At 71.3% G+C, this 115,343-nt stretch carries 94 protein-coding genes, 1 tRNA gene and 1 pseudogene (2 of these 96 cut by a window edge); 42 read left to right on the forward strand and 54 right to left on the reverse strand.

Translation table 11 applies throughout. From position 1 onward, the window contains the following. Both WME83_RS30340 and WME83_RS30345 read left to right on the forward strand, forming a co-directional pair. Positions 1-1,490, forward strand: the 3' portion of a protein-coding gene (locus WME83_RS30340) for a DUF4215 domain-containing protein (RefSeq protein WP_437313194.1). 4,021 nt of this gene lie to the left of the window's left edge; 1,490 of the gene's 5,511 nt are visible here — the last part of the coding sequence; its start codon lies off the left edge, out of view; the stop codon is at positions 1,488-1,490. 260 nt (positions 1,491-1,750) lie between these two features. After that, complete coding sequence (locus WME83_RS30345) at positions 1,751-2,551, forward strand: hypothetical protein (protein WP_437313195.1); 801 nt, start codon at positions 1,751-1,753, stop codon at positions 2,549-2,551. Between the two features lie 66 nt (positions 2,552-2,617). On the opposite strand, the gene WME83_RS30350 is transcribed toward WME83_RS30345, so the two are convergent. Further along, complete coding sequence (locus WME83_RS30350; RefSeq protein WP_437313196.1) at positions 2,618-3,826, reverse strand: ABC transporter substrate-binding protein; 1,209 nt, start codon at positions 3,824-3,826, stop codon at positions 2,618-2,620. Positions 3,827-4,208: 382 nt separating this feature from the next. Next, on the reverse strand, positions 4,209-4,451 hold the full coding sequence (locus tag WME83_RS30355; RefSeq protein WP_437313197.1) for a hypothetical protein: 243 nt from the start codon (positions 4,449-4,451) through the stop codon (positions 4,209-4,211). Between the two features lie 149 nt (positions 4,452-4,600). Between WME83_RS30355 and WME83_RS30360 the strand changes: the two genes are divergently transcribed. Continuing rightward, positions 4,601-5,284, forward strand: a complete 684-nt coding sequence (locus WME83_RS30360) for a protein kinase domain-containing protein (protein WP_437322064.1) — start codon at positions 4,601-4,603, stop codon at positions 5,282-5,284. Positions 5,285-5,404: 120 nt separating this feature from the next. Next, the gene (locus tag WME83_RS30365) at positions 5,405-5,812 is read left to right on the forward strand and encodes a transposase (protein ID WP_437322065.1); all 408 of its coding nucleotides are present in this window, start codon (positions 5,405-5,407) and stop codon (positions 5,810-5,812) included. Between the two features lie 4 nt (positions 5,813-5,816). Here the strand turns inward: WME83_RS30365 and WME83_RS30370 are convergent, their stop codons facing one another. Next, a complete protein-coding gene (locus WME83_RS30370; RefSeq protein ID WP_437313198.1) occupies positions 5,817-6,179 on the reverse strand; it encodes a hypothetical protein in 363 nt (120 codons plus the stop codon). A gap of 37 nt (positions 6,180-6,216) precedes the next feature. Between WME83_RS30370 and WME83_RS30375 the strand changes: the two genes are divergently transcribed. From WME83_RS30375 to WME83_RS30390, 4 genes are all read left to right on the forward strand, one after another. Then, the gene (locus WME83_RS30375) at positions 6,217-6,867 is read left to right on the forward strand and encodes a glycoside hydrolase family 11 protein (protein ID WP_437313199.1); all 651 of its coding nucleotides are present in this window, start codon (positions 6,217-6,219) and stop codon (positions 6,865-6,867) included. Between the two features lie 228 nt (positions 6,868-7,095). Beyond that, complete coding sequence (locus WME83_RS30380) at positions 7,096-7,260, forward strand: hypothetical protein (protein WP_437313200.1); 165 nt, start codon at positions 7,096-7,098, stop codon at positions 7,258-7,260. Between the two features lie 11 nt (positions 7,261-7,271). Continuing rightward, positions 7,272-8,057, forward strand: a complete 786-nt coding sequence (locus WME83_RS30385) for a phosphotransferase (protein ID WP_437313201.1) — start codon at positions 7,272-7,274, stop codon at positions 8,055-8,057. Positions 8,058-8,236: 179 nt separating this feature from the next. Beyond that, positions 8,237-8,629 (forward strand): hypothetical protein, encoded by a 393-nt coding sequence (locus WME83_RS30390; RefSeq protein WP_437313202.1) that lies wholly within the window; start codon positions 8,237-8,239, stop codon positions 8,627-8,629. Positions 8,630-8,650: 21 nt separating this feature from the next. On the opposite strand, the gene WME83_RS30395 is transcribed toward WME83_RS30390, so the two are convergent. Further along, the gene (locus WME83_RS30395) at positions 8,651-9,364 is read right to left on the reverse strand and encodes a hypothetical protein (RefSeq protein ID WP_437313203.1); all 714 of its coding nucleotides are present in this window, start codon (positions 9,362-9,364) and stop codon (positions 8,651-8,653) included. Positions 9,365-9,532: 168 nt separating this feature from the next. Here WME83_RS30395 and WME83_RS30400 point away from each other — a divergent pair, with 168 nt between their 5' ends. The 4 genes from WME83_RS30400 (at position 9,533) to WME83_RS30415 (ending at position 14,239) form a co-directional block, all read left to right on the forward strand. Further along, entirely contained in the window at positions 9,533-10,048 is a 516-nt protein-coding gene (locus WME83_RS30400) for a MarR family winged helix-turn-helix transcriptional regulator (RefSeq protein ID WP_437313204.1), read from the forward strand. Positions 10,049-10,201: 153 nt separating this feature from the next. Continuing rightward, entirely contained in the window at positions 10,202-11,332 is a 1,131-nt protein-coding gene (locus tag WME83_RS30405) for a hybrid sensor histidine kinase/response regulator (RefSeq protein WP_437313205.1), read from the forward strand. After that, positions 11,322-13,703 carry a PAS domain S-box protein gene (locus WME83_RS30410; RefSeq protein WP_437313206.1) on the forward strand — a complete coding sequence of 794 codons (2,382 nt, stop codon included), beginning with the start codon at positions 11,322-11,324 and terminating at the stop codon, positions 13,701-13,703. The genes WME83_RS30405 and WME83_RS30410 overlap by 11 nt, the downstream gene beginning before the upstream one ends. A 74-nt stretch (positions 13,704-13,777) precedes the next feature. After that, positions 13,778-14,239 (forward strand): hypothetical protein, encoded by a 462-nt coding sequence (locus WME83_RS30415; RefSeq protein ID WP_437313207.1) that lies wholly within the window; start codon positions 13,778-13,780, stop codon positions 14,237-14,239. Between the two features lie 97 nt (positions 14,240-14,336). Here the strand turns inward: WME83_RS30415 and WME83_RS30420 are convergent, their stop codons facing one another. The 4 genes from WME83_RS30420 to WME83_RS30435 all read right to left on the reverse strand — a co-directional run bounded on the left by WME83_RS30420 (position 14,337) and on the right by WME83_RS30435 (position 17,857). After that, a complete protein-coding gene (locus WME83_RS30420; RefSeq protein ID WP_437313208.1) occupies positions 14,337-15,221 on the reverse strand; it encodes an alpha/beta fold hydrolase in 885 nt (294 codons plus the stop codon). Between the two features lie 124 nt (positions 15,222-15,345). After that, the gene (locus WME83_RS30425; RefSeq protein ID WP_437313209.1) at positions 15,346-16,683 is read right to left on the reverse strand and encodes an SLC13 family permease; all 1,338 of its coding nucleotides are present in this window, start codon (positions 16,681-16,683) and stop codon (positions 15,346-15,348) included. Then, on the reverse strand, positions 16,680-17,399 hold the full coding sequence (locus WME83_RS30430; RefSeq protein WP_437313210.1) for a hypothetical protein: 720 nt from the start codon (positions 17,397-17,399) through the stop codon (positions 16,680-16,682). Before WME83_RS30430 ends, WME83_RS30425 begins: the two co-directional genes overlap by 4 nt. Then, complete coding sequence (locus WME83_RS30435; protein WP_061627361.1) at positions 17,399-17,857, reverse strand: hypothetical protein; 459 nt, start codon at positions 17,855-17,857, stop codon at positions 17,399-17,401. Before WME83_RS30435 ends, WME83_RS30430 begins: the two co-directional genes overlap by 1 nt. Positions 17,858-18,462: 605 nt before the next feature. On the opposite strand from WME83_RS30435, the gene WME83_RS30440 reads away from it, so the two are divergent. Next, positions 18,463-19,197, forward strand: a complete 735-nt coding sequence (locus WME83_RS30440) for a transcriptional regulator (RefSeq protein WP_437313211.1) — start codon at positions 18,463-18,465, stop codon at positions 19,195-19,197. Positions 19,198-19,218: 21 nt separating this feature from the next. Here WME83_RS30440 and WME83_RS30445 read toward each other — a convergent pair whose 3' ends face one another. Further along, complete coding sequence (locus tag WME83_RS30445) at positions 19,219-19,923, reverse strand: TetR/AcrR family transcriptional regulator C-terminal domain-containing protein (protein ID WP_437313212.1); 705 nt, start codon at positions 19,921-19,923, stop codon at positions 19,219-19,221. A gap of 138 nt (positions 19,924-20,061) precedes the next feature. Between WME83_RS30445 and WME83_RS30450 the strand changes: the two genes are divergently transcribed. Then, positions 20,062-21,561 carry a monooxygenase gene (locus WME83_RS30450; protein WP_437322066.1) on the forward strand — a complete coding sequence of 500 codons (1,500 nt, stop codon included), beginning with the start codon at positions 20,062-20,064 and terminating at the stop codon, positions 21,559-21,561. Positions 21,562-21,623: 62 nt separating this feature from the next. Here the strand turns inward: WME83_RS30450 and WME83_RS30455 are convergent, their stop codons facing one another. After that, positions 21,624-22,844 carry an acyl-CoA dehydrogenase family protein gene (locus tag WME83_RS30455; RefSeq protein WP_437313213.1) on the reverse strand — a complete coding sequence of 407 codons (1,221 nt, stop codon included), beginning with the start codon at positions 22,842-22,844 and terminating at the stop codon, positions 21,624-21,626. Positions 22,845-23,061: 217 nt separating this feature from the next. Here WME83_RS30455 and WME83_RS30460 point away from each other — a divergent pair, with 217 nt between their 5' ends. Together WME83_RS30460 and WME83_RS30465 are read left to right on the forward strand one after the other, a co-directional pair. After that, complete coding sequence (locus WME83_RS30460; RefSeq protein WP_437313214.1) at positions 23,062-23,859, forward strand: hypothetical protein; 798 nt, start codon at positions 23,062-23,064, stop codon at positions 23,857-23,859. A 221-nt stretch (positions 23,860-24,080) separates the two neighbouring features. Continuing rightward, positions 24,081-25,241, forward strand: a complete 1,161-nt coding sequence (locus WME83_RS30465; RefSeq protein ID WP_437313215.1) for an STAS domain-containing protein — start codon at positions 24,081-24,083, stop codon at positions 25,239-25,241. Positions 25,242-25,333: 92 nt separating this feature from the next. Here WME83_RS30465 and WME83_RS30470 read toward each other — a convergent pair whose 3' ends face one another. The 3 genes from WME83_RS30470 to WME83_RS30480 all read right to left on the reverse strand — a co-directional run bounded on the left by WME83_RS30470 (position 25,334) and on the right by WME83_RS30480 (position 28,944). Next, positions 25,334-27,004, reverse strand: a complete 1,671-nt coding sequence (locus tag WME83_RS30470) for a hypothetical protein (RefSeq protein WP_437313216.1) — start codon at positions 27,002-27,004, stop codon at positions 25,334-25,336. A 350-nt stretch (positions 27,005-27,354) separates the two neighbouring features. Continuing rightward, entirely contained in the window at positions 27,355-27,954 is a 600-nt protein-coding gene (locus WME83_RS30475) for a hypothetical protein (RefSeq protein ID WP_437313217.1), read from the reverse strand. A 324-nt stretch (positions 27,955-28,278) separates the two neighbouring features. Beyond that, positions 28,279-28,944, reverse strand: coding sequence for a glutathione binding-like protein (locus WME83_RS30480; RefSeq protein WP_437313218.1), 666 nt, complete (start codon positions 28,942-28,944; stop codon positions 28,279-28,281). 76 nt (positions 28,945-29,020) lie between these two features. On the opposite strand from WME83_RS30480, the gene WME83_RS30485 reads away from it, so the two are divergent. After that, the gene (locus WME83_RS30485; protein WP_437313219.1) at positions 29,021-29,989 is read left to right on the forward strand and encodes a LysR family transcriptional regulator; all 969 of its coding nucleotides are present in this window, start codon (positions 29,021-29,023) and stop codon (positions 29,987-29,989) included. Here WME83_RS30485 and WME83_RS30490 read toward each other — a convergent pair. Continuing rightward, positions 29,971-30,966 (reverse strand): DUF5050 domain-containing protein, encoded by a 996-nt coding sequence (locus WME83_RS30490; RefSeq protein WP_437313220.1) that lies wholly within the window; start codon positions 30,964-30,966, stop codon positions 29,971-29,973. The two genes, WME83_RS30485 and WME83_RS30490, sit on opposite strands and share 19 nt — an antisense overlap. Positions 30,967-31,130: 164 nt before the next feature. On the opposite strand from WME83_RS30490, the gene WME83_RS30495 reads away from it, so the two are divergent. Next, positions 31,131-33,338: a TOMM precursor leader peptide-binding protein gene (locus tag WME83_RS30495; RefSeq protein WP_437313221.1), complete on the forward strand. Its 2,208-nt coding sequence runs from the start codon at positions 31,131-31,133 to the stop codon at positions 33,336-33,338. A 15-nt stretch (positions 33,339-33,353) separates the two neighbouring features. On the opposite strand, the gene WME83_RS30500 is transcribed toward WME83_RS30495, so the two are convergent. After that, on the reverse strand, positions 33,354-33,761 hold the full coding sequence (locus WME83_RS30500) for a hypothetical protein (protein ID WP_437313222.1): 408 nt from the start codon (positions 33,759-33,761) through the stop codon (positions 33,354-33,356). 140 nt (positions 33,762-33,901) lie between these two features. On the opposite strand from WME83_RS30500, the gene WME83_RS30505 reads away from it, so the two are divergent. Then, positions 33,902-35,380 carry a SagB family peptide dehydrogenase gene (locus WME83_RS30505; RefSeq protein ID WP_437313223.1) on the forward strand — a complete coding sequence of 493 codons (1,479 nt, stop codon included), beginning with the start codon at positions 33,902-33,904 and terminating at the stop codon, positions 35,378-35,380. A gap of 170 nt (positions 35,381-35,550) precedes the next feature. Next, the gene (locus WME83_RS30510; RefSeq protein ID WP_437313224.1) at positions 35,551-35,979 is read left to right on the forward strand and encodes a YciI family protein; all 429 of its coding nucleotides are present in this window, start codon (positions 35,551-35,553) and stop codon (positions 35,977-35,979) included. A gap of 76 nt (positions 35,980-36,055) precedes the next feature. Here WME83_RS30510 and argC read toward each other — a convergent pair whose 3' ends face one another. The 4 genes from argC to WME83_RS30530 form a co-directional block, all read right to left on the reverse strand. Beyond that, positions 36,056-37,006, reverse strand: coding sequence for an N-acetyl-gamma-glutamyl-phosphate reductase (argC, locus tag WME83_RS30515; protein WP_437313225.1), 951 nt, complete (start codon positions 37,004-37,006; stop codon positions 36,056-36,058). Between the two features lie 117 nt (positions 37,007-37,123). After that, a complete protein-coding gene (locus tag WME83_RS30520) occupies positions 37,124-37,387 on the reverse strand; it encodes a hypothetical protein (protein ID WP_437313226.1) in 264 nt (87 codons plus the stop codon). A 4-nt stretch (positions 37,388-37,391) separates the two neighbouring features. Next, the gene (locus WME83_RS30525; RefSeq protein ID WP_437313227.1) at positions 37,392-37,985 is read right to left on the reverse strand and encodes an RNA polymerase sigma factor; all 594 of its coding nucleotides are present in this window, start codon (positions 37,983-37,985) and stop codon (positions 37,392-37,394) included. 8 nt (positions 37,986-37,993) lie between these two features. Then, entirely contained in the window at positions 37,994-38,206 is a 213-nt protein-coding gene (locus WME83_RS30530; protein WP_437313228.1) for a YgaP family membrane protein, read from the reverse strand. A gap of 143 nt (positions 38,207-38,349) precedes the next feature. Between WME83_RS30530 and WME83_RS30535 the strand changes: the two genes are divergently transcribed. Further along, entirely contained in the window at positions 38,350-39,513 is a 1,164-nt protein-coding gene (locus tag WME83_RS30535; protein ID WP_437313229.1) for a M20 metallopeptidase family protein, read from the forward strand. A 328-nt stretch (positions 39,514-39,841) separates the two neighbouring features. Beyond that, positions 39,842-41,110, forward strand: a complete 1,269-nt coding sequence (locus tag WME83_RS30540) for a dicarboxylate/amino acid:cation symporter (protein WP_437313230.1) — start codon at positions 39,842-39,844, stop codon at positions 41,108-41,110. Positions 41,111-41,191: 81 nt separating this feature from the next. Here the strand turns inward: WME83_RS30540 and WME83_RS30545 are convergent, their stop codons facing one another. Together WME83_RS30545 and WME83_RS30550 are read right to left on the reverse strand one after the other, a co-directional pair. Continuing rightward, positions 41,192-41,431: a hypothetical protein gene (locus tag WME83_RS30545; protein ID WP_437313231.1), complete on the reverse strand. Its 240-nt coding sequence runs from the start codon at positions 41,429-41,431 to the stop codon at positions 41,192-41,194. A gap of 65 nt (positions 41,432-41,496) precedes the next feature. Next, on the reverse strand, positions 41,497-41,898 hold the full coding sequence (locus tag WME83_RS30550; RefSeq protein ID WP_437313232.1) for a group II truncated hemoglobin: 402 nt from the start codon (positions 41,896-41,898) through the stop codon (positions 41,497-41,499). A gap of 318 nt (positions 41,899-42,216) precedes the next feature. Here WME83_RS30550 and WME83_RS30555 point away from each other — a divergent pair, with 318 nt between their 5' ends. Continuing rightward, a complete protein-coding gene (locus WME83_RS30555) occupies positions 42,217-47,853 on the forward strand; it encodes an nSTAND1 domain-containing NTPase (RefSeq protein WP_437313233.1) in 5,637 nt (1,878 codons plus the stop codon). A gap of 21 nt (positions 47,854-47,874) precedes the next feature. Here the strand turns inward: WME83_RS30555 and WME83_RS30560 are convergent, their stop codons facing one another. From WME83_RS30560 to WME83_RS30580, 5 genes are all read right to left on the reverse strand, one after another. Beyond that, complete coding sequence (locus tag WME83_RS30560) at positions 47,875-48,576, reverse strand: hypothetical protein (protein ID WP_437313234.1); 702 nt, start codon at positions 48,574-48,576, stop codon at positions 47,875-47,877. Positions 48,577-48,587: 11 nt separating this feature from the next. Further along, on the reverse strand, positions 48,588-49,343 hold the full coding sequence (locus tag WME83_RS30565) for a hypothetical protein (protein ID WP_437313235.1): 756 nt from the start codon (positions 49,341-49,343) through the stop codon (positions 48,588-48,590). A 207-nt stretch (positions 49,344-49,550) separates the two neighbouring features. Beyond that, positions 49,551-50,492: a hypothetical protein gene (locus WME83_RS30570; protein WP_437313236.1), complete on the reverse strand. Its 942-nt coding sequence runs from the start codon at positions 50,490-50,492 to the stop codon at positions 49,551-49,553. Between the two features lie 147 nt (positions 50,493-50,639). After that, positions 50,640-51,665: an S-adenosylmethionine:tRNA ribosyltransferase-isomerase gene (locus WME83_RS30575; protein ID WP_437313237.1), complete on the reverse strand. Its 1,026-nt coding sequence runs from the start codon at positions 51,663-51,665 to the stop codon at positions 50,640-50,642. After that, complete coding sequence (locus WME83_RS30580) at positions 51,662-52,474, reverse strand: SDR family NAD(P)-dependent oxidoreductase (protein WP_437313238.1); 813 nt, start codon at positions 52,472-52,474, stop codon at positions 51,662-51,664. The genes WME83_RS30575 and WME83_RS30580 overlap by 4 nt, the downstream gene beginning before the upstream one ends. Positions 52,475-52,563: 89 nt before the next feature. Between WME83_RS30580 and WME83_RS30585 the strand changes: the two genes are divergently transcribed. Next, complete coding sequence (locus WME83_RS30585) at positions 52,564-53,124, forward strand: helix-turn-helix domain-containing protein (RefSeq protein WP_437313239.1); 561 nt, start codon at positions 52,564-52,566, stop codon at positions 53,122-53,124. Positions 53,125-53,164: 40 nt separating this feature from the next. Here WME83_RS30585 and WME83_RS30590 read toward each other — a convergent pair whose 3' ends face one another. The 3 genes and pseudogenes from WME83_RS30590 to WME83_RS30600 form a co-directional block, all read right to left on the reverse strand. Continuing rightward, positions 53,165-54,181: a hypothetical protein gene (locus WME83_RS30590; protein ID WP_437313240.1), complete on the reverse strand. Its 1,017-nt coding sequence runs from the start codon at positions 54,179-54,181 to the stop codon at positions 53,165-53,167. A gap of 60 nt (positions 54,182-54,241) precedes the next feature. Next, positions 54,242-55,328, reverse strand: a pseudogene (locus tag WME83_RS30595) (SDR family oxidoreductase). 585 nt (positions 55,329-55,913) lie between these two features. Further along, positions 55,914-56,324 carry a hypothetical protein gene (locus tag WME83_RS30600; RefSeq protein ID WP_437313241.1) on the reverse strand — a complete coding sequence of 137 codons (411 nt, stop codon included), beginning with the start codon at positions 56,322-56,324 and terminating at the stop codon, positions 55,914-55,916. 1,053 nt (positions 56,325-57,377) lie between these two features. Between WME83_RS30600 and WME83_RS30605 the strand changes: the two genes are divergently transcribed. Further along, entirely contained in the window at positions 57,378-58,064 is a 687-nt protein-coding gene (locus tag WME83_RS30605; RefSeq protein ID WP_437313242.1) for an RNA polymerase sigma factor, read from the forward strand. 46 nt (positions 58,065-58,110) lie between these two features. After that, positions 58,111-60,030 (forward strand): serine/threonine protein kinase, encoded by a 1,920-nt coding sequence (locus tag WME83_RS30610; RefSeq protein WP_437313243.1) that lies wholly within the window; start codon positions 58,111-58,113, stop codon positions 60,028-60,030. Between the two features lie 209 nt (positions 60,031-60,239). Here the strand turns inward: WME83_RS30610 and WME83_RS30615 are convergent, their stop codons facing one another. The 5 genes from WME83_RS30615 to WME83_RS30635 are packed head-to-tail and all read right to left on the reverse strand — an operon-like array spanning position 60,240 to position 67,732. Next, positions 60,240-62,423, reverse strand: coding sequence for a family 1 glycosylhydrolase (locus WME83_RS30615; RefSeq protein WP_437313244.1), 2,184 nt, complete (start codon positions 62,421-62,423; stop codon positions 60,240-60,242). Next, entirely contained in the window at positions 62,420-63,532 is a 1,113-nt protein-coding gene (gene galK, locus WME83_RS30620; protein ID WP_437313245.1) for a galactokinase, read from the reverse strand. The genes WME83_RS30615 and galK overlap by 4 nt, the downstream gene beginning before the upstream one ends. Then, complete coding sequence (locus WME83_RS30625) at positions 63,529-65,460, reverse strand: glycoside hydrolase family 2 protein (RefSeq protein ID WP_437313246.1); 1,932 nt, start codon at positions 65,458-65,460, stop codon at positions 63,529-63,531. The genes galK and WME83_RS30625 overlap by 4 nt, the downstream gene beginning before the upstream one ends. Positions 65,461-65,468: 8 nt before the next feature. Next, entirely contained in the window at positions 65,469-66,593 is a 1,125-nt protein-coding gene (gene glf / locus WME83_RS30630) for a UDP-galactopyranose mutase (protein WP_437313247.1), read from the reverse strand. Further along, a complete protein-coding gene (locus WME83_RS30635) occupies positions 66,578-67,732 on the reverse strand; it encodes a glycosyltransferase family 1 protein (protein WP_437313248.1) in 1,155 nt (384 codons plus the stop codon). The genes glf and WME83_RS30635 overlap by 16 nt, the downstream gene beginning before the upstream one ends. Before the next feature lie 1,226 nt (positions 67,733-68,958). Here WME83_RS30635 and WME83_RS30640 point away from each other — a divergent pair. Continuing rightward, complete coding sequence (locus WME83_RS30640; RefSeq protein WP_437313249.1) at positions 68,959-69,186, forward strand: DUF2795 domain-containing protein; 228 nt, start codon at positions 68,959-68,961, stop codon at positions 69,184-69,186. 69 nt (positions 69,187-69,255) lie between these two features. Here WME83_RS30640 and WME83_RS30645 read toward each other — a convergent pair whose 3' ends face one another. The 11 genes from WME83_RS30645 to WME83_RS30695 all read right to left on the reverse strand — a co-directional run bounded on the left by WME83_RS30645 (position 69,256) and on the right by WME83_RS30695 (position 87,003). Next, entirely contained in the window at positions 69,256-69,846 is a 591-nt protein-coding gene (locus WME83_RS30645; protein ID WP_437313250.1) for a TIGR00730 family Rossman fold protein, read from the reverse strand. A gap of 108 nt (positions 69,847-69,954) precedes the next feature. Continuing rightward, on the reverse strand, positions 69,955-71,439 hold the full coding sequence (tssC, locus tag WME83_RS30650) for a type VI secretion system contractile sheath large subunit (protein WP_020737969.1): 1,485 nt from the start codon (positions 71,437-71,439) through the stop codon (positions 69,955-69,957). Positions 71,440-71,442: 3 nt separating this feature from the next. Then, on the reverse strand, positions 71,443-71,934 hold the full coding sequence (gene tssB / locus WME83_RS30655; RefSeq protein ID WP_437313251.1) for a type VI secretion system contractile sheath small subunit: 492 nt from the start codon (positions 71,932-71,934) through the stop codon (positions 71,443-71,445). 164 nt (positions 71,935-72,098) lie between these two features. Beyond that, positions 72,099-73,778 (reverse strand): type VI secretion system protein TssA, encoded by a 1,680-nt coding sequence (gene tssA / locus WME83_RS30660; RefSeq protein ID WP_437313252.1) that lies wholly within the window; start codon positions 73,776-73,778, stop codon positions 72,099-72,101. A 119-nt stretch (positions 73,779-73,897) separates the two neighbouring features. Further along, positions 73,898-74,917, reverse strand: coding sequence for a type VI secretion system-associated protein TagF (gene tagF, locus WME83_RS30665; protein ID WP_437313253.1), 1,020 nt, complete (start codon positions 74,915-74,917; stop codon positions 73,898-73,900). 674 nt (positions 74,918-75,591) lie between these two features. Then, positions 75,592-79,308 carry a type VI secretion system membrane subunit TssM gene (gene tssM, locus WME83_RS30670; RefSeq protein ID WP_437313254.1) on the reverse strand — a complete coding sequence of 1,239 codons (3,717 nt, stop codon included), beginning with the start codon at positions 79,306-79,308 and terminating at the stop codon, positions 75,592-75,594. Between the two features lie 42 nt (positions 79,309-79,350). Further along, positions 79,351-80,028, reverse strand: coding sequence for a DotU family type IV/VI secretion system protein (locus tag WME83_RS30675; RefSeq protein ID WP_437313255.1), 678 nt, complete (start codon positions 80,026-80,028; stop codon positions 79,351-79,353). 34 nt (positions 80,029-80,062) lie between these two features. Beyond that, entirely contained in the window at positions 80,063-81,424 is a 1,362-nt protein-coding gene (gene tssK, locus WME83_RS30680) for a type VI secretion system baseplate subunit TssK (protein ID WP_437313256.1), read from the reverse strand. Positions 81,425-81,581: 157 nt separating this feature from the next. Then, positions 81,582-82,343: a type VI secretion system lipoprotein TssJ gene (gene tssJ, locus WME83_RS30685; RefSeq protein ID WP_437313257.1), complete on the reverse strand. Its 762-nt coding sequence runs from the start codon at positions 82,341-82,343 to the stop codon at positions 81,582-81,584. A 63-nt stretch (positions 82,344-82,406) separates the two neighbouring features. After that, positions 82,407-85,106 carry a type VI secretion system ATPase TssH gene (gene tssH, locus WME83_RS30690; RefSeq protein WP_437313258.1) on the reverse strand — a complete coding sequence of 900 codons (2,700 nt, stop codon included), beginning with the start codon at positions 85,104-85,106 and terminating at the stop codon, positions 82,407-82,409. 37 nt (positions 85,107-85,143) lie between these two features. After that, positions 85,144-87,003: a transglycosylase SLT domain-containing protein gene (locus WME83_RS30695; RefSeq protein WP_437313259.1), complete on the reverse strand. Its 1,860-nt coding sequence runs from the start codon at positions 87,001-87,003 to the stop codon at positions 85,144-85,146. Between the two features lie 192 nt (positions 87,004-87,195). Here WME83_RS30695 and WME83_RS30700 point away from each other — a divergent pair, with 192 nt between their 5' ends. Continuing rightward, the gene (locus tag WME83_RS30700) at positions 87,196-88,488 is read left to right on the forward strand and encodes a type VI secretion system-associated FHA domain protein (RefSeq protein WP_437313260.1); all 1,293 of its coding nucleotides are present in this window, start codon (positions 87,196-87,198) and stop codon (positions 88,486-88,488) included. 132 nt (positions 88,489-88,620) lie between these two features. Next, the gene (locus WME83_RS30705; protein ID WP_437313261.1) at positions 88,621-89,265 is read left to right on the forward strand and encodes a hypothetical protein; all 645 of its coding nucleotides are present in this window, start codon (positions 88,621-88,623) and stop codon (positions 89,263-89,265) included. Between the two features lie 215 nt (positions 89,266-89,480). Here the strand turns inward: WME83_RS30705 and WME83_RS30710 are convergent, their stop codons facing one another. Next, entirely contained in the window at positions 89,481-90,398 is a 918-nt protein-coding gene (locus tag WME83_RS30710; protein ID WP_437313262.1) for a hypothetical protein, read from the reverse strand. Between the two features lie 510 nt (positions 90,399-90,908). On the opposite strand from WME83_RS30710, the gene WME83_RS30715 reads away from it, so the two are divergent. The 5 genes from WME83_RS30715 (at position 90,909) to tssG (ending at position 95,454) form a co-directional block, all read left to right on the forward strand. Continuing rightward, positions 90,909-91,412, forward strand: a complete 504-nt coding sequence (locus WME83_RS30715) for an Hcp family type VI secretion system effector (RefSeq protein WP_437313263.1) — start codon at positions 90,909-90,911, stop codon at positions 91,410-91,412. 145 nt (positions 91,413-91,557) lie between these two features. After that, positions 91,558-92,043 (forward strand): type VI secretion system tube protein TssD, encoded by a 486-nt coding sequence (tssD, locus tag WME83_RS30720; RefSeq protein WP_437313264.1) that lies wholly within the window; start codon positions 91,558-91,560, stop codon positions 92,041-92,043. Between the two features lie 48 nt (positions 92,044-92,091). After that, entirely contained in the window at positions 92,092-92,514 is a 423-nt protein-coding gene (tssE, locus tag WME83_RS30725) for a type VI secretion system baseplate subunit TssE (protein WP_437313265.1), read from the forward strand. A 73-nt stretch (positions 92,515-92,587) separates the two neighbouring features. Beyond that, on the forward strand, positions 92,588-94,357 hold the full coding sequence (tssF, locus tag WME83_RS30730; protein ID WP_437313266.1) for a type VI secretion system baseplate subunit TssF: 1,770 nt from the start codon (positions 92,588-92,590) through the stop codon (positions 94,355-94,357). Beyond that, positions 94,321-95,454: a type VI secretion system baseplate subunit TssG gene (tssG, locus tag WME83_RS30735; RefSeq protein ID WP_437313267.1), complete on the forward strand. Its 1,134-nt coding sequence runs from the start codon at positions 94,321-94,323 to the stop codon at positions 95,452-95,454. The genes tssF and tssG overlap by 37 nt, the downstream gene beginning before the upstream one ends. Before the next feature lie 21 nt (positions 95,455-95,475). Here the strand turns inward: tssG and WME83_RS30740 are convergent, their stop codons facing one another. Then, positions 95,476-96,177: a hypothetical protein gene (locus tag WME83_RS30740; RefSeq protein WP_437313268.1), complete on the reverse strand. Its 702-nt coding sequence runs from the start codon at positions 96,175-96,177 to the stop codon at positions 95,476-95,478. 228 nt (positions 96,178-96,405) lie between these two features. Between WME83_RS30740 and WME83_RS30745 the strand changes: the two genes are divergently transcribed. Together WME83_RS30745 and WME83_RS30750 are read left to right on the forward strand one after the other, a co-directional pair. Next, positions 96,406-97,029, forward strand: a complete 624-nt coding sequence (locus WME83_RS30745; protein ID WP_437313269.1) for a hypothetical protein — start codon at positions 96,406-96,408, stop codon at positions 97,027-97,029. A 106-nt stretch (positions 97,030-97,135) separates the two neighbouring features. Beyond that, positions 97,136-98,314 (forward strand): hypothetical protein, encoded by a 1,179-nt coding sequence (locus WME83_RS30750; RefSeq protein WP_437313270.1) that lies wholly within the window; start codon positions 97,136-97,138, stop codon positions 98,312-98,314. A 46-nt stretch (positions 98,315-98,360) separates the two neighbouring features. Here the strand turns inward: WME83_RS30750 and WME83_RS30755 are convergent, their stop codons facing one another. Then, on the reverse strand, positions 98,361-99,551 hold the full coding sequence (locus WME83_RS30755; protein WP_437313271.1) for an FHA domain-containing protein: 1,191 nt from the start codon (positions 99,549-99,551) through the stop codon (positions 98,361-98,363). 223 nt (positions 99,552-99,774) lie between these two features. Then, positions 99,775-102,228, reverse strand: a complete 2,454-nt coding sequence (lon, locus tag WME83_RS30760) for an endopeptidase La (protein ID WP_437313272.1) — start codon at positions 102,226-102,228, stop codon at positions 99,775-99,777. A gap of 444 nt (positions 102,229-102,672) precedes the next feature. Here lon and WME83_RS30765 point away from each other — a divergent pair, with 444 nt between their 5' ends. Together WME83_RS30765 and fmt are read left to right on the forward strand one after the other, a co-directional pair. Further along, on the forward strand, positions 102,673-103,491 hold the full coding sequence (locus WME83_RS30765; RefSeq protein WP_437313273.1) for a formylglycine-generating enzyme family protein: 819 nt from the start codon (positions 102,673-102,675) through the stop codon (positions 103,489-103,491). A gap of 81 nt (positions 103,492-103,572) precedes the next feature. Beyond that, positions 103,573-104,508 (forward strand): methionyl-tRNA formyltransferase, encoded by a 936-nt coding sequence (gene fmt / locus WME83_RS30770; RefSeq protein ID WP_437313274.1) that lies wholly within the window; start codon positions 103,573-103,575, stop codon positions 104,506-104,508. 34 nt (positions 104,509-104,542) lie between these two features. Here the strand turns inward: fmt and WME83_RS30775 are convergent, their stop codons facing one another. The 3 genes from WME83_RS30775 to deoC all read right to left on the reverse strand — a co-directional run bounded on the left by WME83_RS30775 (position 104,543) and on the right by deoC (position 108,042). Next, on the reverse strand, positions 104,543-105,439 hold the full coding sequence (locus WME83_RS30775) for an aldehyde dehydrogenase family protein (RefSeq protein WP_437313275.1): 897 nt from the start codon (positions 105,437-105,439) through the stop codon (positions 104,543-104,545). Next, positions 105,439-106,992, reverse strand: coding sequence for an aldehyde dehydrogenase family protein (locus WME83_RS30780; RefSeq protein WP_437313276.1), 1,554 nt, complete (start codon positions 106,990-106,992; stop codon positions 105,439-105,441). The genes WME83_RS30775 and WME83_RS30780 overlap by 1 nt, the downstream gene beginning before the upstream one ends. A 96-nt stretch (positions 106,993-107,088) precedes the next feature. Beyond that, a complete protein-coding gene (gene deoC / locus WME83_RS30785) occupies positions 107,089-108,042 on the reverse strand; it encodes a deoxyribose-phosphate aldolase (RefSeq protein ID WP_437313277.1) in 954 nt (317 codons plus the stop codon). Between the two features lie 78 nt (positions 108,043-108,120). Between deoC and WME83_RS30790 the strand changes: the two genes are divergently transcribed. From WME83_RS30790 to WME83_RS30800, 3 genes are all read left to right on the forward strand, one after another. Next, positions 108,121-108,867, forward strand: a complete 747-nt coding sequence (locus WME83_RS30790) for a peroxiredoxin (RefSeq protein WP_437313278.1) — start codon at positions 108,121-108,123, stop codon at positions 108,865-108,867. A gap of 66 nt (positions 108,868-108,933) precedes the next feature. Next, positions 108,934-109,848 (forward strand): alpha/beta fold hydrolase, encoded by a 915-nt coding sequence (locus WME83_RS30795; RefSeq protein WP_437313279.1) that lies wholly within the window; start codon positions 108,934-108,936, stop codon positions 109,846-109,848. Positions 109,849-109,987: 139 nt separating this feature from the next. Further along, positions 109,988-110,062: transfer RNA gene (locus WME83_RS30800), tRNA-Thr, on the forward strand. Positions 110,063-110,420: 358 nt separating this feature from the next. Here WME83_RS30800 and WME83_RS30805 read toward each other — a convergent pair. Together WME83_RS30805 and WME83_RS30810 are read right to left on the reverse strand one after the other, a co-directional pair. Beyond that, complete coding sequence (locus tag WME83_RS30805) at positions 110,421-112,286, reverse strand: hypothetical protein (protein ID WP_437313280.1); 1,866 nt, start codon at positions 112,284-112,286, stop codon at positions 110,421-110,423. Positions 112,287-112,355: 69 nt separating this feature from the next. After that, complete coding sequence (locus tag WME83_RS30810) at positions 112,356-113,387, reverse strand: synaptic vesicle VAT-1 family membrane protein (RefSeq protein WP_437313281.1); 1,032 nt, start codon at positions 113,385-113,387, stop codon at positions 112,356-112,358. Between the two features lie 257 nt (positions 113,388-113,644). Here WME83_RS30810 and WME83_RS30815 point away from each other — a divergent pair, with 257 nt between their 5' ends. Next, positions 113,645-115,343 carry the 5' portion of a hypothetical protein gene (locus WME83_RS30815; RefSeq protein WP_437313282.1) on the forward strand. 392 nt of this gene lie beyond the right edge of the window, so only the first 1,699 of its 2,091 coding nucleotides appear in the window; it begins with the start codon at positions 113,645-113,647; the stop codon falls past the right edge of the window.

A 115,343-nucleotide genomic window follows, 5' to 3' on the forward strand; every position in this document is an offset into this window, starting at 1 on the left:
GCGAGCAGTGCGACGACGGCATCAACGACGGCGGGTACGGCCAGTGCGCGCCCTCGTGTGTCCTCGGGCCGCGCTGCGGCGACGGCATCGTCCTGCAGGAGGAGGAGGACTGCGACCTCGGCGAGGGGATGAACACCGGCGCCTACGGCGGGTGCGACGCCTCCTGCCACTACGGTCCGTACTGCGGCGACGGCGTGAAGAACGGCGCCGAGACGTGCGACGACGGCGTGAACGACGGCACCTACGGCACCTGCGGCCAGGGCTGCACGCCGGCGCCGAGGTGCGGCGACCGCCACGTCGACCGGGACTGGGGCGAGGAGTGCGACAGCAGCGACCCGACCTGCGTGAACTGCCGGCTCGCCGCGCAGTGCGGCAACGGGATCGTGCAGCCGGAGCTCGGCGAGCAGTGCGACGACGGCGTGAACGACGGCGGGTACGAGCAGTGCGGCCCCGCGTGCCTTCTCGGGCCCCGCTGCGGCGACGGCATCGTCCTCGACGCGGAGGAGGACTGCGATCTCGGCGACGGGCTGAACAACGGCGCTTACGGCGGGTGCACCGCGTCCTGCGACTACGCGCCGTACTGCGGCGACGGCGTGGTGAACGGCGCCGAGGCGTGCGACGACGGCGTGAACGACGGCACCTACGGCACCTGCGCCCCGGGCTGCACGCCGGCGCCGAAGTGCGGCGACGAGCACGTCGACGCGGAGTGGGGCGAGGAGTGCGACAGCGCGGCCGACACGAACTGCGAGAGCTGCCGGCTCGGCGCGCACTGCGGCGACGGCGAGCTGCAGCCGGAGTTCGGCGAGGAGTGCGACGACGGCATCAACGACGGCGGGTACGGCGAGTGCGCGCCCTCGTGCGTGTACGGGCCGCGCTGCGGCGACGGCATCGTCCAGCCCGCGGAGGAGGACTGCGACCTCGGCGCCGCCGAGAACGGCGGCGAGTACGGCGGGTGCACCGCGCTCTGCCAGTACGGGCCGTACTGCGGCGATGGCGTCGTCAACGGCACGGAGACCTGCGACGACGGCGTGAACGACGGCTTCTACGGCAGCTGCCTCCCCAACTGCACGCCGGCGGACAAGTGCGGCGACAACGAGGTCAACGAGGAGTGGGGCGAGCAGTGCGATCCGCCGAACGAGGCCACGGGTTGCAGCAAGAACTGCCGCCTCGGCGCCCAGTGCGGCGACGGGGTCGTTCAAGCCGGCGAGAAGTGCGACGACGGCAAGAACGACGGCGGTTACGGTGAGTGCGGCCCGGGCTGCGTGTTCGGCCCGCGCTGCGGCGACGGCATCCGCAACGGCGACGAGAAGTGCGACGACGGCGACGGCAACAACACCGGCGGCTACGGCAAGTGCGCGCCGGGCTGCGTCTACGGCCCGTACTGCGGCGACGGCATCCGCCAGACCGCCTACGAGGAGTGCGACGACGGCAACAAGGTGAGCGGCGACGGCTGCAGCCTGACCTGCCAGAACGACGGCATTCCGAACTAGCCCGCCGCGACCGGGCGCGCGGGGCGCAGGCAGAGGCCCAGGCCTGCCCCCGCGAGCCCGAGCGGCCCCGTCCCGGGGGCCGCCGCGCTGCCCCATCCCCTCCCTGAACCTGCCGTACGAGCTCGACGCGGAGCAGCGCCCGCAGCCTGCGCCGCGCCCATCGGAGAGCTCCTGGCATTGTCTCCCCTGGAACGTGGCCCTACAGGGGCCCGGCGACTCATGCGCGTCCTGCAGCGCCATCGACGGAGGCCTCGGCCGGCGTGCTGCTGAAGCTCGCGCTGGTGGGCGCATCGGTGCTGCTGTCCTCGCTGGCGGCGCGGCGCTTCGGCCACGCGGTGGGCGGCACGATCGCTGGGCTGCCGATGATCGTCGGCCCGATCATGGGCTTCGTGCTGCTGCAGGAGACGCCCGCTCAGGCGAGCGCGATCGCGCTCGCGACGCTGGTGTGCTTGCCGGCCACCATCGTTCATGGGGTCGTCTTTGCGTGGTGCGCGACGCGCCTCCGCTGGGGCGCGGCGCTGCTGGCGGCCAACGTGGCTTTCCTGTCGCTGGGGGCAGCGCTGCTCGCGCTGCGGTTGCCCCCGCCGTGGGCCTGCGCCGCGGCGCTGCTGTCGCCTGCCCTGGGCACGCTGGCCTTGCCGCGCCTCGGCGAGGCGCCTGCCTCGACGGCCGTTCCGCGCGTCGAGCTCGCCTGTCGCGTGGTGGCCGCGATGGCCATGGCCTGGTGCATCCTGCGCGGCGCCGGCGTCGCGCCCGCGGGCCTCAGCGGCCTGCTGCTCGCCGTCCCGATCACCGGCAACGTCCTTCCGTGCTTCACCCTGTCCAGGCACGGCGCGGCCGCCGCGGTGGCCTTGCTCGCGGGCTTCGCGCGCGGCCTGTTCGGGTTCGCGGCGTTCTTCGTCGCGCTGCTCGCGGCGCTCGGCCCGATGCCCCCGGCGGCCGCCTACGGCCTCGCGTGGCTCGTCGCGCTGCTCGCGGCGCTCTCGCTGCGCGGTCTCGCGCAGCGCGCGCGGCGTGCGCAGCCTGCGGGGCTCTCGTCGACCTCGTCGACGGCCGCTTGACCCTCTGTCCCAACCCCGACACCGCTTTGACCCGGGCGGCGGGTTCGTTCCCGGCGGGCCAAGCTTCTACGGCAGCCCGAGCGCTTCCTTCATCACGCTGTCGTCGACCAGCGGGGCGAGCTCGGCGCGGGTGCGCGGGGCGCGGCCGGTCTGCGCGGCGACCCAGGGCTCCTCTTCCTCGAGCACGTCGAGGATGTCGGGCACCAGCGTGCCCAGGAACTGCTCGTCCTCCCAGACCGCCTCGAGCACGGACGGCTCGATGCCGATCGCCTCCGAGATCCTCGGCCAGACGGCCTCTGGGTCCGTACGATAAAGCTCCTGCGCCCTCGCGAGCGCCCGCACGAGCTCGACGATACCGCGCCGCTTCTCGGGATCCGCGAGCTTCTCGGCGGTGCTGTGGAGGTTCACGATCTCGCGGTAGAGGGAGCGATCCTGGAACACGATGGCGTCGCTGCCGAGCACCTCCTTCGCGAGCTCGGAGGAGGGCTCCCAGAGCGCGACGGCGTCCACCTCGCCCCGCTCCATCAGGGAGGGCAGCGTGTTCGCCCCGCAGGGCGTGGAGATGCAGATACCTCCGGGGACAACCGTGTAGTCGTCCGCCGTGAGGCCCACGGTGCCCAGGTACTTGTTGACGAAGTAGGCCGCAGACGTGTTCGGGATGGTCCCGATCCGCTTCCCGCGGAGATCCGCGAGCGCGCTGATCCCCGCGGCGCGGTTCGCGACGATTCGATAGAACGTCTCCGTCACCGTGAAGATGATACGCAGGTTCGGATGAGCCACGGACTGCCTCAGCGTCTGCGTCTCCGCGTTGGTGCCGAGGTCGATGCGATCGTCATTGAGCAGGCTCACGATGCCGCCGGAGTCGACGGTCGCCTCGCCCGGATAGAAGTCCTGCGAGGCGATCAGCACGGGCGTGAACTCGATGGACGCCGTGTCGCTCGTGATCTTGAGCGAAGGGAAGGACGCAGCTCCCCCCTGACCGCCCGCGCCCGCGTCGCCGCCCGCACCAGCATTGCCGCCGGCGCCCGCGTCTCCGCCCGTGCCCGCGCTCGACTGGCCACCGCTGCCGCTTGCAGCACCGGAGCCGCCCGCGCCGCCGCCCGCGCCGCCGGAGCCGCCGACGCCGCCCGAAGGCGCTCCACCCGTGCCGCCAGCCACGACGCCCCCTGACGAGCTGGAGCCGGCCGCGTCGGAGCTCACGCCGGGAGCGGGGTTACCGTCGCACGCGACGATTCCAAGCGCTGAGAAAATGACGAGACGGAACAGAGCTCTCATGCATCAGCCTCCTTCGCTCGGCGGACCCACCCGCGATCGTGTCCACCAGCCATCGCGCTCCTGCGCCTGCGACGGACGAAGCGACGCCGCGCCGGCTCACACGGTCCGCGATCGTCGGACGCGCCGCCAGCACACCATCGATGCGCGGCCGCCAGGTCGCATCACGCGCAGACGACGCACATGGCCGCGCGTCGTACACCGCCCCAAGATGCGGCCGGAAACCTGCAGCTGACGGTGGTCGTCACCGAGAGAACCGCACCGGGTATTCAGATACTAGAGAGGGGCTGTGGGTGGGTCAAGGAGCATTTGTGTTTCGGGCGACATGATGGCCGCATGCGTGACATGCGGCGGAGAGGCGACCCTCATGCAAATTCATTCGGACTCAGCAGTATCCCGCCATCCTCAACGCTCGAGCGATCTGCTGGCCGGCGGTCGGGGCGTAGACATCCAGCACCATCACATCCCTGTTCTGCTTCTTGAAGCGGGTCCGCATGCGCTCCCGGGTGGCGGCATCCACCCCACCCCCGATGACCATGAGATCGAAGTCGCCGGCATGAAGCTCCGTGTCCGGCGAGTCGCCGACGGTACTTACGGCAGAAAACCCTCGTTGGTTCAGCTCTGCCACTGCCCTCTGGAGGACATCGGCCCTGCTGTCGATGACCGGTATTCTCGACTTCGACGTGATACGCTCTCCTTGCGCGAGCCCAAGGTCCCTGAGATCGACCGCCGCCCTGCAACCTGTTCCTCGTGGCGGGGCGTCTCGGCGATGTGAAGGTGCTGGACTTCGGCATCGCGCGCGCGGATCGCTCGACGGGCATCACGCGTCCCGGCTGGCTCATCGGCACACCCGCCTATAGGGCGCCCGAGCAGGCCCGCGGCGAGCTGCACGTCGATGCGCGCGTCGATGTCTTCGCGCTCGGGTGCGTGCTGTTCGAGTGCCTCACCGGCGGACCGGCGTTCCGGGGCGACCACCTGGCGGCGATCCTGGCCAAGGTGCGCTTCGCGGAGACGCCCAGCGCACGGGCGCTGCGGCCCGATGTGCCGGCGCCGCTCGACGCGCTCCTCGCGCGGATGGGCGACGCCCTGCGTCGGGCGCGAGAAGGAGCTCGGCCTGCTCCGAGCACTGCTCGCCGAGACCGCGGAGGAAGGGCGCGCGCAGGCCCGGGTCACAGGTGCCCAGCGAGATCGCGTCGCAGAGCTCCTGGGAGAGATCGTCGGCCTCCCGAACGCGAGCGGGGCGCCTACCGGCCGTGGGCCGAGCTTCTGCGCCGCACGCTTGCGATCGATGTCCTCGCGTGTCCAGCTTGCAAAGGCAGGATGAAGCTCGTCGCCATGCTCACCGAGCCAAGGAGCATCGCCCGCTTCCTCACCGCGCTTGGCGAGCCCACCGACGTTCCAGTGCGCTCCCCTCTGTGCCAACGTCGGGTGAGACAAACTGCCCCTGGAAATCTGTGGTGAGAGGGAGGAGAATGGACCTGACCCGTGCCGAAGCCTTCCCATCTCCGATCCGTCGATCCTACCCCCGCCCCAGCGGCGCAGGGCGCTGCGCCCCGCCCGAGCGGCGCCGCCGTCGAGAGCGTGGCGAAGCCGGGCAAGAGGCGGAAGTTCTCGGCGGCGGAGAAGCTGCGCATCGTTCGCGAGGCGGCTGCGTGCACCCAGCGCGGGGACATCGACGCGTTGCGGCGCCGCGAGGGCATCTACAGCTCCCTCCTGGCGGCGTGGCGCAAGCAGCTCGCCCTCCACGGCAGCGAGGCTCTCGCGGAGCGCAAGCCCGGTCACGAGCCGAAGCAGGACGCGAAGGACCGGCGCATGCCGAGCTCGAGAAGCGCTCGGCGCGCCTCGAGGAGAAGCTCGCGCTCGCTGAGAAGCTCATCGCCTCCGGCGAGAGCGGGGAGCGGCGCGCGCAGCGTGGGCCGATTCATCTTCCAGAGAGAGCATGGCCCAGGGCACAATTTGCCCGAGAATGGGCGAAGACATAAGCCGTGAAACATCATACGATAACAATCGTCAGCAAGCAATTCTGGAAAGCGTCTATGAAAAACTTACAGCAGAATCGGTCCTCTCGTTGGTTCATACTGGCGTTCGCGTCAGTCGCGCTAGCAGGCTGCGACGGCGGTGCCGACACCACAGAATCCTCGAGCAGCTCATCGTCTTCTAGCAGCTCTTCCTCCTCCAGCTCCAGCTCTAGTTCATCTTCGAGCAGCGCTAGTTCGTCTTCGAGCAGCGCTAGTTCGTCTTCGAGCAGCGCTAGTTCGTCTTCGAGCAGCGCTAGTTCGTCTTCGAGCAGCTCTAGCTCTTCTGGTTCTGCTGGAGGCGGGGATCCAACGGGTACGCCTACCCCTGATTTCTCCAAGTATTCAGCCTACACTGAGAAATACACTGACAAAACCGTGATCACTTCAAATCACGCAACGGGCCATGTCGGTGATTTTTTCTTCACTCACTGGAAAGATGGCGGCTCGACATCTTTGACTGTGGACCCGAATGGCGAATTCAGCGTGACCTGGCAGGGCGGCGGCTATAACTATGTCGGTGGTCCAGGATGGCATTACGGAGATGAGAACAGGGTGATCGGCTACCGCTTGAACAACGACAGCGGCGCGAGCTATATCGCTTTGTACGGCTGGGGGTACGACAAGAGTATGCCTACCTCAAACCCGGCACACCTGGTGGAGTATTACATCCTGCAACGATGGAGTTATGACCCCAGCCAAGGCGCTACCGCTGGCAAGACCTTCGTGAGCGATGGGGTTGAGTATTCCACGTACCGCTCAACGCGGCAGCAGCAGCCCTCTATCAATGGTCGCTCCACCTTCTACCAGTACTGGAGTAAGCCTGCTCGGCCGCAGGCCCTCGGACAGGACCACAAAATCATATTCGCCGATCACGTGAAGGCATGGGCCGATACCGGCTGGATTGTTCCGAACATGAACAATCTGGATGCGAGTGACGATCCCACCTATCAGGTCATGGCCGTCGAGGTGTTCAACCCCGGCAGCAATGGAACTGCATCGGGTCGCGTTTGGGAGGAGACGCCCTAATCGAAAAATGTGGCACTCCTAAACGTTTCGTGGGTGTACGGCGCGAACACCGATATCCGTTCTGTAGACCGCATCCTCGCGAGGTGCGCGCCGTCGCCGTAGATTCGCGACACGATGCAAGAGCAAGAGCGGCCTGCGACGACGGGTGGCTGGGCGCAACAGCGACCGGGAAGGCGCGGTCGACGCCGACGTCGCCGCCCGCGTCAAGGTCGCCCGCAGACGCACGGGGTGCTGGCGATGGTGCAGGCCCGGCTCGGGAGGCTGCCGCCCGGGGCCCGGGCCGTCCTGCGCGCCGCGAGCGTGTTCGGGGAGGTCTCCTGGGCCGGGGGCGTCGCGTCGCTCGTCGGCGGTGAGGCGCGCCGCGCGACGGCACGCAAGCGCGCGCGGGGCTGAGAGGACGGAGCATGGTCGAGGAGACGGTATTCCAGGGCGGGGTCAACACCGTGCGCCGGCGCGGGGACCGGGTCCACCGGCCCGCGACGGCGGCGGCGCCGGCCATCCACCGGCTGCTGCGGCACCTGCGCGCGGCGGGCTTCGACGCGGCGCCGGAGCCGTTCGGCTACGACGACGAGGGGAACGAGGTGCTGTCCTACCTCGAGGGCGACGTGCACAACGCGCTCCCGGACGAGCTGCGCACGCCCGAGCTCCTCACGTCCGCCGCCGCCTTGCTGCGCCGGTTCCACGACGCGAGCGCGACCTTCGCGCCGGGGCCGGACGACCGGTGGCAGCTGCCGGCCCGGTCGCCGGCCGAGGTGGTCTGTCACGGCGACCTGGCGCCCTACAACTGCGTCGTCCGCGCCGGCCGCGTGGTCGGCTTCATCGATTTCGACAACGCCCACCCGGGGCCGCGCGCGTGGGATCTGGCCTACGCCGTCTACCGGTTCGCGCCGCTGCACGCGCCGACCAACCCGGACAGCGCCGGCAGCCCGGAGGAGCAGGCGCGGCGGGCCGCCGCGTTTTGCCGCGCTTACGGCGTCGCGCCCGGGGCGGAGCTGCTCGACACGGTGGTCGACCGGCTGGCGGCCCTCCTCGCCACCCTGCGCCAGCGGGCCGAGGCCGGCGAAGCCGCGTCCCAGGCGCACATCGCCGCCGGCCACCCCGCGCTGTACGAAGAGGACATCCGCTACCTGCGAGCGCAGCGCGAGCGGCTGCTGCGGACCCTCGCCGCGCCCCAGGATGACCCGGGGTGATCGCGGCGTCGGCCGGACCGTTCCTCTGCGCGCTGCACCTCCGTGCACCCTGGCGATCCGAAGCCCCCGCGGCGCGCGCTCGGGCTCGCTGCGCGCGGGCGGCGGCGGTGGCTCCCCGGCGCCGGGGGCGCTTGCGATCGGCCCCTCCGGGCACCACACGGCCGCGGAGAGGGATGACCATGACAAGACACCAAGCCGAGACCCCGGACAAGCACCCCGCGGAGTACGAGAGCGACCTGAACCCGAACGCCATGGCGGGCCAGAACATCGGCGCCCCCTCGCCGGCGGACGACACCATCTCCGCCTACGATCTCAAGGAGACGCACGTCGCGCTCCCCGAGCTCACGTCCGACGAGCTCAGGGCCCTGCGCGTCGTCCGGCCGGGCAGGCGCCTCGAGCAGAACGCGACGTACATCGATCTCAACGACCGCGAGCGGGGCGAGTTCACCACCACCGGCGAGAAGGTCACGAGGCCCGACGACCTGATCGTGCCGAAGAAGCACACCGACTACGAGCTCTGGAATCGGCTCCGCGGCCTGCACGGCGCGCGGCGCACCGGCACCGACCGGTGACCGACGCGCGGCGACACCTCGCTAGGCGTGCGCCACGCGCTGCCCTCTCCGCGCTCGCGGCAGCGTGAAGCCCGCCGCGATGAGCCAGAGGAACCCGGGGAAGCGCGTGAGCGGGATCAGGAACAAGGCACCTGGCACGAGGAGGCTCAAGGCGCTGAGCTCGCCGATTGCGCCGAGCACCAGGCCAGATACGGCGAGCCAGCGCGGCAGGAGCCTCATGACCAGCGCAGGGACGCAGATCCCCGCGAGGAGCAGGCCGAGCGGCACCGTGTAGCCTGGGCCCCCGACGGCGAAGATCATGAAATGAAGGACGCGCACGAGCGCCGCGTCGTCCGCGACGCCCGGCTGGGCGAGCGACCACTGGAAGAGCGCGGAGAGCGCCATCGCCGCCGAGGCCAGGAGGCCGCCGAACCACGCGATCGACGGGCCGGCGGCGCTCGTCCCATGGAACCTCAGGCGGCTCACCATCGTGGCCGAGAGAATGCCGAGCGGTATCGCGGCGGAGAACTGCAGAAACGCGCAGGCGCGCAGCCGCGCGCCGACGTCCCCGCGGAAATAGGCCACCACCTCCTCGGGCGGCTGCAGCGGAGACGGGAAGTGGGTGTCGCTCACAAGAAGGGTGACCGGCACGAGGCTCGCGAGAAAGAGCAGCGTGAACACCGCCGCGACCGCCCCGGGGTTCGGCCCGCGGTGGGCGCCGCCGCTCGCTGCTCTCGGGTCGTTCAAGTCCGTCATCGGGTGCCTCTCGTGGATCCAACGGGCGCGCCGGCGCTGTCCGCTCCGCCCCTGCAGCTGCACCAGCGCAGGCGCAGGAGGGCGGCTCCGGCATTGACCCCCCGGACCGATGCGTTAAAGTTATATCCGTGAATCGTTCATGTCAATAATCATTTCAGAGGAGCACGAATGACCTCGGCGCGACCTTCCGACCCGCCCTCGCCCCCCACGGCGGACGTGGCCTTCCTGCTCGCGCAGGTGGGGGCCCACGCCGCGGCGCAGTTCGCCGAGCGGCTCTCGCCGCTCCAGCTGCTCCCGCCGCACGCCGGCATCCTGCGCGCGCTCCGCCAGTCGGACGGGATGAGCCAGACGGCGCTCAGCGAGAAGCTCGGCATGTTCCCGAGCCGGCTCGTCGGCCTGATCGACGCGCTCGAGGAGCGCGGGCTCGTGGAGCGGCGGAGCAGCGCGGAAGACCGGCGCTCCCACGCGCTCCACCTCACCCGGGCAGGACAGGAGATGGTGCAGCGGATCGGGCGCGTCGCCCAGGAGCACCGGCGGGCGCTCTGCGCGGCGCTCGACGCCGCAGAGCAGGCCCAGCTCGCGGCGCTCCTCGGGCGGATCGCGGCCGAGCAGCAGCTTTCGCCCGGGGTTCACCCGGGGTACCGCAAGCTCGGCAAGGGCCGGCCGGGAGCCCCGGACGGGTGAGCCCAGCGCCGCGCCTGGCCATCTCGGCGAGGCCTCACGGCGGCGTCCGCGAACGGCGCCGAGCGCTGGAAGCAGCCGCTCGGCCGACGGGCGGGGGCGCGCTTGGTGGGACCCGCGACCTTCGTGTACCCTCGCGCCCAGAGCCGGGGGCGCATGGAGCAGCCAGAGCCGAGATCCAGGGTGCTCGTCGTCGATGACAACGAGCAGAACCGCGCCCTGGCCCAGGCCACGCTCGAGGACGACGGCTACGAGGTCGTGCTCGCCGTCGCGGGCGAGGAGGGGATCCAGCAGTTCGAGCGCCACAGGCCGGATTGCGTGCTGCTCGACGTGCGGATGCCGGGCATGGACGGCTTCGCCGTGTGCGCCCGGATCCGCGCCCTCCCCGGGGGCGACAGCACGCCGATCGTGTTCCTGACGGCGCTGCGCGACGTCGACACGTTCGACAGCGCCCTGCGCGCCGGCGGCGACGACTTCCTGACGAAGCCCGTCCGCCCGTCGGAGCTCCTCGCGCGCGTGCAGGCCGCGCTGCGGCTGCGCCGGCTCGGCGCGGAGCTGCGCGAGCACGTCGAGCTCGTCCGGCAGCAGCGGGACGCGCTCATGCGCCTCCAGCTCCAGAAAGAGCAGCTCACGGCCTTCGTCGTCCACGATCTGAAGAACCCCGTGAGCAGCATGGACCTGCACGCGCAGTTCCTGCTCCGGGACCGCGCGCTCCCGGAGCCGGCGCGCGACTCCGCGCGGCAGATCCGCGATCAGGCGCGCTCCCTGCTGCGGCTCATCTACGACCTGCTCGACATCAGCAAGAGCGAGGAAGGGCGGCTCGCCCCCGAGCGCGCGCGCGTCGACCTCCGCGCGCTCGTCCACGAGGCGTTCGCCGCGCTCGAGCTGCGCGCGAGCTCCGGGTCGATCGCGCTGCGCGAGGCCGTCGAGGCGCCCGCCGTCCTCGCCGACCCGGACCTGCTCCGCCGCACGCTCGAGAACCTCCTCGAGAACGCCATCCACCACGCCCCGGCCGGCACCGCGGTGACCGTGAGCGCCGCGAAGGACGGCGCCGCGGTGGAGATCCGCGTGGCGGACGCGGGGCCGGGCGTCCCCGCCGAGATGCGCGCGCGGGTGTTCGATCGCTTCGTCCAGCTCGGCGGCGGCGACGAGGCCGGCCACCGCGCCGGCCGCGGCCTCGGGCTCGCCTTCTGCAAGATGGCCGTCGAGGCGCACGGCGGGACCATCCGGATCGAGGACAACGCGCCCGGCGCCGTCTTCTGCGTGAGGCTCCCCGATGACCCGTGAACCCTCCTCCAGCGAACGCCCGCCTCCGCCCGACCAGGCGCCCCGCGGGCCCGGCGCCCCAGCGCTCGACGACGGCACGTTCCGCCTGCTCATCGACGCGGCGCCCGACGCCATGGTGGTCGTCGACGAGCAGGGGCGGATCGTGTTCGTCAACGTCCAGACCGAGCGGCTGTTCGGCTATGCGCGCGGCGAGCTCGTCGGGCAGCCCATCGAGCTCCTCCTCCCGGAGCGGTTCCGGGAGGCGCACGTGGGGAACCGCGCGGCGTTCACCGCCGCGCCCAAGGCGCGCCCGATGGGGTCGGGGCTGGAGCTGTTCGGGCGCCGGAGCAACGGCAGCGAGTTCCCGGTCGAGATCAGCCTCAGCCCGCTGACGACCGAGCGGGGCACGCTCGTCTCGAGCGCCATCCGCGACATCAGCGACCGCAAGCGGGTCGACCTCGCGATGCGGCGGCTGGCCGCGATCGTCGACTCGTCCGAGGACGCCATCATCGGCGAGGCGCTCGACGGGCGCGTCGTCAGCTGGAACCGGGGCGCGCAGGCGATCTTCGGCTACACCGCCGAGGAGATGATCGACCGGCCCCTCACCGTGCTCGCCCCGCCGGGGCGGGAGGGCGAGGTGCTGCGGACGCTCGAGCGGCTCAAGCGGGGCGAGCACATCGAGCACTTCGAGACGGTGCGCCGGCGCAAGGACGGCAGGGACATCGACGTCTCGATCACCGCCTCTCCGATCCACGACGCCCAGGGCAAGCTCGTCGGCACCTCGAAGGTGGCCCGCGACATCAGCGAGCGGAAGCGCCTCGAGGCCGAGGCGAAGCGCACGAGCGACCTCCTCAGGAGCGCGGTCGAGAGCTTCCAGGGCGCGTTCGCCGTGTTCGACGCGCAGGATCGGCTCGCGCTCTGCAACAGCATGTACCGGCACTGGCTCGGCGCGCGGGTGAGCGGCCCGATCGTCGGCCGGAGCTACGGTGAGCTCATCGACGCGGGCATCGCCGCGGGGCTGTTCTCCCTCGGCGGCGAGCCGCCGGCCGCCTTCCGCGCGCGGCTCCTCGCCTACCACGCGGCGCCGAGCGGCACGCTGGATCTCTGCACGAGCGACGGGCGCAGCCTGCGCGCGACCGAGCGCCGGACGGCCGAGGGCGGGACCGTGTGCACCCTCTGGGACATGACCGGCGACGTGCAGCGCGCGGAGGAGCTCCGCAAGGCGCGGGCCCTGGCCGAGGCGGCCAGCTCCGCGAAGAGCGAGTTCCTCGCCTCGATGAGCCACGAGCTCCGCACGCCGCTCAACGCGGTCCTCGGCTTCGCGCAGCTCCTCCACCGCGACCGGAAGACGCCGCTCACCGATCGCCAGAAGGAGCGGATCGAGCATGTCCTGAAGGGCGGCGAGCACCTGCTCAAGCTGATCGACGACATCCTGGACCTCTCGCGCATCGAGGCCGGCCGCGTGACGGTGTCGATCGAGCCGGTGAACGTCCCCGAGGTGCTGGACGAGGTGAAGACGACGCTCGACCCGATGGCCCAGCGCGCCGGCATCGAGATCGACCTCGCGCCCTTGCCCGCGGAGCTCCCGAAGATCACCGCGGATCGCACCCGCTTCGCGCAGATCCTCATGAACTACGGCTCGAACGCGATCAAGTACGGCCGGCGGGGGGGCCGCGCCACGATCGCGGTGTCGATGCCGGAGGGCGGCGTCGTGCGGATCTGCGTGGCGGACAACGGCATCGGCATCCCGCGCGAGCAGCACGCGAAGATCTTCCAGCCCTTCCAGCGCGCCGGCCAGGAGACGGGGCCGATCGAGGGGACCGGGATCGGCCTCGCCATCACCAAGCGGCTCGCGGAGCTCATGGGCGGCGGCGTCGGCTTCAGCAGCGTGCCGGGCGAAGGGTCGGAGTTCTGGATCGAGCTCCCGGCGCACGAGGAGGCGCCGGAGAGCGCCGCCCCGGGGCAGGCGGACGCGCGCGCGGAGGCGTCGCCGCTCGCCGGGCCCGGCGGCGTCCGCCATTCGGTCCTCTACGTCGAGGACAACCCGTCGAACATCGCGTTCATGGAGGAGCTGATCTCCGAGTTCGAGCGCGTCCGCCTGATCACCGCGCCGAACGCCGAGATCGGCATCGAGCTCGCGCGGTCGCGGCGGCCCGAGGTCGTGATCATGGACATCAACCTCCCCGGGATGAGCGGCTACGAGGCCGCGCGCAAGCTGGAGGAGTGGCCGGAGACGCGCGACATCCCCGTGATCGCGCTCAGCGCGGCGGCGATGCCCCGGGACACCCGGCGCGCCGAGCAGGCCGGGTTCTACCGCTACCTGACCAAGCCGGTGCGGGTCGACGAGCTGACGGCCGTCCTTGAGGAGCTCCTCGTCCCCGGGGCGCGCTGACGCGACCGCCGGGGAGCCCAGGCCATGACCCATGGCGGATCTCCCTCCCGACCCGCGACAATCACCATCACGACGTGCCCGAGCACGACAAAGGGAAGATTCCTGGGCCCGCTTGCGATATGAACGGTCTCATGGAGATCAAAGATCTATCCGACTCCCTGCGCGCCGACCCCCGCTTCACCACCCGTCGCAAATGGCTGATCCTGAGCGAGCTCGTCTATCTCCCTACACGTGAGAAGGTGGAGGAGGGCTTCCGCTATTTCACCTGCCCTGTCGAAGCCCTCACCGCCGCCCTGGCGAGGCGGGACTTCGCCGCCATCGCGAAGCTCCCCTTCGCGCTGGACGCGGAGGGCGACCCGGACACCTCCGCCGTGCGCCTGGATCTCGCCTACACCGCGTCCGGTGCCCTCGCCGCATTCCAGCCCGTGGAGTTTCGCGAGCACGCGCCCACGCCCCTGTCGGCGTCCGTGATCCTCGAGGGCGCGGAGGCCCAGGCGCTCCGTGAGACGCTGCGGGAAATCGACCAGTCCGCCTAGCCGGGTAGGCCGGGGTCGACTCCCCGGCCGCCTTGCGTGAGCCGGATCCGGGCGGCGCCGGGCGCCATCGAGCTCGGGACGGACGGCAGTCCGACGCCTATTTCAGGAACGCATCCCGGAGGTGCTTGTTCACAGCTGCCGGCTTCTCCCGCATCAAGAAGTGACCGCCATCCTGCACGTAATGAATCGTGTAACGGCTGTACCACGGCGTGACGAGGTCGGTCCAGGCGGAGGGGACCACCGGATCCCCCATGCCCTGCAGGAAGGTCACGCGGCAGTCGGAGATGGTCCGGTCGAGCGGGGTCCAGGGCTGGCTCGTGATGGACAGGTTGGCGCGATAGAAGTTGAAGCCGCCGTGGATGTTGCCGGGCTTCATGAAATTATCGACGTAGATCTCCAGCTCTTCCCCCTGGAAGAGGCCCTTGTCGTACGACCAGTGGTTCAGGAAGTGCCGGAAGTAGGTGCGGCACGCCTCGCGGCTCGAGCCGACCAGCTCGACCGCCATGTCCAGCTGGTGGAACTGCGAGTACCACGACTCGGGGAAATGGCCGGGGCTCAGGTATCGCCCCTCGAACCCCGGCGTGATGGGGTTGATGATCGCGGCCTGGATCACCTTGTCGCGGTGCTTGCGCACGAACTTGTGCAGGACCAGCGCGGAGTAGTCGTGGCCCGCGAGGAGGGCCTGCTCGATGCCGAGGTGGTCGAGCAGCTGGGCGATGTCCTCCACGACGCGATCGAGGTGGAAGAGATCGATGCGCGAGAGATCCGGCTTCTCGGAGTCGCCGTAACCCCGCAGGTCGGGCACGATGACGTCGAAGCTCTCGGCCAGGGGGCCGATGTTCTTGTGCCACTCCCACCAGAAGCCCGGCCAGCCGTGGAGCAGGATGAGCGGCCTCCCGCGCCCCTCGCGCACATAGTGCAGGCGGATATCCGCGAGCTGGGCGTGGTGGTGGGTGAAATGTTCGGGGCGTCGCAACGTCATGATCCGCTCCTTTCGGGACAGGCGCGCTGGGGTCGCGCCGCAGGGTGGCAGGGGGGCGGCCAGGAGACGCGAACGCGTTTCCGGGTGTCAAGGCCGCGCCGCCCGGCGCCAGCGCGGGGTCGGCTCATCGCCCCGTCCAGACGGCGAGGAGCGCGTACGCGATCGCCACGGCCTGGATGACCGCGAAGCTCAGGAGGCCGGCCGGCAGGAAGTCGAAGAAGCCGAACCGGATGGGCTTGCCGTCGAGGTCGCGCAGGTCGGCCCGCTCCGTGAGCGCCTGCGCGAGCGGGCCCGACGTCGCGGCGGTCAAGAAGAGCGAGCTGCCCGCGCAGACCGACAGGGCGAGGCCGACATAGACGGCGGGCCCGGGCAGCCGCTCGGCGAGCGACTCGGCCACGTCGAGCAGCGCCGCCATGCTGGGGCCCGCCGAGAACAGCCCGGTCAGCGCGCCGGCGAGGACGAGGAACGCGACGAGCTGGAGCGACGGCGCGACCGGCAGCCGCTCCAGCGAGCGCGAGACCTCCTCGAACAGGCCGGTGCGCCGCACCGCCGCCACCATCACGAAGAGCGAGAGGAGGAAGAGCACCGCCTCGATGTCGAGCCCGGTCCTCGCGAGCCGCTCGCCGAGCCTGCGCGCCATGAGCAGCGCCGCGCCGGTGCCGAGCCAGCACACGAGCTCCGGGCCGACGCCGAGCTCCGCGGGCAGGAACAGCCACGCGACCACCATCGCGGAGAGCGACGCCGCCGCCGGCACGAGGAGGCGCCGATCGGCGCGCACCCGCCGGTGCAGCGCCTCCATCGCCGCGCGCGTGAGCCGCGCCGAGACCGGATCGCGCGGCACGCCAGCGGCCGGGCGCACCACGACGCCCACGACGAGGAGCAGGACGGCGAGCGCGAAGAGCGTCGCCGGGGCGGCGCGCGAGAGGTAGGCCCCGAACGTCATGCTGCCCCGGCCGAGCAGCAGGATGGCCGGGAAGTCGCCGATCGGCGTGGCGGCCCCGCCGAGGTTGCAGGCGACGAGCAGGAGGCCGAGCAGCCAGGAGACGTACCGCTGCCGCGTGCCCATGAGCTTGAGCAGCACGTGCAGCACGGGCAGGACGAGCACGAGCGCCGTGAGGTTGTTGACGACGCCGCTCACGAGGTACATCGCGATCGAGAACACCAGGACGACGCGGAAGGGCTCGGCGCCGCTCAGCCGCGTCGCCGCGACGGCGAGGCGGTCGAAGAGCCGCGAGGCGGCGAGCAGCTGGGACAGGAGCCCCAGCGTCACGAGGATGACGAGCACGTCCCACGGCACCTCGGCGAGCAGGCGCTGCGTGGTCGCGACCCCGAGCAGCGTCGACGCGAGGGAGGCGAGGGCCGCGCCGCCCGTCACGATGAGCACGCGGCGCGACGGCAGGAGCGCCTGGAGCAGGAGCGCGCCGAGCAGGACGACGAGGAGCGCGGCCTGGGGCGCCGTCACGTCGCCTCGCGCGCGGGCGTGGGCGCGCGCGGGCGAGGCGACGTGACGGCCGCGGCGGCCTCGTGCCCGGGCGGCGCCGGCCGCACGAGGCACGAGAAATCGGCCGGGCTCGTCTCCACCATCCAGCGCGGGTACACCGTCATGGGCCGCCCGAGGATGTCCCAGCCGATCAGCGAGCGGAACTGGGTCCGCACGTCGGGGCCCGAGACGCGCAGCCACGAGGGGCTCACGTGCGCCGCGTGCCCGTCGGTGCCGTAGACGAAGGTGAGCAGCGCGCTCCTCCGCCCGGCCCAGCGGTGGAGCTCGGACAGCTCCACCGGCGTCATGAGCCCGTCGTAGTTCGCGAGCACCCGCCGGAAGTCGGGGTCGAGCCCGCCCCCGTCGGTGACGAGGCCCGCGTCGACGCCGGAGAGCCGCGGCACGAGCGCGTCGAGGCAGTCGGCCTCGAGCCCCACGACCAGCAGCCGGGTCACGCCGCGGAGCGCGTCGAGGACGCCCGCGGGGTCGAGCGGCGCCTCGGCGCCGCCGGAGAGCCACTGCTCGGCGATGAAGTCGAGGACGGGGAACTCGCGCCCGAGCTGGTCGCGGGCCTCGCCGACGAGCGGTGCGCCGCCGGCCGCCATCAGCTCGCGCAGGAACAGCCGCGCCGCCGAGCGCATGCCCAGCTCGGCGGCCACCATCCGGAACGCCTGCCCGAGCGCCGGCGGCAGCGCCATCAGGCCGGCTCCACCCCGGCCCCGACGCGGGCGCGCCCAGCGCGCGCGAAGAGGGCGTCGAGCAGGCAGATCATGGCGGCGTTGGCGAGCGCGTGGTGCGGCGGGCCGTCGGTGAGGCAGTCGACGAGCGCGGCGAGCTCCGGCGAGCCCTTCGGGGCGAGGCGCGCCAGCGGCGCGAGCGGGATGGCCAGCGGGTAGTCGTGCTCGCTGCCGCGCGCGAGGTGCGGCGGCAGGCGGATCGGGACGGGCAGCGCCTCGCCGCGCGGCGCGCCGCCCTCGTCCGGGCCGAGCTCCTCGAGCAGGAGGCCGAGCAGGCAGAGCAGCGTGTAGCTCGCGCCGCGGTGATGGATGGGGCCCTCTCCCACGATGCACCGGACCACGAAGTCGCGCTCCTCCGCGTCGGGCATCCAGGGGGCGAGGAGCGCGTCGAGCCTGCCGGGGCGGATGAGCGCGGACACCGCGGACGAGGGCAACGGAGCGTGGCGCGGGCCATGGTCGCGAGGCGGTCGGGGCGGAGGCATGGGGCATCTCAGCGTAGCTGCTCGGAACGGCCCGGATCCAGGCTTGATCGAGCGCGCCTCGCGCGCGAGGCCGCGCGGGCTCGACCACCGTGGCTCGCGACGGCGCCGCGAGATCGCCGTCCGGCGCGCTGCGAGGTGGATCCGGCCGCTGCGCGCCGCTCGTCGGAGGCTCTCTTCACGCGGCAGGATCGCGCGGGGTCATGCGTACATCGGTGGTGTACACAACGCGTCTTCCGGGCGCGCGCCACCCCGGTATCCAGAGATCGGGACGGCGTCCGGAGGCCGGCAGTCAACGAACGATCCCGCGTACAACCGGCGCGACGAACGGCGTCGCCAAGGTCGCGGCCGAGCGGCCCGGGGCCGACGTCGCCGACCGCGCAACACCGCGGCAGGGCCGACCTACATCGCGCCTTGAGCTCCTCCACGCGCCGTACACACCGCGGCTTTGTCCCACGCAGAGCCCGCTCGTCGGCCGATATCCGATCTGCGGCGAGGCCGATTTCACTCGACGAAACCGCGGCAATTCAGCGTAGCGTGGCAGTATGACCCTGCGACGCGATCATGTCCTCTCCTGCACGACGCTCCTGCTCATCGCATGTGGACTGGCCGGGTGCGGCAAGGCCTCCACGCGACCCGCGGCCGCCCCCGACGCCGCGGCCGCGCCCGACGCCGGACCCGCGACGCTGACGCTCCGGCGCTCGGCGGACGACATCATCCTCGCGGCGAAGCTGCCGCCGGAGACGGCGCCGCGCGCGTCGCTCGAGATCCACCGCCTCGACGCCTACGCCGTGTGCAACGCGGCGCAGGCGCGCCTCTCCGCCAGCGTGGACGTGAACGCGAGCGCCAGCGCCGGGCCGAGCGCGCTCACCGTGTCGAGCCTCGTCATCGGCGGCCTCGGGCTCGCGGGCGGCATCACCACCACGGTGCTGGCCGCGGGCCTCGAGGCGCCGAAGATCCCGGCGGGCACGCCGTCGGTCCCGGACGCCGAGCCCCCGGACGTCGAGGGCAAGACCGGCGTCATCGTGGCGGGCGTCCTCACCGGCGTCGTCGTCGTGGGCGCGGTGGTCGGCACGCTGCTGCTCGTCGGAGGCGACGACGACGACGACGACGGGCGCAAGGGCAAGCTCGACCTCGGCGCCGGCGGCCCGCGCCTGCGCGGGCTCCGCGACGCGATCCGCGATTTCGAGGTCTCGTGCCCGGACGAGCCCGCAGAAGACGCCCTCACGGCGTGCATCGACAAGGCGCGCGCCCTCCGGAGGACCTGCGCAGCCCCGTGATCCGTGGGGAGGGCTCCGCCGTCAGCGGCTCCGGCGGAGCGGCCGCCGCCCCGCGCGCGGGCGCGGCGGGGCCTCGGGCGCCGGGCTCGGCGGCGCGCCGCCCGGCGCCGCCGCGAGGCCCTCGAGGATGAGCCGCGCGCCGTAGCGGAACCGCGCGTCGAGATCGGCGTCGGCCATGTGCGGGAACGCCGCCGCGAGGTGCGGATACGCCCCGCGCGCCATCGCCTCCCGGAGGTGCGCCGGGTCGGCCTTGCCGCCGCCCGCCCCGCCGGCCGGGGTCATCGCCTGCTCTTCGAGCGTGAAGCCGATCGTGTAATAGACCAGCGTCCACGCCCCCCACGCGGCGGCGCGCGGCGACAGCCCGGCGTCGCCCAGCGCGCCGAGCAGCAGGTCCGAGAACCGCAGCGTGTTCTCCTGCGTGACGTAGGTCCCCGCGAACACCCGCGCCCCGTCCCGGTGCGCGAGGAGCGCCCGGCGGAGCCGCTCGGCCATCTCGGCCGCCCGCTCCCGCCACGTCGCCCCCTCCGGCGCGCGGGCCACGCAGCCCTCCAGCATCGCCTCCGCCATCGCGTCGAGCAGCTCCTGCTTGTTCTTGACGTGCCAGTACAGCGTCGCCGCCTGCACGTTCAGCTCCTGGCCGAGCCGGCGCATCGTCAGCGCGTCGAGCCCGACCTCGCCGAGCAGCCGCAGCGCCGTCGAAACCACCTGCTCGCGTGTCAGCCCCATGTCCGCGCCTCGCTCTCCCCTTCCCCGGCTTCCCCGGCTCCTCGCGCCCGGAAATCGGGCCAGCGCCTTGACTCTAACATCGTTCGAGTCACTCTAACAACGTTCAAGTCGTTGTTGGACATGGAGGCTTCGATGGCGATGGATGCCGAGGTGGTCGTCGTGGGGGGAGGTCCGGTCGGCCTGATGCTGGCCTGCGAGCTCGCGCTCGCGCGGGTCCGGGTGCGGGTGCTGGAGCAGCGGCCCGCGCGGATGCAGGAGTCGCGCGCGCTCACGCTGCACCCGAGGACGCTGGAGATCCTCGACCAGCGCGGGCTCGTGGACCGCTTCCTGCGCCGCGGCGCCCCGGTGCCGGCGGCGCACTTCGCGGTGCTCGAGCCGCGGCTCGATCTCTCGCGCCTCGACACGCGGCACCCGTACACGCTGTTCCTGCCGCAGGTCCAGACGGAGGAGCTCCTGGAGGAGCGGGCCCACGAGCTCGGGGTCGAGGTCCTGCGCGGCCACGCGGTCGTCGATGTCTCGCAGGACGAGGGGGGCGTCTCGCTGCAGGTCGCGGGCCCCGAGGGGCGCTACGGCGCGCGCGCCGGCTACGTCGCGGGCTGCGACGGGGCCGGGAGCGTGGTGCGGCGCTCGCTCGGCGTCGGCTTCCCGGGCAGCGACACGACGCGGACGGCGTTCCTCGGCGACGTCGAGCTCGCGGAGCGCCCCGCCCGGCCCGTCTCCCTCGCGGGCCCGCGCGGCGCCGTGCTCCTGGTGCCGCTCGGCGACGGGCTCCACCGCTTCGTCGTGCACGATCCGCTGCGGGCCCACGCCGATCGGTCCGAGCCGGTGACCCTGGACGAGCTGCGGGGCTCGGTGCGGCGGATCCTCGGGACGGACTTCGGCATGCGCGGCGCGCGCTGGCTGTCGCGGTTCGGCAACGCGACGCGGCTGGCCGAGCGGTACCGCGTCGGGCGCGCGTTCCTCGCGGGCGACGCCGCGCACATCCATTTTCCGATGGGCGGCCAGGGGCTCAACGTCGGTCTGCAGGACGCGATGAACCTCGGCTGGAAGCTCGCCGCCGCGGTCCAGGGCTGGGCGCCGCCCCACCTGCTCGACAGCTACCATGACGAGCGCCACCCCGTCGGCCGGGCGCTGTCGCGCAACACGGAGGCGCAAACCCAGCTCATGGATCTGTCGGAGCCCGGCCTGGCCCTCCGCGAGCTCCTGAGCGACCTGCTCGCGATCGACGCCGTGAACCGGCGCCTCGCCGGGCAGATCAGCGCGCTCGACGTCGCGTACCCCCCCGCCGAGGGCGCGCCGGCGCACGCCTCGGTCGGCAGGCGGGCGCCCGACCGCGCCCTCGAGACCGGGCGCGGCCCGGCGCGCCTCCACGAGCTGCTCCACGCGGGCCGGTTCGCGCTGCTCGACCTCGCCGGCGACGCCGATCTCCGGGCCGCGGGCGGGGCCTACCGCGATCGCGTCGAGGTCGTCCAGGCGGCGATCGTCGATCCGCCCGGCGACCTCGCCGGCGTCGACGCCCTCCTGGTGCGGCCGGACGGGCACATCGCCTGGGCGAGCGACGGGTCGGGGCGCGCGACGCGCCTCGACGACCTCCGGCGCGCGCTCGCCCGCTGGTGCGGCCCTGCGGGAGCGCCCTGACGCCGCGGCGCGTCTCCGGCTCCGAGGACGGCAGTCCCGCGGAGCCCGGCGAGGCCGCGGCGCTACGCCAGAGGGTCCTTCGGATTCAGCGGCAGCCCGAGCGTCATGCGCCCGAAGTTCTCCGCCGCCGCGTCGAAGTTGAGCCCCGCGTGCGCCGCCATGGTGTGCACATCGCGCCAGTCGCGCTGGAGCGGGCTCGACTCGTAATGGGCGCCGCCGCCGCTCGCGTTGAAGATCTTCTCCACGGCGCGCACGCACAGCACCGCGCTGTAGGCGTAGTCCCTGCGGGTGCGCACGCGCTGCTCCGTCGAGAGGGGCCCGCCGGGACGGACGGTCTCGAGCGCCCGCCGGAAGAGGAGCTCGGCCGCGTCGATCTCGGCCGCGATCTCGGCGAGCCGGATCTGCTGATGGGACAGCGACGCCACCTGCTCGCGGCTGTACATGGTGCAGCGATCCCGGGTCGCCGCGCACCACCGCCGGTAAGCGCCCTGGGACGTGCCGAGGATCGACGCCACCAGCGACGACGCGAGCGCGGTGATCACCGGCAGCCGGTAGAGGGGGTTCGCGTGAACGGCGGCGCCGGGCGATTGCCCGACGCTCAGCGCCGCCATCCGCGCGGTCCGGTGCTGGGGCACGACCTTGTCCTTGACGACGACGTTATGGCTGCCCGTCCCGCGCTGCCCGGCGACGCGCCATGTGTCCCGGATCTCCCAGTCCTCTCTCGGGACGAGGAACAGGCGCACGTCCGGCGGGCCGGCCTCGGCGCCTGGCTCCGGCGGGACCACCCCGGCCAGCATCGCCCAGTCGCAATGATGGATGCCGCTCGCCCACGGCCAGTCGCCCGAGAGGCGGTAACCGCCCTCCACCCGCGCGACCTGCCCCGCCGGGACATTCACGTTGGCGAGCGCCGCGTCCGGGTTCTCGAGCCACACGTCCCGCTGCGCCTCCACGGGGAACGTCGCCAGCAGCCACGAGTGGATGTTGAGGAACGAGAAGCACCACCCCGACGAGCCGTCGGCTCTGGCGATCTCGATCGTGGCGTCCGCGAACGCGTCGAGGGAGAGCTCGTGCCCGCCGAACGCGCGCGGCGTCAAGAGCCGCACGAGACCGGCGTCGATGAACCCACGGATCGTCGCCTCCGGCATGCGTCGCAGGGCCTCGGCCTCGGCGGCCCGGGCCCGGACGTCCTCCGCCATACAGCGCGCCCGCTCGACCGCCTCCTCGTGGGTCATCGCCGCTGGATGCACGGCCGCCGGCGTCGTCTCGCTCGCTTCGATCCTCATGAGTTTTACCCTCGAAAACCATCCATTTCAAACACCTGTGCCCCTGTCAAGGGCTCGCTCGAGCAACGCCCGAAGGGCTGCGCTCGTCCTTGCTTTGCGCCCCTTTCCCCCCGTCGACCCACGCGCGCTCGCGCCGTCGCTCTACCACCTGGCGCGACGTTGAGTAGACTCCAGGCGCACGGGCGACCCGCAAGCGGCGCGCGCCCCCAAGGAGCGAATGAAGCGCATACATCTGTTCGAGCTCGAAGACTTCAGCTGGTTTCCCGGGTGGCTGAGGTCCTGCATGACACGCATGATCGTGACGGTGCACAAGGCGCTCGGCTCGAGCGACGAGCTCGCCGAGCTGATCGCCCGGGCGCTCCGTGAGTCGCGCTCCACGAGCATCGTCGACCTCTGCTCCGGGAGCGGGGGCCCGATGCTCGACGTCCTGGAGCGCCTGAACCAGAAGCCGGGGTTCGAGGGCGTCACGCTGACGCTCACCGATCTCTATCCCAACACGGAGGCGGCGGCGCGCATCAACGCCCGGGGAGGGACCAACGTGTCGTACCGGACGACGCCGCTGGACGCCACCGAGGCGGGCCGCGAGACGGCGGGGCTCAGGACCATGATCAGCAGCTTCCACCACATGAGGCCGGAGAGCGCGAGGAAGATCCTGGAGACGGCCCAGAGGAGCAGACAGCCTATCTGCATCTTCGAGATCAGCGACAACAGCTATCCGGCGTTCCTCTGGTGGACCGCCCTGCCGGCCAACTTCCTGATGTGCCTCCTCATGACGCCCCTGGCGAGGCCCGTGACGGCGCGGCAGCTCGTCTTCACCTACCTCCTCCCGATCATCCCGCTGTGCTTCGCCTGGGACGGGGCGGTCTCGAACGCGAGGACCTACACGCTCGACGACCTGGACGAGCTCTTGCGAGGGCTCGGGGATGAAGGGTACCGGTGGGAAAAAGGGGTGATCGGCGGCAGGATGAAGAAGATCTACCTGCTCGGCATTCCCACCCAGACCGCCGGCGACTGAGCGGCTCCGACGCGGACGAACCGGTATGTACCGGTCGTACGGCGACCGGCGCTCGCCGGCGGCGGCAGCGGCGCCGCGTCCCTGTCGTGGAGTCGAGAGGTCGGGTTAAGGCGAGGCCCTTGCGCGCGTTCCGGATTGCCCCCTACTATCGACGTGCGGTCATCGATGTAACGTTGGATCCGCAACCGCGATTCGCCTGTCCGGTTGCGGAGGGGAGCACGATGACCGAAGCGAATGGATCGCTTGGTTCGCTGGACGATTTCATCGCCCACTCTACGGAGATGCTGTTCGTCGCGAGGGGCGACGGCGCGCTGTTGCGATGGAGCGACGCGCTGGGCCAGGCCGTGGGACCTGCGCTCGCACGAGGGACCACATTGACTGACCTCTTCCACCCGGAGGACCGCTGCACGCTCACGACGCGCTGGGAGCAGGTCCGCGGGGGCACAGCCCCCGTGGAGCTCCACGGCCGGATCCTGAGCGCGGAGCAGCGCTATAGGCCGCTCTCGTGCGTCGTGCGCGGCGCGCGCACGGACGGGCTGGTCTACGGCTCGTTCCGCGACGCGCCCCCCGGCGACGGCGCCCAGGGCGAGCTGGCCCGGCTGAGGGAGCGGGACCGGATCCTCGGCGCGCTCATCAACGCCCTCCCGATAGCGGTGTGGGCCATCGACGCCGATGGCACGTACACCTACCACGATGGCAAGGGGCTCGCGGCCGCCGGTCATCGGCCTGGACAGCTCGTTGGACAGAACATCTTCGAGCTTTACGGCGCCATGGCGGGCGGCATCGAGCGCGCGCTGGCCGGCGAGGCGGTGCACGGGCTGTCGGAGGTCCACGGCTGCGTCTGGGAGAGCTGGATGGTCCCGCTCTCCGAGGCCGCGGGGCACGTCCGCTCCGTCGTCGGGTTCTCGCTCGACGTGACGGAGGGCCAGCGCGCGCACGAGGCCCTCCAGACGAAGCTCGACGTGATCGAGGCGCAGCAGCGGGTCATCCGGGAGCTCGCCGCGCCGATCATCGAGGTCTGGGACGGCGTGCTGGCGTTGCCCATGATCGGCGTCGTCGACAGCGCGAGGACGGCCGAGGCGATGGAGAGCCTGCTCGAGGCGATCTCGAATCGCTCGGCGCGCTTCGCGGTCCTGGATCTCACCGGCGTGCAGGTCGTGGACACGAAGGTGGCCGATCACCTGATCAAGCTCGTGCGGGCCATCCAGCTGCTCGGCGCCGAGGGGATCATCTGCGGCATTCGGCCGAACGTGGCGCAGACGATGGTGGCGCTGGGGCTCGACCTCAGCGCCATCGTGACCAAGGCCAACCTGCGGGCCGGCCTCACGCACTGCATGCAGCGGCTGAGCCGGCGCTCGGCGGCGCCGCGATCGAGCCCGTGACCGGCGCGCCGCCCCGCGGCGCCACATAGGGAGCGACACCAGCCCTGGCGCCGCGCGAACGCCCGGCGCCGCGGACGGCCGGGCGCCTGGGCTCAGAACAGCTCGATGTCGTCGAGCTCGAGGGACGCCGCCTGCCCCGCGGGCGTGCGCCAGATCAGGGCCATGACGTTCCACGGGTCGAGCGCCGCCGGCGTGCCCCACCCCCGCTGCAGCAGCTCCGACCAGCGCACTTCCACGGTGATCCAATCGGATCCGGACCAGAGCTCGGTTCCATGGTAGTCGAGGCAATTCGAGCAGTATCCGCCCTCGGGCACGGTGAGGACCGAGCTGACCTCGAAGCGGATCGGGTAGGACAGGGAGCGCATCTTGAAGCGGATGCCCTGGAAGCTCGCCACGCTGACCGACCACGGGTCGAAGTCGAGCATGACGCCGGCGCCCCACTCGGTGGGGATCGCCGGAGAGTAAACGCCGAGCGCCGTCCCGGTGCCGGGCCCTGCCGACGGGACCAGATCGAGGTACGGGATGGTCGGGTCGTTGATCGGCACCCACGGCCCGGTGAACGGCGGCGAGATGCCGGCGTACGGCGCGCCGCCGAAGAAGTCTCCATCATCGAAGGTCTCGATGAGGATGGCCGGCGTCGCGCAGAAGGGCAGCCACTGGCAGTCCGGATCGCTGCAATCCGCGAGCCCGTCCCCGTCGTCGTCGTAGCCGTTGCTGCACGCCGCGTCGGTGCTCTCGCCCCACACCGTGCAGACGGGCTGCCCCTGGCACTCCGGATCGCTGCAGTCCGCGTACCCGTCCCCGTCGTCGTCGTAGCCGTTGCTGCACGCCGCGTCGTTGTCCTCGCGCACCGGCTGGCAGTAGGGCTGCCACTGGCACTCCGGATCGCTGCAGTCCGCGTACCCGTCCCCGTCGTCGTCGTAGCCGTTGCTGCACGCCACGTCGGTGTTCTCGGGATAGGGCACGCAGACGGGCAGCCACTGGCAGTCCCAATCGCTGCAGTCCGTGTACCCGTCCCCGTCGTCGTCGTAGCCGTTGCTGCACGCCGCGTCGTTGTCCTCGCGCCATTGCGCGCAGTAGGGCTGCCACTGGCAGTCCCAATCGCCGCAGTCGATGTACCCGTCCCCGTCGTCGTCGTAGTTGTTGCTGCACGCCACGTCGGTGTCCTCGCGCCCTGACCCGCAGAAGGGCTGCCACTGGCAGTCCCAATCGTTGCAGTCGGTGTACCCGTCCCCGTCGTCGTCGTAGCCGTTGCTGCACGCCACGTCGGTGTCCTCGCTGAGCGCCGGCGTGTCGTCGACCCCGATGGCGATGTCGAGCGTCCCCTGGCCGACGGAGATGACATCGCCGTCCGACCGGAACTGAAACACGACCGTCGACGCCGCACCTTCGTAGATATAGACCGGCGTCGGGTTCGGCGACGTCAGCGCCGCCTCGACCTGCTGGTAGCCGCCGCCGGTCCACCGCTCGAGGATCCAGCCGGGCTCGAGGTACACGTCGTAGTGGCCGACCGGCAGCACCTCCGTGAGCACCGCCGTGTCGCCGTCTCCATGGACGAGCCGGTGCGTCGGACCGTAAAGGTTGAACCACGCCTGGGATAGGCGATAGGTCGCGCCCGTGGCGCTGGTCCCGACGAGGGCGAGGCTGATCGACCCGACGTCGGAAACCTGCTCAGCGCCGTCCGGCGCCTCCGGTCCGCAGCCGACCGGGATCGTGAGCGCCGAAAGAACCGAACAGACGAAGAGTTGTCGCAAGTATCTCATGATGACTTCGTATCAGAGACGCTCGCGCACGAAAAGCGCGTTCGGCGGCCGCGCGACGACGGCGCACGGCCGTCTGGCGGCTCGTGCCCCGCGTCTCGCGCCGCGTGCCGCGCATCTCGTGGACGCGTGCCGCGCGAGCGAGCCGCTTCACGACCGGGGAGAGCCGCTCCGTGTCGGGGAATGTCGCAAGACGTACGCCGCTGCGCGGTTGGGCCCGAGCGCGCGAGGTCCCCCGAGCGCGCGAGTCATGAGCTGCCGGTCGCCCGCGGCGGCCCGACCGTACGCGCGCGGCCTCGAGGGCTGGCCGGAGCGCGGCGCGCCGGTCCCCGCGCCAGGGACGCGCGGCCGCGCTACTCGACCAGCTGGTCGATGTGATAGCCCACGTGCCCGCTCGGCACGCTCACCGGCCCGCGCACCGGCACGAACGTCCCGGCAGGCACGATGTTCGTCGGGACGCCGTCGGCGAGGACCTGGTACCACGTGAGCCGGGTGATGCCGCTCTGGTTCTTGGTGATCCGGAGGTAAACGTTGTCCTTTCTGTAGAGGGCTCCGCCGCTCACCGGGTCCGTCTGGAAGGCCTCCCAGGGCACCTCCCTGGGCAGCTCGAAGCTCTGCGGGCCGCGCTGCGAGGGCGGCGCGCTGTCGCCGGCGCTGTGGGTGAAGACGATGCTCTTGGTTCCGAGCCCCGAGAGGGCCGCCGGATCCACGTACCAGTATTCCGTGTCCGCCGTGTAATTGCCCATGTTCGCGCCGCCGATGGCCAGCGCCCTCGCAAACGGGACCCCGCCGAGCGACAGCTTGAAGAGCCGCCAGGACCAGCGCTCCGGCTGCAGCTGCGGCGACGCGACCTCGCCGACCTCCTCGGAGGCGCCCTCGTCCGCGAGGTAACAGCTGGGCGTGAAGACGGAAGCACACATGATGACGCTGAGCAGAACCGACCGCGATTGCATGAGCTGATCTCCTGGAGGTGTCGCTGGCGCTCCTGTTGGCGCTCTGGCCGGCGCTGTGGTCGACGCTCGCTCATGCGCCGCGCGCGGCACGCCTCTCAGCGCCAGCCGGGGAGCTCGGTATAAAGGACGCCGAATCCGCCCTCAAAGCCAAAGCAGGAAATACACCTCATCACGCGCCGCGGCGCCGCGCGTCGCCGCACGGTTCGCCGCGGCGACGCGCGGCGCCGGCCCGGCGCGATGGTCAGCCCCGCTCCCGGGCGGCTCGCCTCGGAGCCGCGCGCCGCCGTCGATTTCGTGCGGCGCGCGCAGGTCGCGGCCTACGTGTCACACGACGGCGCGCTGGGCGCCGGCGGGGAGGCTCTCCCCGTGCCGCTGGGTCTCCCGCACGTAGCGCGCCCACTCCTCGTCGAAGGCGCGCGCCACGCTGGGGCGCGCCCGCAGGCGCGCCTGGTACGCGCGGAGCGCCGGCCAGGCCTTCAGGTCGATGGGCGTGACCGAGGACCAGTTGAGCACCGTGAACAGGTAGGCGTCGGCGACCGAGAAGCGATCGAGCAGGAACTCCCGCCCTTCGAGCCGCCCCGCCGCCCAGCCGAGGCGCGCGTCCGCCTTGGCGAGCGCGTAGCTCTTGACCTCGGCCGGGGCCGCCTTGTCGAGGAGCGGCACATAGACCGCCTTGTGGAGCTCGGTGCCGATGAAGCAGAGCCACTGCTGGAGCCGCGCCCGGCCGAGCGGATCCCGCGGCGCGAGCCCCGCCTCCGGGAACCGGTCCGCGACGAGCTGCAGGACCGCCGCGTTCTCGGTGAGGAGCTCGCCGCCCTCGATCTCGAGCGCGGGCACGAGCCCGAGCGGGTGGACGGCGCGGAAGTCCGCGCCCTCCTCGGTCCGCTTCGTCCTCGGGTCGACCTCGACGAACGAGGCCTCGGCGCCGGCCTCGTAGAGCGCGATGCGCGTGGCGAGAGAGCATGCGAGCGGGGAGAAATAGAGCTTCATGAAGACCTCCTGACGGCGAGGAAGGTGCGCCTCGAGGGGCTGTGCGTCCAACGCATCGTCGTGATAGGATCTATGCGTGTCACGCATAGCCACTCTCCCCGCGCCCCCGGGCATCGGCCCGCGACCCCAGCTCGAGATCCGCGATCTGGAGCTCGTCGTCGCGCTCTCGGCCGCCGGGAGCACGGCGGGCGCGGCGTCCGCGATGCACATCACGCAGTCCGCCGTGAGCCGGGCGCTCGCCCAGGCGGAGGAGCGGGTCGGCGCGCGCCTGTTCGAGCGCACCGCGCGCGGGGTCACGCCGACCGCCGCGGGCGAGCGGCTCATCGCGGGCGCCGGGCTCATCCTCGCGCAGCTCCGGGAGCTCGAGCGGGAGGTGGCGGCGCCCGCGGCCCCGACGACGCGCGTCCGCCTCGTGTGCGAGTGCTACACGGCGTACCGCTGGCTCCCCTCGGCGATGGCGAGCCTCCGGCGCCGGCTGCCCCGCCTCGAGGTGGAGCTCGCGGTGGAGCACACCCAGGATCCGGTGGGCGCGCTGGTCCGGGGCGACATCGACGTCGCGCTGCTCACCACCGCTCCGTTGCCGGGCCCCCGCGAGGGGGGCGGCGCGCTCGCGGAGCGGCCGCTCTTCTCGGACGAGGTCGTGTTCGTGGTCTCGACCTCGCACCCGCTCGCCGCGCGGGGGTCGCTCACGCGCGATCACCTGCGGAAGGGCCCGCTCATCACGTCGAACACGCCGCCGGCCGAGGCGCGCTGGTTCATGAGCGCCGTCTTCGGGCGAAAGCGGCCCAGGCTCGAGTTCCTGCGCTTTCCGCTGACCGAGGCCGTCATCGACGCGGCGCGCGCCGGCATGGGCATCGCGGTCCTGTCGGAGTGGATGGCGCACGGCTACCTCGGGGACGGCGATCTGACGGTCAAGCGGCTCTCGTCCGGCCCGCTGCGCCGGCCGTGGCGGATCGCCTGCCGGCGCGCGTCGGAGGACGCCGCCGAGCGCCTGAGCGCCGCGCTGGAGAGCTCGGCGCCACGGCTCTACACCCGCGCCGGGTGAGGGGGCTTGGCCAGGGCCATCACCTGGCCCTCCTTGCTGCCGTGGGCGAGGTTCACCCAGTAAATGGCGGCATCGTCCACCGCGATGCCGATCGGCTGACGCTGCCCCGACGCCAGCACCGCCGGCGTCCCGCCGTCGATCGGCACGCTCATGATGGCGCCGTCCGCCTTGTCGGCAGATCCCATGTTCGTCCAGTAGACGCAGCGCTCGTCCACCGCGATGCGGAAGGGCAGGCGCTGGTCTCGCGCCAGCATCCTCGACCCGGTGCCGTCGGTGCGCATCGTCAGCACGGTCCCGCCGCTGCCGCCGGCGTCTCCCGCGTTCGTGCAATAGAGGGCGCCGTCGCGCACGGCGATGCCGGTCATGCCCCTGCGCGCCGCCTCGGGGCGCGTGACCTCCTGGGGTTGCCCGCCCTGGACCGGCACCCTCATCACCTGGCCGCCGACGAAGTTGGTCCAGTAGACCTCCGCGCCGAACAGCGCGATGCCCGCCGGGTTCTGCCGGGAGGCGAGCGTCGTCACCTCGCCCCCCTCGATCGGCACCCGCATCACGTCATCGTCCATGAAGTCGAAGAACGAGACGAAAACCGCGTGGCGCCCGGCGACGGCGATCGCCCCGACGGTCCGCAGACCGGCGGCGAGGCGCGTGGGCTCGCCGCCGCCGCGCTCGACCTTCCACACCGCGCCGCCGCCGCGCAAACCGTAGCTGGTCCAGAAGACGTGCGTCGACGTCGCGGCGATCCCGTTCGGCTGGTGCTGATGCGGGGCCAGGGTGACGAGCGAAGTCCCATCCTTGCGCATCGCCATCACCGCGCCCCTGTCCTCGCGGTGGCCGGCGGGCAGCTCGCCCCCGACATCGAAGCTGGGCGCCTCCCCGTAATTGGTCCAGTAGAGGAAATCGCCCTCCGCCACGATGCCGTAAGGGTGATCCTGGCCGGACGCCAGCACGATGGGCTCGCTCCCGGTGGACGCGCTCATCGCGGCGAGCGTAGGCGCGCCGCTCGAGAGAAGCAAGCCTCCGGGCGCGAACCGGCTTGCGTCGGCGGTCCAGGCGGGCTTCCCTCGGACGCGGCCCGAGCGCGCGGTCCAGGTCACGCCGCGTTACTCCACGTCATTCCACGCCGCGCGCGGGCGGTGAGTCGATGCATCGCGTCCTGCAATTCAAACCCCATCTGCGCCCCGAGCGCGCCGGCGACGATCTCGTCGTGTTGCTCGGCGAGCGCGAGCAGTTCCTGTTGAAGGGCCGTGTCTACGCCCTCCTCGCGCCGCTGATCGACGGCGTCCGCACCAGGCGCGAGCTGATCGCGGCGCTCGCGGCCCAGGCCCCGCCGACCGACGTCCACTATGCCCTGACCCGGCTCGAAGAGCGCGGCTACCTCGTCGAGGCGGCGCCCGGCGTCGCGCCGGAGATCGCGGCCCTCTGGCACGCAGCGGGCCTCGACGCGGCGCAGGCCGCGGCGCAGCTCCGATCGACGCCCGTCGCGGTGCGGGCGCTCGGCGCGGAAGACCCGACCGAGCTCGCGCAGGCCCTCACCGAGGCGGGCATCGTCGTGACCGACGCCGGCGCCGAGGCCGCGCTCCACGTCGTGGCCGCGGGCGATTACCTGGATCCGGCGCTCGACGCCTGGTGCCGTGAGGCGCGGGCTCGACGGCAGCGCTGGGCGCTCGTCAAGCCTGCCGGCGCCGTGCCGTGGGTGGGGCCGATCTTCCGGCCGGACGGCGGGGCGTGCTGGGCCTGCCTCGCGCACCGCCTCCGGGGAAACCGCCCTGCAGAGGCGTTCGTCCAGCGGCGCGCCGGGGTCGCGCGCCCCTTGACCCCGCCCCGCGCGGCGTCGCCCGCCAGCGTGGGGTTGGCCCTTCGCTTCGCGGCGCTCACGCTCGCGCGGTGGATCGCGGAGGGCCAGCGAGGGCCGATCGACGCGCATCTCCTCACGTTGCCGCTCGCCGGCCAGCCCGCGGCGCACGCCGTCACGCGGCGGCCCCAGTGCCCGGTGTGCGGAGACCCCGAGCTCTTGCGCCGCCGCGCGAGCGAGCCGCCCTCGCTCTCGCCCCGCCCCAAGCGCTTCACCGATGACGGTGGGCACCGCACGCGCACGCCCGACGAGACGCTCTCGCTGCTCGCGCCGCAGATCAGCCCCATCACCGGCGTCCTGAGCGCCTCGGGGCCGGTCGAGGGGATCGATCACCCCCTCCGGCCGGTGTACGGCGCCGCCTTCCCCGCGTGCCCGGCGGACGGCGCGCCCTCCGCGGACGGCTTCGAGCGGCGCGCCAACGGCAAGGGCCGCACGCGCGCCCAGGCCCACGCCAGCGCGCTGTGCGAGGCCGTCGAGCGCTACAGCGCGGTCTTCCAGGGCGACGAGCCGCTCCGCCGCGCGCGCCTCGCCGACCTCGGTGACGAGGGCCTGCACCCCGCCTCCCTGCTCAACTTCAGCGAGGCGCAGCTCCGCGCGCGGGACGCCCTCAACGCGCGGATCAAGGATCCCGCCTACCATATCCCGCTCCCCTTCGACGAGCGCCTCTCCATCGACTGGACGCCTGCCTGGTCGCTGACGAGCGGGCGGCGCCGCTACCTGCCTGTCGCGTACTGCTATGTCGACCCGCCGACGCCCGACGAGAAGAGGTTCTTCTCCTTCAACAGCAACGGGCACTCCGCCGGCAACTGCCTCGAAGAGGCGATCCTGCAAGGCTTCCTGGAGCTCGTGGAGCGCGACGCCTTCGCGATCTACTGGTACAACCGCGTGAGGCGCCCCGCGGCGGCGCTCGACGGGTTCGGCGAGCCCTATTTCGGTGTCCTCGAGGAGCATTACCGCTCCATGGGATGGAGCCTGTGGGTGCTGGACATCACCCACGATCTCCAGATCCCCACGTTCGTCGCGATCGCCCGCAGCGCGGAGAGCGGCCGGCATTGCGTCGGGTTCGGCTGCCACCTCGAGGCCCGCCTCGGCGTCCAGAGGGCGCTGACCGAGCTGAATCAGCTCTTCGATCCGAGCGGTGAGGCGCCCCTCCCCTGGGACGCGGCGGAGCTCGACGACGCCTCGTTCCTGGTCCCGGACGACCGAGCGCCCGCGCGGCGCGCGCGCGATTTCCCGGAGTCGAGCCGCGACGACGTGCGGGACGACGTGATCGCCTGCGTGGAGCTCGCCCGGCGCGCCGGCCTCGAGACCCTGGTGCTCGATCAGACCCGGCCCGACACCGGGCTGTGCGCGGTGAAGGTGGTGGTGCCCGGGCTACGCCATTACCGGCCGCAGCTCGCCCCGGGGCGCCTGTACGACGTCCCCGTGCGGCTCGGCTGGCGCGAGCGGCCGCTGGCGGAGCCCGAGCTCAACCCGGCCCGCCTGTTCCCGTCGTGAGCGCGCCCGCGTCGCTCAGCCGCAACCGCAGAAGCACCGCTGCGTCGCGAGCCCGGAGTGCTTGCCGAGCGCGATGAGCCCCTCGGCGAGGTCCGCCGGCGGCGGGAAGAGGCCGATCGTCATCTCCTGCCGCCCCGGGCTCGCGCCGCGCTCGAACACGCCGGGCTCGAAATTCGAGGGGGGCATCCGCTCCGCGTCGTCCGCGCTCGCGACCTCGACGACCCTGAGCTCCAGCGCGTCGGGCAGCGTATAGCCGATCTCGCGCAGCGCGCGCCGCGGGTCGTCGAGGAGCCGCGCCTTGTAGCCGTCGTCGGTCCAGGCCTTTTGCACGGCCTTGAGCCAGCTGGCGAGCCACTCGTCGAGGCCGCTCTCGGCCTGGGTGTTCGGTTTGCTGTCCTCGAGCGTGCGCGTGTCCGTGTGCATGACCTCGTCCTCGTTGCACGCCAGTGTACATGCCCTCCCGATCGCCGGGAAGCCGGCGCCGGCGCCGCATTCGAGCTCGCTTCCCGACGTCGCGGCGGGGAGATATCGTCGATCATGGATCGCTGTCGACGGGGTGTGTCTTGACCCCACGGGTGGACGCCTGGCAGCAAGGTCTCGTCCTCTGCTTCCGGCGAGGCGTCCGCTGGACGACCGAGGGAGAGGGCGGGCCCTGGCTGTCGGCCCCGCCCCTGCCGCCGGTGGCCCTCGGCGGCCTCTCGCCCGCGGTGCTGGAGGCGCTCGCGCGCCTCGTCGATCAGGGCGCGACCGGCGAGGAGCTCGCGGCCGGCGCCGTCCGCGCGGGCGGGTCATGGCACCTCGGGGCCATCGTGCTGCGCCACCTCGACCGATTGCGCGAGCTCGGGCTGCTCGCGTACGGAGCGCGGGCCGGCGGCCGCCTCCTGGCCACGCTTCACCCGATCTCGCCGTGGTTCGAGCTGCGCCCCGCCGACCCGGGCGCCGGGCGGCGCGTCGTGCTGTCCCGCTTCGCGTACCAGCGCCGGGTCGGCCACGAGATGGTGCTCGAGTCGCCGCGCTGCCACGCCCTGTTGCGGCTCGATGACCCGCGCGCGGCCGCGATGTGCGTGACGCTGGCGCGCCCGTCGACCTCGGACGCGCTCGCCGCCGCGCACGCGCTGCCGCGGGAGGCGGCGGAGACGTTCGTCGGGCTGCTCGCGGCGGCAGGCCTGGCGCTCTCGGCCGACGAAGCCGGCCAGACCGAGGAGGATCTGGCGCCGCAGCTCGCCCCGTGGGCCTTTCATGACCTCCTGTTCCACGCGCGGAGCCGGCCCGGACGGCACGCCGAGCCCCTCGGCAGGTCTTCGCGATTCCGGGAGCGCATCCCGGCGCCGCCGGCGCTGCGCCCGACCGGCGCGGACGGTCAGCCCATTCCGCTGTACCGTCCGGATCTCGACGCCTTGATCGCCGACGATCTCCCGTTCTCGGCCGTCCTGGAGCGGCGGCGGAGCCTGCGCGCCCACGGCGCGGAGCCCATCGGCGTCGAGGCGCTGGGGGAGCTGCTCTATCGCGCGTCGCGGGTGCGCGCGCGCCTGCCGCCCGCGCCAGGGCAGCCCGACGAGGTGACGAGCCGGCCGTATCCGTCGGCGGGCGCATGTTACGAGCTCGAGATCTACCTGGCGGTGAACCGCTGCCGGGGGCTCGCCTCGGGGCTCTACCATTACGACCCCGAGGGGCACCGCCTCTTTCTACGGCAGGGCCGCACGCCGGACGTGGAGGCGCTCCTGGTGGAGGCCGCGGAGGCGACCGGCAGCGCATCGTCCTCGGCGCCCCAGGTGCTCGTCTGCGTGACGAGCCGGTTCCAGCGCGTGTCGTGGTGCTACGAGGGCGTCGCCTATGCGCTCACGCTGAAGAACGTTGGCGTCCTCTTCCAGACGTTCCACCTCGTGGCGACCGCGATGGGGCTCGCCTGCTGCGCGGTGGGAGCCGGCAACTCGGACGTCTTCGCCCGGGCGAGCGGGAACGACTACGACGCGGAGACGACGGTCGGCGAGCTGCTCCTCGGGACGTGCGGTGATGACGGAGGCGCCGAGCCAGGGCGCTGAGGACCGGACGGACGGGTGAGGGCGGCGCGGGCGCCGCCGCCTCGGGCCGACGCAGAAAAAAATCGCCGGCCGTGTCGATCTCGCGTCCCCTCGTTCGTCGTGTCGACAGGGCGCGGGCTCACACCGGTCGAGACGGTGCCGCGCCCGGCCCGGAGAAGGGAGACACGACGATGCGATTCATGATGCTGATGATCCCGAAGGGGTACGAGAGCGCGGCGCCGGGCACGATGCCGGACGCCAGGGCGGTCGCTGCGATGATGAAGTACAACGAATCCTTGCAGAAGGCGGGCGTGCTGCTCGCGCTCGACGGCCTCCACCCGCCCTCGATGGGCGCGCGCATCTCGTTCCCCGGGGGGAAGCCCCAGGTGGTCGACGGGCCTTTTGCCGAGGCGAAGGAGGTGCTCGGCGGCTACTGGATCATCCAGGTGAAGTCGAGGGAAGAGGCGATCGCGTGGGCCTCGCGCTGCCCCGGCTCGGAAGACGCGATCATCGAGGTTCGCCAGGTCCAGGAGCTCGCGGACTTCCCCCCCGACGTCCTGGAGGCCGTGGCCGGGCTCCCCGAGATGCTGGCGCAGCCGGCGCAGCGCATGGGGGCGTGACGCGTCGACCGCAGCGCGCCGGCGGGCGCAGGGCGCTCGCCGGCCGGCGCAGCGGCGTCCGGCGCCCGCGGCAGGCTCAGCCGAGGCCGGTGTCCTCCGGCGTGCCCAGCATCAGATTCAGGTTCTGCACCGCCGCGCCGGAGGCGCCTTTGCCGAGGTTGTCGAGGCGCGCGACGACCAGGATCTGATCGGGCTTGCCGAACACGAAGACGTCGAGTCGGTTCGTGTCGTTGCACTCGAGGGCGCCCAGGTAGCCGTCGTCCAGCGCGCCCTGGCCGCCGAGCGGCATCACCCGGATGAACGGCTCGCCGGCATAGTACGACGCGTAGAGCTCGTGCACCGACGCGGGCGTCGCCGGTCGGCTCAGGGCGTCCACGAAGAGCGGCACCGAGACGAGCATGCCCTTGTAGAAATCGCCGACGACCGGCTGGAAGAGCGGCGCCCGCTCGAGCCCGGCGACGGCGCGCATCTCCGGCAGGTGCTTGTGCTGCAGGGTGAGCCCGTACGGGCGCGCGCTGCGGAGCTGCTCGCGGCGGGCCGGGTCGGCCTGCTCGTAGGCCTGGATCATCTTGCGCCCGCCGCCGCTGTAGCCGGTGAGCGAGTGAGCGACCACGCGGGCGTCCCTGGGCAGGAGCCCCTGGTCGACCAGCGGGACCACGAGCGCGAGGAACCCGGTCGCGTGGCACCCGGGGACGGCGACGCGCCGCGCGCGCCGGACGGCCTCGCGTTGCCCGGAGCGGAGCTCCGGGAAGCCGTACACCCAGCCGTCGGCGGTGCGGTGCGCGGTGCTCGGATCGATGACGCGCGTGCTCGGGTTCTCGATCATCCCGATGGACTCGCGGGCGGCGTCGTCGGGCAGGCACGTGATGAGCAGGTCGGCCTCGTTGATCATCGCGCGGCGCGCCGCCGGGTCCTTGCGCCGCTCCGGATCGATCTCGAGCAGCTGGAGGTCGCGGCGGCCCTGCAGCCGCTCGCGGATCTGGAGCCCCGTCGTTCCTTCCTGACCGTCGATGAACACCCGATGCATGGTGGGCGCTTCCATACGCCGAGCGCGCCCCCGGGACCAGCGCTTCGCGCGCCCGTGGGGCAGCCGGATCGGCGCCCGGCGCGGGTGCGGGCCGAGCTCCGGAGGCAACACGAAAGCTCACCCGCGCCCCGCCGGCCCTCCAGCGCACCCGCCGTCGTCGCACACCCCGTCGGGGCGCTCCCCGCGCGCCCTGGCGACGACCGCCTGGATCAGCCCCACCGTCCAGCACATCGGGCACCCGCGCAGCGCCACGAGCGCGACGGGCAGCAGCGCGATCGACGCCCAGAGGAGATCCCGCGCGAGGAGCGCCGAGGCCGCGAGGGTCCCGAGGCCGATCACCCCGCGCGCGGCGTGCGCCGCGAGGCTCTTGCTCGCGAACATGCCCCTACCCTCCTCCGTTGCGCGCGGGAGGCGCGGGAGGCGCGCCCTCCCGCCGGAGGACCTCCGCCCGCACGAGCTGCCGCGCCCGGTGGAGCCGGCTCTTCATGGCCGCCTCGCCGAGCCCGAGCATCCGGCACACCTCCTCGCCGGTCAGGCCCTCGACGTCGCGCAGCACGAGCACCTCGCGGTAAGGCCGCTCCAGCGCGGCGATCGCCTCGTGCACCGCGCGCACGAGCCGCCAGCGCTCGAAGGCGGCCTGCGGGTCGAGCTCGCCCGAGGGCGCCGCGTCGGCGTCGTCCACCCGCTCGCCGAGCCGCGCGCGCTCCCGCGCGAACGGGCGCAGCATGCGCAGGCACGCGTTCCGGACCACCGTCATGAGCCACGAGAGGACGCCCGGGTCCCGCGCCACCTCCGGGCGGCGCGCGAGCTTCGCGAACGCCTCCTGGACGGCGTCGTCCGCGTCGAAGGCGTCGCGGCACACGCGCAGGCCGAAGCGGTACACGCGGTCGTGGTAGGCGCGCACGAGCAGCTCCAGCGCGCCGTCGTCGCCGCGCGCCGCCGCCGTGAGGACCGTATCGTGTGACGTCGACGGGTCCATCGAGCGCCTCAGCCCGGCCGGAGCGGGCAGGTGGACCTGCCGAGCAGAGCGTACCCGAGGCACGCGCCCGACAGCGCCGTGAACAGCAGGTACACGCCGGTCAGACCGAGCGCGCCGAGGCGCGCCGCGAGCGGCAGCGGCGCCGCCCAGGCGCACGCCAGCAGGGCCAGCGCCGAAAGACCACGGAACAGGCGATCCATCTTTCCCACATTGCGTCTCATGCGCTCCTCCTTCTTTCGCCCGGAGAAGCCTGGGCGCGGGGCGAAGGATTCAGGAAATCGTCACCTGCGCGAGGCTCGCTTCGCGCGCCCGTGGGGCAGCGGTCGCCGGCGCGGCGCGTCGAGGCGGGTGGTACCATCGCGGCATGGCCGATGACCTGAGCAGGGACATGCAGCTCCTCGATCGCGATCTCGTCGCCGTGCGGCGCGATCTGCACCGGCACCCCGAGCTCGGCTACGCCGAGGTGCGCACGTCGCAGATCGTCGCCGAGCGCCTGCGCGAGCTCGGCCTGTCGGTGCGCACCGGCGTGGCCGGGACGGGCGTCATCGCCGACCTCGAGGGCGAGCGCGCCGGCGGCACCCTCCTGTTGCGCGCCGACATGGATGCGCTGCCGGTCGAGGAGCAGTCGGGGCACGACTTCCGGTCCGAGACGAGGGGCGTGATGCACGCGTGCGGCCACGACGCCCACGTGAGCGCGCTCCTCGGCGCGGCCACGCTGCTCGCGGCGCGCCGGGACCGCATCGCCGGCAGGGTCCGCTTCCTCTTCCAGCCCGCGGAGGAGCTCGCGGGCGGCGCGCTGCAGATGATCGAGGCGGGGGCGCTCGACGGCGTCGATCAGGCGCTCGGCGCGCACGTGATCTCGCCCCTGCCGTTCGGGGTGGTGGCGACGCGGCCCGGGCCGTTCTTCGCGGGGATCGACACGTTCGAGATCGCCGTGGTCGGGAAGGCGGGCCACGGCGGGCTGCCGCACCTGTCGGTCGATCCGATCTACACGGCGGCGCAGGTCGTGACCGCGCTGCAGTCGATCGTGTCGCGCGAGACGAAGCCGGGCGAGCCGCTCGTCGTGAGCATCTCGGCCATCTCCGGCGGGAACGCGGCCAACGTCGTCGTGGAGCGCGTGGCGCTCCAGGGCACGGTGCGCTGGTTCTCGCAGGAGAGCCGGGAGCACGCGCTCGACCGCATCCAGGGGATCGCCTCGGGGGTGTGCTCGGCGCTGCGGGCCTCGTGCGAGTTCAGGGTGCTGTCGAGCTCGCCGGTGACGGCCAACGCCGTGGGGCCCGTGGATCTGGTCGCGGCGGCGGCGCGGGCGACGCAGCGCGCGGAGGTCATGGATCCCGGGCCGCTCACGGTCAGCGAGGATTTCTCGGAGTTCACGAGCCGCGTTCCTGGATGCCTCTTCACGGTGGGCGCGGGCGGGCCGACCGCGGCGCCGCACCACCACCACGCGTTCGACCTCGATGAGCGCGCGATCGGGCTCATCGCGGAAATTTTTACCAGGGCGGCACTCTCCGCGCTCAGGCCGGAGTGACGCAGCCGGCGGGGCCGCCCGGCGGGGCCGCCCGCCCGGCTCAACCTGGGTGAGGCCCGGCCCCCCTCGGCTCAACCTGGGTGAGGCTCGGCCCGCTCGGCTCAACCTGGGTGAGGCCCGGCCCCCTCGGCTCAACCTGGGTGAGGCTCGGCCCGCTCGGCTTAACCTGGGTGAGGCCCGGCCCCCCTCGGCTCAACCTGGGTGAGCCCGCCCGCTCCGGCTCAACCCGGGTGCGGCGGCGGCGGGCAGCCTCGGCGCAACCTGGGTGCGCCCCGGCGGCGGCCAGCGGCGACGCCCGCGCGCTCCCCGCGCCATGCTGGCCGCCGCGATGACGAGAACGCTGCGGACCCTCCTCACGTCCCACCGCTTCACCCTCCTCCTGCTCGCCTCGATCGCCGCCGGCGCCGGCCTCGGCCTCGCCCTCGGCGAGCGCACGGCGGTGCTCAAGCCGCTCGGCGACCTCTTCCTCAACCTCCTGTTCACCCTCGTCGTGCCGCTGATCTTCTTCTCCATCTCCTCCGCGGTGGCGGGCATGAGCAGCCTGCGGCGCCTCGGGCGCATCGTGACCGCGATGCTCGGCGTCTTCGTCGCGACCGGCCTGGTCGCGTCGGCGCTGATGCTCGCCGCGGTCGCGCTCTACCCGCCCGCCGAGGGCCTGCAGGTGACGCTGCCCGGCAAGCCGGAGGTCGCGCCGGTCAGCCTGGGCGACCAGCTGGTGGGCACCGTCAGCGTCCCCGACTTCGGCGACCTGCTCTCCCGCAGGAACGTGCTGCCGCTCATCGTGATGGCCTTCCTGGTCGGCCTCGGGACCACGGCCGCCGGCGAGCGCGGCCAGCCGGTCGCGCGCCTGCTCGCCTCGGCCAACGAGGTGATGCTCAAGCTCGTCGACTTCGTGATGTACTACGCGCCGATCGGCCTCGGCGCCTACTTCGCGCACCTCGTCGGCGCCTTCGGCCCGACGCTGCTCCAGTCGTACGTCCGCGCCGTCGGGCTCTTCTACCCGCTCGCCGCCGCGTACTTCTTCCTCGCCTTCACGCTGTACGCGTGGCTCGCCGGCCGCGGCCGCGGGGCGAGGGCGTTCTGGAAGAACATCCCCGCGCCGGCGCTCACCGCGCTCGCGACCTCGAGCAGCATGGCGACCATCCCCTCGAACCTCGAGGCGGCGCGGCGCTCCAGGGTGCCCGACGACATCGCGGAGGTGGTCATCCCGATCGGCGCGACCATCCACATGGAGGGCTCGTGCCTCTCGGCGGTGCTCAAGACGGCGCTGCTGTTCGGCGTCTTCGGCCGCGAGCTCGGCGGAGCCGACACATACCTGGCCGTGCTGGGGGTCGCGCTCCTGAGCGGCACCGTGATGAGCGGCGTCCCCGGCGGGGGATTCATCGGAGAGCTGGTGATCGTCTCGCTCTTCGGGTTTCCGATGGAGGCGCTGCCCATCATCTCCACCGTCGGCGCGCTCGTCGATCCGCCGGCCACGCTGGTCAACGCGGTCGGCGACAACGTGAGCAGCATGATGGTGGCCCGCCTCCTCGACGGCCCGGCGTGGCACGAGCGGCAGGCGGACGCCGCGCCGCCCGCGACCCCCGCGGGCGCCTGACCCGGTGCGCTCCGGAGAGGCGCCGTTCACGCCCGTGGATCCAGGGCGCTCTCGCGCGCGGCGCCCGAGGACCGGCGCCCTTCACCAGCCGGATTCGTCGTCCTCGCCCAGCGCGCCGCCGATCAGCCCGGCCGCGCCGCCCACGGCCGCGCCGCCGCCGCCTCCCAGCAGACCTCCGACGAGCGCGCCCTCGGCAGCCCCACCGACGAGATCGCCCTCCGTCGACTCCTTCGCTTCCCTCTCGGCAACCGGGGCTGGCTTCTCCTGCCGGGTTGCGGTCGTCGCGGTCTTCGCTGGCTGGCTCTTCTTCTGCGTCTTCATGGTGAGCCTGAGTGCAAGCTCCGCACCAGCGGCGGCGGGCGCTCACCGGACATGGAAGGAACGGCTCAGCCCGGTCGGTTGCGCATGAAGTCCGCCACCTCGCCGAAGCGCTGGTCGAGGAAGGCGTGGAGCGGCGCGGGCACGCCGAGCTCGGTCATCGCCGCGCGCATGCAGCGCAGCCACGCGTCGCGCATCGCCACATCGACCGGGACGCGGGCGTGGCGCATTCGCAGCCGCGGGTGGCCGTGCGCCGCGATGTAGTCCTGCGGCCCGCCCAGCCAGCCGATCAGGAAGAGCGCGAACCGATCGCGGCTCTCCCGCGCGACCTGGCCGCGCTCGTCGCACACGTGGAGGCGCGCGAGCGCCGGCTCGTCGCGGCCCATGAGGTCGTAGAAGCGCTCGACCAGCCGGCGCACCGCCGGCTCGCCGCCCAGCAGAGCGAAAGGGGTGTCGGACGCATCGACCATTCGCACGCCGTCTAGCGATCCGCCGCGGTGCCGTCAACGTGGGCCGGGCCGTCCGCTCCGGCGTGGGTCGGGTCGTCCGCCCGGCTCCGCGCTCGACGCGCTGGCGGCGCCCCGGCGCCGGACGACGCGCGGTGGCCACTTTATGAAATGGTGGGCAGCGACATCGGCTGCCCGAGCATCGGACCGGCCACCTCGTCGAGCTCTTCCGGCGCACGCGCCGAACGGGCTCGACGGCCGCAGTCGTCGCGATGCTCTCGTGGCGTGGGGCCTTCCGCCCGAGGCCGCCGCGGGGAGGCGGCTGCCACCGGAGGGGTTGGGATGAACCGGGAGATTCTCGCTCCAGGGATGGTGTTCCAGAGCCGCTACGAGCTCCTCTCCGTGCTCCGGGAGAGCAGCCTCGGCATCGTCTACCAGGGTCGACGGATCGGGACCGGGCAGCCGATCGCCCTCAGGCTCATGCGCCTCGGCTGCGACGGCGACCCCGCGGATCCAGAAGACCTCGCGCGCTCCCTGCAAGAGATGCATCGCTGCGCGCGGCTCCACCATCCCAACATCGCCCAGCCCATCGACTGGGGGCAGGCCGACGAGCGGCACGTCTTCACGGTCAGCGAGCTCGTGCCCGGCCAGTGCCTGGCCGAGCTGCTGTCGCAGCAGGGCGCGCTCGATCCGCAGGAGGCGCGGCACCTGATGCGGCAGGTCCTCGACGCGCTGGCCTGCGCGCACCGGCAGGGCATCGTCCACGGGGCGCTGCGGCCGACGCACGTGATGATCGCCCCCTCGGCGGCGCGTCGGGACGCACGCGTGCTCGATTTCGGCGTCGCCGCGGTCGCCGCGAGCCTGCGGAGCGGCCGGGGCGAAGCGCCCGCCTCGGGGACCGAGCCCCTGGGCTCGCTGGCGTATGCAGCCCCCGAGCAGATCTGGGGGCCCGCGCCGACGGCGCGCTCGGATCTGTACGCCTGGGCGCTCATGTTCCTCGAGTGCCTCACGGGCAGGCGCGCGGACCGGGGCAGCTCTCCGGACGGGGATGATGTCCAGCAGGCGCGCCGCGGGCCGGTCCGGATCCCTCCCGCGCTCCTCGGGCACCCGGTCGGCGCGCTCGTGCGGCGGGCGACGAGCGAGGAGGCCGACGAGCGGCTCGTCACGGCCGAGGGCCTCCTGCGCGAGCTCGACGCCTGCGAGCCGGGCGGGCTCCGCCGCGCAGCCCTCGTCGACCTCGGCGCGCCCGGCGGCGCGGAGAGCGCGCCCGGCGGCGCGGAGAGCGCGCCCGGCGGCGCGGAGAGCGCGCCCGGCGGCGCGGAGACGGCGGAGAGCCCGGCCTCGGGGCCTCCGACGCGGCCTGCGGCGGGCGCGCGGCCCGAGGAGGTGGAGACGCCGGAGATGTCAGGCGCCACGCCGCCCCCGGAGGAGGCTCCGACGACGCCGGCGGACGCCCTCACGGCCTACGCGCCCCCGAAGGTCGGCGACACCATCAAGCACTACGAGATCATCCGCAAACTGGGCCAGGGCGGCATGGGGGTCGTGTTCCTCGCCCGCGACACGAGGCTCGGCCGCCTGGTCGCCATCAAGCTGCTCCGCGAGCACAACCGGCGGGGCATCGGGCGCTTTCTCGCCGAGGCGCGGGCCACGGCGCGCTGCAGGCACGAGAACATCGTGGTCATCCACGAGGTGGACGAGATCCACGGGCACCCCTACCTCGTGCTCGAGTACGTCAAGGGCCGCACGCTGCGCGAGTGGATGTCGCAGCGCGAGCACCCGAGCGGGTCCGGATCGCCCATCGCGCACACGCCGCCCGGCCCGCTGTCGCCCAGCCTGGCCGTCGAGATCATGATCCCGGTGGTCCGCGCGCTGGCCTGCGCGCACGAGCTCGGGATCGTGCACCGCGACCTCAAGCCGGAGAACATCCTCCTGGAGGACACCGGCTCCATCAAGGTGCTCGATTTCGGCATCGCCAAGCAGATCGAGGCCGAGCGGATCTCGATGTTCACGGGCGTGCGCATGGTGCTCGCCGGAGGGCCTCGGCCGAGCGCGCAAAGCACGATCCTGGGCACGCCCCGGTACATGTCCCCCGAGCAGCTGCGGGGCGGGGACATCGACGCCCGCTCCGACCTCTGGGCCGTGGGCATCATCCTCCACGAGCTGGTCACCGGGGCGCACCCGCTCGACCCGTTCTCGGCGGCGCGGCTCGTGGAGATCGTGAACCTCGAGCTGCCGATGCCCGCCGCCGGCGAGCGGCGCCCGGACGTCGGCCCGCTCGGCGCCCTCATCGACCGCTGCCTGAAGAAGCGCGCGGACGAGCGCATCGGCTCGGCCAAGGAGCTCCTCACCGAGCTCGAGGACCTCCTGCCCGGCCGAACGGCGCTCTCGCTGAGCGAGGACGAGAGCCCGTTCGCCGGCCTCGCCGCGTTCCAGGAGGCGGACGCCCCGCGCTTCTTCGGCCGCGAGCGCGAGATCGCCGCCCTGCTGACGCGGCTCCGCAACCAGCAGCTCGTCGCCGTCGCCGGGCCCTCGGGGGCGGGCAAATCGTCGTTCGTGCGCGCGGGCGTGATCCCGGCGCTGAAGCGCCTGGGGGATCGCTGGGAGGCGTATATCCTGCGCCCGGGGCACCGCCCGCTGTCCGCGCTCGTCGACGTGCTCGCGCAGGTCGCCGAGGCGGAGCCCGCCAGCGCGACGGGCTCGCCCGATCTCCCCGACCACGACGAGCTCGTCGCCACGCTGCGCGCGCAGCCGGGCAGCCTCGGCGCCCGGCTGCGCGCGCGCTGCCGCCGGGTGGGGAAGCGGCACCGCATCCTGCTCTTCGTCGATCAATTCGAGGAGCTCTACACGCTCGGCGCCGCCGCCGAGGCGCGGGCGGCGTTCATCGCGTGCCTCGCGGGCGTGGCCGACGACGCCTCCTCGCCGCTGCGCGTCCTGCTCGCCATCCGCTCGGACTTCCTCGATCGCGTCGCCGACGACCACCACTTCATGACCGAGGTGACCCGCGGGCTCTCGTTCCTCCCCCCCATGGGTCGCGACGGCGTGCGCGAGGCCCTGACGCGGCCCACCGAGGCGGCCGGCCACCGGTTCGAGACCCCGGCCATGGTCGAGCACATGCTGAGCACGCTGGAGAGCACCCGGAGCCCCTTGCCGCTGCTGCAGTTCACGGCGGCGAAGCTGTGGGAGGCGCGCGATCGCGAGCGCCGGATCTTGACGCGGGAGAGCTACGAGCGGCTCGGCGGCGTGGCCGGCGCCCTGTCCGCCCACGCGGACGCGGTGCTCTCGGCGCTGCCGCCCCACGAGCAGCGGCTGGCCCGGGCGGTGCTCCTGCGCCTGGTGACGCCCGAGCGCACGCGCGCCGTCGTGCGCCTGGAGGAGCTCCGCGAGCTCGCGCGGGACGGTCAGGGCGACGGCGCTCAGGCGATCGCGCAGGTGGTCCAGCACCTCGCCGCCGCGCGGCTCCTGCTCATCGAGACCGGGGGCGAGCGCGAGGGCACGACCGTGGAGCTGGTGCACGAATCGTTGATCGAGCGGTGGGCGAAGCTCGGGCAGTGGCTCGCCGAGAGCGAGCAGGACGCGGAGTTCCTGGCCCGGCTCCGCGCCGCGGCCGAGCCCTGGGAGGCGAGCGGGCAGGCCGAGGGGCTGCTCTGGCGCGATCGCGCGGCGAACGACGCCCGAGCGTGGTACGAGCGCCGCCGCGCCGAGCAGGGGGCCGAGTGGCGCGCCGGGCTCGGCCGGCGCGAGGAGCGCTATCTCCTGGCCGTCGTGGCCCATTGCGAGCGGGCGCGCCGCCTGCGCCGGCGGCTCACCACGGGCGTGATCGCCGCGCTCACCGCGTTCGCGCTCACGGTGTCGTACCTGGCGGTCCGCGCCGACGAGCAGGCCGCGCGCGCCGATCGGGAGGCGCTGCGCGCGCGCAACGCCACCCGGGTGGCCGCGGCGCGCGAGCTGCAGGCCGATCCCACGAGCGTGCTCGCGCTCCTGCGCGAGGTCGAGCCGCGCGACGAGCCGCGGGGGTGGGCCGTCCTCGCGCGCTGGGCGCTGTACAGCAGGCTCTCGCGCGCGGTGCTCGTCCACCCGGACGGGGTGCTGGACGCGGACTATAGCCCTGACGGCAGGCGCATCGTCACCGCGTCGGCCGACAGGGCCGCGCGGGTGTGGAACGCCGACGGCACTGGCGAGCCCATCGTCCTCCGCGGCCACACGGCTCAGGTCGAGTCGGCGGCGTTCAGCCCCGACGGCCGACGCGTCGTCACCGGGGCGCAGGACCGGACCGCGCGGGTGTGGAACGCCGACGGCGCCGGCGAGCCCATCGTCCTCCGCGGCCACGACGATCGGGTCTACGCGGCGGCGTTCAGCCCCGACGCCGCCCGCATCGTCACCGCGTCCGCCGACCGTACGGCGCGGGTGTGGCGCGCCGACGGCGCCGGCGAGCCCATCGTCCTCCGCGGCCACACGGATCAGGTCTACTCGGCGGCGTTCAGCCCCGATGGCGAGCGCATCGTCACCGGGTCGCAGGACCGGACCGCGCGCGTGTGGCGCGCCGACGGCGCCGGCGAGCCCATCGTCCTCCGCGGCCACACCGATCGCATCTACGGGGTGGCGTTCAGCCCCGATGGCAAGCGCATCGTCACCGCGTCCTGGGACAGGACGGTGCGGGTGTGGAACGCCGACGACGCCGGCGAGCCCATCGTCCTCCGCGGCCACACGGATCGCGTCTACGGGGTGGCGTTCAGCCCCGACGGCAAGCGCATCGCCACCGCGTCGCAGGACGAGACGGCGCGGGTGTGGAACGCCGACGGCACGGGGCGTCCGTTCGTCCTCCGCGGTCACGACGATCAGGTCTATTCCGTGGCCTTCAGCCCGGACGGCCATCACCTCGTCACCGCGTCGCACGACAAGACCGCGCGGGTGTGGAGCGCCGACGACACCGGCGAGCCGATCGCCCTCCGCGGCCACACCGATCGCATCTACGGGGTGGCGTTCAGCCCCGATGGCCGGCGCGTCGCCTCCGCGTCGCTCGACAGGACGGTGCGGGTGTGGAACGCCGACGGCACCGGCGAGCCGATCGTCCTCCGCGGTCACGACGACGAGGTCAACTCGGTCGCGTTCAGCCCCGACGGCCAGCGCATCGCCAGCGGGTCCGCCGACAAGACGGTGCGGGTGTGGCGCGCCGACGGCGCCGGCGAGCCCCTCGTCCTCCGCGGCCACACGGATCAGGTCTACGCGGCGGTGTTCAGCCCGGATGGCCAGCGCATCGCGAGCGGGTCCTGGGACCGGACCGTGCGGGTGTGGCGCGCCGACGGCGCCGGCGAGCCCCTCGTCCTCCGCGGCCACGAGGATCGGGTCTACGCGGCGGCGTTCAGCCCCGACGGCCAGCGCATCGTCTCCGGGTCGTCGGACAACACCGCCCGGGTGTGGCGCGCCGACGGCGCCGGCAAGCCGACGGTCTTGCGGGGACACGACGGCGGCATCAACGCGGTGGCGTTCGGCCCCGATGGCCGGCGCGTCGCCACCGCGTCCTGGGACCGGACCGCGCGCGTGTGGCGCGCCGATGGCGCCGGCGAGCCGATCGTCCTCCGCGGCCACGAGCACTGGGTGCTCGGGGTGGCGTTCAGCCCCGACGGCGCGCGCATCGCCACCGGATCGCAGGACAACACCGTGCGGGTGTGGCACGCCGACGGCACGGGCGAGCCGCTGGTCCTCCGCGCCTCCGATTCGCCGATCAACGCCGTGGCGTTCAGCCCGGATGGCCAGCGCATCGTGGCCGCGGCGGACGACAGGGTGGTGCGGGTGTGGACCGATCTCGAGGAGCTCCGCAGCGTCGACGATCCGAAGCTGTGGGCAGCGACCACCTACTGCATGCCGGTCGAGCGGCGGATGGAGCTCTTGCGCGTGCCCGAGGCCGCCGCCAGGGCCAGCCGGGAGGCCTGCGTGCGCCACGTCGAGGCGGCGCGCGCGGCCGCCACGAGGCCCAGGTGACGCGAGGCACGCGAGAGCCGTTCACGAGCTCGATCGGAGCGTTCTGACGAGGAAGCTCGGCTCCTCTCCCGCTCCCTTCTCACGAATGAACTTGAGCGCTTTCCCGAGGGGGTTCGCTGTGGCCATCTCTCCTCGAAAGGAGCACCTGTATTTGAGCGGCAACGTCCCCTGGCCTGTGACGTCGTGGAACCATGCGCCTCCGTTCGACGCGCCGACCGCGGCGCCAGCGAGCGCACCGAGCTCCAAGACGGCGGTCCAGAACGCCGTGACGTCCTCCTCCTCTTCGGGGAACCCCGAGCTGGCCATTTCCTGCTCCAGCAGCTCAAGGGCTCCGAGAGGCTCGGACGCGGCCGATCCTTCCACGAGCTCGCGGGCGAGCTCCTGCATCGCGCCGTTGACGCGTCGATCGACCGCGCCCTCGTCGATCGCGGCCTGTGGTAGATCCTGGGCGAGGATCGCAGGGTCATCGCCGACCCAGAGCCGAGCTCCGCACGCCGCGACGGCATCGCGGAGAAACGCGGGCGGCTCGTGCTGGCAATTGTAGAACAGCTCGAGCTCACCATAGGCTCGACGCGGGTTGAGGCACCGGATCAGCGCGATGATGGTCGAGAGGGCTGGGCGCGCCGATATTTCGGCTGCCGTTCGGTGGTCGGTCTGAATCACGCGCTCACGACCGTCCTTCGATTCGAGCTCCACGTCGATGCTATCTAGCGAGATGTACATAGGCTGGGCTCCTACGAGGAGGTTTCCTTCGGCCGGGCCGCGGCGGCCTCGACGGCTCGGAGGTCGCGAGCGCTCCTGCCGACAAGGATCTTGGCGGTCGCCCGCGCGTCGATGACGCCAGGGATGTGCCGCAGCGCTGACGCGACGCGCTCGGAGAAGACATCGAGCTCCTGCGCGGCGAGGCGCACCGCACGCTGCAGGAGCTCTGGGTTGACAACGAGCTCTCTTGGTTGAGCGGGTATGCCGTGTTCGGACTCTTCCCGAAGGTGGAGCATCGGGGCATCATACCAGGCCGTCAGCCACGGGTGGCCGATCCAGAGCGTCTCGGGGGCTTCGGCCGATCGATGGGCGGCTGTCCGCCAATGTTCGAGATCGCCCAAATCACCACAACAGGTCGGTAACAAGAGGACCTCGACGTCGTCGACGAGCGCGAGGCCACCGCTGAGGGCGCCAACCTCGTCGTCAGCTGGAACGCTGTCGCCGAGGTGCGCACGCAGGACCGTGATCAGCGCGTCCTGGGACGTCAGCGCATCGATCGCAACGAACCACGAGCCGGGCACGATGGGGTCCACGCCGACCAGGCCGCCCCCACGAAGGCACGCCCGCCAGTAGCTGTCGCTCTCGGTTGCCGTCCACGGCCCCGAGCTCGGATGGGGCGCCGAACCGAAGCGGCCGGGCTCGAGCTCCACGACGGGCACCAGCCGAAGCGCGTCGGTCGTGACGCGAATCCCAGGCTGCTCCTCGGAGAGGCATCGGGCCATGTCCACCTTCGTTCTCGTCCGCCCGATGGCCGGGCTTCTGCCGCGGGGCGAAGCGCCGCCGGCATCAAGCCATCATCGGATAGAATTCTCGATCCGCTCGACAAGGTCACGAATGAAGTCGAGCGTTGCCAACTTCCAGGTTCGTCGAGCACGACTTGGAGCGCAGACGCGGGCTCATCCGCAAACGACCTCTGTAGCCGCACCCGTCAACCGTCAGGAGAGCACTTCGGCGGCAATCTTCGCCCCGAGGACGTTATCGATCCAGCGGTCGAGGGTCGCGATGTCCGTGCATGCCTGGATGCGCGCGCTCTCGTCCTCGCTGAGCACGATCCCTGCGCGCGCGAGCAGCCGCAACAGCGTATCCCTCTTGCCCTTGAGCTCGCCCTCACGGACGCCCTCGAGCTTGCCCTCACGCATGCCCTCGAGCTTGCCCTCACGCATGCCCTCGAGCTTGCCGCGCTCGATGAGCTTCTGCACGAACGGGGGAAACGTCGCCTCGCCTTCGATCTGCCGTTCCATGACCAACGCCTCCAGAGCCTGCCGCATCGGCTCACGCAACGCGTTCCAGATGAGCTGAAAGTAGACCATCGCGTGCTCCTGGTCGAGCCGGCCGAGGGCAGCGAGCGCCGCCTCGACCACGGCGCGTCCGTTCGGCCCGTTGCCGTGCGCCACCGCCGAGAGCACGGCGAGCTCCGTCTCCGCCTCCGCGTCGGCCGGATCGGTGATCTCGGGGACGACGGCCGGGCCGAGCACCAGCGGCGCGACGTGGCCGAGGCCCAGGCCGAGGTCGATGCTCTCCGCCGCCCAGGCAGCCACGCCGGCGTCCGGCGCGACCACGAGCACGACCGTGCGGCAGCGCCTCTTGGCGCGCACGACCGTGACATACGTCGGCCACGAGAACTTCTTGTTGGGATCCATCTCGCGCTGGACCTCGAGGACGATCGCCAGCACGAGCGTCCCGCTCGCGTCTCGAAGCTCGAGCACCAGGTCGGCGCGGAACTCAACGGGGATGAGCTGGTCGAGCGACGACTCGACCACCGCGGCGGAGGCGTGCGGCGGCACCTCGACGTGGAAGAGCGTCGCGAGCAAGCGGGGCGCGAGCGCCGGCTGATCGCGGAACATCTCGACGAGGGCGTTGTGCTCGAGCGTCGGCATGACGGCCGGCCTCGAGCACGCCCCATGCCGGCGCGAAACGACGGGAAAACCCGGAGAGATGGCCACCGCAGGGGGTGGCGGCGCCATGGCGGAGGGGGGCGGCGACCTCCTCGCGCAGCCTGCCCACGAGCTCACCGAAGGCGGAGATCAGCTGAGCACGAGGTAGGAGTCGCCGAACTCGTGGCAAAGATACCCGGCCTGCTCGGCGTACGCGTTGGCGCGGTGGAGCAGCGGGGCCGGCGCGAACGCCTCGAGGAGCCGGAAATGGCTCTCGGTCGGGTCGTGCACGCCGGTCAGCAGCCCGTCCACCACCCGCGGCCGGAAGCCAGGGTGGAGGACCAGATCGGTGACGCCCGGGCCGGCCCGGAGCTCACCGCCATGCTGGGCGGCGCAGCCCTCCAGGGCGCGCGTCACCGTCGTGCCCACCGCGACGACCCGGTGCCCGCTCGCCTTGGCCTCGCGCACCGCCGCCACCGTCTCCTCCGGGATCTCGAAGCGCTCCGGCAAGGGGAGCAGCGCGTCGAGCGCCGGCTCGCCGGTCGACGAGATCCCGGCCGCGTGCGTCAGCGAGGCGACGCGCACGCCGCGGCGGAGCAGCTCGAGCAAGAGCCCCCACGCGAGCGGCCGTCCCGCCGACGGGAGCTCTGCGCAGAGCGGCCGGCTCGCGTAGCGCGTCTGCGTGTGCCAGAGCTCGAGCGGCGCCGCGACGTACGCATACTGGATCGGCCGCCCTCTCCGGTAGAGCGCCGACCAGAGGGGCGCGCCCCGCTCGCGGAAGGCGATCTCGACGAGGCGCGGCGAGGCCGGCGACACGCGCTCGACCGCGGCCGACAGGTCGTCGCCGAACGTCACCGCGTCGCCCGGGCCGAGCGCGGGCGGCGCCGGGCGATCCTCGGTGCGCGTACGCCAGTCGCCCGCGCCGAACAAGAGGGCCGCGTAGCGCCCCTCGGACAGCTCGCCGATGAGGCGCACCTCGACGGCCGCGCCGCCCCCGGTCGCGCCGTGGAGCGACGCCGGCAGCGTGGCGCCGTCGTTCACGACCAGGAGATCGCCCGGCTCGAGGAGCGCGGGCAGATCCGCGATGCGCCCGTCGCGCAGGCGCCCGAGGCGCGGATCCACGTGGAGGAGCCGCTCGTCGAGGGGGTTCTCGCGAGGCCAGGCGGCGGGGCTCATGGCGCCTCCTCGATGCGCGCCGCCTCGACGCGCGCGCCGCTCGGCACCTCGCCGGCGCGGCCGATGAGGGCGACGATGCGCCTCGCCACGTCCGCCGGGTCGGCCAGCGCGCTCGGATCGGCGTCGGGGATCGCCTCGGCGTGCATCCGCGTGTTCATCTCGCCGGGATCCACCGCGTAGAACGCGACGCCCGTGCCCTCGAGCTCGGCGGCCCAGGTGCGGCTGAGGTGATCGAGCGCCGCCTTGGAGGCGCCGTACGCGCCCCACCGCGGATAGGCGTTCACGGCCGCGTCCGAGCTGATGTGGACGACCACCCCGCGCCGCCGCAGCGCCATCGCGCCCGCGACCACCTTGGTGAGGCGGAACGGGCCGACCACGTTGACCTCGAGCACGCGGCCGAGATCCTCGCACTCGGTGTCGAGCAGGATCGGCAGCGGCGTCCTGCCGAGCGTGCTCGCGTTGTGGATGAGCAGGTCGATGGGACCGACCAGCGCCGCCGCCGCGCCGGCGATCGCGTGGGTCTGGCCCTTGTCGCCGATGTCCGCCGCGAGCGCGTGCGCCACCCCGCCCTGCGCGGCGATCTCGGCCGCCACGGCCTCGAGCGGCGCGCGCTCGCGCGCGACGAGGACCACCTTCGCGCCCCTCCGGGCGAGCTCCCGCGCGAGCGCGGCGCCGAGCCCGCGGCTCGCCCCGGTGACCAGCGCCGCGCGCGGCGCGAACGGCGCGCCCTGCGCGGCACGCGCCGAGGGCGCCTGGGAGATGCCTCCGGCCTGGATCAGCGACTCGCTTCCGGTCGATTCGTCGTTCATGGTGCTGCCTCCTCGACCAGAGCCTAATCCGCGCTGGACCATAGGTTGGAGCCACCTCCAGTATCTTGGAATCGTGCTAATCTCCGGTCATGGATCACGACGCTGAGCTCGCGGGGCGGCTCGCGAAGAACATCAAGCAGCTGCGGGAGGCGCGCGGGCTCACGCAGCAGCAGCTGGCCAAGCTCGCCGGCGTGCCCCGGGCGACCTGGGCGCACCTCGAGTCCGGCGCGGCGAACCCGACGCTCGGCGTGCTCCACCGCGCCGCCGCCGCGCTCCAGGTCTCGATCGAGGAGATGCTCTCCGCGCCCCGCGCCACGTGCCAGCTCTACGCGCGCGACGCGCTGCCCACGCGCTCCCCCGGCCAGGCGCTCGTCCGCAAGCTCCTGCCGGATCCGATCCCGGGCATGGAGATGGATCGCATCGAGCTCCCCGCGGGCGGGCGCATGACGGGCGTCCCGCACACCCCGGGCACCCGCGAGTACCTGACGTGCGAGTCGGGGGAGCTCCAGCTCGTGGTCAGCGGCGAGCGGTTCACGCTCGGCGCCGGCGACGTCGCCGTGTTCCGCGGCGATCAGCGCCACTCGTACAACAACCCCGGCAAGCAGCCGGCGGTCGGCTACTCGGTCGTGGTGCTCGCGCGGGTGCTCTGAGCGGCGGGCGCGCGCCCCGAGCGCGCAGGGGCGCTCGCCGTCAGCGCCTCCTTCGCCGGGCCCGCGTCGCGCACGCGAGCAGCGCGAGCGCCGCTCCCCCGAGCGCTCCCGCGCCGCCCGGGCCGCGCTCACCGGCGGCGCGGCAGCTGCAGCCGCGCACCGCGGCGTCCTCGTCGCCAGCGCCGCCGCCGCTGCCCGGCTCCACCCCTGAGTCGCACGTTCCGCCGGGATAGACGTCCTGCTCCGTCCACTCCGGCTCGGACGGCCGCGAGGAGCTCGGCTGCGCCGTCTCCGAGTCCTTCCTGTAGAAGCAAGGCCTGCAGGCGTGCACGGCCTCGGCGGCGACGTTCCCGGCCGCATCCATCGCCGTGGCCCGGAAGCAGAGCGCCGTCGGGGCGTCGACGCCGGCGAGCACGTCCACGGTCTGATGGATGGCCATGGTCACCGACGCGTCGGTCGTGAGCCGGCTCGTCGAGAACACCGGCTCCGTGAAGCTGACGTCCCGGAACGCCTCGACCGTGTAGATCACGGGGGACGCGCCGGTCCCCGCGGCCTCGCCCTCGGCCGTGACCCACCACGCGAGGTGGCTGTGCGACTCGCAGCCCCCGCTGCTCGGCCGGGAGTCGGCATAATCGTAGAGGTCGAACGAGAGCCCGCTCGGCGTCGGCGGCGCCTCCGTGTCCGCGACGCCGGCCGTGAGCTCGATCCGCGTCGCCTCGCACCCCTCGCCCGGGCAGAAGCTGCCCTCGATCACGACCGCCTGCCCCTCGCCGGGCGGCGGCTCGATCCGCGCGACGAGGTCGTAGCCCGCCGCGGGCACGCCCGGCGCGGCCACGAGGCTCGCCGGCTCGCCGTCGACGGTCACCGACACCGCGTCCAGCGAGAGGGCGTGGCCGGCGAAGAAGAGCGCGGCGTTCCCCGGCGTCGTCGCGCCGCTCGCCGGGAAGACCTCCGTCAGGCCCGGATACGGCATGCCGCACGCTCCCGCGCTCGCCTCCATCGCCAGGGTAGAGGCCAGCGCCGCGATGATCCCAGCAGTCCACGAACCATGGTTCATGACGCCAGGGTATCGCCCCGCCGCTCCCCACCGAGCGGAGAGCACGGCTGGAACGCCGGCCTATCCGGCAGCCGCCATCGCCGCTTCCGCCCGGTGCCTGACGTAGTGCTCGACGGCCTCGGGCAACGTCGGCAAGGTCGCGCGGCGGCGGCTGTGGAGCCCCCCCTGCCGGGGCAGATTCGCCCGCAGGCCGAGGGTGTGCGCCGGACATGCGTGCACCGCGCGCGCGGGCAGGCCGAACGCGTCGCACATCATCCTCGCCCACGAGGCGAAGCTCAGGACGCCGTCGTTCGCCAGGTGCCAGATGCCCTCGGCCTGGTCGATCGCGAGATCCAGGCACGTGTGCGCCAGGTGCGGCAGGTACGTGGGCGACACGAAGAGGTCGTCCGCGGCGTGGAACGGCTCCCCGCGCTTCACCGCCGATAGCGCGAGCGCGGCGAAGCTGCGCGCCTCGAACGGACCGAACAGGCTGCCCGTGCGGACGACCAGCGCGCCCGGCAGCGCGTCGAGCACGCCCTTCTCCCCCAGCGCCTGCGCCTCGCCGAACGCGTTGATGGGCGCGACCGGATCATCCTCGACGTAGGGGTCGGGCTTGCTTCCGTCGAACGAAGGACGACGAGAACATCAAGAGCCGCGCGCCGTGGCGCCGGCACGCCCCCGCCAGGAGGATCGGCCCCACCACGTTGGCGCGGCGGCACGCCTCGATCTCGTCCTCGCCGTCGTGCACGCGCGTGTAGCCCGCCGCGTTGATCACCAGCCACGGGTCGACCTCGTCGCATTCGGGAGCGCACGGAAGCGCGCGCAATGAGCGCTTCCGTCGGCCGATCCGCGCCGCGCACGCGAGCAGCGCCCCCGAGCGCTCCAGCGCGGCCCGAGCCGCTTTCGCGGCGGCGCGGCAGCTGCAGGCGCGCACGGCGAGTTGCAGGCGGGGTGGCCGCGCGAGCGTCTCGATGCGCTGCCGCCGACCTTGGGCGGGATCATCGCTCGTTGCTCCGGCTACCGGCGATGCCGCCGCGTCCGGAGCGACGCGGGCCGCGAGTTTCGACGCGGACCGAAACTGCCTCGCAGGGCACCGTCCAGCGCCCCCCCGGGCCGCGGTTGTCGTGAGCGGCTCGTGTGCTCGGCGGGTCAGCGAGGTCGCGTGCATCTCCCCAAGCGGGCGCCGCTAGAGAACTCGCTGGAACTCCGGGGCGAGCTGCTGCCGTGCGGCGGGCCCCCCTGCCGAGAACGGAGCCGACGCGTATACGCCCAGCCAACATCATCGCTTCCTCCTTCGCGATGGAAACAGGTAACCAACGCCGTTCCGACGATCACGATGGCGTTGAGTGGGCGAATACGCTTGGCCTGCCATCTGCTCCACATCGTGCCCCGCATCGCTCGCCAGGGCATCGAGTCACCGGAGAAGAGATCCCGTGCCTGCCTTACACTGAGGGGGATCAAGATGCGTTTTCCCACGAACCGCTCAGCCGGTCCGGACGCGATTCAAACGTGAGGGGTCTCGCGGTCGAGGTCGAGCTTCCGGACGGTGACCCCCAGGGTGGCTCTTTTCGCTCAGACACCGGTGCTCTCACGCTGCCAGCCATGCGGAACCGCTGCAAGGGGCACGCTTCGAACGTAGCGGTTCGATTCGTCCCCGTATTTCGTCCGGCACCAAGACCTTGCCCACGCCGCATTTTGCCGCAGATTTGACCCCTTCCATCGAGCGGAGTCAGCGGGCTACTGTTAGGCAATCCTAGTCCGCGGTGTTAGCCCAAACCCAGCCCGAGCAATCGCGAAAAGCCTCACCCCTATGGGCCCTACACACACGAAACTCGATACCAATCCCCTCAGGAAAATCATAATTACAATAACTTCTTGTTCCGGCGCCGCCCGATGCCCAACAAAAGAGACCCCAATAGCGAATTTCACTTACAGTGCTATAACCATCACCCAGGGTGTCCACAACCGTCATGCGCTCGCCGTAGGAATCGAATGTCGCTTGCGCAGCCGTGGCCACAGCTTGATAAACCAGCTCCGACTCGACCTCTCCGATCTGCTCGTCGTATTCCTGTTCCTCCACCGTGCCCACACACGCGAAAACAGAAACAGAAAGCACCACGAGCAGAAAACCGCTCAGACCAACGTCAGTAGTTCGCTTCACCATAGCGCAATCCTCCTGGAAATATAACAGCCATAACTAACAAGCGTTCGTTCCATTCAACACAACACCCTCTTTCCCGAGTAGACCTGCCAGTTCTCCGGTATCTGCGACGCAAACGCGACCGCCGCCGATTAAGCACCAGCACATATCGCAAATCCGCACGACCGGCGGTCTTCGGACTATGATTGGCTAGCCAGCCGCATTAACATCAATATCCAACGCCAGCAATGCTCTCACTGCTCAGATGAACGGGACATCGCTGAGCACCAACCGAAAGCGCCCACCAAATAAAATCTCATCACGATCGCCCCGATCAGCAGCGCCGCACCTCGATGTATTGACATTGACACACCGCTTGGCGTGGTACTGCGCGCGCTAGCGTCTCGCGCCGCCATCCAGCTCAACATTCCGAGTTCGCATGTGCTACAGAACCTGGGATACCGCTCGCCTCCACCAGCAGATCGGGCGTGGTCGAGGCGACGTGTACGATGCCGCAGAGCGGCATCGCTCATGTCTCCTTTCTCCCGCTTCCTGAAGGAATCTTGCTCGAAGGTGACAGAAAATCGTCAGGTGCCCCGCAGCGCCGTCCGCAGCCGGCCGGGGGTACCGATGGCCAGGGCCGCTCGGGCACCGAGGGCGGGACGCTCCAGTTCGGCGATTGTCCGTCCCTGCGCGAGCGCGAGCCTCTCGCCGAGGCTCAAGGCGCGCCGTTTCCGGCACCCCGACGATCCGGCACCCCGACGAGGCGACGCGATGCTGAACTACCTCGCCAGCCTATGCTGGTGGCGAGCAAAGCCTACCCCAGAGCGCCGTCGGCCCTCGCCGGTAGCGAGCTCGAGCACTTGACGATGCGCGCTCGGTGAATGGCATGACGCGCGCGCGCCGCCCTACGCCAGGAGAGTTCTGCACCGGGATACCCGGCGTAGGTCACGCGACGCGCGCTGCGGCGGCAATGGTGGGGCCCTGCTCGGGCTTCCCACACGCGGTCGCATCTGTTACGGTACAGTTATGACCCGTGATGGGTGGAGAGCCAAATTCCCGGACACTTCATGGGACATGATCACCCGTGCTGGACATCCGTTCACCAAAGAGGGGATGAACGCCCTGAATGAGCTCTGTCGACGCTACAGATCGCCCATTCGCAGTTTCGTCAGAGCGTCCGGCTTCTCTGCCGAAGATGCTGAGGATATGACGCAGGGCTTCCTGCAGCAACTCTCAGCGAGCAACGACATAGCCATTGTAGATCCCTCACGCGGCAGGTTCCGCAATTGGCTATGTAGATGCATCAAGAATTACGTAGCAAACGAGCGCGATCGCATTCGCGCTCAAAAACGCGGCGGGGGCTGCTTGCACGAGTATATCGACGCGAGTGGCTCTGAACCAATAGCTCGCTCGCTGCCTTCCAACACGCCTTCCGCGGAAGAAATCTACGAACACACTTTCACGATAAGCTTTATCGACCGGGTACTCGTTCAACTTCAGCGATATTACCACGAAAATGGAGAAGGCAAGCTATTCGACGCGCTTAGACCGCGGCTCGTAGACGATGACGCTCCTGAGCACAAGCACGTCGCCCACACGCTAGGGATGAGCGTCGACGCAACAAAAACAGCGTTATCGCGGATGCGCTCCCGGTTCAAGCAATTCGCTCGACGAGAGGCCCGCAGCCTCGTCAATCACGAGAGCGAGGTCGACGACGAGCTCAAGTCCATGATGGCGAGCTTACAACACGTCAAACAATAACAAATTTAGTCGACCCATGTAGCGCCACCTGAGAAACCATTGACGAATGTCGGCGATGCCACCCACATGTCGTTTATGCGACAAGAACATCCCCCTCGACGCGCCAGGTGGATTGTGCCCCCATTGCATCATCGACAGATGCCTCAACGGGCCCGACGCCGCGCACGATTCTGACGATGCGCCGGACAGCATCGAGCAGTACAGGTTGGAGGGTGAGCTTGGCCGCGGTGGCATGGGCATCGTATATCGAGCGTTCGATTCGCTCTCCGGCCGCGCCGTGGCGCTGAAGATAATCCGCGACCGTTCGTTTGCCAGCAGGGGCGCGCGAAAGAGGTTCGAGAACGAGATTCGTGCTCAATGCACGTTCGAGCACCCGAACATCGTCAAGGTTTATCATGTCGGTGTATATGATGGCTCTATGTACTTCACGATGCAGCTTATGGCAGCGAAGACGCTGGCCGAGCGCCGGGCAGACTTCAAGGACCCGCGAGACGCGGCGCGTCTCCTGGAAAAGGTGGCGCTCGCTGTCCATGCATGCCACGAGCGGAACATCCTGCACCGTGATCTGAAGCCATCGAACATTCTGTTCGATGAGAACGGAGAGCCGCATCTCGCCGATTTCGGGATCGCCAAGCGCTTGGACACGGACAGCGGCACCGCTACGGGCATGATCGTGGGCACCCCCTGCTACATGGCACCGGAGCAGGCAAATGGACGTTCCAACCAGATCGGCGTGGCAGCGGACGTTTGGAGCCTCGGCGTGATCCTTTACGAGCTGCTCGTCGGGCGAACGCCGTTTGCAGGGGAGGCCACCGAGGTACTGCGACGCTGTAGGGACGAGGAGCCGCCTTCGCCCGTCAAGATCCGAAAGGATCTACCGCGAGACCTGAGCGCTATCTGCGTGACTTGCCTGCGCAACGAACCGACGCTCCGATACCCGTCCGCCGCGGCGCTGGCCGCCGACTTAAGGCGCTGGCTCGATGGCAAACCGACCTTGGCGCGACCGTGCAGTCTCCCGCGACGCATGCTCCGTTGGTGCGGCCGGCACCGAACAGTTCTCGGCGTCGTCGGCGCCTTCGCGCTCATGGCTTCGGCGAGGTTCAGACTAACTCACGCTCAGACACAGGAACAAGCGCGCTCGGCCGCACTGGCGAACAACGCCATCATCGCAGAGGTAATGGCGGACTCGCTACGAGCGGAGATCGCATCGCACAGCCGCATCGTTAGAGCCATCGCGAATGAGGCTCTCCCACGCTGGCTGCTGCTAGATATGGACTGGCGAGGCCTCGAGAGCTATTGTCAGGATCAGCAATCACTGTATGGATTCAGCGCCTTATCCGTGTTGGATGAAGAGGGGACATTGAGGGCCGAGTGGCCTCCTCCACCGCCGTCCCGCAGGAGTACGAACCACGCGTGGCGCGATTACTTCCGCGGCGCTCACGAGCTCGCCGCAGCCGAGGCGCAGGACGTGTATGTATCCAGAGCCTTCAGGCAGTTACCTGGGCGAGACTTTGTGCTCGCAATCTCAGCGCCTCTTCGCCATGAGGACGGCTCGTTCCTCGGCGTCGTAGCGGCGACCATATCCGTCGAATCGAGCTTCGACATCCTCAGACGAATCCGTTATTGTAGCGCCACGCTCGTGTCGCTTCGCGACCGTGACTCGGACACCGCGGATCCTCCTTCGCCGCACGACGAACACGCGTTCCTGATTCATAATGGCGTGAACCACAGCCAAGTGTTTCCTTCGGGCCAAAACGGGAAGCTACGCATGCTGAGGTCACGACTCCGCTCATCCGAAGCGCATCCAGAGTTCATGGACATCGTCGAGACCGACAGTGAGTACGTGGATCCGTTGGAAGGCTCGACAGAAGATCGGTGGCTTGCGGCATTCGCACCGGTGGGAGGTACGAATCTTGTCGTGATCATTCAGACCCGCCGGGATGCGCGCGCTCATGTTGAGGAGTGATCAAGCAAACCAACGCGAGCCTGTCAGCGATGGGCTGCGCGACGTCAGCACGCTTGCCTGTTAACGACGATTCTTGCCAACGTGACCGGTCGTGCCGAGACGGAGCAGCGGTCCCGTGGCGTTGGACGCCCACAGGCATGCGGAGAGACGGCTTCTCGCGCCTCGGCTCAGTGTTCACGCTGAGCGGAGAGCACGGCTGGAACGCCGGCCTATCCGGCAGCCGCCGGCGCCGCTTCCGCGCGGTGCCTGACGTAGTGCTCGACGGCCTCGGGCAACGTCGGCAAGGTCGCGCGGCGGCGGCTGTGGAGCCCCCCCTGCCGGGGCAGATTCGCCCGCAGGCCGAGGGTGTGCGCCGGACATGCGTGCACCGCGCGCGCGGGCAGGCCGAACGCGTCGCACATCATCCTCGCCCACGAGGCGAAGCTCAGGACGCCGTCGTTCGCCAGGTGCCAGATGCCCTCGGCCTGGTCGATCGCGAGATCCAGGCACGTGTGCGCCAGGTGCGGCAGGTACGTGGGCGACACGAAGAGGTCGTCCGCGGCGTGGAACGGCTCCCCGCGCTTCACCGCCGATAGCGCGAGCGCGGCGAAGCTGCGCGCCTCGAACGGACCGAACAGGCTGCCCGTGCGGACGACCAGCGCGCCCGGCAGCGCGTCGAGCACGCCCTTCTCCCCCAGCGCCTGCGCCTCGCCGAACGCGTTGATGGGCGCGACCGGATCATCCTCGACGTAGGGGTCGGGCTTGCTTCCGTCGAACACGAAGGACGACGAGAACATCAAGAGCCGCGCGCCGTGGCGCCGGCACGCCCCCGCCAGGAGGATCGGCCCCACCACGTTGACGCGGCGGCACGCCTCGATCTCGTCCTCGGCGTCGTGCACGCGCGTGTAGCCCGCCGCGTTGATCACCAGCCACGGGTCGACCTCGTCGATCGCGCGCTCCAGGGCCGACGCGTCGGCGATGTCGAGCTCGCCCCGCGTCATGGCCCGGACGTGGATGCCGCGCTCCTCGCACGCGCGCGCCAGCGCCGCGCCGAGCGACCCGCCCGCGCCCGTGATCAGGATCGGGCGCTCGCGCGGCCGGCAGATGCTCCGCGTCGTCGAGCGCGGCGCCCCGTAGAGCAGCCGCTCGTCGCGCCGCCACCAGCCCGGCGCCTCGGCGAGCGGGTGCTCGGTCCGGCCGGTGGACGCGAGCTCCTTCGCGACCACCGCGAGCGCCGTGGGCCGCGGCGCGGGCCCGCGCACGTCGAAGACCCCCGGCTCGTAGTGGCCGCGCGCCTGGGTGACCAGGCTGTCCCAGTCGTACGCCCCGAAGGCGGACCACAGCGTCACCGCCCGCACGTCGGCGCCCTCCGCCCGCGCCGCGCGCGCGCCCTCCCACGCCTCGACGAGCCAGCGGATCTGCTCCTCCGGCGTGCACCCGAGGTGGACCTCGGTGATCGCGATCGGCGTCGCGTACCGCCGCCACACCTCGCGTAGCACCTCGTGGTGGCCGAAGATCCCCTCCTCCCGGACGCGCACCGCCTCCACGTCGGCGTACGCGTCGCGCCCGTTGCCGCCGTGCGTCCACGAGGGGTAGCGATCGAGGCGGTGATCGAGGAACCGATCGCTCGTCAGGTAGTAGTTCACGCCGATCACGTCCGGCGGGTACGGCTCCGCCGCGAGCCGCGCGAGCTCCTCCTCGGTCACGCCGCAGTCGCGGAGGTGCCGGTGGAGCGGGTGCGCGGCGTCGACGCGCCCGTACAGCAGATCGAGGCTCAGCCAGCGCCGGTGGTTCTCGAACTCCGCCTGGTAGGCGAGCCGGGGCGTGCTGGCGACCGCGCCGAGGTCCTCCGTCTGCACGAGCCGCGCGTCCGGGCGCACCCGCCGGATCGCGCGCATCGCGGCCGCGGTGGCGCGCGTCTCCACGAGCAGCGCGCGCATGAGGGAGGCCGAGTCCCGGCGGTGCGGGTACCAGTGCCCGTAGAGCGCGCTGAAGCGCGCGGTCGTGAGCGGCTCGTTCACCGGCGTGAAGTCGCGCACCCACGGGTAGCGCTCCGCCACGGCGCCGGCGAACTCCGCGAGGCCGCGCGCGAAGCTGTCCTCCATCAGGCTGGTCCACGGCGGCCCGCTGCCGTGGTGGACCAGCCCGACGATCACGTCGATGCCGAGCTCCCGCAGCCGGTGGAGGCGCTCGTCGGCCCACGAAAAGTCGGCGCTCCGCGGGCCGTCCGGCGCCGTGCGCTCCCACAGGACCGGGTACCGGACGGCCTTGACGCCGAGCTCCGCGAGCAGGTCCAGGTCGGCGATGCGGCCATGGTGCCCCGTGCGCTCCAGCTGATTGAAGTACTGGTCGCCGACGCGGTTGACCGTGCACTCGACGCCGGCCCAGAGCGCGATCCCGGCGCGCTCGCTCACGGGTCGCCGCCTCCCACCAGCACCGTCGCGCGTCGGCCCGGCGTTCGCGCGTAGGCCTCCACGACCGCCCGGCCCACCTGTGCCGCGCAGCCGCGCTTCACCAGGGCCACGATCGAGCCGCCGAACCCGCCGCCGGTCAGCCGGGCGCCGAAGACGTCCGGCTGCGCCCGTGCGCTCTCCACCAGCGCATCGACCGCCGGCACCGACACCTCGAAGTCGTCGCGCATCGACCGGTGCGACGCGTCGAACAGCTCGCCCAGGCGGCCGAGATCCCCGGCGCGGAGCGCGGCCACGGCGGCGAGCACCCGGGCGTTCTCGGTGACGACGTGGCGCGCGCGCCGGTCGAGCGGCGCCGGCAGCGACGCGATGCGCCGCTCGGCGGCCGCGTCGACGTCCCGGAGCTGCGGCACCCCGAGCAGCGCCGCGGCGCGCTCGCACTCCGCGCGCCGCGTCTTGTAGTCGCCGCTCGCGTGCTGGTGCGCCACCCCCGAGTTCACGACGAGCAGCTCGGCCTCGGCGGGCAGCGGGATGCGCTCGAACGCGAGCGTCCTCGTGTCGATGAACAGCGCGGTGTGCTCGTCGGCGAGGCTCGCGGCCATCTGATCCATGTTCCCGACCGGCGCGCCCACGAAGTCGTGCTCCGCCGCGTGCGCGACGCGGGCGATCTCCACGTCGTCGATGGAGAGGTCGAGCATCTGCCGCAGGGCGCGGGCGAGCGCCACGAGCAGCGAGGCGCTCGACGACAGGCCGCTGCCGAGCGGCACCGACGACGCGATCCTCGCGTCGAAGCCGGGGATCGACACGCCCCGGCCGCGGAGGACCGCGGTGATGCCCTGCACGTAGTCGAGCCACAGGCCGCGGCGCGCCTCCTCGCCGGCGCGGAAGGAGAGCTGGACGCCGCCGTCCACGTTCTCGGTGGCGACCTGGATGAGCCCGTCGTCCCGCGGCGCGATCTCGATCCGCGTCTTCTGCGGGATCGCCGTCGGCAGCACGTACCCGCCGCTGTAGTCGGTGTGCTCGCCGATCAGGTTCACGCGACCCGGCGCCTCGGCCAGGAGCTTCGCCGGGCGGCCGAAGACGGCCTCGAAGCCCTGCCCGCGCGCGTTCATCGCGGCGCACCCATGTCCACGAGCCCGGGCATGTCCGCCAGGGCCGGCATGTCCGCGAGCCCCCCGTCGCTCAGCGTCGAGGGCGTCTCGTTCGGGCCGACGAACGGGATCCCTTGCGTCGCCGCCGCCATCTTGTGGAGCGGGAACTTCGGCGTGCGGTCGGCGTAGAGCAGGCCGTTCGCCTCCTGGTACGTGTCGGCGAACTGCGTGTAACAGAAGCCGGCGAGCAGCTCGAGGGAGTTGATCACCTTCATGAGCTTCGTATAGCGCTCGGCGAACTCCTCCGGCGTCCGGCACGCGGAGTACCCCCACGTGCCGCCGTCGCCGTTGCCGGGCGCGACCGCGATCCCGCCGAACTCCGACAGCACGATCGCGGTCTCGTGGCTGACCGAAGGGTCGAGCACGAGCGCGCGGCCCCCGGGCCTCTCCCGCTTCAGCAGCTTGGGCACGACGTCGTGCGCGAAGTAGCGGCGCGCGATGCGCTCGGGCGACGGATCGTAGTCGTGGATCCCGATGATGTCGGTCGCCACGCTCTCCCACCCGTCGTTGCCGATGACCGGCCTCGTGTAGTCCATCGACCTCGTGAGGTGGTAGAGCGCCTGCACGTAGTGCCGCTCGTTCGGGTTGTCCGGCAGGTTCGGGACGCCCCACGACTCGTTGAACGGCACCCACGCGATGATGCACGGGTGGCTGATGTCCCGCCGGATCGCCTCCAGCCACTGCCGCGCGAGCCGCTCGATCGACTTGCGCGTGTGCCGGTAGGCGCTCGGCATCTCCTCCCACACGAGCAGGCCGAGCTTGTCGGCCCAGTAGAGGTACCGCGGATCCTCGATCTTCTGGTGCTTCCGGGCGCCGTTGAAGCCCATCTGCTTCGTGAGCTCGACGTCGCGGCGCAGCGCCTCGTCGTCGGGCGCGGTGATCCCGGTCCCCTCCCAGTAGCCTTGGTCGAGCACCATCCTGAGGACGTACGCCCGCCCGTTCAGGAGGAAGCGGTCCCCGCGGACGGCCACCGAGCGCAGCGCCGTGTAGCTCTTCACGCGGTCGATCGTCATCCCGGCCTGGTCGTAGAGGACGATGTCGGCCTCGATCAGCGTCGGGCGCTCGGGGCACCACAAGAGCTCGTTGCGGAAGTCGTCGATGCCGGGGTCGGAGAGCGTGATGCGCCGGTGGACCTCCCCGGCCACGACCGTGTACTGGTCGTTCGCGATCGTCATGTCGCCGACGCGCAGCCGCACGCCGACGCGCGCGCCCTCCACCGGCGCGTTGGCCACGCGGACCTCGACCGCGATCTCCCAGCGCTCGAGGTTCGGGGTCCACCGGAGGTACTCGACGCGCATGCGCGGCACGCGCTCGAGCCACACCGTCTGCCAGATCCCCGTGGTCCGCGGGTACCAGATGGAGTGAGGCTCGAGCTTCCAGTCCTGCTTGCCGCGGGGCTTCGCGAGGTCGTTCGGATCGTCGTGGGCCTGCACCACGATCGTGACGCTCTCGCGCCCCTTCACATGCTCGGTGATGTCGAGCTCGAACGGCGTGTAGCCGCCCTCGTGCTCGCCGGCGAAGCTGCCGTCGATCCACACCCTGGCCAGGTAGTCCACGGCGCCGAAGTGCAGGATGAGCCGCTCGGAGGGGTCGAGCTCCGGCACCTTGACCTGCCGCCTGTACCAGCAGGCCTTGAAGAAGCCGGTCTCGCCGACCCCGCTGCGCGGCGTCTCCGGGGCGAACGGCACCTCGATCGTCCTGTCGAAGCGCGCGTCGGCCGGGGAGCTCCACTCCCCCCGGGGGTCGAGGGCGAACTCCCACGCCCCGTTCAGCGAGGTCCAGCCTTCTCGCCGGAGCAGCGGCCGCGGGTAGCCGCGGGCGCCGCCGCTGTCGGCCGGCGGCGGCACCGAACCTGGGATACCGATCTGTGCAAGGTGCTGTCGAGGCATGGGTCCGTTCAGGCAGCGACGGTCACCGCTGCTCCGTCGAGCTTGGCTTCGCGGATGTGGTCGAAGGTGGCGAGCGCCTGACCCACGACCTGGTCCATGTTGTAGTACCGGTACGTCGCGAGCCGCCCGACGAAATGCACGTTCGGCGTCGCGTCGGCGAGGGCCTTGTACTTCCGGTAGATCTCCGCGTTCTCGGGCCGCGGCACCGGATAGTAAGGGTCGCCCTCGGCCCTCGGGAACTCGTACACGATGCTCGTCTTCGGGTGCTGCTGCCCCGTGAGGTACTTGAACTCCGTGATGCGGGTATACGCGTGCTCGTTCGGGTAATTGACGACCGCGCCCGGCTGGAAGGTCTCCGTGTCATGCGTCTCGAACTTGAACTCCAGGGAGCGGTAAGGGAGCTTCCCGTAGCGGAAGTCGAAGAAGGCGTCTACCGGTCCCGTGTAGATCATCTCCTTGAAGCTCACCTCGTTCATAATATCGCGGTAATCTGTGTTCAGGAGAATCCGGATCTTCTTGTGATCCAGCATGTTCTCGAACATCCGCGTGTAGCCGCGCAGCGGCATCGCCTGGAACTCGTCCGTGAAATACCGGGAGTCGTAGTTCGTGCGCGCCGGCACGCGCGAGGCGACCGAGGCGTCGAGCTCCGACGGGTCGAGCCCCCATTGCTTGCGGGTGTAGTTGCGGAAGAACTTCTCGTAGAGCTCCCGGCCCACCTTGCTGACGACCGCGTCCTCGGAGGTGCGGCAGTGCTTGATCGGCTCGGCGACGCGGGCGAAGAACGCCTCGACCTCGGCGGGCGAGTAGTTGGTCCCGTACAGCGCGTTGACCGTATCCACGTTGATCGGGAACGGGACGAGCTTGTCGTCGACGTGCGCGAGCACGCGGTGCTCGTACGGGCGCCACTCCGTGAACTGCGACAGGTAGCGGAAGATCCGCGGCGACGCGGTGTGGAAGATGTGGGGGCCGTACTTGTGGATGAGGACCCCGGCGTCATCGTAGTAGTCGTACGCGTTGCCGCCGATGTGCGGACGCTTGTCGCACAGGAGGACCGACTTGTTCATCTGCGAGGCAAGGCGCTCCGCGAGCACGCTGCCAGCGAACCCAGCACCCACGATCAAATAGTCGAACACGGTACGTTCCCTTCCGCCCGGACGGCCGCCGGACGCTTGGATTGGAGTGCGTCAGCGATGAGCTTCGACATCGAGCGCCACGTCTTGTCCCATGACGTCGCGCTCACCATCTCGTCCGCGATCGCGATGTGCTCCTCGCGCGGCCCCGCGAGCGCTGCGAGGGCCGCGGCGACGAACGTGGCGGCGTCGGCGATGTGCACCGCCCTCTTGTCGCCGTAGGGCGTGACCACGTCACGGATGGCGGTGGAGACGACCGGCTTGCCCGCGGCGAGGTACTCGAGCGTCTTCGTCGGGCTGATGAACCGGGTCGCCTCGTTGAGCGCGAAAGGCATGATAGCGACGTCCCAGCCGCCGAGGTAGGCCGGAAGATCCTGATATGACTTCTGGCCGAGCCAGTGGATGTTCGGCCGCCGGGGCAGCGTGGCCGGGTCGATCTTCACGACGGGCCCGAGCATCACGAGCTGGAAGTCGGGGCGCTCCTTGGCCACGCGGTCGACGAGCTCGACGTCGAGCCGCTCGTCGATGACGCCGAAGAACCCGAGCCGCGGCCTCGGGATGTCGCGCTGGTCGTCCGGGTCGGCGGCATGCTCGCGCGCCTTCGCGAAGTGGGCCGCGTCGACGCTGCTCGGGAAGGCGTGCACCGACGGGTGCTGGGCGCGCTTCGCCTCGTAGAGGCTCTGGCCGCCGGTGAACACGAGATCGGCGCGCGCGAAGAGCTCGCGCTCGCGCTCCCGGAGGATCGGCGGGGCGCCGCGGAAGGCGGAGAGCTCATCCATGCAGTCGTAGACGACGAGCGACGGCTCCACGTCCGCGGCGATCGGCAGCGACATCGGCGTGTAGAACCACAGGATCGGCTGCCGGATGTCCTGCTCCCGCACGAAGGAGTTGAGCAGGCGGCGCTGCTGCGCGAGGGCCTCCTCCGGCTCGGTGCCGTGGCGGAGGTGGGGGACGACGACGGTGAGATTGGCCTCGATGTGCCTCGCCTCGAGCCTCGGGGGCCCGTCCTCGAACACGGGCTCTTCGACGAAGTAAACCCGCCTCTCCTGCGCGAAGCGGCTCATCAAGTGGTTCGGTCGCTGGAAGACGAAGTTCCAGCGCAGGTGCGACAAACAGATGAGATCGGGCCCGACCTGCTTCATCTTGTCTCCGATTTCTGTGAAATTAGGAACGTACGCGCCGGGCTGTTTAGCAAGTTACGGGCCGACGACGGGATGAACCCATTGACGGGGACGTCGCGGCCGGGCGGGGCGGCCGCCGTGAAAGCGCGCGGCAATCCGCTACATGGGCTGGGCAGAGCGCTGAACATCGAAGTACGCTCGCCGGCGCCACGATCGCTGGACGCGAGACCGGGCGAACTTGCCACAGATGAGGCAAAATGCGCCGCGTTCGGGCGTTTCCTGTGGGCCCTTCACAAAAGATGCAATCTGCGCCCCGCCCTTCGATGCGCCTCCGGACGCGAGCGCAGGGGCGTAGATGCACGATGCTTGCCGGAGCGCTCTCCCGGCAAGAGCGCTGTCCACGCGTTCCGGTTCCACGCGCGCGGCGAGGCGAGACGCGGGTAGGCCTGCTCCCGCGCGCGATGAGCGCGCGGCGCGGCGAGCGGTGGACGGGAGTGCCCCCTCGATGCCGCGAAGCTAAGGAGAGATCCGGATACGAGCTAGGGTATCCCCTGATCGACCATCGCATTGCGGACGCGCTTCGTGAGCGCGCGCGGCCGGGTCCTTGACAGCGTGGTGCGCGCCGTGGTCAAACGCAGAAAAGCGTCGCAAAGAGGCTCGCCGCGCGACGGCGCCCGCCGGTAGGGCACGCCCGCCCCCTGGAGCTCGGCGGAAGCGGCGCACGTCACGAGGCTGCGGATCCACGCGGTGGATACGGGGTGCACAACTCCCGCGCCGGGTTGGCGCTCGTGCTCGACTGGGCTCCTCGTCGGCGAGAGGACCGCGCACGCCGACGACTCACGCACACGACGACTCGGTGCTCCGTCCAGCGGATGAGAAAACCGCTCGAGTTGACGGAATGGACATCGCTCCTGGAGGGTTGGAGCACCGTGCTGCCAGGGTGCGGCCCAATTTGTCCGGTGTGATTCCCATGAAGGCGGGAAGGTTGGAAGATTATTGTTCTTTTCTTCCCGCCTTCCCGCCTTCATGTTCGAGTCCGGCCGCCACCCTCGCGCGGGTCTCGGCGGAACATCGGCTCACGGCGGCGGAGGACATTGCGCCTGATGCCCCGCGCTTGCCGCGAAAACGACCTTCCGGACACGGCCGCTCGCGGCCCGGCGGGCGCCGCCGCGGCGCGGGCCAGCGGTCCTGGCGCGCGCGTTGCTGACCAGCGGGGCGCCGCCAGCGAGGGCGGGCAGGAGGACAGCATGACACGCGGACTCGGCGGAACGGCTCCGGCCAACGTTCAAAACTACCTGAAGGGCGCTCACTACCCGACGGGCAAGGACGATCTCGTCGCCACGGCGCGCAGCAACGGAGCGCCGAAGGAGATCATCGAGGTGCTCGAGAGCCTGCCGCAGGACGAGTTCGGAGGTCCGCAGGAGGTCATGAAGGCCTACGGGCAGCTGGACGACGACGAGAGGAAGCCGAGCTGAGCTCACGCTCGCCCGGCGGCGCGCGGGGCGGTCCTCGGGTTTCCGTCGGTATCGCGTCGAGCGACGCGCTTACCGCTCGTCGGGCGCCATCCACTTGTACTCGACGCTCGGGCGCCAGGCGGCGAGCAGCCCCAGGAGCGCCTCGGCGTCGCTCTCGACCTGGAGCATCGCGCGGTGGCCCGGCCTGAGGAACTTCTCGGCCACCACGTGATCCAGAAAGGCGATCAGCGGCCGGTAATACCCGGCGACGTCGAGCAGCCCGACCGGCTTCTCCTGAGAGCCGAGCTGCGTCCAGGTCCACACCTCGAACAGCTCCTCCAGCGTCCCGATGCCTCCCGGCAGGGCGATGAAGGCGTCGGAGAGCGCGGCCATCTTCGCCTTGCGCTCGTGCATCGTCTCGACCACGTGGAGCTCCGTCAGGCCCCGGTGCTCGATCTCTCGCTGGTTGAGGAAGTGGGGGATGACGCCGATCGCCTCCCCGCCGGCCGCGAGCACCGCGTCGGCGACCGCGCCCATGAGCCCCACGTGGCCGCCCCCGTACACGAGCCCGATCCCTCGCGCGGCCAGGAGCTCCCCGACCTGAACGGCCGCCGCGCGGTAGGCCGGCGACGCGCCGGGGCTCGATCCGCAATAGACGCAGATCCTTGAAAGTTTCCGCATCGCCCGAGCCTACGCCGGCGGGCGGGCTCGTTCCAGCGGCGATCCGGGAGGCAGGCAGGGCCGCGCGGCCTGGCACCGCGCCGGCAGCGCGGTGCCGTGGCCGGCCGCTCACTCCTTGTCGAGCTTGCCGACGAGGCTCAGCGTGAAGAACGCGCCCATGTACTTGAAGTGCGGGCGCACCTGCATGTCGACCTTGTACCAGCCGGCGTTGCCCGGCACCTCGGTCACGATGATCCGCGCCTTGCGGAGCGGCCGGCGCCCGCGGGTCGCCGCGGAGACGACGTCCTGATCGGCGACGTACTGGCCGATCCACTCGTTCAGCTCCCGCTCGAGGTCGGCGCGCTCCTTCCACGTCCCGATCTGCTCGCGCTGCAGCACCTTCAGGTAGTGCGCGATGCGGCACATGATGAACATGTACGGCAGCTGCGTCCCGAGCCGGTAGTTCATCTCGGCCGCCCTGCCCTCCTCGCTCTGCCCGTAGAACTTGGGCTTCTGCGCCGAGTTGGCCGAGAAGAAGCAGGCGTTGTCCGAGTCCTTGCGGAACGTGAGCCCGATGAAGCCCTCCTCGGACAGCTCGAACTCGCGCCGCTCGGTGAGCATGATCTCGGTCGGGATCTTGGTCTGGATCTCGCCCATCGCCTCGTACTGGTGGAGCGGCAGGTTCTCCACCGCGCCGCCCGCCTGCGGGCCGATGATGTTCGGACACCAGCGGTACTTGGCGAAGCTGTCGGCGAGCCGGGTGGCGAACGCGTACGTCGCGTTGCCCCAGCAGTACGCGTCGTGCTTGCCGACCACGTCCTCTTCGTAGTTGAACGCCTTCACCGGGACGGTGTTGGCGCCGAAGGGGAGGCGGAGCAGGAAGCGCGGCATCACGAGCCCGACGTAGCGCGAGTCCTCGGTCTCGCGGAACGCGTTCCACTTCGTGTACTGCGGCCCCTCGAAGAGCGCCTTCAGGTCCTTCAGGTTGGGCAGCCCGATGAAGTCCTTGAGGCCGAAGAACTGCGGGCCCGCCGCCGCGATGAACGGCGCGTGCGACATCGCCGCGACGGCCGCGCACTTCTGGAGCAGCGCGATGTCCTGGGGGCCGGGGCCGAACTCGTAGTTCGCTATGATCGCGCCGACCGGCTTGCCGCCGAACTGGCCGAACTCCGCCGAGTAGACGAGCTTGTACAGGCCGCTCTTCGGCACCTCGGGGGCGTCCTCGAAATCGGCGAGGAGGTCCTCCTTGGAGCAGTTGAGCATCTCGACCTTGACGTTCTCGCGAAAGTCGCAGCGGTCGATGACGAACTTGAGGCCGCGCCAGGCGGACTCGAGCTTCTGGAAGCTGGGGTGGTGGAGGATCTCGTCGATCTGTCGCGAGAGCTTGACGTCGATCTCCGCGATCAGCGCGTCGACGAAGGCCTTGTCGACCTTCTCACCCTCGCGCCGCGGGGCGACGAGCTCCGAGATGAAGGCCTGCACGCCCCGCTTGGCGATCTCGTACCCCTCGTCGCCGGGCGTCATCTTCGTCTCGGCGAGGATCTCGTCGAGCAGGGACCCTCCCTCCAGGGTCTGGACGCCTGCGCTCCCCGCGGCCTGTGTCTCTGTCGCCATCGCTCACTCCCCTTCCTTGTCGAGCCCGAGCTCGCTCACGATCTTGTTGCGCTGAGCCGGGTCGCTCAGGATCTGCTGAATCTTGTTGCGGAACGCCTTCTCGTTCCCGAGCGGCCCCTTGAGGGCCGTCAGCGCGGCGCGCAGGTCGAGGAGCTTCTTGAGCTCCGGCACCTGGGTCGCGATGGCTTCGGGCTCCATGTCGCTCAGCCGGCGGAACTTCAGGTTGACCGTGAGCTCGCTGTTCTCCTGCTCGGACAGGACGTCCTTGACGTTGAAGGTGAGCGCGAGCTTCTGCTCGCTCATGACCTTCTGGAAGTTGTCCTTGTCCACGTTGATCGGCTTGCGGTCCTCGAGGGGCCGCGGATCCGGCCGCTGCGTGTAGTCGCCGAGCATCAGGAGCTTCAGCGGCAGCTCGACGTCCTCCTTCGCGTTCCCCGTGGCCGGCTTGTACGTGATGTTCACGCGCTCCTTCGGCGCGACCGATCCCTCTTTCATCGCAGGCTCCTTTCCCCGTCAGCAGCGGGCGGAGCGCCCGCAGGCCGTACGAGCATAGACCAAAACCCCGGCCCCCCGGGCAAGCTTCTCGGCGCGACGCGCATCCGCCTTCTCATCGTCCTCGGCCGCCCCCTCGTCCCCGCCTCGCCCCCCCGTCAGGCCCCTCAGACCCCCAGCGAAAGTTTCAGGGCGAGCGCAGCGTCGAGCTGGCAGACGCGCTCGAAGCAGAGCACCTCCTTCGCCCTGGCCTCGGGGGTGGCGTCGTCGCGCTCGTTCAGGGCCCGGTAGCATGTGTGGAGCGCGGCGTAGAGCTCCGCGCAGAGCTCCGGCTGCCAGGTGGTGAGTCGGTGGTGCTCGACGATGTGCTCCAGCGCCTCGAGCTGCGCGCGCGCCACGAGGAACTGGGACAGATCGATGTTGATCTGCGCCATCGCGAGCCGCACGCGGAAGCGGTCCAGCGCCGACGGAGCGGCCGCCGCCGCCTTCTCGAGGAGGACCATCGCGTCGACGGGCTGCTCGTTCGCGACGAGCCCGCGGGCCTCGGAGAGCGGCTTGTCGAGGTAGCTCCGCGGCCGCGCGGGGGCGCCGGCGCCCCCCGAGCCGAAGGCGGCCGCCACGTCGTTCGAGAGCCAGGTCTGCGTCTCGGGGTCCGCGAACGGCGTGCCGTCGTTGAACTTCAGCGTCGCCAGGAGCGGCGCGCGGAGCATGAGGACGCCCATCTCGACGATCACGGCCCGCCGGGCCTCGGCGTAATCGTCGCCGAGCTGCTCGAGCGCGTTCGCCGCGTACCGGTGCGGATCGAGCCAGAGGGGGTAGGTCTGCGCGTACTCGTCGACGAGCGGCAGGATGTCGGCGAACGCCCTCTGGCTCGTCAGCGCCGGGAGCGCCCGCTGCACGTGATCGGGCGGCGGCGGGAGCCCCGTGGTGCTGTTCGGGGATCCGGCCCCCGGGTCGTCGAGGATGTCGATCCAGAGCCCGATGCGGAGGACGCGGTACGCGGCCGCGCGCTTCGGGTTCGTCGCCCGGAGCGCGTCGCCCGCGCGCGCGATGAGGGGCGCGCAGCGGCCGAGGACGGTGAGCGCGGAGTCCTCGTCGACGATCGCCTCCAGGCTGAGCCCCGGGCTGCTCGTGACGACGACCTGCTGCGGCGGCGGAGGCGCCGGCGGCGGGGTGACGATCACCGGGGTGGCCGCCGGCGCCTGGACGATCGCCGCCTCGGCCGCCTTCGGCGGCGGCGGGGGCGGCGGCGGCGGAGGCGGCGGGGGCGGCGGCGCCTCGGCCGGGAGGCCCGCGACGAGGCTGCGGACCGCGCTCCGGAGCTGGCCGAAGCCGCCGTAGGCGTCGCCGAGCCGGTTGCCGAGGTCGGCGTCGAGGGCGCGGCTCACCTGGTCGATGGCGTTCACCACGTCGCGCTCCGCGGCGGAGGGCGTCACGCCGGCGAGCGACGAGGCCGCGATGTCGCCGAACCAGGCGCACAGGTTGCCGCGCGCCTTGGGCCGCCGGAGCGCCGGGTACATCGTGTCCCAGAACGCGTTGTTCAGCTCCTGCACGAGCACGAGCCCGTCGAGCAGGCCGGGGAGCCTGTCGAGCTGCGCCTTCGCCGCGGCGTAGTAGAGCGCGACGCGGAAGTCCTTGGACTTCTCGCTCAGGAGCTCGTCGGCGCCGGTCGCGATGCGGGACCAGTCGACCTTGCCGCCCGCGAGCGACTGCAGCTTATCGACCTCGTTCTTGAGGGCCTCGAACGCCTCGTCGTAGGTGACGTCGGCGCCGACGCCGCCGTCGATGGGGGCGAACAGCGTCTCGATCCGCGCTTTGGATTTCTGGATGGCGTCTTCAGCGGCCATGGGGCGCGAAGGATATCAAGACGTCCCGAGCGTGGACGGCGAATCGGAGGGCATCGATGGCGGCGCGCCGGAGCGGCGGCGCATGCGGCGGATCGGGGGTCGTGGGCTCGGGCACGGGCTCAGCCGAGGGCCTCGAGGAAGCTGTCGAGCGACAGGTCGGTCCGGGCGACGAGGGCGTCGAGCTCCGGCCCGAGCGCGTGTCGGGAAACGTGCTCTTCGACCGGCGGGGGTCCGCAGAGGTCGGCGATGTGCTCGGCCTGGGTGGTGGGGGCGATCATCTCGCGGAACGAGCCCACGTGGGGCGGGCCGAGGTGGAGGAGCAGGGTGCGCTGGGGCGTCCAGAACGCGTTCATCAGCGTGCGTCCCCATTTCGACAGGCGGAGGGTCATGTCCATCCACACGGCGGCGGCGTAGGCGTCGCCGGCGCCGAGCGGCAGCCGGAGCGCGAGCCCTGTCTTGGGGAGCTCCTGGCCGCGGAACGGCATCACCGAGTCGAGGATGTTCTGCAGCACCCAGAAGCGGCTCGCGTCGGTGCCGAAGCCTGCGTCCCAGAGCGCCTTCATCGGCTGGGTCTTGAGCCAGGCGCGGTAGGCGGCGTTCGACGCGTCCGGGTCGTCGAGCGAGGGCGGCGCGATCTGGGAGACGCGGTGGAGGAAGGCGTCGACGGGCATGGACCGGCCGTTCGTCGCGGCGTCGTGGGCGGCGGCGAGGAGCGGGAACAGGGTGATGGGGAGCGACGGCCCTGCGGCGAGGAGCTGGTCGTAGTCGTACGAGCCGAACACGACGATCGGGTACAGCCGGCCGGCGTTGTCGCCGCTCGCGGCCCATGCGCCCACGAGCCCGCGGGCGGGCGGCTCGTCGCCCTTCGGGTCGCCGTGGAACACGAAGAGGCCCAGCGATGGCTGGTAATACGCATCGAAATGGGGGCCCATGGCGCGCCGGGCGAAGTCGATGGATGCGCCCAGCCATCGGTCGAAGGCGGCGAGCTCTTCGCCTCCTGCGTTCAGCCGGATGAAGTCGCCCGTGGCGGGCAGCTTGCCGAAGCAGCCGACCTGCGGCGGAGCGGCAGGGCCCTTCTTGCGGCGCCAGAACATGACGGCCTGGGAGTGAACCACGAACTGCTCACCGAGCGCTACCACCTTCCCGGTTGCTCGTGGTCGCAGCGGGAGCGTGCGGGGAGGGGGCCGTGCGCGCGGGGGGCGGCGGGGCCCCCTCCCGCGAGCTCGCGATTGCGGCGGGAGCGTGCGGGGAGGGGGCCGTGCGCGCGGGGGGCGGCGGGGCCCCCTCCCGCGAACTCGCGCCTTGTGGTGGCAATTGCCACATGCGCGGACCCGCCGAGATCACGAGCGACTCGCTTCGCCGCGGGCCGGCGCTCGGATTCGCGGGGCCCTACCCCGCCGCCCCCCGCGCGCACGGCCCCCTCCCCGCACGCTCCGTTCCGGCCGGCAGGCTCAGGACGATCGCCTCAGGCTCCGCGCCGGCAGTCGCCGCCCCCGCGGCAATCGAGGCCCGCAGCAATCATGGCGACGGCGATCGCCTATCCCCCGGCATCGCGGCTCATCCGCGGCGATCGCGGCCCCCCCTTTTCTCTCCCCCGTCACAAAGAGCCGGCGGGGGAGGGGGTGTCGTGCGGGGGGCCGGCGGGGGAGGGCCCCGCGAATCCGAGCGCCGGCCCGCATCGCAGCGTCCACCTCATAGCTCAGCTCTCCCGTTCCCACGGCCATAGCCACCAAAAGGCGCGAGTTCGCGGGAGGGGCCCCCGCCGGCCCCCCGCACGACACCCCCTCCCCCGCCGGCTCCGTTGCTGTCCGGATCACCCTTTGCCGAAGCGATCACCGATGCTGGGCGGGCAGTTGGTCGCCCGGAAGAAGCTCGCCGGGAACGGATGGTTCCCGCGGGTCGGCCGGATCTCCATGGTGACGGTCACTGGCGGGGCGGTCATCTGCCAGGTCACCGTGAAGAGCGCGTCGTTGTCTTTCTGGGCGGTCGTGGTCCCGGCCTCGAACAGCCGGAAGATCCCCCAGGGCCCTTCGCGCACGAGCTCTTCGTCGAGCCCGCCCGCGCCGCGCACCTGGATCCTCGCGCCCTTCGCGCCCTCTCCGGGCCAGTTGAAGGTGTGCCAGAACTCCTTCTCGTTGCGATAGAGCCTCTTCTGGCCGTCGACCTCGAAGATCACCTCGCTCACGATGGGGCTGACCGTCTTCATGTTGATGTGGAAGACGACCTTGGGCCCCTCGGCGCCGCCGCCCCCGAAGAGCGCGTCGGTGATCTCGTCCGAGCGCCTCAGGCAGTTGTACAGGTTCGCGTTGAACGGCGTGAACGGCTTCGCCGCTTGCGGCTGCCCCGACAGGTGCGACTTCGGGAAGTACTCGTGCCCGACCTGGTAGTGGAAGCCCTTCAGGTACGTCTCGTAGAAGCCCCAGAGCACGCCGTCCTTCGGCTTGAAGAAGGCCATCGCGTCCTCGAGCGAGGCGTCGCGGGAGGAGGCGAGGTTGAAGGGGTACCGGTCCTTGATCTTGTCGCGGTAGTGCGGCCAGACCTCGACCTCCCAGATGCCGCTCGCCGCGCCGCCGGCGCGCCGCACGACCGCCTTGTACGCCTGCCGGAGGGGGTTCATGAGGAGCGGCTCCATCAGCCGCTGCCCGGTCTGGTCCATCGAGAGCAGGAGCGTCTGGGTCTCTTTCACCGCGTCCTGGAACGCCTCCGTCGCCCTCGAGGTGTCCGTGTCGGGCGGCCCGTCCTCGACGACGCTCATCTCCCCGGCGAGCCGCTCGAGGTGGCCGACGTACTGGCCCAGCTTGGGCGGGGGCGGCGGGGGCTGCCCTTCCTCCGCCGGCGCCGCCGGCACCCCGAAGCCCGCCATCGACTCGAACTTGTCGGGCACCGGGTCGTAGTGCTCGCGCCCGCCCTGCCCCTGGAGCATCGAGCCGATCTGCACGTTCGTCCGCCGCTCGACCCGCTGCGCGATCATGTCCTTGGCCCTGTCGATGATGCCGCCGTCCGCCGTCAGCACGTTCGGCTTCTCCACCGGGAACTGCGTCTCGTCGTGGAGCCGCTGGAGCAGCCGCCGGTAGGGCCAGTCGGGCGTGGAGAGGACCCGGAACTCGTGGATCGCGTCCCGGTTCGTCTTCGGGATGTCGACCTGGATGTCGCGGAAGAACGCCTCCCACTGCGCGATGTACGCGTTGTCGTAGTCCTGCCGGACGCGGTCGAGCTCCTTCTGGATCTGGTCGCCGCTCCGCTTCTCGTCGTTCGACAGCGGGAGCACCCAGAGCTCGCGCTCGAGCTTCTTCCTCCCCTCCTTGAGCGACTCGAGCACCTGCGCGTGCCCCTTGGCCGTGTAGGGCCCCTCCACCTTGAACCAGGGCCCGCCCCGGTTCTTCTGCGCGCTGTGGATGACGGTCAGCACCTCGGGCCGGTCCGCGAACATCTCGTCCAGGGACACCGGCGGGTACTTCAGGTTCTCCGGCGTGTTCGGCCCCGACTCGTCGTACTTCTGGTCGATCAGGCTCGTCACGAACTGGTCGTAGTAGCGCTTCGTCGGGTCGACCCGCAGGAGATCGGCCCGCGCCCTCGCGACGAGCGGATCGTTCAGCTCCTCGGCCTCGAGCTTGTTGCGCCGCACGAGGTCGATGTAATAGGCGACGTGCGGCGTGAGCCGCTCCTTGAGGTCACTCTCGGGCATGTCGGTGAACGGCTTCAGGATGTCGGCCCAGACCTGGACGAGCCGGCCGGTCTGCCACCGCGCCGCCTGCTCATCCATGTGGTCCTGATAGCCCTTGCCGAGCAGGAGGTAGCTGCGCAGGGCGTTGTAGCCGTCCAGGAACTCCCCGTCGCGCACCCGCTCGAGCTTCGCCTCGAGCTGCGCCTTCGCCGGGCCGACGAACCCTTGCTTCAGGCTCTTGATGTACTGCCCCATCGTCGGGGGGAAGAGCTTGTCCCCCTGGAACATGAACCAGCCGTGGTCGAGGGGCGTGTTCTCGACGTACTGATCGAGCTTCCCCACGTGCCCCTGCAGCCGGTCGAGCTTGTCGATGTTCGCGGGCACGTTCGGCGGGGCGCCGCTCCGCCCGGACCAGTCCACGAACGCGATCTCGTCCGAGATGCGCCTCGTCTCGGCGACGAGCGCCTTGTTGTTGAAGTACGAGATCACCGCCGGGAGCAGGAACAGGAGGGCGACGAACGCCGCCGCCGCCGCCACGAGGATCCGCTGCAAGCGGCGCCGCCGGAGCTCGGCCTCGCTGCGCGCCGCGAGATCCTGATCGGGGAAGACGACGTTCGTGAAGACGTCGTGCAGGAAGAAGCTCTTCGACTCCTTCGGGAGCGCCGCCTCCTCCTCGCCCTCGCCGAGCGCCGCGCGCAGCCCGAACGCCCGCCCCATCGCCCCGACCACGCGATCGAGCGGCCGCCCCTCCTGGACGCCGCTCGTGAAGTAGAACCCGCGCAGGATCGGCGTGGGGGCCGCGCCGGCCCCGGGCGCGAACGCCGCCGCGATGAAGTCCGAGAGGTTGCGCTTCACCGCCGCGAACTCGAGCGGGAACTGGTAGGCCCTCTCCTTCACGTCGCGGCTCCGCTCGCCGATGAGCCGCTTCGTCAGCCGCGCGTGGAGCCGCTCGATGAGCACGTCGAACTCGCGATCGAAGATCTTGCCGGGCTCGGACTTGCCCTCGTCGAGGCGCACGGTGGCGCCCCAGGCCTGGGCGCGCTCGCTCTTCTTCAGGTCGCCGAAGTACTCGGTGAAGCCCGCCACGAGGTCGGTCTTCGTGAAGAGCACGTAGACCGGCAGGATCATGTGCAGCGTCCGCTGCATCTCGTCGATGCGCGCGCGGATCTTCTTGCCGGTCTGGTCGATCTGGTCGTCGCTCGCGTCGAGCAGCTCGCTCATGCTCACCGCGACGATGACGCCGTTGAGCGGCTTGTGCTCGCGGTACTGGAGCAGGAGCTCGAGGAACGCCATCCACTCGTCGTGGTCGTCGCTCTCGGTCGTGTACCGGCCGGCGGTGTCGAGGAGGATCGCCTCGTTCGTGAACCACCACTCGCAGTTCCGGGTGCCGCCGACGCCGCGCACGCCGGTGCGCTCCGGGTCGATGTACGGGAACACGAGCCCCGAGTGGCGGAGCGCGGTGGTCTTGCCGGCGCCGGGCGGGCCGACCATCACGTACCAGGGCAGGACGTACAGCGCGTCGGCGCCCCGCCGGCCGCCGCCGAGCTTCGAGGCCTTCAGCGCGGCGATGCCCTCCTGCATCTGCCGGCTCAGCTCCTGGATCTCCGCGCGCCGCTCCGGCTTCGCGTTGATCACCTGCTCCTGCGCCTGCTGCGCGATCGCCTTCTCGAGCGCCCGCGCGGCGCGCGCCGCCCGGATCCGCCGGTAGACCGCGAGCCCCGCCAGCAGCAAGAGGACGGCCGCCGTCGCCGCGATCGGGATCTCGATCGGCAGCACCTCGGCCCCCTCCCCTCCCGCGGGGCGCAGCATGAACCATACTCCCCACACGGCGGCGAGGAACAGGGCGCTCAGGATCCACAGCCACATCGGAAGTCTCCCTCGGGAACAACAGAGGACGGGCGGAGTCGCCTAGGTCCCTGTGCTGATCAGCTTCTTGATCTGGTCGGCCACGCCCTCCGCGTCCGAGGCCACGACGAGCCGGAGCACGATGACCACGAGGACGGCCAGCACGAGCAGGCCGAGCGCGATCGCCAGGTAGGGCAGCTCGCGGCGCACCGCGCCGGCGCCCCCGTCCTTGCGCTCCGCGTTCGGCGCGAGGGCGTCCCCGCCGCCCTCGGCGACGGCGACGTAGTTGCCCACACCCTCGATGACCGCACCGAGGCCCTCCTGCTGCCGGAGACGATATTTCCCCTGGAAGCCGAGGGCCAAGCACAGGAAGTAGATTTGCGCGACGTGGTTTCTGCCGCGCTGGCCGTAGAGGTTGTCGAGGTTCGTGAAGAACCCGTCGCCGGCCGTGTTCAGCTGGAAGAACTGGAACTGCAGCGGGTTCTGGAGCCACTGCGTCCTGCCGGGCCAGTTCGAGTTGAAGATCACCTCGTCGGCGAAGGCCGCGAGCGCGAACTTCGCGTCGATCATGTCCTGCTCGGGGATGCGGGCCTCCCGCCCGTTCTGCATCATCGTGTCGAACAGGCCGAGGACGCGCCGCTGGAGGATGTCGGGCGCCGGCAGGTCGCGCGAGTTCCTGAGCTGCAGGATCAGCGACAGCACGTCGGAGCAAACAAAGTACATCGTCTGCGAGAGGCTCATGGGCTCCTCACCCGGATGGGGCGGCCAGGCACGATCACTTCCCCGTCGGGACCCCGATCAGCCGGAGGTCGACCTTCTGCGGTTCGATGGGCTGGTAGATGGCGATCGTGCCAGAGCCGAGGATGTCGTTCCAGTAATCGCCGGACTGGTTGACGCGGAGGTAGACGAGCCCCGGCTTGACCGGGATCGCGCCCGGCGGCCGGTACTCGATGGCGACGTTCACGCCGGGCGTCGCGGAGTGCAGGATGTGCCCGATCTGCGTCCACGAGCCGATCTTGAGCAGACGCGGGAGCCGCTCGCGCAGCGTGGCCTCGTCCGTGCCCTTCGCCTCGAGGAACATCTCGTGGGTGCGCGGCAGCTTCGGGTCATCGAACCTGCCGAGGTACATGCCGTCCTCGCGCTTCTCGAGCGGCACGATGACGAACTGGTCCGTGACGACCCCGCTGATGAGCGCGACCGCCCGGTCGAACATCGGGGTGAGGACGCCCTCGAGCTCGAGGTAGTTGAACTTGGGGATCGTCGTCGGATCGCTGTCCGACGCCGAGAAGGTGCAGAGCTCGCCGATGAGCGAGCCGATGACGACGAAGCACTGCTCCGGGTGCGCGCGGCCGTGGTCGACGAGGTGCGACACGACCGGGATGTACGAGTTCAGGGTGTGGAGCAGCCAGAACTTCGTGAGGTCGGAGGCCTGGAAGTCGACCGAGGCCGCGGTGCGCATGCGCCGCCCCTCGACGAGCGACTTCTGCTTGCCGACCAGCGCCGACAGCACCCGCCGGAGGCCGGACATGATGTGGTCGGACGAGTTGATGCGGAGGACCGACGGGATGAAGCTCTTCCGGAGGACGATCGCGCCGGAGCGGTCGCGGGTGAGCTGCGCGATCCGCACGGTCTGGTAGGCGTCGCGCGGCTCGGTGCCGAAGATGAGCCGCAGGTTGGTGCGGGCCCAGGTGACCGACGTGTCGTTGCGCCCGGAGTTCACGTCCGGGACCGTCGCCTGGGACGCCACGAACCGCTGGGCCGGCCCCGCCTTCGCCGGGTCGAGACTGATGTTCGCCGCGGTCTCGCGCAGGTTCGGGATGCCGAGGTAGACGTCGAGATCCTGCAGCGCGGCGGGGAAGACGCCCTCGAGCGGCCGCGCCTCGACCTGGTCCTCGCCGCGATCGCCGATGAAGAACGGCGTCCCGTCGGGGAAGACGCCGTGGCACTTGACCACCTTGAACTGCCCGGCCGAGAGCGCTCGCTCGTCGAACTGCGCGGACGTGATGCCCCAGTCGTAGCCCACGACCGCGTGGAGGCGCGCGTGGAGCAGCGTCTCGTGGTAGACGTCCGACTGCTGCAGATGCTGAGGGGTCATGAAGAGCCCCTCGGTCCAGACAGGCTTACGCGGGTGGATCATGTCGCCCGTCCAGTCTTATCAGATGTGCCGCGCAGCGCGGCGCGAAAGCTGGCCGCGCGCGGGGCGCCTCGATGCCCGGCGGGGCGCGTAGCGCCGCTCGCCGCTCCCGCGAGCGATCGAGCACCGCATCGAGGACGACCGGGGCGCACCATGGCCGCTACCTCCTCGGCGCGGACGGCGCCTCCGGCGCGGCCGCCTTCTTCGGCAGGTTGAGCCGCCGGACGGCGGTCGCGTTGGGGAACATCGACTCGTCCATCTCGACCCCGTTGTCGATCTTCGTCGAGTCGATGAAGAACGCGACCCGCGGGTCGGACACGGGCGGCCCCGCGTCGCTCTCGCGCCCGCCGCACTGGGCCTCTCCGGGCGGCAGCGGGAACTCGTAGAACGTCTTCCAGCTGCTCCCCTTCGGGCTGTGGAACAGGGCGGCGCCGACGAGGTGGCTCGCGTCCGGCAGGCGCTCGAACTTCACCTCGACGAGGTCGTTCGGGAAGACCTCGACCTCGTCGACCTTGGCGAGGTCGTCCTCGAGCGTCTCCTTGTCCCGGAGCAGGATCTGATCGTACGTCGCGTTCTCCATGCGCGCGCTGCTCTTCAGCTGGTAGAGCCGCACGACGACGGGCCGCGGGTTGCCGTTCTCGTTGGGGTTGATGTTGTCGGACGCGTAGATCGACAGCGTCACGATCTGGACGTCGCACGGCTCGGGGGCGGCGGGCGGCGGCGCGGGGGACGTGCAGCCCGCGACCGCGGCGGGCAGCGCGGCGGCGGCGAGCGTCGCCGCCGCGACCAGAGCGGCGACCTTCCCCGGGGCCGCCCCGCGCCGAGGCGCCGGCCTGCGCGGCGGGCCCTCCCCCGCGGGGGAGGGCGAACGCGGCTCCCCGAGCCACATCGAACGCTGTAGGAGCTTGGCGAACGCGACCATGCTCCGCCCAATTTATGCGGAGTCTCACGGCCCGTACAACTTTCGGTGCGCCGGCGCGGTCGATTAGTCCGAGAACGAGACGGTGAAGTTCTTCTCGGCGTCGACCCCGATCTGGAGCCGCTTCGGGAGCGGGCCCTCCGCCATCTTCTCGAGGACGGCGACCGAGAGCTGCGGCAGGAGCGACGCCCGGAGGATGTGATCGATGTTGCGCGCGCCCGTGTCGACCTCGGTGCAGCGCGCGGCGATCGTGTCGACGAGCGCGTCCGAGTACGACGCCTCGATCCGCTGGCTCTTGCGCAGGCGATCGACGAGCGCGTCCAGCTTGAGCCGCGTGATCTCGCCGAGCGCGTCGGGCGAGATCGGCAGGTACGGCACCGTCGTCATGCGGGCGAGCAGCGCCGGCTTGAAGTGCGCCGAGAGCGTCGGCTTGATCGCCTCGACCACCTCCTTGATGAACTCGCCGTCGGCGTCGAGCCGCCGCGCCGGGTCCTCTTCCCGCGCGGCGATCGTCATGTTCGTGATCTTGTCGGTCGCGAGGTTGCTCGTCAGGATGATGACCGTGTTCTTGAAGTCGACGAGCCGCCCCTCGCCGTCGCTCAGCATGCCCTTGTCGAACACCTGGTAGAACAGGTTCAGCACGTCGGGATCGGCCTTCTCGACCTCGTCGAGGAGCACGACCGTGTAGGGCCGCTGGCGCACGGCCTCGGTGAGCATGCCGCCCTCGCCGTAGCCGACGTAGCCCGGCGGCGAGCCGATGAGCCGGGAGACCGTGTGCTTCTCCTGGAACTCGGACATGTTGATGACGGTCATCATCCGCTCGCCGCCGAACATGAGGTCGGCGATGCCGAGCGCGGTCTCCGTCTTGCCGACGCCGCTCGGCCCGACGAGCAGGAACACGCCCTGCGGCGTGCTCAGCGGCTTCAGGCCCGCGCGCGCGCTCCGGAGCTCCTTCGAGATGGTCACGATGCCGTGCGTCTGCCCCTTGATCCGCCGGGTCAGCCGGTCCTCCATCTCGAGGAGCGCCTTCACGTCGTCCTGGACCATCTTGCCGACGGGGATGCCCGTCCACGCCGCCACGACGCTCGCCACCATGGCCTCGTCGACGTCCGGCCGGATCAGCGGCACCTCGCCCTGGCTCTGCTTGAGCTCGTCGAGGGCCTTCACGACCTCGCGGCGGGCGGCGTCGCGGTCCTCGTTCGACTTCGCCTCGTCCATCTTCTTGCGGGCGTCGATGACCTTCTGCGTGCCGGCCGTCTCCTTCGCGTAGGCGGCGCGCACCTCCTCGAGCTCGGCCTTCGCCTTGGCGAGCCGGGCCTTGAGCTCGGCGACCCGCTCGGCGTCGATGTGCACGCCCTTGTCCCGATCGCGCTCGAGCGCCTTGAGCTCGGTCTCGGTGTTCACGATGAGGATCTCGGCGTCCTCCACCGCGGCGGGGCGCTGCTGCAGCGCGACCTTCACCCGCGCCGCGCACGTGTCGAGCAGGTCGACCGCCTTGTCCGGCAGCTGCCTGCCGGTCAGGTAGCGCGCCGAGAGCCGCACCGCGGCGGTCACCGCCTCGTCCTGGATGATGACGTTGTGGGCCTGCTCGAACTTCGGCCGGAGCCCGCGGAGCATCACGACGGCGGCCGGCTCGCTCGGCTCGTCGACCTTGACGGGCTGGAAGCGCCGCTCCAGCGCCGCGTCCTTCTCGAAGTACTTCTTGTACTCGCTCCACGTCGTGGCCGCGATCGTCCGGAGCTCGCCGCGGGCGAGCGCCGGCTTGAGCAGGTTGGCCGCGTCGCCGCCGCCCTGCTGGCCGCCCGCGCCGATGAGCGTGTGCGCCTCGTCGATGAAGAGGATGATCGGCTTCGGCGACCCCTTCACCTCGGCGATCACCTGCTTCATGCGGTTCTCGAACTCGCCCTTCACGCCGGCGCCCGCCTGGAGCAGGCCCATGTCGAGCCCGAGGATGTCGACCCCTTGCAGGAGCGGCGGCACCTTCGGGTTCTCCGGCGTGCTCTCGACGATGAGCAGCGCGAGCCCCTCGACGAGCGCCGTCTTGCCGACGCCCGCGTCGCCGACGATGATCGGGTTATTCTTGCGGCGCCGCGCGAGGATGTCGATGACCTGCCGGATCTCCCGCTCGCGGCCGAAGATCGGATCGATCTGCCCCGCGCGCGCCTTGCCGGTGTAGTCGACGCAGAACTTCGCCAGCGCCGAGTCGGGCCCGGCGCTCGCCATGCCGGCCGGCAGCTTCCCCGCCCCGGGCGCGCCCGCGGACGCCGCGGCGGCCTCGGCCTCCTCCTTCGAGCCGGAGACAATCTTGGAGAGATTGGTCTTGAGATCGTCTTTCGAGATGCCCTCGAGGTAAGCGCCGATGCCGCTCACCGAGTACCGGGTCGGCTGCTGGACGAGGCGCTGGAAGAGCACGCCGCTCCGCACCCGCTGGTAGCCATACTCCATGGATCCGACGAGATAGGCGTCCTGCATCCACTCGAGCATCGTCGGAGAGAGCACCGGCCTGCCGGCGTTGCCCTTCCTCAGCTCCTCCAGGCTGCGCTGGAGCGCGGCGCGGAGGTGCGACGGGTCGAGATCATAGTGGGATACGAGAAACGCGATGTCGGAGTTCGCGTCGTCGAGCAGCGCGAGGAGCAGGTGCTCGAGCGTGACCTCGTAGTGGCGCGCGTTGACACACTGGCCAATCGCCGCCTCGAGGGCTGAAGTGCAGTTCTTGGTGAGTCGCTTGACGATGGCCTTGGTGTCGACGAGCTGCATGCGAGGCATGCTAACCGAGGCGCGCCCTCGTCCGAAAGCGCCGTCGTCAGCCGCGCCCCTTGGGCTTCTTCTCCGCGGCCTCCGGGGCGCGGCCCTCGCCCCCGCCGGCCTCTCCGCGCTCCCGCGCGGGCGGCCTCGCCCCGCCGCGGGCCGCCTCGACGCGCGGCGCGGCGCCGCGCGACGCCGCCGCCCCGTCTTGGGCCCTCTCGTCCTTCGCCTGCGCGACGGCCGCCTCGCTCGAGGCGACGCGGTCCACCTTGTCGGGCCGTACCCGCAGCTTCAGCAGGGCGCCGACGCGGAGCTTCTGGTCCGCGTCAATCCCGTTATCGCGCGCGACGTCCTCGACGTCGATGACGAACTGCCGCGCCACGCCGATCAGCGTATCGCCGGGCCCGACGCGGTAGAGCATCACCTCGCGCGCAGGTCGCCCCGCGCGCGCGGCCCGCGATCGCGCCGGGGCGTACGCCGCGTCGTCGTCGTCGGAGGGGCTCTCCGGGCCGTCGTCGAGTGCGGCCACCGGATCGCGCATCGAGCGCCGCTTGCCGCTCGAGGGCCGGTCGTCGTCGTCCGCCGGGTCCGCCGCCCGCCGCCGCGCGGGCTTCGGGAGCAGCGAGAGCAGGCTCTCGTCGTCGAGGCTCCTCCGCCGCGGCGCGAAGTCGCGCCCGCCGAGCAGGTCGACCGGATCGAGGACCGACGCGTCGTCCGTGGCGAGCTGCTCCGCGGAGAGCATCGCGGGCAGGGCCGCCTGCGCCCGCGCCAGCGTGTCCGAGGGGATCATCACGATGAAGTCCCCCCGGCCGGGCGGCACGCGGTCGCCGAGGATGTCGGGGTTCAGCGACCGCAGCGTCGACGTCGCGACGCCCGCGGCCTTCGCCAGGGTCTTGAGCGGCGTCCCCGGGGGCGCCGCGATCTCGGCGGCGTCGAGCGGCCGGCTCACCTCGACCTGATCGAACCCGAACCGCTCCAGGTTGTTCGCCACGATCGCCGCCGCCCCGATCTTCGGCACGTAGGCGGCCGTCTCCGAGGGGATCGCCTGCTGGCGCGCCAGCTCGTTGAAGTCGGACGTGCCGTACCGATCGATGCGGTCGAGCAGCTGCTCGTAGCCCATGTTGTAGGCCGCGAGCGCGAGATCCCAGCTCCCGAAGCGCATGTAGAGATCGCGCAGGTGGTGGGCCGCGGCCTGCGTGGCGAGGCGCGGGTTCTTGCGCTGGTCGAGGTGCCGCGTCTGCTGCAGCCCGTACACCTCCCCCGTGGCGGGCATGAACTGCCAGAGCCCGACGGCGCCCGCCGGCGACTTCGCCCGCGGGTCGAAGCCGCTCTCGATCATGGCGACCCAGATGAGATCTTCCGGCAGCCGCCGGTCGCGGAGCTCGGCCTGGACCATCTCCTGGTAGCGCCCGCTCCGCTTCAGCCACGTCTCGAACATCGCCCGGCCGCGGTCGGTCCGCGTGAAGAAGCGGACGTACTTCAGGGTGCGGCGCGACACGGCGAGCCGCAGGTCCGGCAGCTGCAGCTTCGAGAGCGCCTCGGCGCCGGCCGCGTCGAGGTCGTCCACGTCGTCGGCGTAGCTGCCCTCGGCGGAGAACGCGCGCGGCGGCCGCGAGAAGCTCGGCCGATCCACCTCGCAGGACGCGCCCTCCCGCGCGTCGCGCGCCGCGGCGTCGCGCAGCCGGAGCAGCTCCCGCGACTCGCCCCCCGGCGGCAGCGCCGGCGCGTCGACCCCGCGCGCGGGCGGCGCGAACGGCGCCGGCGCGGCGATCACCGGCGCGGCGGCGAGCGCCGCGACCGGCGCCCCGGCCCGCGCTCCGCCCAGCTGGTAGGTCGACACCGCCGACTGGACCGACGAGATCGCCGACTGGGGCGCCGCCATCCCGACCCCGTAGCCAAACGCCAGGGCGGAGACCATGGGAGGGATCTTATGGACGAGGCTCATGTGTGGTTTAAGGTCGCACCATGTAGGCAAACCAGTCAAGAAAGCGACCGGCTTGCTTTCGTCGTGCGCTGCGGGGGGTGGGCGGACCGCGCGTCGGCGGGCTGGCCGGCGCGGAGGGGCGTCAGGCACTCCCGTGCGGCGGAGCGGGTCTGCTACTCTGCACCCATGCCGGCGGCGCTCTCGGCCCGCGTGTCCGACACCCAGGCCAACCAAAGCTTCGAAGCTTCGTTCGAGCGCTTCCCTGTCCGGATCGGCAGGAACCAGCTGAACGACCTGCACATCGACCGGCCGTACATCTCCCAGTTCCACGCGGCGGTGGACGTGCGCGATCGTCGGATCCTCGTCCGCGACCTCGGCTCGACCAACGGGACGATGTTCGGTGGGCACCGGCTGGCGCGCGACACCTCGGTGGACGTGAGCAGCCAGCCGGAGATCACGATCGGCCCGATCCAGATCCGGCTGGCGATCGTCGAGGCGCCGCTGAAGTCGGAGAGCCCGGGCGACGGCACGCTGCTCGGCACGGGCGGCGAGAACCTCTCCGCGCTGCTCCACCCGCAGAAGCGCGCCGCGCCCGGCGGCGAGGACCCGTACCTGCGCCAGGTGGTGCCGTACCTGGAGGCGTACCGGACCGCGTGGGCCGCGGTGTACCGGATGATCTGGGATCACCTCGCGCGCCTCCCGCCCGACGCGCGCCAGAGCTACCTGCGCCGGCTGGGCGAGGAGCACCCGAGCGTGCTCGCGGAGCGGGATTTCCAGAAGATCTCCCAGTACTACGGCGTGGACTACCGCACGCTCGGCGAGCTGGCGCCGGCGAACGCCGCGTTCGCTGCGCTGTCCGAGCTGGCGGGCGCGCTCGCGCCCGGCGCGAAGCCCCCGGACGACGTGGCGGGCATCGTCAACTTCGCGCGGCGGCTCCGCGACACGATGGAGGTCTTCCTGAAGTGCTTCGTGAGCTTGCGCGACGGCTACCAGGAGTTCGAGGCCGAGGTGCTGGCCCGCGATCGCACTGCGGAGACGGACAAGGTCGCGAACGCGAAGGACGCGAAGGAGCTCGGCACGGTCCTGCTCACGCCGGTCGGCGGGCCGGAGGCCGCGCGGCACCTCCACGAGATCTTCGTCGATGTCATGAGCCACCAGATCGCGCTCCTGAACGGCGTGATGGGGGGCGTGAGGTCGCTGCTCGTGAAGCTCGCGCCGAAGACGCTCGAAGAGAAGCTCGAGCGCGAGGGCAAGAAAGGCGGGCTGTTCTCCAGCAAGTACGAGGAGCTCTGGAAGCTCTACGAGCGCCGCCACGGCGACTATTCGGGGGAGGACAAGGAGACGTTTAGGGAAATATTTGGCGAGCAGTTCTCTCGGGCGTACGCTGCGACCGCCGGAGAGGACTACGGGTCATCCGGCGAGTCGGGAGGCAGGAGCATCGTCCGCTTCCCCGTCTCTGGGAATTCGAACAAACGGTAGCGCCCCAAAACGGCGGGGCTTCGCGCGGCGCGCCGCGCCTTGAGCTCGCCGCCCTTCGCCGGTGGCGCGGCCGAACGCGAGGCGCCGTTCATGCGAATCAGGGAGAAAGTCGTAGCAGCAGGTTGTCTTTCGGTGGCCGCGTGCCTCCTCGCCCCGCGCGAGGCGGCCGCGGAGGCGGAGCGCGATAAGGGCTGGGCCACGGTCTCGGACGTGAGCCTCGCGCTGGGCACCTCGGTCGTCTTCCTGATGCCGCGCGTTTATTACAGCGACCCCGAGGCCACGGTCGGCTGGAAGGGGCGCTGGCATTTCTCGGTCCTGGCGCCTGCGATGACGATGACCGCGCTGACGCTGCTCGTGGATCTGCCGATCAAGGGCGCGATCGAGTCGACGCGCCCCGGATGCGAGATCGAGGAGACGAAGACGGCGCTGCCCGACTCGGGCTGCGAGTCGTTCGGCGGCCCTTCGACGCACGCGTTCGCCTCGTGGGGCGCGACGGGCGCGGGCACCGGCATCTTCCTGGTCGACACGTTCCGGTACTCGTCGGGCCGCTTCAACGCCGGCGGTTTCATCGGCAATGTCGCCTTCCCCCTCACCGCCTCGGTCGTGACCACGATCGCCCGCGGCGTCGCCCCGGAAGGCACGCGGCCGCACGAGAACGCCGGTCAGATCGCGATCGGCGGCGTCACGGGCTTCCTGAGCGGCCTCGCCATCGGCACCGCCTACGCGATGTTCCAGCGTCCGAACTGCGGTTACGGCAACGCGCTGTTCTGCTGGTAGCCGCCGCAGCTCGCCGGCGAGCCCCTCTCGCCGGCGAGCCTTCCGTGACGGCGGGCCTCCCTCGCCGTCATGACGGCAATTTCCACTCTGGCCGTCCTCCGAGCAGATCCACGCCCGGCTCGTCCGCGCCCTGCGCGTGCGGGCCGCGCGTCCTGCGCGCTCGGCGGGCCATCGCCCGCCCCCCCGGCGCTCCCCCCAGCGCCGCCGCTGCAGTTCTAGTCCTGTCCGACGACGCGCTCCCAGAGCGGATCATTCGACGAGAAGAGCGTATCCCGCTCCACCCGGAGGAACCGCTGGAACTCGACGCGGCGGAGCTCGCGGTCGCTGTCGCGGTTGCCGTCGTCGTACTTCACGATCTTCACGCGCACCTGCTCGAGCAGCTGGATGCCGTTCGGCTTGTAGGACACGTCGGTGCGCAGCACGTAGCGCGCGTAGAGCCCGCGTTCGGTGACGGAGGGCACCACGGCGGTCCGCTCCAGGTCGACGGAGGCCGCCTCGATCAGGCGTCCTCGTCGCGCCAGGTAGAAGTGGGCCCGTTGCCGGCAGTCGTCGGGATCCGGGCAGCTCTTCGTCTCGGCGACGACGAGGTTGTCGTTGCCGAGGCGCACCGGGGACAGCTTGGTCCCCTTGGCGGGCGCGCGGAAGCTGCCGACGCCGTAGACGTCGGCCCGGTCGCCCGCCGCGCGCACGAGCGCCACGAGGCCGCCCTCGTCGCCGTTCTCGAACTTGAGGACGCGCACCCAGATGGCGCGCAGCCCTTCCGGCCCGGAGCGGATCTCGACCTCGTCCGGATCGATCTTGCGCGGCCAGCCGGATTTGGAGACGCCGCCGCGCAGCGTCTCGTTGGCGAACACGTAGTGCCCGGTGCAGTCGACGTCGGTCGGCCCGAGCCCGCGCTCCTCGTTGTAAGCGGGGACGACGACCCCCAGCCACTGGTCGTGATCGAGGGTACGGACGGCGGCCTTGTTGCCCGCCGCGCGCCGCGCGGGCGGAAGCTGGGTCGTGCAGACCGGAATCGGGTTCTGCTTGCGTGTCTGCAGCTCGCCGTGCGGCTGCTCGGGGTACGCTCCGCAGCCCGAGAGGGCGGCGGCGAGCCACAGGCCGGCGACGGAGCCGAAGCGAACGATGCTCACGCGCCCTTCGTATCATGCAAGGCGCCGCCGAGGCGAGTTCGCGACCGAACGCCCTGGCCGGCCACGCTGGCCGGCCACGCTGGCCGGCACGCTGGCCGGCCAGCCCTGTTGGCCGGCCAGGCCACCTTGTTCTCCATGTCGGCGGTCGTGCCCACCGTCGGATCGAGCCGTTGCGCCACGCCTCGTCACGTCGCCCACAACCTCCGCAACGGGCTCGACACACGAGCGCCGCCCTATCGAAGCGGTGGCCCAGCGGACGGAATATTGCGGCCATCGAGAACATCGAGAACCAAGAAACCTGCAAGCGCCGGCTGCCCTGGGACACAAAAGTCTTGACGCTCCCATATAGGGAGTTACCTTCTGGGCTCCCTGGGATGAACAGGGATAGAGATACGATGAGAGTCGTATCTCTCAGGCTCTTACTCCCGATGGGACGAACCGTCTGCCAGCGCGCAATGGGGCGTAGACTGAGCCCAGGCGGCGAGACCTTGAAGGAAGAGGCAATTGACCATGGCGTTGCAAGCTCATCTCACCTTGGAGGGTGTTACGCAGGGCCCGATTCACGGCTCGGTCACCCAGGCTAAGCGCGAGAACACGATCGCCGTCATCTCCGTGCAGCATCAGGTCGTGAGCCCGCGCGATCCGGCGACCGGGTTGCCCAGCGGCAAGCGGCAGCACAAGCCCTTCGTGATCACGAAGGAGCTCGATAAGGCGACCCCGCTCCTCTACAACGCCCTGGTCAACAACGAGAGCATCAAGACGTGGGAGCTCAAGTTCTACACGCCGGGCGCGAAGGCGATCAACAACGACGGTAAGGAGAAGAACCACTACACCGTCAAGCTCACGAACGCGACGGTCGCGAGCATCGACTTCCACATGGAGAACACCCGGCGGGACGCGCAGACGCCGGAGTACGAGAAGGTCGCCTTCACGTACCAGAAGATCGAGTGGTCGTACGACGACGGCAGCGGCGCCCGCCAGGCGGACGACGACTGGGAGACGCCGAACCAGTAACCCCTAGCCTCCGGGCTTCGGGTCTCGTCGCGCCGGGCGGCCTTCGGGTCGCCCGGTCGCGTTTGTGGTCCTGGAGATCGAGCCGGCCGGGAGGCCGCTCGAATTCAGGCATGGCGATACGGCGTCCTCGGATCAGAATGTTGGCATGCCCCTCAACGCCTACCTCAGACTCGTCGGCGCAAAACAAGGGGAAGTCAGGGGTTCCGTCACCCAGAAGGGGCGAGAAGGTAGCATCCTGGTCACCGAGGTGTTCCACTCGCTGGTGGGACCGCGCGACCCGGTGACCGGCCGCCCGACGGGCAAGCGGATGCACAAGCCCTTCATCGTCACGAAGGACCTCGACCGGTCCACCCCGCTCCTCCTCAGCATGCTCAGCCACAACGAGAGCATCCCCCGCTGGGAGCTCCAGTTCTACCGGTCGGTCGCGATCGGCATCGAGAAGCCGGTCTTCACGGTCCAGCTCACGAACGCGACCATCTCGAGCATCCAGTTCCACATGCTCAACGTGCGGCACCCGTCGCAAGCGCGCGTGCCCGAGCAGGAGGAGGTCGCGTTCACGTACCAGAAGGTCCTCTGGCTCTGGAACGACGGCGGCCTCTCGGCCGAGGACGACTGGCTCACCCCGCGCTGAAACGCCGGGCTTCCGCTCGAGGCGCGAGCTGAGCTACGATCCGCGCCCGTGGCCGGCGCATCGCTCCTCACCCGCATCCAGCACGCGGCCGACCCGCACTCGACGGAGCGGCACACCTACCGGGATCACGACCTCGAGTCGGCCATCCTGACGCACCTCGGGCACATGCTGAACACCCGCCAGGGCAGCTCGCTGACCTGCCCGGACTACGGCCTCATGGAGGTCTCCGAGGTGCTGCACGAGTTCCCCGAGGCGATCGGCCTGGTGCAGCGCTCGCTCAAGAACTGCATCCAGGCCTACGAGCCGCGGCTGAAGAACGTGCAGGTCCGGCACGTGCGCAACGACTCGGTGCTGCAGTCGATGATCCTCGAGTTCGAGATCACCGCGCAGATCCAGTTCCCCGACGGCCGGCGCCAGGCGCTCCGGCTCGGCGCCGCGGTGGACCAGAGCGGCAACGTCCGGATGACGTAGCTTCTGTCCGGCGGCCGAGCTCACGGCGGTTGACACGCTTCGGCCCAGGCGGTCGACTGGCGGTGGCGAGAGGATGTTCAACAAGTACTACCAGGACGAGCTCACCTACCTGCGGGACCTGGGGCGGGAGTTCGCCGCGGCCTACCCCGGGATCGCGCCCATGCTCGCGGAGCGCGGCGGCGACCCCGACGTCGAGCGCCTGCTCGAGGGCGTCGCCTTCCTGACGGGCAAGATCCGCCAGAAGCTCGACGACGAGCTCCCCGAGGTGATCCACTCGGTCGCGTCGCTGCTCTTTCCGCACTACCTCCGTCAGATCCCGGCGACGTCGATCATCGAGTTCACGCCGCTCCCGAACGTCGTGCGCGAGAAGCTCGTCGTGGCCCGGCACGCGGAGGTCGGGTCGGTGCCGGTCGACGGCGTCTCGTGCCGGTTCCGCACCACGCAGGACGTCGAGCTCGTCCCGCTCGCGGTGGAGGACGTGCGCGTCGACACGGGCGCGCAGCTCGCGCAGACGCTCCGCATCGAGCTCCGCCTGACCGGGGGCGCCGCGCTCGCGGGCCTGTCGCTCTCGTCGCTCCGCTTCTACATCCACGGCGAGCGCCGGCTCCAGGACGACCTCCGCCTCTGGGTCGGCGCGCACGTCGACACCGTCGCGCTCGCCGCCGTGGACGCGTCCGGGCGCGACACGACGATCGCGTCGCTCCCGGGGCGCGCCGTGCGGCTCACCGGCTTCACCGACGAAGAGGCGCTGATCCCGTATCCCAAGACGGTCTACCCGGGCTTCCGGCTCCTGCAGGAGTTCTTCACGCTCCCGCAGAAGTTCGCGTTCTTCGAGGTGACCGGCCTCCAGGCGCTCTCGGCGGAGCGGATCTCTGACCGGTTCGCGATCTTGCTGCAGTTCAGGGACGGGCTCCCGCCGGGGACCCGGGTCAGCCGGGAGAACCTCCGGCTGTTCTGCTCGCCGGTCGTGAACCTGTTCGAGCACACGAGCGATCCGATCAAGCCCGAGGCCACCAAGCACGAGTACCTGTGCCGCCCCGCGGGCGCGACGCCCGCGGCCTTCGAGATCCACAGCATCGACAAGGTCGTCGGGATCGCCCGCCGCACGAGCCAGCGCGTCGAGATCCCCTCGTTCTTCAGCTTCCAGCACGAGCTCGATCCCGAGGCCGCCGCGCGGACGATCTTCTACCAGACGCACCTCCGCCCGGCCGCGATCGGCGACGGCATCGACATGTACCTGTCGTTCGGCTCGCCGCAGGACGCGGGTGCGCTCCCCGAGTTCGACGTGATCAGCATCGAGGCGACGAGCACGAACCGCCGCCTGCCGGCGCAGCTGAAGCTCGGCGATCTGCGGGTGCCGACGGCGACCTCCCCCGCGGTGGCGAGCTTCACGAACCTCACGGGCGTCACCGCGCCGCTCCCGCCGCCGATCGGGCGCGAGCTGCAGTGGCGCGTGCTGGCCCACATGGCGATGAGCTACCGCTCGATCACCGATCTCGAGGTGCTCCGGGCGACGGTCGATCTCTACAACTTCCAGGCGATCGTCGATCGCCAGGCGGCGCGCGCGAACCAGCTCCGCCTGGCCGCGATCAAGTCGATCCGGGTGCGGCCGACCGACCGGCTGTACCGGGGCGCGCCGGTGCGCGGCGTCGCGGTCGACATCGAGCTCGACGAGGGCGGGTTCGTCGGCGAGGGCGAGATGTACCTGTTCGCGAGCATCCTCAACGAGATGCTCGGGTCCTACGTCTCGTTGAACTCGTTCACGCAGCTGACGGTCACCGGCACGAACACACGCGTGGTGCACAAATGGGACCCGAAGAGCGGCAGCCTGACGCTGATCTGAGGGCGGCCGCGCCGAGGGGCGCCGCGGCCGCCGACCCCGCGGCGCTGGAGGCGCTCCGGCGCCTCGCGGAGACCGCGCCGCGCTTCTCGTACTACCGCCTCGTCTACCTGCTCGAGCGGCTCTTCCCCGCCGCGCCGCCGGTGGGCCAGCTCGGGCCGGTGCAGGACGAGCGCATCCGGCTGCGCGGCGATCCGTCGCTCGTCTTCGCGCCGAGCGACGTGAGCGAGCTCGCGCCGGTCAAGTACGCGGACGGGGTCCAGCGGGCGCGCGTCTCGACCACGTTCCTCGGCCTGTACGGCTCGGTGTCGCCGCTGCCGGCGTACTTCATCGAGCAGATCGCGCTGGCCGACTACCAGGGCGGGCCGCAGCCGGTCCGCGAGCTCCTCGACGTCCTCCACCACCGGCTCCTGTCGCTGCTCTACCGCGCGTGGACCAAGTACCGGCTGCCCGTCACGTACCGCAAGCAGGGCGCCGATCCGTTCTCGCGACGGATGCTCTGCGCGGTCGGCCTCGACGGGTTCCGCGACTACGAGACGCCGCTCGACCGCTTCTTCTTCCTCCGCTACGCGCCGATCCTCGCCTCGAAGTCGCGCTCGGCGCGGAACCTCGAGACGGTGCTCTCCGAGATGCTCGGGGACATCGGCGTGAAGATCGAGCAGTTCGTCGGCCACTGGACGAAGATCGAGAAGCCGTTCAGGAACAAGCTCGGCGTGATGAACCACCAGCTCGGCGAGAGCCTGACGCTGGGGCGCTACGTGTTCGACGGGTCGGGCCGCTATAAGGTCGTGCTCGGGCCGGTCGGCTACGACGAGTACCTCTCGTTCCTGCCCGGCGGTCAGCGCCAGGAGCTCGTCCGCGGCATCATCGAGACGTTCACGCCGGGCATCCACGACGTGATGCTCGAGATCCACGTGGACACGGAGGAGGCGCCGCGGTTCCAGCTCGGCTCGCCGCGCGCCTCGACGCTCAAGCGCACCGCGTGGATCGGCGGCTCCGCGGCGGAGCGGCTCGTGATCACGATCCCCCTCGACGACAAGCACCTCGCGGGCGGCGACGACGAGGACGACGAGGATCGGGGCGAGCCCCCGCCGATGTGACGGGCGGCGCGCGGCGGGCGCTCAGTACACGGTGAGGCTCTGCAGCGCGGCCGTGATCTCGTCGGCGTTCGCGTCGATGTTCTCGTGGTGCACGATCTGCACGAGCAGGACGCGGCGGGGGCTCCGGACGAGGATCTCGTGGGCGAAGGCCTCGGACACGGGCTTCGAGGGGATCTTCGCCTTGACGAGGTAGCTGCGCCCCTGCGTGTTCGCGGTGGCCACCGGGGCGCGGCCGGAGAGGATCTCCGCGCCCTGCTCCTCCAGGTCGGCCTCGTAGCGCTTGAGCACGTCGGGCCACGGGTCCTCGGGGCTGTCGATGCGCTCGTAGATCGAGAACAGGAACTGGCGCGGGGACTGGTACGTGATGAAGCGGCGCTCGGGCGTGTAGTCGGCGCCGCCGACGTTCCAGTCCATCGGGCGGCTGATGCGGACGTCGCCGTTCATGAGACCCACGCCGATCCGGCGCGGCACCCGGTCGGTGGCCGGCGCGTCGAGCGGCGGGAAGTACACCTCGAAGCTCTGGTCCTTGCTCAGCAGCCCGCTGGCGCCGTGGAGGTAGAAGACTTCGTCCTGCCTGGGGGCGGTGGGCGACCCGCCGCAGCCGGCGAGCAGCGCGATCATGGCCGCGGCGGCGCAGGCCGCTCCGGCGCGCCCCGCGGCGGCCGCGAGCCCTGCGCGGAGGGCGGGGACGTGCGCGAGCATCGGCGTTCCGAGGTGCCTCATCGGGCGAACTTTAGGCCAGCGGGGGCGCGCCAGCCAAATGTTCGCAGAGGAGTTTGCCCTCGGGGCGTCCGGCATTGAATGATTGCCCGGCCCGGGCAGCGCTGCGCCCGCCGATCGAGGCGACGCCCCAGGTGCCGCGAGAGAGCCATGTCGAACGAAAGCAAACCGAGCCGCAAGGGCGCGCCCGCCGGAGCACCGGCGCCGAGCGCGCCGAGCCCCCCCTGCAGCATGAGCCCCGCCCGCGGGCGTCCGGCGCCGCGCCACGCGCCAGGGCGCCCCGCGCTCGCGGCGGCGTTCGCGCTCTCGCTGGCGGTCCCGGCGTGCAGCGGCATCGACGCCGGCGTGGAGTACCCGGACGATCTGCCCGAGATCGACAGGTACCTCTTGACGCCCGAGAACGGCCGCGAGCCGCCGCTCACGCTCGGGGAGTTCAAGGTGGGCCCCGAGACGTGCCAGGGCGTCGACACGCACCCGGTGACGCAGAAGCTCGCGCCCGACGACCTCACGCGCTTCCTGTCGGTGCAGGGCGCCGGGAGCATCGCCCCGAAGCAGGCGAGGTCGAACCTGTACTGGTTCGACTTCCCTTCGAGCGACAAGTCGTTCGTACGGCTGCGCCTTGCGGTGCTCGAGGATTCGGAGCACGCGACGAAGGATCTCCACGATGCGGTGCTGCAGCACGGGCCGGGCTGGTGGGGCGTCCGCCGCTCGAACCTGGCCGTGCTGGCGCCGAAGGCGAGCCTGCGGGAGGCGATGGCGTTCGCGATCAAGTACAAGCTCGTCTGCTGGGGGGTGTTCACGTACGCCGGCAACGACGACGCGTACGTGGTCCCCGGGCCCTACGCCGAGCTGTAGGGCGAGCCGACCGCGCGCCTGAGGCGAGGCGCGCCCCGGCGCCGCCGCCGCTTGGCGACCTCTGCGGATCTGGCCCACCTGCGGGAAGTCCGCGTAGACTGCGCCCATGCGCCGTTACGTCTTGTTCGCCGCCGCCGTCGCTCCGCTCCTCGTGGCCGCAGCCGTCACCGTGCCCGGCTGCGGCGAGGAGTTCGAGAACATCTGCGCGTTCCTCAGGGATCAGAACAGCTGCTACGCGACCTTCCACGACGACATCAACGACAGGTGCGGCGCTCCGGGCGCAGGGAATGGGCCTCAAGGCAGCTTCGCGACCCGTGAGAAGCTCGACGTGTGCTTCCTCGAGGGTGGCGGGCAGGTCGTCTTCGATCCGCCGCTCGACATCGCGGCGTTCCCCCCGACGAGCGTCTCGTTCAAGCGCATCGACGCCCAGGCGCAGGAGTGCGGCTCGTTCACGTATGCGGGGGAGTTCACCTACTCCGTGACGATCAACCCGTGCGGTGAGCCCGAGAACGCCGGGGGCGCCGGGGGCACCGGCGGCAGCGCCATGCTCCCGCAGTGCGACGATGGCAGCGGCAACGAGGGTGGCGGCAGCGACGGTGGCGGCGGCAACGCCGGGAGCGGCGGCAGCGGCACCGGCGGCAGCGGCGGCGGCAGCAGCGCCGAGGTTCTGAGCGTGAACGGAGGGACTGTCTCGATCACGACACCGGAGGGCCGGGGCATCCTCGATGTGAGCTGCGCCGACGGGACTTCGCACCATTTCAACCGGATCGACGCCGCCGAACGGGAGTGTGGCGGCTTCGACCAGCTGCTGCCGAGGGCGGTGCTCGAGTCGAGCGCTGGCCTTCAGCCTCCGCCGAAGGCCGACCTGACGGACGCTGAGGAGGTGGAGAAATACGCCGGATTCATCAGCTTCCGCGTCCACTACCCGCCGATCGATCCGCAGACCGACAGCGAGGGTATCGTGAAGGAGACGCCCGCCGAGGTAGTCGAGTACTTCAATTGCCTGATTCCACCGGCCGCGCCGCTCTGCTTCAACGGTGAGAAGGATGGCCTAGAAACCGATATCGACTGCGGCGGCACGCTTTGCGATAGGGACTGCGGGGATGGACAGTCCTGCGTCACCGAGGACGACTGCACGTCCGGGATATGTGAAGTCGATCCCTCAACCGGCTTCAAGACATGCCAGGCTGCCGAGGGTGAGGGCGGCGCAGGCGGCACCGACGGCACGGGCGGCGCAGGCGGCACCGACGGCACGGGCGGGGCTGGCGGCACCGGCGGACAGTAAGCTTCGTGGGGCTGGGCCTGTCACGCAGCGCCCGGCCCCGCTCCGCTCACGCCACCAGCACCTTCACCACGAACGTCGTGCTCCCGAGCCGCAGCCGGTCGTTGTCGCGCAGCTGACGGCGCTCGCCCTGCCCGAGGCGCTGCTCATTGACGAAGGTGCCGTTGCGCGAGCCGTCGTCCTCGATGAAGACCTGGCCCGTCGTCGGGTCGGCGTGGAGCGACGCATGCCGCGACGAGGCGCTCGCGTCGGGGAGCCCGATCTCCGTCGTCGGATCCGCCCCGGCGCGCCCCACCTGGGTGCGGCCGCTGTAGATCGGCCAGAAGCTGCCCCCCGGGTCGTTCTGGAACGTCACAAGGAAGCCGACGAGCACGCGCGACGGCTGCCCCGGGACCGGCTGCACCGCCGCCGGCTGCATCGCGCCCTGAACCATCGGCGGCGCGACGATCGCCGGCGCCCGCCCCTGCGCCGCCGCGGGCACCCCGCCCTGCACCAGCGGCGGCGGCGCCACCCCGCCGCCCTGCACCAGCGGCGGCGGCGCCACCCCGCCGCCCTGCACCAGCGGCGGCGGCGCCATCCCCCCGCCCTGCACCAGCGGCGGCGGCGCCATCCCCCCGCCCTGCACCAGCGGCGGCGGCGCCACCCCGCCGCCCTGCACCAGCGGCGGCGGCGCCACCATGCCCGGCGCCGCCGTCGGCACGACCATCGGCGGCTGCGCGACCATCTGCGGGGGCGTGCCGAAGACCGGCGCCGGCGACCCGGCCGGCTGCCCCATCGCGCCGCCCATCGACGCGCCGGGCACGATGCCCGGGATCGGCGACGCCAGCGGCGGCTGGGCGGGCGTGACGCCCGGCTGGTTCATCGGAGGCGACGACGGCTGCGACGTGAGCCCCGTCGAAGGAGCCGCGCGCGCCCAGGGAGAGACCGGGAACGGAGAGTCCGCGCCGCTCGAGAACGCGACGCCTCCGGGCGACGCCGCGAGACCACCGCCCACCCCGACCTGAGGAGGAGGCGGGTAGGCCCCCTGCGCGCCGCCCACCGCGCCATACCCCTGCGGCGCCGCACCGCCGTAGCCGGAGGCGACCGATGGCCCCGGATAGCCCGGTGGGCCAGGCGGAGCGTAGGCGCCCGCGCCCCCCTGCACCGGCGGCGGAGGCGCGACCGGTCCGGAGGCTGAAGGCGCGGCACCCGCCACGCTCGCGCCGCACATCGTGCAGGCAGCGTCGGTTTCCTTGAGCATCCACGCGCAGTTCGGGCACGGCCTCATGCGACGACGAGGCTACCGATTCGCTTGACATCCGTCGAGACGAAAGCCGGCGACGAGCGCGCGCACGCCCGCGGCTCCCGGCGCGGCGCGCGACGAGCCGCTCGCTCCTCTTGACGAGAGAGCTGACGAAAAAGGCGCCGCGCGTTCAAGCCGCGCGGCGCCTCGCAGACCGATCGCTGAGCGATCGAGCCCTGGATCAGTTGCTCGCGATCGAGCTCTTCTCCGACTTCTCCAGGTCCTTCTTCTCGCCGTCCTTCGACTCCTCGGTCGCGGGCGCGGGCTCGGGCAGCCGCTCGAGCGCGGCCTCGAGGACCTGCTCCATCCGGCTGACGAAGAAGAACTGCAGCTCGTCCACGACCTCCTTCGGGACCTCCTCGAGATCCGCCCGGTTGCGCTCGGGGACGATGATGCGCTTGATGCCGGCGCGGTGCGCCGCCAGCACCTTCTCCTTCAGGCCGCCGATCGGGAGCACCCGACCGCGGAGCGTGATCTCGCCCGTCATCGCGACGTCGTGGCGGACCTTGATCCCGGTGAGGAGCGAGACGAGCGCCGTGAACATCGTCACGCCCGCGCTCGGCCCGTCCTTGGGCATCGCGCCGGCGGGGATGTGGATGTGCAGGTCGCTCTTCTCCAGGAAGTCCTTCGCGATGCCGTACCTCGCCGCGTTGCTGCGCACGAAGGACAGCGCCGCCTGCGCGGACTCCTTCATCACGTCGCCGAGCTGGCCGGTCAGCTGGAGCTTGCCCGTGCCGTACATCCGCGTCGCCTCGATGAAGAGGATCTCGCCGCCGACGCTCGTCCACGCGAGGCCCGTCGCGACGCCGCTCTCGGCGGTGCGCTCGGCGACCTCGCTCGTGTACTTCGCCGGGCCGAGGAACTCGTGCAGGTCGTCCTCGTTGTCGACGCGCCGCTTCTGCGTGTCGCCCTCCGCGACCTTCACCGCGACGCCGCGGATGACGCCCGCGATCTGCCGCTCGAGCGAGCGGACGCCGGCCTCGCGCGTGTAGTGATCGATGATCTCCTCCAGCGCCTTGTCGGTGACCTCGAGCTGTTCGGTCGTCAGCCCGTGCTCGGACAGCTGCTTCGGGAGCAGGTGCTGCCGCGCGATCGCGAGCTTCTCCTTCCGCGTGTAGCCCGGGATCTCGAGGATCTCCATGCGGTCGCGGAGGGGCGGCGGGATCGGATCGGCCACGTTCGCCGTCGCGACGAACATCACGTGCGACAGGTCGTACGGGATCTCCAGGTAGTGATCCGCGAACGTGTTGTTCTGCTCCGGGTCGAGCACCTCGAGCAGCGCCGCCGAGGGGTCGCCCCGGAAGTCGTGCCCGATCTTGTCGACCTCATCCATCATGAAGACCGGGTTGATCGTCCCCGACTTCTTCATGCCCTGGATGATCTGGCCGGGCAGCGCGCCGACGTAGGTGCGCCGGTGGCCGCGGATCGCCGCCTCGTCGTGCACGCCGCCGAGCGAGACGCGGTGGAACTTGCGGCCGAGGGCGCGCGCGATGCTCCGGCCGAGCGACGTCTTGCCGACGCCGGGCGGCCCGAGCAGGCACAGGATCGGGCCCTTCTTGTCCTGCTTCAGCTTGCGGACCGCGAGGTACTCGAGGATGCGCTTCTTGACCTTCTCCAGGCCGTAGTGGTCCTCGTCGAGCACCTTGCGGACGCTGCCGATGTCCAGGTTGTCCTGCGTCGACTGCGTCCACGGCACGTCCAGGATCCAGTCGAGGTACGTCCGCACCACGGTGTACTCGGCCGACCCGACCTGCATCGTCCGCAGCCGCTTCAGCTGCTTCTTCGCGACGGTCTCCGCCTCGGTCGGCAGGTTCGCCTTCGCGATGCGATCCTCGAGCCCGTCGAGATCGCCCTGATCGCCGTCGTCCTCGCCGAGCTCCTCCTTGATGGCCTTGAGCTGCTGGCGGAGCACGTACTCGCGCTGGTTCTTGCCCATCTCCTCCTTGATCTGGGAGTTGATGCGCTCGCGCATCTTGAGGATCTCCAGCTGCCGCGTGAGCAGCCGGAGCACCTTGCGGATGCGCTCCTTCACGTCGATCGTCTCGATGAGCTGCGCCTTCTCCTCGACCGGCGCGTCGAGGTTCGCCGCGACGAGGTCGGCGAGCGCGCCCGGCGCCTGGATCGAGTCGATGAGCGAGCCAGCCTCGCGCGGGAGCTCGGGCATCAGCTGGATGACCTGCTTCGCGATGTCGCGCAGGCTCATCGCGAGCGCCTCCGCCTCGACGTCCTCCGTCGCCGGCTCGTCCATGCGGCGGATCTTGGCGCGCAGGTACGGCGTGTGGGCCGTGACGGTGTCGAGCCGGATCCGCGTGAGGCCCTGCAGGATCAGCGAGTAGTTGCCGGAGCTGTGCTTGAGCGCCTTCAGCACGCGCGCGGCGCAGCCCATGGGGTACAGATCCTCGGCGCCGGGATCGTCGGTCGACGGATCGCGCTGGGCGAAGATCGCGATGACCGGGCCGGGCAGGTTGTCGACATCCTCGACCAGCGCGACCGACTTCTCGCGGCCGACATCGAAGGGCGCAACGGCGCCCGGGAACAGGACCGCATTGCGGATCGGCAGAACCGGCAGCTCGTCGCCGAAGACGACCTCTTCCTCGGAGCGCGGCGGCATCGGCGGGTTCTTTTTCTCGGACATGGCGATCTCCTCTAGGCACCCGACCGGGGGAGGTAAACCCCTTCATCAACCTGAGCCCGGGTCGCGCGGCGGGCGCGCGCCCCGGTCATCCTGGCTTGCATCCAGACGGATGCGAACGGTGCGACGCGGAGCCCTGCTGGCAGCTCTGGTGGAAGACAGCCCGCGAGGCTACGGGAACTCACCATAGACACGGCGCATGCCGCGTGCCACAGCCCTGGCCATTTTTTTGAATGGGGATATTCTGCGGGTCAGCTCCGACCTGCAGCGCTCGCTTGTCGGGCGGCGCGGCGACGCGGCGCAGGGTCCGCCGCGGCGCCCACCGCGGCGCCCACCGCGTCAGATGAGAGGCGCATCGTCTCCCCACCGTTCCCCGACGTCGCGCCGCGACGAGGGCTCGGCCGCAGCGGCGCCCGGCGCGGAGCGACACCGGAGCCCTCGCGAACGATGATCGATCCCCTGCTCGGCCTCGGCGCGCTCGCGCTCGCGATGCTCAGCCTGCCAGCGGCGCCGTCCCTCGATCCAGGGCCCAGCCCGGCGTGCCCGCCGGACATGCGGCTCGTCACCGGCACCCACCATGACGAGGTGCAGCACGTCTGCGTCGAGCCGGTCAAGAGCGGCAAGGCCACCCACTGCTTCGCCTACTGGGAGGGCATCACCGCGGAGGAGGGTCCGACGACCGAGATCGCGGTGTGCATGGATCAGTTCGAGGCGCCGAACCAGCGGGGGGCGAAGCCGCTCGTCATGCAGTCGTTCGAGATGGCGACCGCGTGGTGCGCGGCGCGCGGCAAGAGGGTGTGCGCCGAGCAGGAGTGGGAGCTCGCGTGCGAGGGCCCCGAGCGGCGCCCCCTCGTCTACGGCTGGCGCGTGGACAGAGCCGTCTGCAACAGCGGCAAGGCGTGGCGGCCGGTCGACGAGCGGAAGCTCGGCGCCTCCGGCGAGATCGCGCGGCGCGAGGTGGAGCGGCTCTGGCAAGGCGCCCCGAGCGGGTCCTACGCCGGCTGCGCCTCGTCGTTCGGCATCTTCGACATGATGGGCAACGTCGAGGAGTGGGTCGCGTCGCGCCGCGGCCGGCGGTGGCCGGGCGCGCTCATGGGCGGCTTCTGGGCCAAGCCGTGGACGGGCTGCCGCGGGACGAACGACGCGCACGACCCGAAGTTCGTGTTCTACGAGACCGGCTTCCGCTGCTGCGCCGATCCGCGCGGCGCAGCGGCGCGCGGGGCCAACGACGGCGAGCAGGGCGGGCGGCCGGCGGCGCAGCCCTGAGCCACCTCCGCGCGGCGGCGCCGGCGCGGTCGCGACGAAGAAGGCGCCGTGCCGGGCGCCGCTCCTGCTAGAAGCTAGGGCGTGCGCGCGCTCTTCTTCGGTACCCCCGCCATCGCCGTGCCCTCGCTCGAGGCGCTCGCGTCGATCGCGGACGTCGTCGGCGTCGTCTGCCAGCCCGACCGGCCGGCCGGTCGCGGGCTCGAGCTCAAGGCGCCGCCGGTCAAGGTGAAGGCCGGAGAGCTCGGCCTGCCGGTGGTGCAGCCCGAGAAGATCCGCACGCCCGAGTTCGCCGCGTGGGTGAAGGACGCCGCCGCGGACGTCGCGCTCGTGATCGCCTACGGGCGCATCCTGCCGAAGGCGGTGCTCGATGCGCCGCGGCGCGGCTGCATGAACCTGCACGCGTCGATCCTGCCGCGCTACCGCGGCGCCGCGCCGATCACCTGGGCGATCGCCGGGGGCGAGGCCGAGACGGGCGTCTCGCTGATGCAGATGGACGAGGGCATGGACACCGGGGCGGTCTACGCGATCCATCGCATCCCGATCGGCCCCGACACGACCGCCGACGAGCTCGCGGTCGATCTCGGGGCGCTCGCGGCGCGCGTCGTGCGCGAGGACCTCCGCCGCGCCGTGGACGGCGAGCTCCAGGCGACGCCGCAGGACCACGCGGCGGCGACGCACGCGCCGCTCCTCAAGAAGGAGGACGGGCGCATCCGCTGGGACCGGAGCGCCCGACAGATCCACGACCACATCCGGGGGATGACCTCGTGGCCAGGCGCCTTCACGACGATCGAGGGCAAGGCGCTCAAGGTGCTCGCCGCGCGCGTCGAGCGCGAGGCCGACCGCGACGGGGCGCCGCCGGGGACCGTGGTGATGGCCGGCCGCAACATCGTGATCGTCGCCTGCGGCGACGGCGCGATCCAGATCCTGCGGGCGCAGGCCGAGGGGCGGAAGCCGCTCGCGGCCGCGGATCTCGTCGCCGGACGGACGCTGCAGACGGGGATGGTGCTCGGCCGCTGAGCGGCGCGGGGCGCGCGGCGCACCTCGCCCCGCGCTACGGCCCGGCCGGGTGCCAGATCGTCTTCAGCTCGACGAACCGCTCGATCCAGCGCGGGGACGTCGCCGCCCGGTCGTCGAACCACTCCGCCTCGCCGAGCGCGCGGGACCGCACCCGCTTGACGCTGGCGGCGGCCGCCTCCTCGAGGCGCTTCGCCAGGGCCGCGTCCACGCCGTGCAGATCGAGCGCGGCGACCTCCATGTGCGCGGCGAGATGCGGCAGCACCTCCGCGAGCTGTCCGGTGAGGAGGTTGACGACGCCGCCCGGGAGATCGCTCGTGGCGAGCGCCTCGCCGAAGACGAGGGCGGTGCGCGGATCCGCCTCGCTGGCGAGCACGACGCAGGTGTTGCCGGCGGTGATCACCGGCAGGAGCGCGCCCGCGAGGCCGAGGAGCGCGGGGCGCGGCGGCGCCGCGATGACGACGACCCCCATCGGCTCGGGCACCGTGAAGGTGAAGTGCGGGCCGGACACCGGGTTCAGGCTCGCGAAGAGGCTCTGGTACTTGTCGGCCCAGCCCGCGTAGGCGACGGCGCGATCGATCGACGCGAGGACCTCGCGCTCGGCGGCGCCCGCGTCGAGGCCGCCGCGCTCGAGCGAGGCCGCGAGCTCCGCGCGCCGCGCCTCGAGCATCTCCGCGAGGCGGTAGAGGATCTGCCCGCGGTTGTAGGCCGAGCGCGACGACCAGCCGCCGAGCGCGCCGGCCGCCGCGAGCACCGCGTCGCGCCCGTCCTTGCGCGAGGCGCGCGGGATGTTCTCGACCGCGCCCGCGCCGCCGTGATCGCGCACCTGCGTGTACCTCCCCGACTCCGAGCGCACGAACGCGCCGCCCACGAACATCTTGTACGCCTTGCGCACGCCCACGCGCGCGCCCGCCTCGCCGTTGCCGAGCGCCATCAGTCCACCTCGAGGTAGGCGAGCAGCCCCTGGCGCCCGCCCTCGCGGCCGAAGCCGCTCTCCTTGTAGCCGCCGAACGGGGAGCTGGGGTCGAACTTGTTGAAGGTGTTCGCCCAGACGACGCCGGCGCGCAGCCGCTGCGCGACCCAGAAGCTCTTCGAGCCCTTGCCCGTCCAGACGCCGGCCGACAGCCCGTACATCGTGTTGTTCGCCTTCTCGATCGCCTCCTCGGGCGTGCGGAAGGTCAGGATCGAGAGCACCGGGCCGAAGATCTCCTCGCGCGCGATCCGGTGCGACTGCGCGACGCCCGTGAAGAGCGTCGGCGCGAACCAGTAGCCGCGCTCCGGGAGCGCGCAGCTCACCGAGAAGCGCGCGGCCCCCTCGCGCTCGCCCGCGGCCACGAGCTCCTGGATCTTCTCGAGCTGCGCCCGCGAGTTGATGGCGCCCACGTCCGTGTTCTTGTCGAGCGGATCGCCGACGCGCAGGGTCGCCATGCGCTCGCGCAGCTTGACGAGCAGCGCGTCGTGGACGCTCTCCTCGACGAGCAGGCGCGAGCCCGCGCAGCAGACGTGGCCCTGGTTGAAGAAGATGCCGCCGATGATCCCCTCGACCGCCTGATCGAGCGGCGCGTCCTCGAAGACGATGTTCGCGGCCTTGCCGCCGAGCTCCAGCGTGAGCCGCTTGCCGGTGCCGGCGAGCGCGCGCTGGATGCGCTTGCCGACCTCGGTCGAGCCGGTGAACGCGACCTTGTCGACGCCGGGGTGGCCGACGACCGCGGCGCCCGTCGCGCCCGCGCCCGTGACCACGTTGACGACGCCGGGCGGCAGGTCCGCCTCCTCGATGATCTTCGCGAGGAGCAGCGACGTGAGCGGCGTCGTCTCGGCGGGCTTGAGGACGCACGTGTTGCCCGCCGCGAGCGCGGGCGCGAGCTTCCACGCCGCCATGAGGAGCGGGAAGTTCCACGGGATCACCTGCCCCGCGACGCCGAGCGGCCGCGGATCCCGCCCGGGGAAGGCGTGCTCGAGCTTGTCGGCCCAGCCCGCGTAGTAGAAGAAGTGCGCGGCCGCGAGCGGGAGATCCACGTCGCGGGACTCCTTGATGGGCTTGCCGCCGTCGAGCGACTCGACGACCGCGAGCTCGCGCGACTTCTCCTGGAGGGCGCGGGCGATGCGGTAGATGTACTTGCCGCGATCGAGCGGGCGCAGGCGCGACCAGTGCTTCTCGTACGCGGCCCGGGCCGCCTGCACGGCGAGGTCGACGTCGCGCTCGGAGGCCTCGGCGAACTCGCAGAGCTTCTCCTCGGTCGACGGGCTGACGCTGTCGAGGTAGCGGCCCGACTCCGGGGCGCGCCACGCGCCGCCGATGAAGAGGTCGTACCGCGGCGCGATCTTCACGTGGTCGCGCCCCTCGGGCGCCGGCGCGTAGCGCCACGCGTCGCCGAACACGACGGCCGCCTCGCGCGCGGGGCTCGCGTCGCGCGCGGCGCGCTCCACGCCTGACTCGCGGGGCGCGCCCCCGTCGCCGCCTGCCGGGGCGGTGCTCTTGTCGCTCATGCCGCGCACTCTACGCCGGCCGCCGCGCGTTGAACATCGGACCCGGCCACGCCGCGCGACGCCACGCCGCGCGACGTCATGCCGCGCCGCGCGCGGTCAGTCCTTGCTGAAATAGTCGCCGCCCTGGTAGGCGCCGGTCCGCTCCTTCTCGAGCTGCATGAGCACGTCGTTGAGGAGCGTGGACGCGCCGAAGCGGAACAGGTCGCTCGTGAGCCAGGCGTCGCCGAGGGTCTCCTTGACCAGCACGAGGTAGTGGAGCGCCTGCTTCGCGGTCCGGATGCCGCCGGCCGGCTTCATCCCGACGCGCTGGCCGGTCGCGTGCGCGTGATCGCGGATCGCCTCGAGCATCACCAGCGTCACCGCGGGCGTGGCCGCCGGGGTGACCTTCCCCGTCGAGGTCTTGATGAAATCGGCGCCGGCGAGCATCGCGATGCGGCTCGCCTTGCGGACGCGGTCGTAGCTCCCGAGCTCGCCGGTCTCCAGGATCACCTTGAGGTGCGCGCGCCCGCACGCCTCCTTGGTCGCGGCGATCTCGTCGTACACGGCGTTGACCTCGCCGGCGAGCATCGCGCCGCGGTCGATCACCATGTCGATCTCGTCGGCGCCGAGCTCGACCGCCTGGCGCACGTCGGCGAGCTTGACCTCGAGCGTGGACAGCCCGCTCGGGAAGGCGGTCGCCACACTCGCCACCTTGACCGTCGAGCCCGCGACCGCTCGCTTGGCGACGGGCACGAGCTTCGGATAGACGCACACCGCCGCACACGGCGGGATGTCCGCGCGCTCGTGAGGGCGAAGCGCCTTCTGGCAGAGTTGCTCGACTTTTCCGGGCGAGTCTTTCCCCTCGAGGGTGGTGAGGTCCATCATGGAGATGGCCAGCTTCAGGCCGGCGACCTTGGCCGGGCCCTTGATGCTTCGTTTGCCGAGCCCGGCTGCACGCTCTTCCACCATGACCTTATCCACGGTAGGCGAAGAGAAATCGGGGTAGGTGATTCCCCTGCCCTGGCGCACCGCGCCGGGTGCGGCGCCGTTGCCGTTTCCGTAGATCGCCATCGGCCTGGTCTCCTGTCGGCGCAACGTACCAGAAGCGTCGGATCGATCCTACCGAGTGCGTGCTAACGTGGCGCTCTGATGAAGAGACGCTTCCCGACTGCCCTCGTTTTTGTCGTTGTTGCTGTCGTCTTTGCCTTTGTCTCGCTGCTCGCGTGTGGCGCGGCCGAGCGACCCGACGGTGGACAGGGGCTCCTCCCGGTCGGCGCGACGGCGCCCGACGTGTTCGCCGCCGATCAGAACGGCGCGATCCAGCGGCTGTCCGACCAGCGGGGTCGCGCCGTGGTCGTGTACTTCTATCCGAAGGACGGGACGCCGGGCTGCACGGAGGAGGCGTGCGCGTTCCGCGACGCGTGGGACCGCTTCAAGCAGGCCAACGTGCAGGTCTTCGGCGTCTCCCCCGACACGCGCGAGTCGCACGAGGCGTTCGCGACCGAGCACAGGCTGCCGTTCCCCATCCTCGTCGACACCGACCAGACGTGGGCCAACGCGTTCGGCGTGCCGACGCGGCTCGGGTCGATCGCGCGCGTGACGTTCCTGATCGATCCCGACGGCAAGGTCGCGAAGGTCTACCCGGACGTCGATCCCGGCGTGCACGCCGACGAGGTGCTGAAGGACGCCGCGCAGCTCACGGGCGCCGCGCTCCCGGCGGCGCCTGCGGCGTCGGCGAGCGCCGCGCCGGCCGGGTCCGACGCCGCGGCGCCGGGCGCTGCGGGCGCGCCGGGCGCTGCGGGCGCGCCGCCTGCGGCGGCGGGATCGGCCGCGCCGGTGGCGACGGGGACGATGCTCCCCCCGGCGGCTCCTGCGGCGCCGCCGGCGAAGCGGTGACGGCGCCGGGCGCGCGGCGCGCGCGGGGGGTTGACGTGGGCGCCTGCACGCGAGAGCACGCGCGTGGTGCGTAGGACGTCAGAACCTTGGAGGGCCAACGGCCTCACGCTGTGCGTCCATCGCTTTCGCGACGACGCCGCGCCGCCGTCCGGCCTCACGCTGCTCTTGCTCCACGGCTTCCTCGACGCGGGGAGCACGTGGGATCTCGTGGCCGAGCCGCTCGCGCGGGCGGGGCACGACGTGATCGCGCCCGACCTCCGCGGCTTCGGCCGGAGCGGCCGCGTCGGCGCGGGCAGCTACTACTACTTCCCCGACTACGTCGCCGACGTCGCGGCGCTCGTCGACGCGCTCGCGCCGGCGCGGCTCGGCGTGGTGGGCCACTCGATGGGCGGCGCGGTCGCGGTGTACTACGCGGGCGCGAGCCCCGGCCGCGTCGAGCGCCTGGCCCTGCTCGAGGGCCTGGGGCCGCCGGCGCGCGGGCCCGAGATCGCCGTCGCGCGCATGGAGACGTGGCTGCGCGAGATGAAGGGGCTCGATCGGGCGCCGCGGCGGCTCGCGTCGATGCAGGACGCGATCGCGCGGCTCGCCGCGCATCACCCGCGCGTGCCGCGCGACGTGCTGGCGACGCGCGCGCCGCTGCTCACGCGCGAGGAGCCCGGCGGCGAGCTCGCGTGGGCGTACGATCCGATGCACCGGACGACGTCGCCGCTCTGGTTCCAGGCGGAGGCGTTCGCGGCGTTCCTGGAGCGCATCGCGTGCCCGACGCTGATCGTGAGCGGCGGGCCGACCGGGTGGCGCCCGCCGGACGAGGCGGCGCGGGTGGCGAAGCTCGCGCGCGCGGAGCACGTCGAGCTGCCGGACGCCGGGCACATGATGCACTGGTCGGCGGCCGCGGAGCTTTCGGAGCGGCTGGGCGAGTTCTTCGCGAGAGGGAGCGCCGGCGACGCGACGGGCCCGACGAGGAGCGGGGAAGCGAGGTAGGCCGTGGAGGCGGCGGTGACGGCGAGCCAGCGGAAGCCGCGGAAGCCGCGCAGACAGAGAGGCCGGCCGAGGGGCGAATAAAAGAGCTTGACTCGGCGGGGCGAGTGGGTAATCTGCGCGCCTCCTCGACGAGAGGCGTGCCACCTTAGCTCAGTGGTAGAGCAACGGTTTCGTAAACCGTAGGTCTCGGGTTCAAATCCCGAAGGTGGCTCCAGATCAAGAACAGCGAGCATACCCGCTTCTCTGCGGATGCGGCTCGTTGACCAGCCGGAACTCGCCGGCGCCGAGCGCTCTGGGCACCATCGAGAGAGAGCGTGTCGCGCAGCGCGACGAAGCTCTCCCTCAAGGGTCGTTGCGGTCGTCGTGGTCCGCCAGCTCCCCGATGGCCTTGTAACGGGGACGCGGACGACATCCGAGTCTGCAGCGGCGACTCGGGCGGCCCGTATCGCCTCAGAGACACCACTGGACCTTCGGCATCCATTCCAACTCGGAGAAGCCGGGGGACGATGAGTGCGCCGAGGTCGGGAGCGGCTTCGTCCCGCGCAGCCGGCGATGGCCCCCATCGACCCGGGTCAACGCCCGGCTGCCGCCGCGGCGGTGGACGTGGCGAGCCGCCGGAAGTGCTCGATGCCGAGGAGGTTGCACAGGGTCTCCAGGTGCTGCCGGCGCGCCCTGTTCTCGTCGAGCAGGCGAGCGGCGAGCTCGTGCCCGAGCAGATCCACGGCGATGCTGTCTCGCGAGAGGAGGACGTCGCGCGCGTAGTCGTGGAGCGGCCCCGCGACCATGTCGGCGCGCATGGCGTCCACGGAGCGGCGCTGCTTGGCCGAGCGGCCCCGCCACGCGGTCGCCGCTCGCCAAACCTCGCTCGTGACATAGAGCAGATCGCGCGCGAGCATGCGCCCGAGGCCGGGCCCCTGGAGCCGGAGCAGGGCGTTGTCGTTCACGAGGATGCCGCGCGCGGGCGGCAAGAAGCGGCGCACGATGGCGTCGTGCAGGCCCGCGTGCATGCCTATCGGGGAGGGCAGGCCGAACGCGAGCCGCACGACGGACGGGCTCGCGTACGGGCTGAAGCTCCTCCACCAGGAGAAGCGCGACGTGAGCGCGCCCCAGCGGCCATACCGCTCGAAGAGGTAGAACTGATCGAGCACGTCGTGCACGTCGGGCGAGCGCCGGAACATCGCCTCGACCACCGCCTGGGTGCGCTCGCGGACGGCGGCCGGATGCTCGGGCGAGCGGAAGCCTGGCGCGGCAAGGCGGCGCCACTTCCGGGCGAGGAAGGCCGCGACGTCGCCGGCGCTGGCGCCGGCCACCCGCCGGTACTGGCCGGGGCGAGCATAGTAATAGCCACGGAAGATCTCGCCCCCTCCCCCGTCGAAGCCCAGGGGGCGCTCGTCGTCCCAGCTCGGATACCTGTCAATCGCGCGCTTGGCGCTGGAATCGCCGTTCATGTGGAACGCGATGAGATCCGCGTGACGGCTGAAGTCATCATGGATGGGCAGATCCAGCTCACGGTGCTCGTGCCGTACGCCCGAGAGGGCGGCGATGCGCCTGGCCACGCGCACGTCGAGGCTGTCGGGCGCGCCCGAGGTCTTGGCGACGATGCGCTCTGCCGGCACGACCGACGCGACCAGCGCGAAGATGGCGCGGCTGTCGATGCCCGCGGTCAGGTCGGCCCGGACCGTGTCGAAGCCCGCCGCGGCGAAGCGCGTGTTGTCGCGCATGTTGTCGACGATCAGGTCGATTCGCTCGCTGACCGCGGCCGCGTCGCGGGCATCGACGCGGCCCTCGAACAGCCCGAGCGGCGCGGCGAGCCGCTCCAGGCGGCCGCCCCGCAAGCGCAGCCAGTGCGAAGGCTCGCACGGCTCGACGCGCGCGAGCAGCGGCCGCCCGCCGATGGACCAGTCGGCGGCGACGATCGAGCACGCCGAGGCGTGATCGATCTCGACGGGGCACGCCCCGGTCGCCACGAGCGCGATGTCGTGCGGCGAGACGTAGAGGGCCCCGCCCGCGTGCAGGGTGCGCAGCGCCCGGCGGCCGAGCAGGTCCGAGATCACCGCGACGGTGCGCTCGGCGCGGTCGACGACGATGGCGGAGAAGTTGCCGTCGAGCGCGGCCACCGCGGCCCCGCCGCCCGACCTGTAGGCGCGGAGGACGGCGCTCGCGGGCGACGCCCTGGACTCGCCTTGCAGATCGCCGAACAACAGCACAGCGTGCGTGTCGGTGACCACCTGATCGAGCAGGTCGAGCCGCGGCCGCGGCTCCGGCGCGAGGAGCGCCCACCCGCCGCCGACCTCCGGCAAGACCTCCAGCGCGATCCGGGGCTCCGGGCCCACGGAGGGCATCCGCTCGCCGACGAGGACCGCCGTGCGGCGGAGAAACGCGGCGGGGTCGCGATCGCTCGCGTCCGGCATGTTGAAGGCGGCGATGAACGAGAACAAGAGATTCTCCCCTGACCTGTGATGCCCATCCAGAAAAGCGGATGATGACGCGCCGGCAGCGCCAGCGCGCTACATCGTCAACACCAGCTTGCCCACCGTCTTGCCCGACTCGATCGCCCGGTGCGCGTCCGCGGCCCGATCCAGCGGGAACGCCGTCACCAGGGGCGCCGAGAGGCGCCCCTCTTCCAGCCAGCCCTCGAGCCGGTCCATCGCCTCCCGCAGGATCTCCGCCTTGTGGAACAGGTACGAGAGGTTGAAGGCCAGCACGCTCTTGTTGTCGTTGCAGAGATCGAGCGGGTTGAAGCGGGGCATCTTGAGGAAGTCGAGCGCGAGCTTCGGGTAGTTCGGGCGGCCGCCCTGCCGCGGCAGCATCGTGTGGAAGCCGTACACGACGAGCTTGCCCGCCGGCGCAAGGTGCCGGTAGCTCTGCCGCAGCGTCTCGACCCCGTTGGCGTCGAGCACCACGTCGTAGCCGTCGGGCGCGAGCCGCTCCGCCGCCGCCCAGAGCGGCTCGCTGCTCTTGTCGATCACCGCGTCGGCGCCGAGGCGCCGCGCCGGCTCGACCTTGTGCGCCGCGCCCACCACGCCGACCACCCGGCAGCCGGCGATCTTGCCGAGCTGCACCAGCGCGCTGCCCACGCCGCCGGCGGCCGAATGCACCAGCAGGGCCATGCCCGGCCGCAGCCGCACGAGCTCGAACAGCGCGTAGTACGCCGTCATGAACACCGCCGGAAAGCCCGCGGCCTGCTCCGGCGTGAGCCGCGACGGCAGTGGGAAGACCTGGTGGCGCGGGACCACGACGCGCGAGGCGTAGCCGCCGAAGCGGACCACGCCGACGACGGGCGCCCCGGGCGCGAGATCCGAGACGCCCTCGCCGACCGCGGCCACCGTGCCCGCGACCTCGAAGCCCGGTGTAATGGGCCAACCGACGTACTTCTTCGCCGACTCGTAAAGGCCCATGCGGACGACGCAATCCGCGTAGTTGACGCCCGCCGCCTGCACGTCGACGAGCACCTCGCCGCGCCCGGGGACCGGGTCCGGGTGCTCCTCGACGCGGAGCTTGTCGTGGCTGCCGGGCTCGTGGACGACGATCTTGCGCATGGGCACCTGCTGGGCTGCCGTAGTCACACCACGGCTCGCGAAGGCGAAACGGACGGCGACGGAGACGGCGGCCGCGGTAGTACACCGATCGGGTTCGAAAAGGAAACGCGCAGCGGACGCGCTTGCGACGCGCTCACCCCACGCGCCCCCTACGCGACAGAGCGGCCCGCCCCCGATTTCGCGGGTCCTGCTTGACAGGAAAAGCACGCCTCGCTCTCCTGTCCGATGGCCGCGCCGCGCCCCGCATAGGTGAACCCTTGAGCCGCATGTTCCTCGCTTCCTTCCACGAGCCGCTGGAGCTGCGCTCGACGCTCGACATGGCCGACCCCGGCGACGGCATCGCCGTGACCGATCCCGACGCGATCGAACGGCACGTGCGGCTCCTGCTCGACGATCCCTCGAACCGCCACCGGCTGCTGCGCGCGCTCGAGGACGACGCGCTGGAGCTCGCCTTCCCGCCCGACGATCACCAGCTCTGCCTGCTGGTCACGCGGCGCCTCTCGCTGGGCACGATGGTGCTCGTCCGCCGGCGCGAGATCGCGCGCCTCGACTCGCCCCCGGCGCAGAGCGGTGAGCGCCAGGCGGTCAAGGAGGAGAAGCCGCCCGAGCCGAAGCCGAAGGAGGCCGAGGTCAAGATCCGCGACTGGAAGATCGAGTGCAAGCACCACGCGGCCGGCTCCCGGCCCTTCTTCGAGCGCGGCGCGCTCATCCAGGTCGTCCCCGACAAGGGCAAGACCAAGGACACGGTCACCGTCCACTGGCGCGACGACTACCTCGGCAGCATGCCCCCCTCGCTCGCGCTCACCACGCCCGGGCACCCGGCGGTCACGGCGAGCCAGTCGGGCGCGAGCGCGGGGTACACGGCGTACAAGGGCGAGGTCGCGTACCTCGGCGAGCTGAACGAGCTGCGCTTCCCCTTCCCCCCCTTCTGGCGGGCGCTGAACGAGAAGACGTCGTACACGTTCGGGGCGGGCCCGCGGCCGGTCAGCGTCGAGGTCTACAATCCGAGGCAGTTCAAGCTGGAGCTCAAGTTCCCTCCGCTCGAGAGCTTCAAGGCCGGCTACAAGTACACCGCGTCGTCGCGGTCGATCGAGGGAGATTCGCTGTCGAAGCTCTCGATGACCAAGAAGAAGACGGTCAAGGAGAAGCTCGAGATCAGCGAGGAGGGCTGGAGGCCGTCGACCTTGACGATCGCCTCGAGCAAGTCGTCGCACACCGCGACCACGACCGGCGGGAAGACGACCCACGAGCACAAGCCCGAGTCCGAGACGAGCACGAAGCTCGCGGACTCGATCGTGCTGAGCCGCGACGGCGGGGCGCTGTCGATCGACGCCGCGAAGATCGTCGGGAGCCTCCTCGAGTTCATCAAGGAGGGGCTCGACATCATCAAGACGATCAAGAGCTACGCGCCGCAGGTCGGCTGGTATGTCGACCTCGAGATCCAGGTGATGCAGGGCGGGCTCGCGGCCGAGTGGACCTGGCAGGAGTGGGAGGATCACCGCGTCTTCCGCTACATCGACATCAAGGCCGCGCTCGACATCTTCAGCGTCACGTTCGAGATCGGCGTGGGCGTCAGCGCCTACAGCTTCAAGCTCCAGGTCTTCGGCCAGGTCTCGGGCTCGCTCGGGGTCGAGGTGAGCGGCACCCGGTACAAGCCCGACGGCGCGCCGGGGGCCGCGTTGCAGGGCAAGGGCAGCATCGGCGGCGCCCTCGGCGCGCGGGCGGAGGCGGGCTATTTCTTCAAGTTCAACGCGAAGATGGAGACGGCGCTCGAGGTCGATCTCACGCTCGGCATCAACCAGCCGAACCGCTCGCAGATCGTCAGCATCGACGGTGGGTTCGTGTGGACGGGCATCGAGTGCACCGCGACGGGCTCGGTCGGCATGTGGGGCATCGGCGGCACCAAGAAGTGGAAGGGCACGCTGGTCCCGAAGAGCGAACGGCTCCACGTCGAGT

The organism is Sorangium sp. So ce385 (assembly GCF_051474135.1).
Classification (GTDB): domain Bacteria; phylum Myxococcota_A; class Polyangia; order Polyangiales; family Polyangiaceae; genus Sorangium; species Sorangium cellulosum_D.

Bases quoted from the DNA above. Each gene is read 5' to 3' on its own strand.
- WME83_RS30350 (WP_437313196.1), bottom strand. From the start codon at position 3,826: ATGAGAGCTCTGTTCCGTCTCGTCATTTTCTCAGCGCTTGGAATCGTC.
- WME83_RS30385 (WP_437313201.1), top strand. From the start codon at position 7,272: ATGGTCGAGGAGACGGTATTCCAGGGCGGGGTCAACACCGTGCGCCGG.
- WME83_RS30390 (WP_437313202.1), top strand. From the start codon at position 8,237: ATGACAAGACACCAAGCCGAGACCCCGGACAAGCACCCCGCGGAGTAC.
- WME83_RS30395 (WP_437313203.1), bottom strand. From the start codon at position 9,364: ATGACGGACTTGAACGACCCGAGAGCAGCGAGCGGCGGCGCCCACCGC.
- WME83_RS30400 (WP_437313204.1), top strand. From the start codon at position 9,533: ATGACCTCGGCGCGACCTTCCGACCCGCCCTCGCCCCCCACGGCGGAC.
- WME83_RS30405 (WP_437313205.1), top strand. From the start codon at position 10,202: ATGGAGCAGCCAGAGCCGAGATCCAGGGTGCTCGTCGTCGATGACAAC.
- WME83_RS30410 (WP_437313206.1), top strand. From the start codon at position 11,322: ATGACCCGTGAACCCTCCTCCAGCGAACGCCCGCCTCCGCCCGACCAG.
- WME83_RS30420 (WP_437313208.1), bottom strand. From the start codon at position 15,221: ATGACGTTGCGACGCCCCGAACATTTCACCCACCACCACGCCCAGCTC.
- WME83_RS30430 (WP_437313210.1), bottom strand. From the start codon at position 17,399: ATGGCGCTGCCGCCGGCGCTCGGGCAGGCGTTCCGGATGGTGGCCGCC.
- WME83_RS30440 (WP_437313211.1), top strand. From the start codon at position 18,463: ATGACCCTGCGACGCGATCATGTCCTCTCCTGCACGACGCTCCTGCTC.
- WME83_RS30445 (WP_437313212.1), bottom strand. From the start codon at position 19,923: ATGGGGCTGACACGCGAGCAGGTGGTTTCGACGGCGCTGCGGCTGCTC.
- WME83_RS30450 (WP_437322066.1), top strand. From the start codon at position 20,062: ATGGATGCCGAGGTGGTCGTCGTGGGGGGAGGTCCGGTCGGCCTGATG.
- WME83_RS30455 (WP_437313213.1), bottom strand. From the start codon at position 22,844: ATGAGGATCGAAGCGAGCGAGACGACGCCGGCGGCCGTGCATCCAGCG.
- WME83_RS30460 (WP_437313214.1), top strand. From the start codon at position 23,062: ATGAAGCGCATACATCTGTTCGAGCTCGAAGACTTCAGCTGGTTTCCC.
- WME83_RS30465 (WP_437313215.1), top strand. From the start codon at position 24,081: ATGACCGAAGCGAATGGATCGCTTGGTTCGCTGGACGATTTCATCGCC.
- WME83_RS30470 (WP_437313216.1), bottom strand. From the start codon at position 27,004: ATGAGATACTTGCGACAACTCTTCGTCTGTTCGGTTCTTTCGGCGCTC.
- WME83_RS30475 (WP_437313217.1), bottom strand. From the start codon at position 27,954: ATGCAATCGCGGTCGGTTCTGCTCAGCGTCATCATGTGTGCTTCCGTC.
- WME83_RS30480 (WP_437313218.1), bottom strand. From the start codon at position 28,944: ATGAAGCTCTATTTCTCCCCGCTCGCATGCTCTCTCGCCACGCGCATC.
- WME83_RS30490 (WP_437313220.1), bottom strand. From the start codon at position 30,966: ATGAGCGCGTCCACCGGGAGCGAGCCCATCGTGCTGGCGTCCGGCCAG.
- WME83_RS30495 (WP_437313221.1), top strand. From the start codon at position 31,131: ATGCATCGCGTCCTGCAATTCAAACCCCATCTGCGCCCCGAGCGCGCC.
- WME83_RS30500 (WP_437313222.1), bottom strand. From the start codon at position 33,761: ATGCACACGGACACGCGCACGCTCGAGGACAGCAAACCGAACACCCAG.
- WME83_RS30510 (WP_437313224.1), top strand. From the start codon at position 35,551: ATGCGATTCATGATGCTGATGATCCCGAAGGGGTACGAGAGCGCGGCG.
- argC (WP_437313225.1), bottom strand. From the start codon at position 37,006: ATGCATCGGGTGTTCATCGACGGTCAGGAAGGAACGACGGGGCTCCAG.
- WME83_RS30520 (WP_437313226.1), bottom strand. From the start codon at position 37,387: ATGTTCGCGAGCAAGAGCCTCGCGGCGCACGCCGCGCGCGGGGTGATC.
- WME83_RS30525 (WP_437313227.1), bottom strand. From the start codon at position 37,985: ATGGACCCGTCGACGTCACACGATACGGTCCTCACGGCGGCGGCGCGC.
- WME83_RS30530 (WP_437313228.1), bottom strand. From the start codon at position 38,206: ATGAGACGCAATGTGGGAAAGATGGATCGCCTGTTCCGTGGTCTTTCG.
- WME83_RS30535 (WP_437313229.1), top strand. From the start codon at position 38,350: ATGGCCGATGACCTGAGCAGGGACATGCAGCTCCTCGATCGCGATCTC.
- WME83_RS30540 (WP_437313230.1), top strand. From the start codon at position 39,842: ATGACGAGAACGCTGCGGACCCTCCTCACGTCCCACCGCTTCACCCTC.
- WME83_RS30545 (WP_437313231.1), bottom strand. From the start codon at position 41,431: ATGAAGACGCAGAAGAAGAGCCAGCCAGCGAAGACCGCGACGACCGCA.
- WME83_RS30550 (WP_437313232.1), bottom strand. From the start codon at position 41,898: ATGGTCGATGCGTCCGACACCCCTTTCGCTCTGCTGGGCGGCGAGCCG.
- WME83_RS30555 (WP_437313233.1), top strand. From the start codon at position 42,217: ATGAACCGGGAGATTCTCGCTCCAGGGATGGTGTTCCAGAGCCGCTAC.
- WME83_RS30560 (WP_437313234.1), bottom strand. From the start codon at position 48,576: ATGTACATCTCGCTAGATAGCATCGACGTGGAGCTCGAATCGAAGGAC.
- WME83_RS30570 (WP_437313236.1), bottom strand. From the start codon at position 50,492: ATGCCGACGCTCGAGCACAACGCCCTCGTCGAGATGTTCCGCGATCAG.
- WME83_RS30575 (WP_437313237.1), bottom strand. From the start codon at position 51,665: ATGAGCCCCGCCGCCTGGCCTCGCGAGAACCCCCTCGACGAGCGGCTC.
- WME83_RS30580 (WP_437313238.1), bottom strand. From the start codon at position 52,474: ATGAACGACGAATCGACCGGAAGCGAGTCGCTGATCCAGGCCGGAGGC.
- WME83_RS30585 (WP_437313239.1), top strand. From the start codon at position 52,564: ATGGATCACGACGCTGAGCTCGCGGGGCGGCTCGCGAAGAACATCAAG.
- WME83_RS30590 (WP_437313240.1), bottom strand. From the start codon at position 54,181: ATGAACCATGGTTCGTGGACTGCTGGGATCATCGCGGCGCTGGCCTCT.
- WME83_RS30600 (WP_437313241.1), bottom strand. From the start codon at position 56,324: ATGGTGAAGCGAACTACTGACGTTGGTCTGAGCGGTTTTCTGCTCGTG.
- WME83_RS30605 (WP_437313242.1), top strand. From the start codon at position 57,378: ATGATCACCCGTGCTGGACATCCGTTCACCAAAGAGGGGATGAACGCC.
- WME83_RS30610 (WP_437313243.1), top strand. From the start codon at position 58,111: ATGTCGGCGATGCCACCCACATGTCGTTTATGCGACAAGAACATCCCC.
- galK (WP_437313245.1), bottom strand. From the start codon at position 63,532: ATGAACGCGCGCGGGCAGGGCTTCGAGGCCGTCTTCGGCCGCCCGGCG.
- WME83_RS30625 (WP_437313246.1), bottom strand. From the start codon at position 65,460: ATGCCTCGACAGCACCTTGCACAGATCGGTATCCCAGGTTCGGTGCCG.
- WME83_RS30635 (WP_437313248.1), bottom strand. From the start codon at position 67,732: ATGAAGCAGGTCGGGCCCGATCTCATCTGTTTGTCGCACCTGCGCTGG.
- WME83_RS30640 (WP_437313249.1), top strand. From the start codon at position 68,959: ATGACACGCGGACTCGGCGGAACGGCTCCGGCCAACGTTCAAAACTAC.
- WME83_RS30645 (WP_437313250.1), bottom strand. From the start codon at position 69,846: ATGCGGAAACTTTCAAGGATCTGCGTCTATTGCGGATCGAGCCCCGGC.
- tssC (WP_020737969.1), bottom strand. From the start codon at position 71,439: ATGGCGACAGAGACACAGGCCGCGGGGAGCGCAGGCGTCCAGACCCTG.
- tssB (WP_437313251.1), bottom strand. From the start codon at position 71,934: ATGAAAGAGGGATCGGTCGCGCCGAAGGAGCGCGTGAACATCACGTAC.
- tssA (WP_437313252.1), bottom strand. From the start codon at position 73,778: ATGGCCGCTGAAGACGCCATCCAGAAATCCAAAGCGCGGATCGAGACG.
- tssM (WP_437313254.1), bottom strand. From the start codon at position 79,308: ATGTGGCTGTGGATCCTGAGCGCCCTGTTCCTCGCCGCCGTGTGGGGA.
- WME83_RS30675 (WP_437313255.1), bottom strand. From the start codon at position 80,028: ATGAGCCTCTCGCAGACGATGTACTTTGTTTGCTCCGACGTGCTGTCG.
- tssK (WP_437313256.1), bottom strand. From the start codon at position 81,424: ATGATCCACCCGCGTAAGCCTGTCTGGACCGAGGGGCTCTTCATGACC.
- tssJ (WP_437313257.1), bottom strand. From the start codon at position 82,343: ATGGTCGCGTTCGCCAAGCTCCTACAGCGTTCGATGTGGCTCGGGGAG.
- tssH (WP_437313258.1), bottom strand. From the start codon at position 85,106: ATGCCTCGCATGCAGCTCGTCGACACCAAGGCCATCGTCAAGCGACTC.
- WME83_RS30695 (WP_437313259.1), bottom strand. From the start codon at position 87,003: ATGGTCTCCGCCCTGGCGTTTGGCTACGGGGTCGGGATGGCGGCGCCC.
- WME83_RS30700 (WP_437313260.1), top strand. From the start codon at position 87,196: ATGCCGGCGGCGCTCTCGGCCCGCGTGTCCGACACCCAGGCCAACCAA.
- WME83_RS30715 (WP_437313263.1), top strand. From the start codon at position 90,909: ATGGCGTTGCAAGCTCATCTCACCTTGGAGGGTGTTACGCAGGGCCCG.
- tssD (WP_437313264.1), top strand. From the start codon at position 91,558: ATGCCCCTCAACGCCTACCTCAGACTCGTCGGCGCAAAACAAGGGGAA.
- tssF (WP_437313266.1), top strand. From the start codon at position 92,588: ATGTTCAACAAGTACTACCAGGACGAGCTCACCTACCTGCGGGACCTG.
- tssG (WP_437313267.1), top strand. From the start codon at position 94,321: ATGGGACCCGAAGAGCGGCAGCCTGACGCTGATCTGAGGGCGGCCGCG.
- WME83_RS30740 (WP_437313268.1), bottom strand. From the start codon at position 96,177: ATGAGGCACCTCGGAACGCCGATGCTCGCGCACGTCCCCGCCCTCCGC.
- WME83_RS30745 (WP_437313269.1), top strand. From the start codon at position 96,406: ATGAGCCCCGCCCGCGGGCGTCCGGCGCCGCGCCACGCGCCAGGGCGC.
- WME83_RS30750 (WP_437313270.1), top strand. From the start codon at position 97,136: ATGCGCCGTTACGTCTTGTTCGCCGCCGCCGTCGCTCCGCTCCTCGTG.
- WME83_RS30755 (WP_437313271.1), bottom strand. From the start codon at position 99,551: ATGCTCAAGGAAACCGACGCTGCCTGCACGATGTGCGGCGCGAGCGTG.
- lon (WP_437313272.1), bottom strand. From the start codon at position 102,228: ATGTCCGAGAAAAAGAACCCGCCGATGCCGCCGCGCTCCGAGGAAGAG.
- WME83_RS30765 (WP_437313273.1), top strand. From the start codon at position 102,673: ATGATCGATCCCCTGCTCGGCCTCGGCGCGCTCGCGCTCGCGATGCTC.
- WME83_RS30775 (WP_437313275.1), bottom strand. From the start codon at position 105,439: ATGGCGCTCGGCAACGGCGAGGCGGGCGCGCGCGTGGGCGTGCGCAAG.
- WME83_RS30780 (WP_437313276.1), bottom strand. From the start codon at position 106,992: ATGAGCGACAAGAGCACCGCCCCGGCAGGCGGCGACGGGGGCGCGCCC.
- deoC (WP_437313277.1), bottom strand. From the start codon at position 108,042: ATGGCGATCTACGGAAACGGCAACGGCGCCGCACCCGGCGCGGTGCGC.
- WME83_RS30790 (WP_437313278.1), top strand. From the start codon at position 108,121: ATGAAGAGACGCTTCCCGACTGCCCTCGTTTTTGTCGTTGTTGCTGTC.
- WME83_RS30810 (WP_437313281.1), bottom strand. From the start codon at position 113,387: ATGCGCAAGATCGTCGTCCACGAGCCCGGCAGCCACGACAAGCTCCGC.